The organism is Rhodovulum sulfidophilum DSM 1374, from assembly GCF_001633165.1.
GTDB classification, from domain to species: domain Bacteria; phylum Pseudomonadota; class Alphaproteobacteria; order Rhodobacterales; family Rhodobacteraceae; genus Rhodovulum; species Rhodovulum sulfidophilum.
The window spans coordinates 3689737-3801015 of the sequence record NZ_CP015418.1 but is presented as its reverse complement, the minus strand read 5'-3'; the positions used below and the strand labels follow the sequence as shown (position 1 = coordinate 3801015).

The window sequence follows — 111279 nt, the reverse complement described above, 5'->3', positions numbered from 1 at the left end:
GGCGCCTGCCAGCCCCCGCCCGGCGGTGCTGCTCGTCGATGACGAGCCGCATTCGCTGGCGGCGATGCGGATGGCGCTGGAGGACGAGTTCGAGGTGCTGACCGCGGCCGATGCCGCGGAGGCGCTGGCGATCCTCGAGGATGAATGGGTGCAGGTGATCTTCTGCGACCAGCGCATGCCCGGCCGAAGCGGTGTCGAATTCCTGACCGAGGTGCGCGAACGCTGGCCCGAGACGCTGCGCCTGATCGTGACCGGGTATACCGACAGCGCGGCCATGGTGGCGGCGATCAACGAGGCGGGCATCCACCAGATCCTGACCAAGCCCTGGCATCCCGACCAGCTTCTGATCGCGGCCCGGAACGCGGCGCGGCTGTTTCGGCTGTCGCGCGAGAACGAGCGGATGGCGCTCGAGATGCGGCTTCTGGCCACCACCGCCGAGTCGCGGGTCGAGAAGCGGCGCAAGGCGCTGCGCGAGGGCATGGGCTTCGAGACCGTGCTGCGCGCGGCCAATTCGCCGATGGGCGCGGTGGTGCAGATGGCGGGGCGGTTTGCCGGCTTCGACCTGCCGGTGGTGCTGACGGGCGAGCCCGGCACCGGCAAGGCACAGCTTGCGCGTGCCATGCATTATGCCTCGCTCCGGTCCGACAAGCCGTTCTACGACCTCAACCTGGCCGGTCTGCCCGAGGATCTGGCCGCGATCGAGCTGATGGGCGCCAAGCGCGGTGTGCTGGCGGGCGGCGTCGCCCGGGTCGGGCTGATGCAGAAGGCCGATCGCGGGACGCTTTATCTCGGCGGGATCGAGACCGCGCCGCCGGGGCTGCAGCTGACGCTGTTGCGGGTTCTGACCGAGGGCGCCTTCACCCCGGTCGGCGGGCAGGAAACGGTCGCCACCAATCTCAGGCTCATCTGCGGCGCGGGCACCGATCTGAAGGCCTTGGTGGCCGCGGGCCGGTTCCGGGGCGATCTTTACTATGCGCTGGCGGCGGGCGAGATCGCGGTGCCGCCGCTCCGCGCCCGGCGCGGCGACATCGCGCTTTTGGCCCAGGCCAAGCTGGCCGAGCTGTCGCAGGCCCATGGCAAGCCGGTGCACGGGCTCGACGAGGCGGCGCTGGAATTTCTGGAAAACTACGACTGGCCCGGCAATCTGCGCGAGCTGCGCAACGAGATCGCGCGGATGCTGGTTATGGCCCGCGAAAGTGTGCTGGGGGCCGATCTGATCTCGCGCCACATCCTGCAGGCGCCGCCGGGCGAAGAGGGCGCCGACCGCTCGGCCGATGCGGTTCTGACCGCGGCCGGGACGCTGAAGGACCGGGTCGAGCTGATGGAGATGCGGATCCTGCGCGAGACGCTGACCCGCCACCGTTGGAACAAGAGCCGCGCGGCCGCCGAACTGGGCCTGTCGCGGGTGGGATTGCGGGCCAAGCTCGAGCGCTACGGGATCGTCGGTCCCGCAGGCCGGGTCGCCCAGGACGAGGAGGACTGACATGTGTCTGGGAATTCCCGGCCGCATCGTGGCGGTGACCGATGAGCACCGCATGATGGCGCTGGCCGAGGTGTCGGGGGTGCGCCGCGAGGTCAATGTGGCTTGCATTCTGGACGGCGCCATCGAGGATCTCTTGGGTGAATGGGCGCTGATCCATGTGGGCTTTGCCATGGCCCGGATCGATCCGGACGAGGCCGCCAAGACCTTGCAGGCGCTGCAGGATCTGGGCGAGGCGCAGGAAGCGGCCGAGGCCATGGCCGAGGGCGCGAAGGCGCTGGAGGGGCAGGGATGAAATACGCGACCGAATTCCGCGATCCGAAGGCCGCGAAGGCTGTTCTGGCCCGCATCGCCGAGTTGGCCGACGAGATCGGCGCGACAAGGGCGAAGCCCGTCCACATCATGGAGATCTGCGGCGGCCATACCCATGCGATCTTCCGCTACGGGCTCGACAAGCTGGTGCATGACGGCATCGAATTCATCCACGGCCCCGGCTGCCCGGTCTGCGTGCTGCCGATGTCGCGCGTCGACGAATGCGTCGAGATCGCCCTTCGTCCGGGCGTCATCTTCACCACCTTCGGCGATGCGATGCGGGTGCCGGGCACGAAGATGTCGCTGATGCAGGCCAAGGCCGCGGGGGCCGATATCCGCATGGTCTACTCGCCGCTCGACGCGCTGGAACTGGCGCGCCGCAACCCGGACCGCCAGGTGGTCTTCTTCGGCCTCGGCTTCGAGACGACGACGCCCTCGACCGCGCTGTCGATCCAGCAGGCCGCGCGCGAGGGGCTGGAGAATTTCAGCGTCTTCTGCAACCACATCACCGTGCCCGAACCGATCAGGGCGCTGCTGGACGATCCGCATATGGTGCTGGACGGTTTTGTCGGGCCGGGCCATGTGTCGATGGTGATCGGCACCCATCCTTACGATTTCATCGCGCGGGATTACGGCAAGCCCATCGTCGTCGCGGGGTTCGAGCCTCTGGACCTGTTGCAATCGGTGCTGATGGTGCTGATCCAGATCCGCGACGGTCGGGCCGAGGTGGAAAACCAGTATGCCCGCGTGGTGCCCGAGCACGGGAACCCGGTCAGCCTGGCCGCCATCGCCGATGTCTATGAAAAACGTCCCTCCTTCGAGTGGCGGGGCCTGGGCGAGATCGACCATTCGGGGCTTCGCATCCGCGCGAAATATCGCGCCTATGATGCCGAAGAGACATTCGGCATCGGCTATGCCGCGGGCCCGCGTTTCGTGGCCGAGCCCGAGGGCTGTGCCTGCGGGCAGGTGATGACCGGCCGGATCAAGCCCACCGCCTGTACGCAATTCGGAAGCGGCTGCACGCCCGAGATGCCCTTGGGCGCCCTTATGGTCAGTTCCGAAGGGGCCTGCGCGGCCTATTGGCAATATGGCGGGGCCCGCGCGACGGAGGCGACGGAATGAATATTCCGACCCGGACGCGGCTGCGCGATACCCATGTGACGCTGTCGCATGGCGGTGGCGGGCGCGCGATGCGCGATCTGATCGATGAGGTCTTCGCCTCTGCCTTCCGGCCCGACGCGATGGAGGATCAGGCGCGGCTGTCGGATGCGGCGCTGGCCGAGCCCGGCGCGCGGCTGGCCATGACCACCGACGGTTTCGTGGTGACGCCGCTGGAATTTCCCGGCGGCGATATCGGCAAGCTCGCGATCTGCGGCACGGTCAACGATCTGGCGGTGGGGGGCGCGCGGCCCCTGTGGTTGTCGGCGGCCTTCATCATCGAGGAGGGCACCGAGATCGCTCTTCTGCGCCGGATCGCGGCGACGATGGCGGCCGAGGCCGAGGCCGCGGGGGTGCGGATCGTGACCGGCGATACCAAGGTCGTGGGGCGCGGCGCGGCTGACGGGGTTTTCGTGACGACGACCGGCGTTGGCGTGATCCCGCCGGGGCGCGATCTGGCGGCGACGCATATCCGTCCCGGAGACGTGGCCATCGTCAACGGTGTCCTCGGCGATCATGGCGCCACGATCCTGGCCGCGCGGGGTGATCTGGCACTGTCGACCGATATCCGGTCCGACTGTCAGGCGCTGGGCCATCTGATGGAGGCGGTGATTGCGGCCGCTTCCGGCACGCGGGCCGCGCGGGATGCGACGCGGGGCGGCTTGGCCGCGGCGCTGAACGAGATGGCCGAGACGGCGGGCGTGGGGGTCGAGATCGAGGAGGAGGCGCTGCCCTTGCGCGACGAGGTCAAGGGGCTGTGCGAGATCCTCGGGCTCGACCCGCTTTACCTCGCGAATGAGGGGACGCTTGTCCTGTTCGTGCCCGAAGCCGAGGCCGAGGCGGCCCTTGCCGCGATGCGGGACCGGCCCGAGGGTCGGGGCGCCGTCATTGTTGGCCGGGCGACCGCGGATCATCCCGGCCAGGTCCGGATGCGCACCGTTTTTGGCGGGGCGCGTATCGTCGACATGCTGGTGGGCGAGCAACTGCCGCGCATCTGCTGACCCCGGCGGGGCGCCTTCTCTTCAGAAACGGTGCGGCGGCCGGGCGCCCGGCAGGGAACGGCCGCCCGGGGCGCCGCGCCATCCGCCGCGGAACAGCTCGAAGAGCACCCCTTCGGCGGTTTCGGCAAAGGCGGTATCCCAATCCCTGGCAAAGACCCTGAGCGTCGCGAGACAGGCACCGGTCCTCTCTGCGAGGGCTGTGCGCGCGCGCCCGGCGCGGCGGTCGAACAGGGGTCGCATCGGTCGTCCTCCCTTCTTCGAGACTCAATCCTTACTGTTTTTATCAATTAATATTGCCTGCCGCGCAATCCCCTTTGGTTTTGCCGCGCGCAGTGGCTGCTGCGCATGAAAAAACCCGCCGAACGCGGGGTCCGGCGGGTCTGGAAAGATCGGGTCCTGATACGGCTAGGTTACTCGCGGTTGCCGAGGAACTGCAGCAGGAACATGAACAGGTTGATGAAGTCGAGATAGAGGCTCAGCGCGCCCATGATCGCCGACTTGCCCAGCCACTCGCTATCCATCGACTGCGCATGCTGAAGGTAGTCGGTCTTGATCCGCTGGGTGTCATAGGCGGTCAGGCCGGCGAAGATCAGGACGCCGAGCGCCGACACTGCGAACATGATCGCGGGCGAGGCCAGGAAGATGTTGACGATCGAGGCCACCACGAGGCCGATCACGCCCATGATCAGGAACGAACCCCAGCCCGAGATGTCCTTCTTGGTGGTGTAGCCCCAGAGCGACAGACCGGCGAAGGCGATCGCGGTCACAAGGAAGGTCTGGACGATCGACATGCCGGTGAAGACCAGGAAGATCGAGCTGATCGACAGGCCCATCACCGCGGCAAAGGCGTAGAACACCACCTGCGCGGTCGCGGCCGACATCTTGTTGATGCCCGCCGAGAAACCGAAGACGAACAGCAGCGGCGCGAACATCACCAGCCATTTCAGCGGCGACGCATAAAGCGCCTGGCCGAGCCCGGTCAGGTATTTGTCGGCGCCGATCTGCGCGACGGCGCCGGACGGATCGCTGGTCACCGCCAGCCCCGAGATCGCCCAGGCGGCCAGCGCGGTGATCAGCATGCCCACGGACATGGTGCCGTAGACCTTGTTCATATGGGCGCGAAGGCCCTCGTCGATCTGCGCGGTGCGAACGCCCGCCGCCCCGGCGCGGATCGTGTTGTAGTCAGCCATTGACAGCCTCCTCATTGGTCCAATACCGGCGGTCTAGCGCGAAAGCCCCGCCATTGTCGGGGTATATCGGCAGGGACGGGGCGCATTTCAAGCCTTGGAAGGGCAAAGGCGGGCCATTCGCCGGCGGTTTCGCGCCGTCTTTACCGCAGCCAGCTTTGCGGCACGTCCCAGGCCGAACGGCGGGCTTCGGCGCGCGCCTGTTCGGCGGTCAGGCCGATGTCGCGCAGCTGCCGGTCGTCGAGCTCGACCAGCTGGCGGCGCTGGCGCATGACGCTGAGCCCCAGGAAAATTCTCTTTGCGAGGCCGGCCCGGCCGACGTCGCGGGCCGCGCGGATATTCGTGCTGACTTGCGTCATGGGGAAACCCTTTAGTATTCTTGATGGAAAAACATCTTCCCATCATTCCTCTTGATGTTTATGCCCCGCCATGTTCCATTCTTCAAACGAATGATTGTTATGCTTTGAATCAAGGATCGTGATGAGATGCGCAATCTCGACATGACTGCCCTGCGTTCCTTCGTCGCGGTGTCGGATGCAGGAGGCGTGACGCGGGCCGCCGGGTTTCTGAATCTTACGCAATCGGCGGTGTCGATGCAGATCAAGCGGCTGGAAGAGGCGCTCGACATGCAACTGCTCGACCGCAGCGAGCGCAAGGTCAAGCTGACCGGCGCCGGCGAACAGCTGCTGAGCTATGCCCGGCGCATCCTCAGTCTCAATGACGAGGTCTATGCCCGGATGACCGCCCAGGAATACGAGGGCGAGGTGGTGGTGGGGGTGCCTCATGACATCGTCTATCCGGCGATCCCGGTGGTGCTGAACCGCTTTGCCCGCGACTTTCCGAGGGTGAAGGTCCAGCTCATCTCGTCCTACACGATGCGGCTGCGCGAAATGTTCCGGCGCGGCGATGTCGACATCATCCTGACCACCGAGGACCGCTGCGGCAAGACCGGCGAGACGCTGACCGAACTGCCGCTGGTCTGGGTCGGCGCCATCGGCGGCAGCGCCTGGAAACAGCGCCCGCTGCGGCTGGCCTATGAACATACCTGCATCTTCCGCAAGGGCGTGCAGGCGGCGCTCGACACTGCGGGCATTCCCTGGGTGATGACGGTCGACAGCGATTCGAGCCGGACCGTCGAGGCCAGCGTCAGCGCCGATCTGGCGGTCCATACCTCCGTCGACGGCGCGCTGCCGCCCTATGTCGAATGCATCCAGCATGGCGGCGCATTGCCGGATCTGATGACCACGCAGATCAACCTTTACGTCTCGGATCTTGCCGACGGGCCGGTGATCGGGGCGCTTGCCGAACTGATCCGTCAGGCCTATCGCGCGCCCTGAGGCGTCCGCTCATTCCATCGCGATCACGACCTTGCCGGTTGCCTTGCGCCGGCGCAGCAGGTCCAGCCCCTCGGCCGCGCGCTCGAGCGGAAGCACATGGCTGACATGGGGGTGAAGCCGGCCTTCGGCATGCCAGCGGAACAGCGTTGCCAGGCTGTCGGTCAGGATTTCGGGGCGGAAGCTCAGATAGCCGCCCCAGTAGAGCCCGATCACCGAGAGGTTCTTGACCAGAAGGTGGTTGGCCTTGATCTGCGGCACCTCGCCGGAGGCGAAGCCGATGGTCAGCAGGCGCCCGTCGGGGTTGCAGGCGCGCATCGCCGCGGCGAAAAGCGGGCCCCCGACCGGATCGTAGACGACATCGGCCCCGCCAAGCGCCAGGACCGCGGCGCGCAGGTCGCCCTGGTCGCTGTCGACAAGATGGTCCGCGCCCGCCGCCCGGGCCACCTCCAGGCGGTCGGCGCCGCGAGCACAGGCGATCACGGTCGCGCCCATCGCCTTGCCGATCTCGACCGCGGTCAGCCCAACCCCGCCCGCCGCGCCGGTGACCAGCAGCGTCTCGCCGGGGGCGAGCCGCGCCTTGTGCGACAGCGCCACATGCGATGTGCCATAGGCGATCTGAAAGCCCGCGGCCTCGACGAAACTCATGCCGTCGGGCAGGGGCAGGCATCGCGCGGCGGGAAAGCAGCCGGCCTCGGCCAGTCCGCCCGCCCCGGCAAAGACGGCAACCCGGGTTCCGGCGAGCCCGGGATCGACCCCCTCGCCCAGGGCCTCGACGGTGCCGGCCAGTTCCATGCCCAGCGTGGCGGGCAGGGCCGGGTGTTCCTGGTAGCGGCCTTCGATGGTCAGCAGGTCGGCGAAGTTGAGCCCGCAGGCGGCGATCCGTACCCGCACCTCGCCCGGGGCGGGGGCCGGGCAGGCGGTTTCGGTCAGGCGCGGCGGCTCGCCGATCCGCTCGAGTTGGAAAAGACGCATCGAACCCTCGTGAAATGGAGTAGACTGACAAGGCAGGCAGCTTAGCCGGATGGGGGCGACGAGGCCAGCGACCCGATATTTCGCAAATTGCAAAAGGTACCTGTCCAAAGGTTAGTTGCGAAATGCAAAGGGCCCCTTCCAGATTCGCGACACGCAACCATTGCGCGAGCTCTAACCGGGGGACTTAACCAATTTCGTGCGTCGCCCTATGACTTGGACAAATTTTAATTTCTTTACTTCTTATGCATTTGTTAGGATTGCGCTCGGGCTGTCGGCGGGTCTTGGTGGTTTGGCACGGAACTTGCTATATACACGGCGGTAGAGGAGTTCACCGATGAAACACCCAGTAGATGTCCATGTGGGCAAACGTATCCGCCACCGCCGCTGGATGGTGGGCATGACCCAGCAACAGCTTGCCGAGCGCGTGGGGATCAAGTTCCAGCAGATCCAGAAATACGAAACCGGCATGAACCGGGTCAGCGCTTCCCGTCTTTGGGATATCGCCGATGCGCTCGAAGTGCCGGTGAGCTTCTTCTTCGAAGGGCTCGATGGCCGCAGCGCCGAACAGTCGACGAACGGCATGCCCGACGATCTTCTGTCGGACAAGGAGGCGTTGGAACTCGTGCGCTCCTACTACGCCATTCCCGAGAACCAGCGGCGGCGGCTCTTCGAGCTGGCGCGGGTGTTGAGCGACGTGGCCTGAAGCCGGTGCTTGACGGACGAGCTTAGCGAGGCTAGCGCCCGGGAGGCAGGCGCGGCAGCGCGCCGTCCGCAAGTCTACCGGAGGCCGGATGACCGATTACGACGCTCGATGTCTGATCGAGACCGCCCATGCGCTGGCCGATGCCGCGCGCGAAGCGACCTTGATGTATTTCCGCAGTGCGGCCCTTGGGGTCGAAAACAAGGCCGGGCAGGGGTTTGACCCGGTAACCCGCGCCGACCGGGCCTGTGAAGCCGCGATGCGCGCCATTCTCGCCGAACGCCGCCCCGATGACGGGATACTGGGCGAGGAGCTGGACAATATTCCGTCCCGCAGCGGGTTGACCTGGGTGCTGGATCCGATCGACGGGACCCGTGGTTTCATGTGCGGCACGCCCACCTGGGGGGTCCTGATCGGGCTTGCCGATGCGACCGGTCCGATCCTGGGTGTCATCGACCAGCCCTATATCGGAGAACGCTTCCTCGGTGGTTTCGGCCGGGCCGATTTCACCGGCCCGCATGGCGGTCGTGCGCTTGCGACCGCCGCCCCGCGGCCGCTCTCCGAGGCGTCGGTCTTTTCGACCTTCCCCGAAGTCGGCAGCCCCGAGGAGGGCCGTGCCTTCGCCGCTCTGGCCGGTCAGGCGCGGTTGGTGCGCTACGGGATGGATTGTTATGCCTATGCCTTGGTGGCGATGGGCCATGTCGATCTCGTGGTCGAGGCCGGGCTGCACCCCTATGACATCCAGGCCCCGATTGCGGTGGTCGAGGCCTCTGGCGGCATCGTGACCGACTGGCAGGGCGGTCCGGCGCATGGCGGCGGTCGGGTGATCGCGGCGGCCAATCCCCGCGTTCATGCCGAGGCACTGGCGATCCTGTCGGCGGCGGCCTGACCCATGGGGCATGTGCTGATCCGGGGCGCCGAGCTGATCGTCACCATGGACGATGACCGGCGCGAACTGGCCGGGGCCGATCTGCGGCTTCGCGACGGTTGCGTGGCCGAGATCGGCTGCGGCCTCGCGCCCGAGGGGGCCGAGATCGTTCTGGCCGAGGGCTGTCTGGTGACGCCCGGGCTCGTCAATACCCACCACCACCTGTCGCAATGCCTGACCCGCGCGGTGCCGGGGGCGCAGGATGCGTTGCTGTTCGGCTGGCTGAGAACACTTTATCCGATCTGGTCGCGCTTCGGTCCCGAGGAGTTCCGGGTCTCGGCGCTGGTCGGCCTGTCCGAACTGGCGCTGTCGGGCTGCAGCATGAGTTCCGATCACCAGTATCTCTACCCGAACGGCGCGCGGCTCGACGACACCATCGCCGCGGCGCGCGAGGTGGGGCTGCGCTTTCATGCCACCCGCGGGGCCATGAGCATCGGCGAGTCGAAAGGCGGGCTGCCTCCCGACGGTCTGGTCGAAGCCGAGCCAGCGATCCTCGAGGATTGCATCCGGGTGATCGACGCCTTTCACGATCCCGATCCGGGCGCCATGATCCGGGTCGGCATCGCCCCCTGCTCGCCCTTTACGGTCAGCCCCGAACTGATGCGCGACGCGGCGTTGCTGGCGCGCGACAAGGGCGTGCGTCTGCACACGCACCTGGCGGAAAACGATGAGGATATCGCCTATTCCCTGGAACGGTTCGGCTGCCGCCCGGGGCAATATGCCGAGGATCTGGGTTGGACCGGCGACGATGTCTGGCATGCGCATTGCGTGAAGCTCGACGCGCAGGAAATTTCACTTTTCGCACAATCCGGGACCGGGGTTGCGCATTGTCCCTGTTCCAATTGCCGGCTCGGCTCCGGCATCGCCCCGGTGCGGGCGATGCGCGATGCCGGGGTGCGGGTGGGGCTTGGCGTCGACGGCTCGGCCAGCAATGACGGCGGTAGCCTGATCGGCGAGGCGCGGCAGGCGATGTTGTTGCAGCGGGTGGCGCAGGGTGCCGATGCGATGAGCGCGCGCGAGGCGCTCGAGATCGCCACCCGGGGCGGTGCCGATGTGCTGGGGCGCCCCGATTGCGGCCGTCTGGCCCCGGGCAAGCGCGCCGATCTGGCGATCTGGGACATGACCGGCATCGAGGCGGCCGGGCTCTGGGACCGGGCCGCGATCCTGTTGGCGGGTCCGAGCCGGGTCCGCGATCTTTTCGTCGAGGGGCGGCAGGTGGTGCGCGACGGTCGTATCGTCACCCATGACCTTGGTGCGGCGGTGACGGCGCAGACCCGGATCGCGCGGCGGCTGGCCGGGCTTTGATCTTGCGCGGCCTTTCGGGGCCGTGGCCGCTTCGGGCGGTCTTCGGAAACCTTCGGAAAGGTTTCTGACCGATCCTTGGGCGTGCGGCGGCGACCGGGATCAGCTTCGTGGCGCGCAGCCGGGTGTTTCCGCATCCGAGCTTGTTGCCTGCGACGGGCAATGGTTATGGTACCGACAGGGCGGCGGAAAGGCAGGCATGGAAGACGAGGTCATCGACAGGACGGACCCCGAGGAAGAGGGCTACGGTCTCGACAACCGGACGGTTGCCGCGATCCGCCTTGCCGTAGCAGCGGGCGACCGGGCCCGCCTCGGCGAGTTGCTCGAACCGTTGCACCCGGCCGACATCGCCGACCTTCTGGAACAGGTCGACAGCGGCCACCGGCGCGAGATCCTGCTGCTGGGCTCGGGCTTCTTCGATGGCGAGGTCCTGTCGGAGCTTGACGAAAGCCTGCGCGAGGAGGTCATCGCCTTCCTGCCGCGGGAGGTCCTGTCCGAGGCCGTCCGCGAGCTTGAATCCGACGACGTGGTCGACCTGCTGGAAGATCTCGACAAACCGCAGCAGGCGGTCATCCTGAATGCGCTGGAGGATGCCGACCGGCTGGCCGTCGAGCAGGCGCTGACCTATCCGGAATATTCCGCCGGCCGTCTGATGCAGCGCAAGGTGGTGCGCGCGCCCGAACACTGGACGGTGGGCGAGACCATCGACCATTTGCGCGCCCAGAAGGACGCGCTGCCCGACCAGTTCTACCATGTGATCGTGGTCGATCCGGGCATCCGGCCGGTGGGCTATGTCACGCTCGGCAAGCTTCTGGCCTCGCGCCGGTCGGTCCGGCTGAGCGAGCTTTACGAGGAAAGCTTCCGGCCCATTCCCGCGACCCAGGAGGAATCCGAGGTCGCCTATGCCTTCAACCAGTATCACCTGATCTCGGCGCCGGTGGTCGACGATGCCGGGCGTCTGGTCGGGATCATCACCATCGACGACGCCATGGCCGTTCTCGACGAGGAACATGAGGAAGACATCCTGCGGCTGGCCGGGGTCGGCGACGGCAGTCTCAGCGACCGGGTGATAGAGACCTGCCGCCAGCGTGTGCCCTGGCTGCTGGTCAATCTGGGCACCGCCATCGTCGCCTCGCTGGTGATCGCCCAGTTCGAGGCAGCGATCGCGCAGGTGGTGGCGCTGGCCGTTCTGATGCCCGTGGTTGCCTCGATGGGCGGCAATGCCGGCACCCAGTCGCTGACCGTGGCGGTCCGCGCGCTGGCGACCAAGGACCTCACCGGCTCGAACGTCTGGCGCGTGGTCCGGCGCGAGCTGGCGGTGGGGGCCATCAACGGTCTGCTCTTCGCCCTGCTGATGGGGATCGTGGGGGTCATCTGGTTCGGCTCGGGCACGCTGGCGCTGGTGATCGCGGCGGCGATGATCATCAATCTCGGGGTCGCGGCGCTGGCGGGCATTCTGGTGCCGGTCATGCTCGACCGGTGCGGGGTCGATCCGGCGCTGGCCTCGGGCACTTTCGTGACCACGGTGACCGATGTGGTGGGCTTTTTCGCCTTCCTCGGTCTCGCCTCGATGGTGTTGCTTTGATCGCCGAGGAGAAGGCAGCGCTTCGGACCGAGGCGCAGGCGCGGCGGGCAGAGGCGCATGATCCGGAGCGGGGCGCGGCGGCGCGTTCGCGGCTCGGGACGGTCCTGGCGCCGCAACGGGGCCGTCCCGCCGCGGGCTATCTGCCGATCCGGACCGAGCTGGATCCGCGCCCGGCAATGGCCGGTCTGGCCGCATCCGGGCCGGTCGGTGTGCCGGTGATCGAGGGCAGGGGGCAGCCGCTCGGCTTCCGGCTCTGGGCGCCGGACTGCGCCCTCGAAGCGGGTCCCTTCGGCGTGGCCGTCCCGGCCGGGGCGCGACCGATGGTCCCGGAGGTGCTGATCGTGCCGCTTTTGGCCTTCGACCGGCGCGGCATCCGGCTGGGCTATGGCGGCGGTTTCTACGACCGCACGCTTGCATTGTTGCGAGCCCAAGGGCCGGTTCTGGCGGTCGGGCTGGCCTATGCAGCCCAGGAAATGCCCGATCTTCCGGCCGAGCCGACCGACCTGCCGCTGGATGCCATCGTTACCGAGACGGAAGTCATCCTGCCCTAAGAGGCTTGCGCGCGCCGCCGCTCCGTCCTAGGCGTGACGGTCATGAAATTGCTGTTTCTCGGAGATGTGATGGGCCGGTCGGGCCGGTCGGCGGTGGCCGACCGTCTCGCGGCCTTGCGCGAGGCTTGGGGCCTCGATTTCGTGGTGGTCAACGGAGAGAATGCCTCCTCGGGCGCCGGGCTGACGCCAGCCCATGCCAAGGGGTTGCTCGAGGCCGGGGCCGATTGCGTGACGCTTGGCGATCATGCCTTCGACCAGAAGGACATGCTGAGCTTCATCGAGCAGGAGCCGCGTATCCTGCGGCCGCTGAACTTCGCCCGGGGCGCGCCGGGCAAGGGCGCGCGGCTGTTCAACGCCCGGGGCGGGCGCAAGGTGCTGGTGGCGCAGATCCTCGGCCAGGTCTTCATGAAACGCCCCTTCGACGACCCTTTCTCGGCCATCGAGACCGTGCTGAAGGCGCATCCGCTGGGTGGGCTTGCCCAGGCGGCGGTGGTCGATGTGCATTGCGAGGCGACCTCCGAGAAGATGGCGCTGGGGCATTATTGCGACGGCCGTGCCAGCCTTGTCGTCGGCACCCATACCCATGTGCCGACGGGCGACGCGCAGATCCTGCCCGACGGCACCGCCTATCTGACCGATGCCGGCATGTGCGGCGATTACAACTCGGTCATCGGCATGGACCGGGCCGAGCCGATGCGCCGCTTCGTCACCGGCATGTCCAAGACGCGCTTCACCCCGGCCATGGGCGAGGCGACGCTTTCGGGCGTCTATGTCGAGACCGACGACCGCACCGGCCGCGCCACGCGCGTGCGCATGATCCGCCAGGGCGGACGGCTGGAGCAGGCCGCGCCGTGACGGCAGCCCCCTGCGGGTCGATCGGACGCCCCCGGGGCGGTCTTCCCTGCTGCGGCGGGCGGCGTGGTGGTGAAATCCGCTTGGGCCGCCACGATCCTTTCGGACCCGGCCGGATCGCTTGCCGAGGCCGGGCCGGGCGCACATACTCGTCCTGAAGCCAGTGAAGGGCCGTCGATGATCCCGATTTCGCTCCCCCCCACCGGCATGGCGCTGCTGGCGCTGGCGGTCGTGGCCGCGATGTTCGTGGCCTTCGTGCGCGAGCGTTATCCGACCGAGGTGATCGCGATCTGCGGCGCCTCGGTGATGCTGGTTCTCGGTATCCTGCCCTATGAGGACGCGTTGCGGGTGCTGTCGAATCCCGCGCCCTGGACCATCGCCGCGATGTTCCTGGTGATGGGGGCACTGGTCAGGACCGGCGCGCTCGACTGGGTGATCCATGCCGCCGAGCGCAGCGGCAAGCACAAGCCCCGGCGGGCCATCGCCACGCTGATGGCGTTCGTGGTGATCTCGTCCGCCTTCGTCTCGAATACGCCGGTGGTGGTGGTGATGCTGCCGGTCTTCGTCCAGCTGGCGCGGAGCCTCGGGGTCTCTGCCTCGAAACTTCTGATCCCGCTCAGCTATGCCGCGATCCTCGGCGGCACGCTCACGCTGATCGGGACCTCGACCAACCTGCTGGTCGACGGTGTCGCCCGGACGCAGGGGCTCGAACCCTTCTCGATCTTCGAGATCACGCCGCTGGCGCTGGTGCTGATCCTCTGGGGCATGATCTATCTGCGGGTCTTCGGGCCGCGGCTTCTGCCCGCCCGCGACAGCATGGCCGACCTCCTGTCGGACAAGTCGAAGATGAAGTTCTTTACCGAGGCGGTGATCCCGCCCGAAAGCAACCTGATCGGCCGCGAGGTCACCGGGGTGCAGCTTTTCAAGCGCGAGGGCGTCCGCCTGATCGACGTGGTCCGGGGCGACGTCTCGCTTCGCCGCGATCTCAAGGGGGTGACGCTGCAGGTCGGCGACCGGGTGGTGCTGCGGACCCAGGTGACCGAACTTCTGTCGCTTCAGCGCAACAAGTCGCTGCGCCGGGTCGACCAGCTTTCGGCGGTCGAGACCTCGACGGTCGAAGTGCTGATTTCGCCCGGCTGCAAGATGATCGGCCAGACGCTGAGTGCGCTGCGGCTGCGGCGGAAATACGGGGTCTATGTGCTGGCGGCGCATCGCCGGAACCAGAATATCGGGCGCCAGCTCGACGATCTGGTGGTGCGTGTCGGCGACACGCTGCTTCTGGAGGGCGCGCCCGGCGACATCAAGCGACTGGCCGCCGATATGGGGCTGGTCGATATCACCCATCCCTCGGGCCGCGCCTATCGCCGGACCCAGGCGCCCATCGCCATCGGTGCGCTGGTGGCCATCGTGGCGCTGGCGGCGCTGGGCGTCGCGCCGATCCTGATGCTGGCGGTGGTGGCGGTCGCGCTGGTTCTGGCAACGCGCTGCATCGATGCGGAAGAGGCCTTCACCTTCGTCGAGGGGCGGCTGCTTGCGCTCATCTTCGCGATGCTGGCGGTCGGCGCGGCGCTCGAGGCTTCGGGCGCGGTCCAGCTGATCGTCGACGGGCTTGCGCCCTATCTGGGTCAGCTGCCGCCCTTCTTCGTGGTCTGGGCGATGTATCTTCTGACCTCGGTGCTGACCGAGCTGGTCTCGAACAATGCGGTCGCGGTCGTGGTGACCCCGATCGCGGTGGGGCTTGGCCAAGCGCTTGGCGTCGATCCGCGGCCGCTGGTCGTGGCGGTGATGATCGCCGCGTCGGCGAGCTTTGCCACGCCGATCGGCTATCAGACCAACATGATGGTCTATGGCCCGGGCGGGTATCGCTTTACCGATTTCCTGCGGGTGGGCATTCCGCTGAACCTGACCATGGGGCTGCTGTCCTCGGCGCTGATCCCGCTTTTGTGGCCGCTATAGCCGGGGTTCAGGGTGCGCCGATATGCAGCGCCAGCCAGATCGAGCCGCCAAGCGCCAGCGCCCAGCCATACCCGGCCGTGACCCAGACCAGGATCAGCAACACGAAGAACGCGAAGAAGCCCGACACCAGGAAGGCGCGGATATAGGGCTCGGCAGGGCGTATGGGGCGGTCGGACATGGTCTCAGACTGCCACGAATCGGCCGGCGATGTGTAAACGCGGCTCAGCCCCGCGCCGCCGCCAGCGCCTTCGGCAACTCTTCGGCCAGAACCGTCAGCTGATCCTCCGGCCCCGAGGCGATCCGGATGCAACGATCCAGCGGCGCGACGCCCGGCATGCGTACGAAGACGTCGCGCTCTGCCAGTCCGGCCAGCACCCGCCGCGCGAAATCGCCGTCGGCGCCGCAATCGACGGTCACGAAATTGGTGCCCGAGGGCAGGGCGCTCAGCCCGTTGGCCTCGGCGATCCGGGCGATCATGGCGCGTCCCTCGGCGACCTGGGACTTGACCTCGGCCAGCCAGGCGGTGTCGGCCAGCGAGGCCAGCGCCCCGGCCTGACTGATCCGGCACATGCCGAAATGGTTCCGGACCTTTTCGAAGGCCGTGATCAGCGGTGCCGCGGCGATGGCATAGCCCACCCGCGCCCCGGCCAGCCCATGCGCCTTCGAGAAGGTCCGGAACCGGATCACCCGGGGGTCCTCAGGGTCGATGGCGGGGGCGGTGCCCTCGGGGGCGAATTCGATATAGGCCTCGTCCAGCACCATCAGCGTGCCCTCGGGCACCGCCTCGATCATCGCCTGCACCTGCCCGGCGGGCAGCCATGTGCCCATCGGATTGTCGGGGTTCGACAGATAGACCAGCTTGGCCTTCAGCTCGGCCGCCCTGGCGATCAGCGCCTCGGGGTCTTCGCGGTCGTCGCGATAGGGCACCTTGTGCAGGGCGCCGCCGAAACCGGCGACATGGTAGTTGAAGGTCGGATAGGCGCCCTCCGAGGTCACGACCGGATCGCCCGGTCCGACAACGAGCCGCACCAGATAGCCCAGAAGCCCGTCGATCCCCTCGCCGACCATGATGCAGTCGGGCGTCACCCCATGCGCCTTGGCCAGAGCCAGGCGCAATTCGTGGTTCTGGGCATCGCCGTATTTCCAGACCTCGCGCACCGCCGCCTGCATCGCGGCGATCGCCTTCGGCGAGGGGCCGAACAGGCTTTCATTGGCGCCGAGACGCGCCCGGAACGGGCGACCGCGGTCGCGCTCCAGCGTTTCGGGGCCGATGAAGGGCACGGTCGCGGGCAGGCTGTCGGCAAGCGGGGTGAAACGGGGTCCTGTCATGGCCGGAGCAAACCCCAATTCGGCGCCGCCCGCAAGAGCCCCCGCCGCAGCAGGGCTTGCCTCGGCCGCGGCGCCCGCCTAGCGTCCGGCGGCAATCGACGACATCCGAGAAGGAGACCGGGGCCGATGACCGAACCGCAGATGCTGACCACGCCCGAGGGCCGGCGCCTGGCCTATCACCGGACCGAGGGGGCAGGGCCCGGCATCGTCTTTCTCGGCGGGTTCATGTCCGACATGGAAGGTACCAAGGCTACCCATCTCGAGGCCTGGGCCAAGGCGCAGGGCCGCGCCTTCCTGCGCTTCGACTATTCCGGTCATGGCCAGAGCTCGGGTCGCTTCGACGAGGGCGCCATCGGCGACTGGGCGGCCGATGCCCGGGCCGCGCTCGGGGCGCTGACCGAGGGGCCGCAGGTGCTTGTGGGCTCGTCCATGGGCGGCTGGATCGCGTTGTTGCTGGCCCGGGCGCTGCCCGAACGCGTGGCGGGCCTCGTCGGCATCGCCGCCGCGCCCGATTTCACCGAGGACAGCATGTGGGCGGGGTTCTCGGATGCCCGGCGCGCCGAATTGACCGAAACCGGCCGGGTCGAGCTTCCCTCGGCCTATGCCGACAGCCCCTATGTCATCACCCGCCGTCTGGTCGAGGATGGCCGCCGCAACCTGGTGCTGCGCGATCCGCTTGCCTTCGGCTTCCCGGTGCGGCTTCTGCAGGGCACGGCCGATGAGGATGTCGAGACCCGCGTCGCGCTTCGGCTGCTCGAGCGGATCGAGGCCGAGGATCTGCGGCTGACGCTCGTCAAGGGCGCCGATCACCGCTTCTCGACGCCCGAGACCCTCGCCCTGATCGAAAGCGCCATCCTCGAGATCGGCTGACCGCCCCGACCCAGGACGCCGGCCCGAAGACTCTGCCTCGGGGTCTTCTTCTTGGTGCAAATACCCGCGCGCCGCAGGCGCCCGCGCCCTTTCGGGGCACGGGTCTTCGTCAGACCGTTTTCAGATGGGCCCGCGCGGGTTGCGGATCGCCGGAATTGGCGTCGATGAAGTCCAGCACCAGCGGGCGGATGTTGTTGCGCCAGCTCTTGCCCGCGAAAATGCCGTAATGGCCTGCCCCGGGTTCCAGATGGCTGGCCTTCTTGTGGTCGGGCAGTCCGGTCAGCAGATCGAGCGCGGCGATGCACTGGCCCGGCGCCGAGATATCGTCATTGGCGCCCTCGACGGTCTTGACGGCAACATCGGTGATCGCCGCGATATCGACCTTGCGGCCGTTGACCGAAAAGGCGTTCCGGGCGATCTCGCCCCGCTTGAAGATCCGGTCTACCGTCGTCAGGTAGAACTCGGATGTCATGTCCATCACGGCAAGATATTCGTCATAGAAGCGGTTGTGCTTGTCGTGATCGCCCGCCTCGCCCTTGGCTGCGCGCAGGATCTGCTCCGAGAAGGCGCGGGTATGGCGGTCGCCATTCATCGACATGAACGAGGCCAGCTGCAGCATGCCCGGATAGACCAGCCGCCCGACGCCCGCATATTTGAACCCGACCCGCTGGATCACCAGATGCTCGAGCTGGCCCATGGTCACCCGCCGGCCGAAATCGGTGACGTCGGTGGCGGCAGCATCGGGATCGATCGGCCCGCCGATCAGGGTCAGGCTGCGCGGCTGGGCTGCGGGTTCCTCCTCGGCCAGATAGGCGGTCGCGGCCAGCGCCAGCGGCGCGGGCTGGCAGACCGCGATGACATGGGTGTCGGGGCCGAGATGCTTGAGGAAATCGACCAGATAGAGGGTGTAATCCTCGATGTCGAACTTGCCCTCCGAAACCGGAATGTCGCGGGCATTGTGCCAGTCGGTGATATAGACGTCGCAATCGGGCAAGAGGCTGGCCACGGTCGAGCGCAGCAGCGTGGCATAATGTCCCGACATCGGCGCCACCAGCATCACCCGGCGCCGCATCTGCGGCCTGCCATGTACCTTGAAATGGATCAGATCGCCGAACGGCCGGGTCACGGATTTCTCGACCGAGACGATATGGTCGCGCCCGTCGGCGCCCACCACGGTGTTGATGTTCCAGTCGGGCTTTGCCACCATGCGGGCGAAGGCGCGTTCGGTGACTTCGCCCCAGGCGGCGACCATCCGGAAGAGCGGGGAGGGAACCATGGCGACGGCCGGATAGGACCCCAATGCGCGGGCGGTGGCTCCGAACCACTGGTTCGTGTTTCGCGCGGTCTCCATCAGGTCGTAGGTCGTCATGAATTTCATTCGCCACTCCATCTGCGATGGTATATCGGGGGTCGGCCGAGCGGTCGGCCTGGCGCCCATGCTGCATCTGCGAAGGTTAAGGGGGAAACAACGCCGTGACAATAAAAGATGATGCGCCGGCCACCAATCTGGAGCGGCTGAACGAGAATCTCGTCAAGCTGGAAGAGCTGACGGAACGACTGGTCTCGGCGATGTCGAAGAAGCGGCGCATCGACCCGAACCTGCAGGCGCCGGGGCAGGATCTCTACATGAAGGCGACCGCCGCCTACATGGCCGAGATGATGCAGAACCCCTCCAAGCTGATCGAGCATCAGGTGTCCTACTGGGGCAAGGCGCTCAAGCATTTCGTCGAGGCCCAGGAGGCGCTGGCGCGCGGCAAGCTGCAGGCGCCGCCCGACAGCACGCCGAAGGATCCGCGCTTTTCCAACCCGCTCTGGCAGACCCATCCCTATTTCAACTACATCAAGCAGCAATACCTGATGAGCGCCGAGGCGATCTCGAGCGCGGTCAAGGATATCGACGGGCTCAATCCGCGCGATGCGAGGCGGCTGGAATATTTCACCCAGCAGATCGTCGATCTGATGTCGCCCGCGAATTTCCTCGGCACCAATCCCGAGGCGCTGGAACGCGCGGCCGCGACCGACGGCCAGTCTCTGGTCGACGGGCTCGAGAACCTGGTGCGCGACATCGAGGCCAATGACGGAGAGATCCTCGTCACGCTTGCCGACCGCGAGGCCTTTGCGGTCGGCCGCAACCTGGCGACGGCACCGGGCAAGGTGGTGTTCCGCAACCGCATGATGGAGCTGATCCAGTACAGTCCGGCGACCGAGACTGTTCACGCCACTCCGATCATGATTTTTCCGCCCTGGATCAACAAGTTCTACATTCTCGACCTGACGCCGCAGAAATCCCTGATCCGCTGGCTCGTCGGGCAGGGCTATACGGTCTTCGTCGTGTCCTGGGTCAATCCCGATGCCGGTTATGCCGATGTCGGCCTCGATCAGTATGTCGAGGAAGGCTATCTGACCGCGATTGCCGAGGTGAAGGCGATCACCGGCGAAGAGAAGATCAACGCGGTCGGTTACTGCATCGCGGGCACCACGCTGGCGCTGACCCTGGCGCTGCTTCAGAAGCGCGGCGACAGCTCGATCCGCTCGGCCACCTTCTTCACCACGCTGACCGACTTTTCCGACCAGGGCGAGGTCGGGGTCTTCCTCGACAACGACTTCGTCGACGGGATCGAGCGCGAGGTGACGGGGAAGGGCTATCTCGACAGTTTCTTCATGTCGCGGACCTTCTCCTTCCTGCGCTCGAACGACCTGATCTACCGTCCGGCGATCCGCAATTACATGATGGGCGAAGCCCCGCCCGCCTTCGACCTGCTCTACTGGAACGGCGACTCGACCAACCTTCCGGCGCGGATGGCGGTCGAGTACCTGCGCGGGCTCTGCCAGCAGGACCGGTTCGCAACCGAGGGGTTCGAGATCTGCGGCGAGCGGGTGCATATCTCGGAGGTCCGCCTGCCGCTTTGCGCCGTGGCCTGCGAGACCGACCATATCGCGGCCTGGAGGTCGAGTTACGAAGGGGTGCGCAAGATGGGCTCGACCAGCAAGACCTTCATCCTGTCGCAATCGGGCCATATCGCGGGCATCGTGAACCCGCCCGACCGCAAGAAATACGGCCATTACGTAAATGACGCGCCGATGAAGGATCTTGCCGCCGACCGCTGGCGCGAGGATGCCGCCTTCACCGAGGGCTCGTGGTGGCCGCGCTGGGATTCCTGGCTGAAACGGCGCTCGGGTCGGCAGGTTCCCGCTCGCGAGCCGGGGGCGGATGGGCGTCCGCTGCTCGGAGATGCCCCCGGAACCTATGTCATGGGGAAGAAAGCCACCTGACATCAGGGTCTTGCCTGCAATGCTGCGCTGCAGCAAAATAATCTTGAAATGCTGCGTTGCAGCGTGTATATTCAGTCTCGGATCACAGCAGAGTTCGGGTGTAGGTCACCCGTAAGAGGAGAGAGACCCATGGCTGACGCACAAGACTTTACCAAGATGATGCAGGACATGATGTCGGCGTTCTCGATGGACCCGACCACGATGCAGGACGCCTTCAAGACCCAGGCCGCCCTTGCCGAGAAGATGTCCAAGGTTGCTCTCGAGGCCGCCGAGAAGTCGACCGAGATTTCCTCCAAGTGGACCAAGGACACCCTGTCCAAGGTCGGCGAGGTGGCGACGCTCAAGGATGAGCCCACCGATTACACCAAGGCCATGACCGACTTCGCGTCGTCCTCGGCCGAGATGGCTGCCGAGAACATGGCCGCCTTCGCGGAAGTGGCGAAGAAGGTCCAGATGGAAACCGTCGAGCTGATGCTGGCCGCGGGCAAGGACTTCTCCGAGGATGCGACCTCGGCGATGAAGAAAGCCACCGCGACCGCCACCAAGACTGCCAAGAAGGCCACCACCGTCGCGTCGGAAAAGGCCTGATCGGACGCCATGTCCGGCTGATCCCGGCCGCCAGCGGCCGGACCGGTTCCGGAAGGGCGGGTGCATCTGCACCCGCCCTTTCTTTTTGCGGCCGCTGCGCCTAAGCTTGCTGCGCTGCAACACCGGCGGCGAACCCAGCGGGGAGGAGTACAGTCCGTGAGTGACGTGAAAGAGCCGCTTCTGATCAAGCGCTATGCCAGTCGGCGTCTCTACAATACGGAGACCAGCGATTACGTCACGCTGGAGGATATCGCCAAGGTCATCCGGACTGGCAGGGACGTTAAGATCGTCGATCTCAAGAGCGGCGACGACCTGACGCGCCAGTATCTGCTTCAGATCATCGCCGAGCACGAGAGCAAGGGCGAGAGCGTGTTGCCGATCAACGTGCTTAACGATCTCGTGCGCAGCTATACCAGCTCGGCCCAGAGCGTCGTGCCGCAATTCCTTGCCGCAAGCTTCGAGATGCTGCGCGACAGCCAGTCGAAGATGATGGAGAATTTCGGTCGCATCAACCCGATGGCGATGCCGGGTCTCGGCGCGATCCAGGCTCAGCAGGAAGCCTTCCTGAAAGCGATGACGGGGGGCTGGAGCGGCGCGCCCGGCGCGGAAGGAGAAGCCGGCGAGGGCGAGGAGCGCGAACTGGACGAGATAAAGCGCCAGCTTGCCGAGCTGCAGCAAAAGCTCTCGAAGATGAACGGATAAGACACGGCCGGGGCGCCGCTACGGAAGGCGGCGGACGGTCCCTCAGCAATTCGGAATGTTGACGGCCAGCCCGCCCAACGCGGTTTCCTTGTATTTCTCGTTCATGTCGCGACCGGTCTGACGCATGGTCTCGATGCAGGCGTCGAGCGGCACGAAATGGCGCCCGTCGCCGCGCAGCGCCAGCGAGGCGGCAGAGACCGCCTTGATCGCGCCCAGGCCGTTGCGCTCGATGCAGGGCACCTGAACCAGCCCCTTCACCGGGTCGCAGGTCATGCCCAGATGATGTTCGAGCGCGATCTCGGCCGCATTCTCGACCTGTTCGGGCGAGCCTCCCATCACCGCCGCCAATCCTGCCGCCGCCATCGCCGAGGCCGAGCCCACCTCGGCCTGACAGCCGCATTCCGCCCCCGAGATCGAGGCATTCTTCTTGATCAGCCCGCCGATCGCCGCGGCGGTCAGCAGGAAATCCCCGACCTTCGAGGGCTGTGCCGCGGGTACATGGGTCAGCCAGTAGCGGATGGTGGCGGGCACCACCCCGGCCGCGCCATTGGTCGGCGCCGTCACCACCTGTCCGCCGGCCGCGTTCTCCTCGTTCACGGCCATCGCATAGACGCTCATCCAGTCGTTGATCGTGTGCGGCGCCGTCAGGTTCATCCCGCGTTCGGCCAGCAAGGCGTTGTGGATCGCATGGGCCCGCCGACGGATGCCGAGGCCGCCGGGCAGCTGGCCGTCGGTGGCCAGCCCGCGTTCGATGCAATCCGACATGGCCGACCAGATCCGCGCCAGCCCGGTCTCGAGCGCCTCGGGGCCCATCCGCGCGATTTCATTGGCGCGTTTCATGGCGGCGATCGACCTGCCCGAGGTTCTGGCCAGCTCAAGCAGGTCGGCCGCGCTGGCAAAGGGGTAGGGCAGCGGGCGTGTGCCGCCGCCCCTGTCGGTCTCGCCCGCGGCAAGCTCGGCCTCGGTCCTGACGAAGCCGCCGCCGATCGAGTAATAGGTCTCGCTGGTCAGGATGTCGCCCTCTGCGTCGATGGCCGAGAGGATCATGCCATTGGCATGGCCGGGCAGGGCGCGGTCGTGATCGAAGACGAGATCGGATGCCGGATCGAAGCGCAGCGGCGGCAGGCCTTTGGGGCGGACCTCGGCCTCGGTGCTGATCCGCCTCAGCGCCTCTTCGGCGGCGTCCCGATCATAGGTTTCGGGGGTGAAGCCGTCGAGCCCGAGGATCACCGCCCGGTCGGTGGCATGGCCGACCCCGGTGAAGGCCAGCGAGCCATGCAGCGAGGCGCGCAGGCCGACCGGATGGAAGGGCGAGCCCCGCAGCAGGTGGAGAAACCGCGCCGCCGCCAGCATCGGCCCCATCGTATGCGACGAGGAAGGGCCGATGCCGATCTTGAAGATGTCGAAAACGGACAGGTCCATGCGCGCCTCCCTTTCCTGCCAAGGTGGCCCGTGGCGCCGACAAGTCCATTCCGAAAGCGACGTTCGGCGGACGTTCAGCGCAGGGCAAGGCGGCGGTCGCGCATCGCCAGCCCGTCGCGCAGGTTGGCGCCCAGAAGTGTGAGATTGACCGCCCCCGCTGCCAGTTCGGCCAGTTGCACCAGGACAAAGGCGGTGTCGAAATCCTGTGTGGCCGCCTTTTTTGCCAGAAACAGCGCCGAGGGCACGAGGATCAGCAGGCCGTTCAGCGCGACGATCCGCATCCGCCGTGACTTGCGGGCGACAAGGGGGCCCCGGCGGTCGCGCGCCAGCCGGGTCCCGCCCGCCCCGGCGACGATCAGCGCGGGCACCAGCAGGACGATCCCGTAGGGGATCGCGGTCTTGACCGCCACGATCTGGGCCGTCGTTCCGAAAAGCTCGGCGCCGAGGGTCGACAGCCAGAACGAGGCGATCAGGGCAAGGCCAAGCGCGCCGGCCGCGGCATGCAGGCCGGGATTGCGGTGTTTCTCGGTCGGTATCGTGGTCATGGCGAATCTCCATTTATAGATAGCCTGCTATGTAAAATGCCATTGAATAGCGGGCTATGCAATGACAGGACGGCGCATGAGCTTCGACAAGGACGACTCGGCGGGCTATCTCGCCAACCACATGGCGCGGCTTTTCGCGGCGGCGCTGACCCGGCGGATCGCGCCTCTGGGGCTGATGCCGGGGCAGTTCATGGTGCTGCTCGAGCTCTGGCGCGAAGACGGGCTGACCCAGCGCGATCTGGTCGAGCGGCTGGATGTGGAACAGGCGACCATCGCCAACACCCTGAACCGGATGGAGCGTGACGGGCTGATCCTGCGCGAGCCGGACGCGGCCGACAGGCGGGCCCGCCGGGTGCGGCTGACCGACCGGGCCCGCGCCTTGGAGGCGCGTGCCACCGAGGCCGCGACCGAGGTCAATGGCATCGCGCTGGCGCGGCTTGCGCCCGAGGACCGCGCCCGGTTCGCCGCGCTGTTGCAGGCGGTGATCGCGGGGCTCCGCGAGGGGCGGTAACCGCTCGGCAAGGCTCTTGTGGCAGTTTGGTCTGCGGGGTCCGGTCGGCGCCGGATTGGACGGTCGTGGCCCCGACGAACCCTCGACGAACCCCCTCTCCCTTGCCGGTCTTCTCGTGCCCTCGATGCCCGCTCCGGGCAATTCGGCCTCGCGGCCCTGGCGCTTGGCGTCTATAACGGCCGAGACCGCAAAAGGAGAGGCATCATGGCCGCAGAGCTTTCCCCCATCGAACTGGCCAAATATGTCGCCGGACGCCGTGCCGCCGATCTGGTCGAGGACGGCATGCGTGTGGGCCTGGGCACCGGTTCGACCGCGGCCTGGCTGGTGAAGAGCCTTGGCGCGCGGGTGCGCAACGAGGGGCTCTCGATCACCGCCGTGCCGACCTCGGACCGGACCGCGGCGCTGGCCCGTGAGGTCGGCATCGACGTGGTCAGCCTCGAGGATGCGCGCTGGCTCGACCTGACCGTCGACGGCGCCGATGAATTCGATCCGGCCTTCAACCTGATCAAGGGCGGCGGCGGCGCGCATCTTCAGGAAAAGATCGTCGCGACCGCCTCCGACCGGATGGTGGTGATCGCAGACCCGGCCAAGGCCGTGGCCCAGCTCGGCGCGTTTCCGCTTCCGGTCGAGGTGATCGGCTTCGGCTGGTCGGCCAGCCGCAAGCTGATTGCCGAGGCGCTGGAGGGGCTCGATGTGCTGGGCCGCGAGATCACGCTCCGGATGGCGGGCGAGATGCCGTTCCGCACCGACGAGGGCAATCTGGTGCTCGACCTGCATCTGGGCCGGATCGGCAATCCGCGCCAGCTGGGGCTGGTCCTGAACCAGATCCCGGGCGTGGTCGAGAACGGGCTGTTCATCGATATCTGCGACGCGGTGGTGATCGGCCATCCCGACGGCCGGGCCGAGCTGCGCGATGCCGAGGGCAGCGAGGAGGCCCGGGTGGACCTGCCCGAAAGCGACAATCTCTTCGCCGATCTCTGAGGGAGGGGACATGAGCTTCGATTACGATCTTTTCGTCATTGGCGGCGGCTCCGGCGGGGTGCGCGCGGCGCGGCTCGCGGCGTCCGAGGCGGGCGCACGCGTCGGGCTTGCCGAGGAATACCGCATGGGCGGCACCTGCGTGATCCGGGGCTGCGTGCCGAAAAAGCTGATGGTCTATGCCTCGGGCTTTGCGCATGCCGTCGAGGATGCGCGGGCCTATGGCTGGCAGGTGCATGGCGGCGAGTTCGACTGGTCGCTGTTCAAGGCGCGGCTCGATGACGAACTGACCCGGCTCGAGGGCGTCTACCGCGGCAATCTCGAGCGTGCGGGCGTCGAGATCTTCGACAGCCGCGCGGTGCTGGCCGATCCGCATACGGTGCGGCTGGCCGACGGTACCGAGAAGACCGCGCGGCATATCCTGATCGCGACCGGCGGGCGGCCCTTCGTGCCCGAATTCCCGGGCTCGGAGCTGGCGATCACCTCGAATGACGTGTTCCTGTTCGAGAGCCTTCCGAAGCGGATCCTGATCGTCGGCGGCGGTTATATCGCCTGCGAATTTGCCTGCATCCTCAACGGGCTCGGGGTCGAGGTCACGCAGTTCTACCGCGGCGCGCAGATCCTGCGCGGGTTCGACGACGAGGCGCGGGGCCATATCGCGGGGGCGATGTGCGCGCAGGGTGTCGACCTGCGCGTCGGCTGCAACGTGCAGCGCATCGACCGGGTCGAGGACGGGCTCTGGGTCAAGGCCACCGATGGCGGGGATGCGGTCTTCGACGCGGTGCTGTTTGCCACCGGGCGGCGGCCCAATACCGACGGTATGGGGCTCGAGGAGGCCGGCATCGCGCTTGGCGCCAATGGCGCGGTGGCGGTCGACGAGTGGTCGCAGAGCTCGGTGCCGTCGGTCTATGCGGTGGGCGACGTCACCGACCGGATCGCGCTGACGCCGGTCGCGATCCGCGAGGGCGCGGCCTTCGTCGAGACCGTGTTCAAGGGCAACCCGACCCGCGCCGATCATGATCTGGTGCCGGGCGCGGTCTTCACCCGGCCCGAATACGGCTCGGTCGGTCTGACCGAGGAAGAGGCGCGCGGCCGCGGTCCGATCGAGGTCTATTCGACCGCCTTCCGGCCGATGCAGTCGGGCTTTGCCGGGCGGCCCGACCGGGTGATGATGAAACTCATCGTCGCGGCCGAAAGCCGCAAGGTGCTGGGCTGCCATATCGTGGCCGATCAGGCGGGCGAAATGATCCAGCTGGCGGCGGTGGCGATCAAGATGGGCGCGACCAAGGAGGATTTCGACCGGACCGTGGCGGTGCATCCGACCATGGCCGAAGAGCTGGTGACGATGAAGGTCCCGGTGCGCACGGGTTGAATTCGGGCGCGCGGTGACCAGTTACACAGCAGTCATCGCGAAAACGAGAACGAGATTGGGCAAGACAAGAGGTAAGACCCCATATGGCTGGAAATAGTGGCGGTCCCTGGGGGAGCGGAGGCTCTGGACAGGGTGGCGGAGGCAACCGGGGTGGCGGCGGAGGACGCGGCCCGGGGGACGAGCCGCCCCAGATCCCCGAAATCGACGAACTGATGCGCCGAGGGCAGGAGCAGCTGCGCGTGCTGATGGGCGGGCGCGGCGGCCGTGGCGGCGGCCCGAAATTCACCCGGACCGGCGTGGCGCTGGCCGTGCTGGCGGCGGGCGTGGCCTGGGCCTGGGCCTCGTTCTACACGGTCAAGCCCGAGGAGCAGTCGGTCGAGCTTTTCCTCGGCCGCTATCTCGATACCGGCAATCCGGGCCTGAACTTCGCGCCCTGGCCGCTGGTCAGCGCCGAGGTGATCCCGGTCACCCGCGAGCAGACCGAGAACATGGGCGTGGGCCGGGCCGGTGTCGATGCCGGGCTGATGCTGACCGGCGACGAGAATATCGTGGATGTCGACTTCCAGGTGGTCTGGAACATCAACGATCCCGCCAAGTTTCTGTTCAACCTGCGCGACCCGCGCCAGACCATCCGCGCGGTGTCTGAATCGGCCATGCGCGAGATCATCGCCCAGTCGGAACTGGCGCCGATCCTGAACCGGGACCGCGGACTGATCGCCTCGCGCCTGACGGATCTGATCCAGCAGACGCTGAACAGCTACGATTCCGGCATGAACGTCGTGCGTGTGAACTTCGACAAGGCCGACCCGCCCAAGGAGGTCATCGACAGCTTCCGCGAGGTGCAGGCCGCCGAACAGGAACGCGACCGGCTCGAGAAACAGGCCGATGCCTATGCCAACCGCGTCGTCGCCGGTGCGCGCGGCGAGGCGGCGCAGATCCTCGAAGAGGCCGAGGGCTACCGTGCCCGCGTCGTCAACGAGGCCGAGGGTGAGGCCAGCCGCTTCAGCGCGGTTCTGGACGAATACACCAAGGCCCCGGAGGTCACGCGCAAGCGGCTTTATCTGGAAACCATGGAAGAGGTGCTGGGCAAGGTCGACATGATCATGCTCGACAAGGACCTGACCGGGACGGGCGGCGTGGTGCCCTACCTGCCGCTGAACGATTTGCGGCGCAGCGAAGCCGGGGGGAGGAACTGATCCATGAAAAAGAGCGCACTCCTCATCCCTCTCGCCATTCTCGTCGGGGCCACCGCCCTGTCGTCGATGTTCATCGTCGACGAACGGGAACGGGCTCTCGTGATGCAGTTCGGCCAGGTCAAGGGGGTCAAGTCCGAGCCCGGGCTGGCCTTCAAGATCCCGCTGATCCAGGAAGTCGTGAGATATGACGACCGCATTCTCAGCCGTGACATCGATCCGCTGGAAGTGACGCCCTCCGACGACCGCCGTCTGGTGGTCGATGCCTTCGCGCGCTACCGTATCGCCGATGTGGTCCAGTTCCGGCAGGCGGTCGGTGTGGGCGGCATCCGGGCCGCCGAGGACCGGCTCGACAGCGTGCTGCGCGCCAATACCCGCGAGGTGCTGGGCTCGGTCTCGTCCAACGACATTCTCAGTTCCGACCGGGCCGCGCTGATGATGCGGATCCGCAACGCCGCCGCCGAAGAGGCGCAGGGGCTGGGGCTCGAGATCGTCGATGTGCGGCTCAAGCGCACCGACCTGCCGGAGCAGAACCTCGAGGCCACCTTCGCGCGGATGCGGGCCGAACGCGAGCGCGAGGCTGCCGACGAGATCGCCCGCGGCGACGAGGCGGCGCAGCGTATCCGGGCGCAATCCGACCGGACCGTGGTCGAGCTTGTGTCGGACGCGCGGCGCGAATCCGAGATCATTCGCGGTCAGGCCGATGCCCAGCGTAACAGGGTCTTTGCCGAAGCCTTCGGCGCCGACAAGGAATTCTTCGAGTTCTACCGGTCGCTCAATGCCTACAAGGCGGCGTTCGGCAAGGGGAATGCCTCGATGGTGCTCTCGCCCGACAGCGAGTTCTTCGAATATCTCGAACGGGCCGACCGTCCCGTGGTGCCCGCGCCCTCGGCGCCGGCTGCGGCGGCAGGCCCGGCTGCGGATTGACGCGATGGAAAAGATCGTCCTGGGCCTTGGCATGGTCCTGGTCATCGAGGGGCTGGTGTTCGCACTGGCCCCTTCGCGTCTGGAGGAGGCGCTGGAGCTCCTCCGCCGCATTCCGGCCGAGACAAGGCGGCTGATCGGGCTGGCCGCGATCACCCTCGGCACGGGTCTCGTTTGGCTTGCTCAATCGCTTTGGGGCTGAAACACTTGCCGCAAGAGCCACTCACGTCCTGTTGAGGCGACCGGGTCCGTCCCCGTGTTGCTTGCAGGGGTGCGCTGGCGCCATAACTCACGGGAAACGGTCCCTTGCGCGAGGGATGCCGGCACAGCTTTCAGGAGGATATATCGGTGACATCTCAGGCCATCTCTCTTTCGGTCCGGAGCGCGTCGTGGTCGTCGTCGGAACGGTTGCGTCCGCTCTGGGCGCTGATGCTGGGCCTGGTGCTTCTCATGGCACAGACGAGCCTCGCCCTGGCCCGTGCCGCGCCCGAAAGCTTTGCCGATCTTGCCGAGAAGGTCAGCCCGGCCGTGGTCAACATCACCACATCGACCACGGTCGAGGGCCGGACCGGTCCCAATCCGCTGCTGCCCGAAGGCTCGCCCTTCGAGGATTTCTTCCGCGATTTCATGAACCCCGACGGCAATCCGAACATGCCGCCGCGGCGCAGCCAGGCGCTGGGCTCGGGCTTCGTGATCTCGGAAGACGGCTATATCGTCACCAACAATCACGTCATCGAAAAGGCGGACGAGATCCAGGTCGAGCTGTTCCAGGGCGGCACGCTCGAGGCCGAGGTGGTCGGCACCGATCCCAATACCGACATCGCGCTTCTGAAGGTGAAAAGCGACAAGCCGCTGCCCTTCGTGCCCTTCGGCAAGAGCGAGGCGATGCGGGTCGGCGACTGGGTGATGGCGATGGGCAATCCGCTGGGGCAGGGCTTTTCCGTCTCGGCCGGGATCATCTCGGCCCGCGGCCGGGCGCTCAGCGGCACCTATGACGACTTTCTTCAGACCGATGCCGCGATCAACAAGGGCAATTCGGGCGGGCCGCTCTTCAACATGAATGGCGAGGTCGTCGGCGTGAACACCGCGATCCTGTCGCCCACCGGCGGCTCGATCGGCATCGGTTTCGCGATGTCCTCCGAGGTGGTGGCCAATGTCGTCTCGCAGCTCAAGGAATTCGGCGAGACCCGGCGCGGTTGGCTCGGCGTGCGGATCCAGGACGTGACCCCGGACATGGCCGAGGCGCTGGGGCTCGACCAGGCGCGCGGCGCGCTGGTGACCGATGTGCCCGAGGGCCCGGCGGCCGAGGCGGGCATGCAGTCTGGCGACGTGATCCTCTCTTTCGACGGCATCGAGGTCGAGGATACCCACGGTCTGGTGCGTCAGGTCGGCAATGCGCCGGTCGGCAAGGCGGTGCGGGTGGTCGTGTTCCGTGAGGGCAAGACGCAGACATTGCTGGTGACGCTGGGCCGTCGCGAGACGGCGGAAGGCGCCGGTGCGGGCGGCTCCTCCGACGGCTCCTCTGCGCCCGAACCCGAGGCGGCCGAGATCCTCGGCATGACGCTGGTGCCGCTGACCGACGAGCTGCGCGATCAGCTCGGGGTCGGGAACCTGGCCGACGGGCTGGCGGTCAGCGATATCGACGAGACCGGCGAGGCCTATTCCAAGGGCCTGCGGGCGGGCGATGTCATCACCGAAGCCGGGCAGCGTCAGGTCGCCACCGCCGCCGATCTGCAGGATCGGATCGAGGAAGCCCGCGATGCCGGGCGCAAGTCGCTTCTGCTTCTGGTCCGCCGGCAGGGCGAGCCCCGCTTCGTGGCGCTGTCGGTCGAGGAGTAGGGGCGGGCGGCCCGACCCCCGGGCCCTCGCGCCCGCCCTGGCTGGTCGTCGTGGCCACCAAGGGCTGAAAACCGGCGAGAGCGGCCGTGACAAGCCGCCGCTCCGCCCGGATGTCTCTCAAATTTCGTTTGTTTGTTCGCCGCGGACGCTCCCAAGGGAATGGTCCTCTTTGCGGCGGTCCTGACGTTTGGGATGTGGCTTTCAGCTTCTCTGCGAAGCTGGCTGGTGAACGCATGCCGCCGCGTCCCCAGACCAGAAAAGCTGGCGCTCAGCGCTCGTCCTGGCGGCGCCGGAAATGGGTCAGGACATGCACCCGAAGCGCCGAGGCAAGCCCGACATCCATGCCGCGGCTTTCGTCGATCTCGGCGGCCAGCGCGTTGACCGCGATCCCGCGCTCGGCCGCGATTTCGCGGAGCGCGCGCCAGAATTCGTCTTCCAGAGAGACCGAGGTCCGGTGGCCCCGGAGCGTCAGCGAGCGCTTGACCGGCCGCCCGCTCATGCCTCGTCGTCCGGGGTCCGCCTGTGGCCGTCGAGGGCGTCGCGGGCGCGGGTGGCATCAAGCTCCTCCCGCGCCTTCTGACCCTTGGTCCGGCCGAAGCGGGCGGCGTTCTCGTCGCCCTGCGCCTTCTTCGCGGCCCGCTCGCGGGCCTTGCGCGCCTGACGCAGGTTGACGACGCCGCCCGTCATCAGTCCTTGGGACCGATCATGTCTTCGGGCCGCACCACGCGGTCGAAGGTCTCGGCATCGACGAAGCCAAGCGCGATGGCCTCTTCGCGCAGCGTCGTGCCGTTCTTGTGCGCGGTCTTGGCGACCTTGGTGGCGTTGTCATAGCCGATGGTCGGCGCCAGTGCCGTCACCAGCATCAGGCTTTCCTTCATCAGCTTGTCGATGCGGGCGGTGTTGGCCTTGGTGCCCGCTACCATGTTGTCGGTGAAGCTCGACGCCGCGTCGCCCAGAAGCTGCATCGATTGCAGCACGTTGTAGGACATCATCGGGTTGTAGACGTTCAGCTCGAAATGGCCCTGGCTGCCGGCAAAGCCCACCGCCGCGTCATTGCCCATCACATGGGCGCAGACCATGGTCATGGCTTCGGCCTGGGTCGGGTTGACCTTGCCGGGCATGATCGACGAGCCGGGCTCGTTCTCGGGCAGGATCAACTCGCCTAGACCCGAGCGGGGGCCGGAGCCCAGAAACCGCATGTCGTTGGCGATCTTGAACAGCGAGGCAGCCACCGTCTTCAGCGCGCCCGAGAACATCACCATCGCGTCATGCGCGGCCAGTGCCTCGAACTTGTTCCCGGCGGTGACGAAGGGCAGGCCGGTGATTTCGGCGATCCGGTCCGCGACGCGGCCGTCCCAGCCCTTTTTGGTGTTCAGCCCGGTGCCGACGGCGGTGCCGCCCTGGGCGAGTTCATAGATGTCGGGCAGGGCGGCCTTGATGCGGGTGATGCCCTTCTCGACCTGCTTGGCATAGCCCGAGAATTCCTGGCCCAGCGTCAGCGGCGTCGCGTCCTGGGTATGGGTCCGTCCGATCTTGATGATGTCGGCGAATTCGTCCGATTTGGCGCTCAGTGCCTCGTGCAGCTTTTCCAGCCCCGGCAGCAGGACGTCGCGGGCGACCATGCCGATGGCGACATGCATCGCGGTCGGGAAGGTGTCGTTCGAGGACTGGCCCATGTTGCAATGGTCGTTCGGGTGCACCGGGTCCTTCGAGCCCTTGACCCCGCCCAGCATCTCGATGGCGCGGTTCGAGATCACCTCATTGGCGTTCATGTTCGACTGCGTGCCCGAGCCGGTCTGCCAGACCACCAGCGGGAAGTTGTCGTCGAACCGGCCCTCGATCACTTCCTGCGCCGCCGCGGCAATGGCCTCGCCCAGCTTCGGGTCGAGCCCGCCCTGGTCGATATTGACCAGCGCGCAGGCCTTCTTGATGACGCCGAGCGCGCGGATGATGGCCACCGGCTGGCGTTCCCAGCCGATCGGGAAATTCTGGATCGAGCGCTGGGTCTGGGCGCCCCAGTACTTGTCGGCGGGCACGTCCAACGGGCCGAAGCTGTCGGTTTCGGTGCGGGTCTCGGTCATCGCAATCCTCCGGTCGGGTTCGGCCCAGCTAATAGGCCGCGCCGTGCTTCGGAGCAATGCCCGTGCGGCCGGTCCGGACGGGCTACTTGCGGAACTTGTCGAGGCTCACGATCTGGGCGTCGCCGTTTCCGGTGTCATTGTCATGCGGCTCGGCCTCGGGCAGGTCGGAGGCGTCCTCCTCCTCGTCTTCGTCCTCGTCGCTGTCCTGGGTTTCGAAGCGGAGCCCGAATTCGACGGAAGGGTCGACGAAGGTGCGAATCGCATCGAAGGGAATGAACAGCGGCTCGGGGCTTTCGCCGAAATTGAGCGTGACCGAAAAGCCGTCATCGCCGACCGACAGGTGATCGTACCAGTGCTGCAGCACCACGGTCATTTCCGAAGGATAGCGCTGCCGCAGCCAGTCCGCCAGCTGCGCCTCTGGATGGGTCGTGTCGAAGGTTATGAAGAAGTGATGCTCGCCCGGCAATCCGTCGGCGGCGACATCCGACAGAACCGTGCGGATCAGACTCCGCATCGCGGCATGCATCAGATTGCCATACTCGATCCGGTCGGACATTGCGCTGATACCTCTAGGTTGTGTTGGCCCCAGCATAGGGGATTCGACGGTCAGTGAAAGGGGGGCGATGCAATTGCCTCGCCGGCCGCCCGGCTCCATCTCGGCCCGGGCCTGCCGAGTTCGCCGTGCGCCGGAGACCGGGTGACGGCGCGGGGCAGACGATCCACAGGTCTAACCGTCGGCCGCTCAGTCCCGGTGCGATTTCGTTTTCGCGGAGTGGTCTGATCTGATGGAAACAAAAAGAGAATTCTTCACGGTCGCAGGCGCCCGCCACCTTCTCTCTCCGACGACGCGTATCGTTGCCTGGGCCGACGGCCGAATCGGCTGCCTGTCTCCAAGCCTCAATTGGCCCTGACGATCCGGAAGGCAGGGGCGTCGAGCGGAGGCCATCGTCCGAGCGAAAACGCGGACCTCTTCGGCCGTACAGGTGACCCGATCCATGTCGCGGCCCTCGGGTGGCGTGGCCCCGCGCCGGACGCAGGGCGTCCTGTGGCAGGCGAGGTTGCTATGGCAGGGGCAGCCCGTTCCCGAAAAATGCGCGAATGTACTGTCTTGCGCAGATCGACTCCGGGCCACGCGCCGGGGCGGGGGGCGTCAGATCGCCGGTTTGCAGAACAGACGCAGTGTTCGGCGGCGGATCCGCGAAGGCTGCGTTCAAGCTGAGGGGGCCTTGTGATAGTATTTCAAAACATATGCTTGGGAGGGATCGTCTGTGGCGTTGGTCGGCGAGTGGCGAACCGATATCGAAGCCCGACGGCCTCGTGCTCAACCACAAGAGCGGAAATGACAAGCTGCAACCTCCTGCTATGAGATAAATATTTGAAATTGTGTTGCTTTTATTCATTTCTTCCGTGGATGGTCAAGTTGACAAGGTAAGAGATTTGGCTAATACAGCCGAAGGAAGTACGGGCCGTTAGCTCAGCTGGATTAGAGCAGGGAACTTCTAATTCTCAGGTCGGGGGTTCGAGTCCTCCACGGCCCGCCACCATTGAAAATTTGCCAATGCACCATAAGCTTGCACGATTTGGCGGTTTTCATGCACACCCCCTGTCAAGAGACTTGGGGGGCCGTGTCGAAGGTTTCTTCTAGCACACTGGGGTAGAACGGTATTTCAGCATACCCCGTGGCTAGCGGTCACTTACCTCCCTGAGATTTCAGGAGTGCCACAACCGGCTCAACAGCGTTGCGAAGATAGACCGGTCCCACATCCAAGCCGTTCGGGCGGAACGGCTGGATACCTTCGTTCTGCAGAACGGCCCGAATCGTGTTCAAATGCGCAGCGGTTTCGGCCGACAGCATCGATGGCGTCGTATAGATGGCCTCGAACGCAGCGATATCGTCGCGGCTCATGCGCCATTCCCGACGCCTGGTCGTAGGATTCAAAACCAACATCGCAGGCGTGTAACCACCTTCGATCAGAGCCAGGAATTGACCTTTCCCCCGAATACCCGCCGATCGGGCGAAGGCCGCTGCGGTCACCTCTCCCTGGTCGGTCGATGGCTTGCGCTTCGGCGCGGCCTTCGCCTTGAACGCAGCAACCTCAGTGATTTCCACCACAAGCCCGTGGTAGCCGAACACATCAGGACGCTGACCCAGGCGCAGAGAACCCGTCCGGATGGCCGCAATGATCTCGCCAACAGGAAGGTCCAGCCGCTTGTGAACGAGTTGGATCCTCTCCCACCCTGGCTCCTCTGCGGCAACCGGCTGCGCATAGGCCTCCAGCTCCTCAAGAAGAGCTTGGCCGTCCGCAATCCGCCAAGGCGATTTGATCGTTGCGACATTGGTCCTCGGGACGAGGACACCGTCTGCCTTCAACCCGTTCAGTTCGGCCAGGGTTGCGCCGATTGCCTTTCGCAGCGCAATGGGACCAACCAGTGTCGGGATTTCATCAAGAATGTGCTGCCAGGCCTTCGCATCAAAGGTCTTGCGGGCATCGGCACGCTTGTCACCGGGCGCAAACGCGCCCGCTTCTGTCAGGAAATCATCCAGCACAGCCGGGCCGATGCCGGTTTCCTTGGATGCTGACGTGAGGGAGTGGAGGCGCCGCTCTGTCACGGCCTGCCCGAGAAGGTCATCCCCTGGCGCCAACGGCCATATTTCCAGAAAATAGTCACGAAGGATGCTGCGAAAGCCCGCAAAGGTATCGTCATCAAGATAGCTGCCCCTAAGGTGTCGGAGGAGCGGACCCAACTCTCCCTGCGTTACGATGTGGCCTCCGTCCTCCGATCGCATAAGAATGTCCAGAGCCGCTCGGACCCCATCAGGGCCTTGCGAGACATAGGCAAAGCCCGTGGCCTTGGCGCGCCGATCGTCCGGGGCCTTGCCCTGTTTGCGCAGCAAGGCGGCACCGATGAACTCACAGAGTGTGATTGCCGGAAACACCGACTGTGACGCCAGCCATGTGTCGTCCGCAGCGATACCCTGCGATAGACGCTTATCAAGCCAAAGGTCATAGTCGGTAGGATCAATGCGCGCGCAGTCGAATGATCCTGCTCGCAGGTCCGGCAGGATTTCCGCCAATCGCGCGCCGATATCATCCCGTTCGATGGGGCGCGAGCTAGACCACAAGGGAACCAGCGGATGGTGGTGACGGTGGCAAATATCAACACCTCTGCAGAGCCAGTCCCCCCGCAAGGCAATGTACCGCAATGGATGGGGTTGATCGGCTGCATGCTCACGCATGCAGTGTGGACAGCCCCGAATGATCGGATTTCGTAGGGCCCGCGAGACGAAAACTTCCTTCCGAAACCGCATCCGGACGTCTCCGATGCGTTCACCTGTCCAGGAGAGCAGCTCGGCGAGTTGCATGGCCGACAGCCCTGCGCGTTCTGCAAAAATCGCGACGGCCTCTTCGTCCTGCTCCAGGATACGCCGAAAGGTGGTACCGAGATCGAGGGCGAAGTTGGCAGCGTCGGTTCCATTCAGGATTGCCATGCGCGAAAACAGCGACGGGAGCGTCTCGCGGTCAACGGGCTCCACTGTAAGGGCGAGTTTCCGCAGCAAGTACACCTCCTGTGTGCTCAAACGCCCCACGTGTTGCGATACGCGGCTCCATAGCCGTTTCGGGATCGGAAGCGAAGTCGCCATTCGCTGCAAGCGCAGATCGAGAAGAGCCTGTCCGGCCCCTGCGCAATGACAGCCTGTCATCCACGTGTGGCATACCACGGCATTTCGGAAAGAATGGACGCAGGTGCTCCATCTGCGCAGCTTTGTTGCATAATCGAAGGATCTTGCGTCGCCGAGTGGCTTTCGAGGCCGGACATTGCGCTGCTTGGCGAGCAAGAAACCCTTCGTACAAGCCGCTGCAGCCGCTGATTTCTTCGATTGTGCAACAAAGCCCATCTGCGCCTGCGTCAGCCAGAACAAATCGCTCATGATGCAGGTCTTCAAAGCCGCCCCGCATCCAGCTTGTCCTTCACTCTTTATCTTCGGAAGCCGTGATCTGGGTTCCAGAACGCCTTCCGCAACATCGAAATCGTCTGAATTCAGTCCAGCGCCTCTCTTAGTGCGCCCTGCAAGCGTGCCGTCAGTTCATTGCCCTGATTGTGAATTCGCTCATCATAATATACACGATGGATGTTGAATGAGGCGGCACTCGCCACCAATGGCGAAATAGCCGCAATGTCCAGGTAGTCACCTCCAACTTTTACATTAATCTGCTGGGCATCGCCCTTTTCAAATTTTGGTTTGTAGATGGGTCGAGTATAGGTGTCGTGATAGCATCCCTTCAAGACCGCATCGTGAGACTCAAGGACCTTTTTGCAGGCTACTTCGCAAGCATGTTCAATTTTCGCAACGCGGTCATGAGCAAGTACGCCCGTAAACGAAGGAGAGCTTGCAGCTATCTCATCCGCGAGTTTCCAAGCATCGACCATTGGAGGGATCTTGCGCTGAAAGAAATCATTCGCAATGTTCCGGACTGTCTTATCAGGCGCATCCCGGAAGAGATGTAAAGAGCCCCAGAATAGAGTATCATCAAGCAGTAGTGCATTCTCGAGATCGCTCGGTGACTGTATGAAACGCGCAAGTGGGTGAGATTTGCTGATGCCTGCGTTGGCCGCTTGGCCGCCTTCGACAATTTCAAAAATGCGACAGAGAAGTTTGGAAAATAGGAATTCAAGACCTCGGGTCTTCTTGTGGAGATATATTGTTGGGTATAGGTGAAAAAGCGTTACTGTGAATTGCTCCATAGAAATATAGGACTTGCTGTCAACAAAAAGGAATTTTCCATTCGGCCCGTCGCCTACTTGAAGGTTTCTCATCAACCAATTCAAATCCGTCCTTCCGGAGGACACGCCTGCAAAATATGGATCTCGCGCCGCGCAATCTAATCTGTCGGCATCCAACTGACTTGAAACGATCGAAGTGTAGATGCAGGTCTTGTCCTTCTTGTCGATCATGTCAGAAACAGCCTGGGGAAATTCAGTCCCGCCAATTTCTACCAGTTTTTCTTGGATCGACGAAGATGTCAAAATTCGGCTGGTAACCTTTTCATGGTTAGCGGCATCCTTGAGGCCCTCGGAAGATCCCTCATCCCTACTGGCATGATACGACTTTGCGGCGTTTTCGAATGCGTGGCTGAACATTCCATGGCCAACATCATGCAATAGGGCGGCCGCCAAACAAGCTCGACCGTCATTTGACCAGTCTCCATTCCGCACCTCCGGCTCGACGACCCTCAGCATACGCTTCGCTACCGCGTAAACCCCGAGAGAATGGGCAAACCGAGAATGGGTGGCGGATGGGAAAACGAAATCCGAAAATCCGAGCTGCTTGACTCGACGCAACCGCTGGAAAAATTTATCTGAAAGCATCCCTTTCAGGGAGTTCTCAAAGTCGCCTTCAAATTCAATGGCCCCATGAATTGGATCTTTGATCATTTTGGTTACAGTCACGTTCTATCCTCTTCAATTTCCGCGGAGATAAAATTCAATCAGCTTATAGCCCTTCAACTTGAATTCCATTTTCTGCAAGCCAGGTCTTTCTCCAGCGCCAATCAGGAAGATGTTGCTCGACCTTGACCCAGAAACTGGCTGAATGGTCTGGGTGATGAGCATGCGCCAATTCATGGATCACAACGTACTGGGCAATACGAGGAGGTAGGAGGATGGCCTTCCAGTGAAATGAAACGCGACCATCGGAGCCGAAAGACCCCCACCTGAATCCAAGATCCTGAACTTTTACCTCCTGCACATTCGCACCCATACGGTTGGAGAACTCGGCGACCTGCTTTTCGAACCATCGCTGAGCTCTCTGCGTATACCACGAGACAAATATGTCTCGCCCCCGGTGGATAGAGCTGCGTCGCAGGCAGAACCGACCGTTCTTTAGACTGAGGTCAACCAACTGGTTATCAACAAGGCGCAGTCGGTGGCTCCGGCCTAGGTACAGAAAGCCTTCACCCTCGACGAATTCCTTCATCGGAGCACGTTGCTGAAGCCTGGCTTTCTCTTCGACCTTGGTGTGGACCCAGACCAATTTGTCTTCGACGAAGCTGACCAGTTGATCGGCGGGAACTGTCGAAGGCGCAACTATCGACAGGTCCCCGGAACGTTCCACCGTGATCTGCATGGTTTTACGGCGATCACTGCGGTGAACGTCAAAAGCAAGACCATCAATCTCCAGTCGGTGTTCGCTCACGCGAGCGGGCTTTCCGCCAGTGCGAATAGGCGTCATGGGGAGCTTGGACATCAGGCTGCTCGCAGCTTATCATCGTTGGCTTTCGCCTGCTGCATCAACTGATCTGCAAGGGCTTCCGCCTCGTCGACGCCGAACCCCTGGATCTGCGCGTCGAAGATGATCTCAAAAATCTCTGATCTGAGGTTTTCTTGATCGGCCATCTTGTAACTGTTCCACAAAGAACGGTTCGCGCCGATTTCTTCGATAATACGGTCCACCACAATCCGTGTCACTTCGTGCAATGCGCGAAGTTGGTCGGCTGAGGTAGTTTGGTCTGCAGAGCTCGCCGCCAGGACCGTGCGGAGGAAAGGCAGATAGACCTTGGGGATGTCCAGGGTGGTTTCGTCACGGTCGCTGGCTTCGCCGCGAAGCTCGTCGATGATGGCCTGCAACTGCTCGATGATCTGGTCCCACTGCTCGCCTAAGCCTTTCAAAATATCGTTCAGCCGCTCTGACATCTTCCTGAAACGGACCGGATCTGTTTCGAGGTTCTTGCGTATGTGAGAGCGGATCGCGTGTTCCATCTCGGATGCCTTGGCTCGGCCGCCCGCGGCTTGCCCGATTTGATTGTCAAACTCTGCATCCGTCAGTTGCACAGGTGGAATCTTCGGGTCGATGCCAAGGGAGATGACGTGATCATCGATCAGCTTCCGTACCTTGGTACCGACATCTGCCCCGATGACCGGCATATCGCGGTACCGATTGCGGGCGCGTGCCTGCAGATATGCAAATCTCTTGGCGTCCTGCACGAAGGGTAATCCCTCAGGCCGAGGAAAGGTGATTTCCAGAGACTTCAGGAAATCCTTGAGCTTAACGGTGAACTCCGCTCGGGCTTTTTCTGTCGAAAGCACTTGCAGGCAATCTTCGTCATTCGAAAGGTCATCAAGTCCAGCACGTCTGAAAATTTCGATGACCCGGATATGCCGATCCTGAAGCACAGGGATCTGATCATTCAAGCTGACAAGCGCCCCGTCGATATCCTCGTCGGAATAGGCAGCCAAGGCAGCTTTCAGGTGATGCGCGACGCCGAAGTAATCGACAACGATACCGCAGGTTTTTCCGAAACCGGTACGGTTCACACGGGCGATCGCCTGCAGCAGCTCGGCCTCCCGAATAGAACGATCGAGATACATCACACCTTCGATCGGGGCGTCGAACCCTGTCAGCAGCATGGACTTGACGATCAGGAAAGCCAGCGGATCCGACTTGGTGGCATCCTTGTGGAACAAGGGTTTCTTGAACCGTTTGATCCGCATCTCCTGTGCAGACCCGTCAGTCCATTGCCTCCAAGATGCATCATCATTGTTGCCGCCTGACATGATCGCCGCGAACTCGATCTTCTCCAACGTCTCGCGATACCGCCAGGCCTGTACCAATGCCTGAACCGCCGCCGATCTGGTGCAAAGCACCTCATCGTCCATCGCCTTGTCATAGTCGGAAAGCGCTTCGGCCTCTGCCATCAACTCATCACGCGCAACGAGAAACGCAGCCTGATATCGGACCACCGCCGTCCGACTATAGGCCACCACCTGCGCCTTATATCCGTTCGGCAAGAGATTGGTCACGTAATGCCGCAGCATGTCGCGCGCCTTCTCCGCGATCAGGCCGTGGGACTTGAACAGCTCTGCCTTCGCTTCGACCTCCGATTTCGGGATGCCGCCGACAAGGTGGGCGCGCACGTCATGCGGTTCGGGCGACGGCGCGTTGTCGGCGTAGCGCCGGATGTTGAGGTTCCAGTCATTCGCTTCCAGCGTGTCGATGTCGACGATGGTCGAGAAACCGGGGATCTCGCGGTATTCTTCGAAGGTGGTGACGATCTTCTCGATATGCTCGGGCATCAGGTGGTTCTGAGCGCGGCCTTCGAAATACTCGCGGTCGGCGTTGATGAAGAGAACCTTGCCTTGCCGGTCGGCGGGCTTGCCGGAAACGAGGTTCGCGCCGTCATGCTTCTGCTGACGCAGGACGATGACGCAGGCGGGGATGCTGCTGTCGACCTCGGCCTTCCTGCCCCACTCATTCAGTGTCTGGGGCGCACCGCCGATCTTCGCGGAAATCGACATGACTGCCTGCCAGCGCGATCCATGCTGATCCTCATTGTTGAGGACCAGGCGCACCGCACGCTCGTGCGGTTCGGGCGAAAACTTGTTCGTCCTCTTGCTCATGATGCTCCATCTTGCTCAGGAGTTGGAGCCTCCGGCAAACCCGGTGCGGTTCACAGGTCGGCCGGCCGCTTTACCGCTTCGGCGAGGAGGTGGGTGCGTAGCGAAACCGACAGAAACGCGGGCGCGCCGAGGCAGCGGATTGTTTCGGGCCGACGATGACGAAAGTAGAAGATCCCGTTTCTGCGAACGAGATGAAGCCCCCACTTTCTCGACGGTTCGCGCGTTCTACACCGCGCATGATGTGAACCAGTTTGTGAACCACCACGACGTGGTGACGGCAGGCCGGCCGCTTGATCAATGGCTACCCCATTGGGAGTATATAAATTTATAGTGTGATTGGCTGGGGCGGTAGGATTCGAACCTACGGTGCGCGGTACCAAAAACCGGTGCCTTACCACTTGGCTACGCCCCAACGTGGACGCGTAGATACGAGATGCCCGGACCGGCTTCAAGCCCATTTTGACGAAAAAATGAGTCCGGGCACCGTTTGTTCAGATCGACAGCGGATGCGCCTTGGCGAGCCGGTCAAACGCCATCAAGGTCGCGATCAGATCGGGCATCTGGTCGAGCGGGATCATGTTCGGCCCGTCCGAGGGCGCGCTGTCTGGGGCCTCGTGAGTCTCGATGAAGACAGCCGCCAGGCCAAGGGACACGGCCGCGCGGGCCAGCACCGGGGCGAATTCGCGCTGTCCGCCGCTCGAGCCGCCCTGGCCACCCGGCTGCTGCACCGCATGGGTCGCATCCATCACCACCGGATAGCCGAGCCCGGCCATGATCGGCAGGCTGCGCATATCGGTGACGAGGGTGTTGTAGCCGAAGGACACGCCGCGCTCGGTCAGAAGGATCCGCCGGTTGCCGGTCGATTCGATCTTGGTCACCGCATTGCCCATGTCCCAGGGCGCGAGGAACTGGCCCTTCTTCACATTGATCGCGGCACCGGTCTCGCCCGCGGCCAGCAGAAGGTCGGTCTGGCGGCAGAGAAAGGCCGGGATCTGCAGCACGTCGACGGCCTCGGCCGCGGGGGCGCATTGCTCGGGGCTGTGGACATCGGTTAGGACCGGCACGTCGAGCTGGCGGCGCAGCTCGGCCAGCACCTCGAGCCCCTTGTCGATGCCGAGGCCGCGCCGTCCCGACAGCGAGGTGCGGTTCGCCTTGTCGAAGCTGGCCTTGAAGATGTAGCCCGCCCCGGCGGCGGCGCAGGCCTCCTTCATGGCGCGGCCGATCATCAGGGCGTGGTCCAGGCTTTCCAGCTGGCAGGGGCCCGCGATCACCGTCAGGGGGCGGGTATTTCCGACGGGCAGGCCGCCGATCTCGATATGTTTCATGTCAGGCCGATACTCGTTCGCGAAGGGTGGAAACGGTTTGCGGGATCATGGGGGAAATGCCGCCGAAGATCAAAAGGGCAAGCGCGGTATTTTCGAGGCCGCGCGGATCGGCCGCCTGGCCGGGAGGTGCATTCGGCGGTTGTCATGCCAGGCCTCTCGATCTTCAGGTAGCCGACCTGCGGGGCAGGGGAGTCTGTCCGGCCTATCATCGCAACAGCTGTGGCCTCTTGGACTGTAGCCACGAGGTGGTGTGCGTGCAGGATGCCAAGCATGGGGGCGGCTGCGCTTCGCGCAAGAAATCCTTGCGTCTTGCCTGGCAGCGGCTTTCCTGGGCGCATGGTTAAGCTGGTCCTCCTTCATAAAGCCGACTCGATCTACGAGGACGAGCCCGACGTCGTCTATGATTTCCCGCGGTCCTACCTGAAGGCCGTGGAGCAAGCGGTCGGCGACTGGATCGTCTATTACGAGCCGGTCAAAGCCGGGCCGCGCGGCTACTTCGCGGTGGCGAAGATCAATCGGGTGATCCCCAAGCCTTGCGCCGAGGGCCGGTTCTTCGCGATGATCGGGCCCGGGAGCTTTCTTCCTTTCGACCGGGAGGTGCCGCGGCTGCTGGACGGTCGTCCACTGGAAGCCGCACTGACCGAGCCGGATGGCACCCCGAAGAAAGGTGGCGCGGTGCAGCTGGCCGTCAGGCGCTTGCCCGAGCCGGACTTCGCCCGCATCGTCAATTTCGGCCTGCCGCAGGACCTCGAGCGGATCGAGGCGACGCGCTACGATCCGCCGTCGGCAGAACTGGCCGAGGGGGCCGAACTCTTCGAGCGCCCGGTGCTCGAGCGCCTCACCCGAAGACCCTACCGGGATGTAGTGTTCCGCCGGAAGGTCCGCGCGGCCTATGGATACCGCTGCGCCATGTCCGGCCTGATGCTGCGCAACGGCGGGGGGCGGCCCGAGGTGCAAGCGGCCCATATCCGCCCCGTCGAGAGCCAGGGGAACGACACGGTCCGCAACGGACTGGCGCTGTCGGGGACACTGCATTGGATGTTCGACCGGGGCCTGATCTCGGTGGCAGAGGACTGCGAGACGATCCTCGTGTCGCACAACAAGGTGCCGGGCGACGTCATCGGGCGGCTTCTCGCGCCGGATGGCAAGCTCGTCAGGCCCGAGGATGTGCGCGATGCACCGCACCCCGAGAACCTGCGCTGGCACCGGGAAAACGTCTTCGGCCGCAGCCTTCCCGAGGGACCGGCTCCATCCCTCCCAGCGTGAGCGACGATGACTTCGAGGCGGATGCCCAACGGGTCACGGGAATTCACGGCTGAGTTGAACCGCAGATCAAACTGGCTCAGCGCGGCGCCTTCAGAAACTGTGGCGCCGCGTCGTGTTTCAAAGGTGCAATTAACGACCGGGCAGGCGGCGGCGTTCCGCCGTTGTCTTGCCTTCTCCGCCTATGGTTCACCGGGCTTGACGATCATGCGCATCGCTCGGCCGTCCTTCCCGCTATCGCAGCCCCTTTCGGGACGTGACCGGGCAAAGCACATGCAGACCCGCCCCCCTGCCGGGCGGGATCCGGGCTTCTACAGGGGCGCCGCCGGTGCGGTCTTGTAAGGCTGCATCTGCCCCGGGTTCGATCCCGCTATGCCTGTCCTGCAAGGCAATAGGGCCGCAATACAGGCCAGGCTTTGGGGATTTGTCCCGCGGCCTGATGTTGCGGCCGCGGGCAATCTCAGCTCTGCTTGCGAACCCGCATCAGCTTGCCCGCGCCGAAGGCGATCAGCGCCGCGACAAAGCTGAACAGCGCGCCCATCTTGGCGGCTTCCTGCACGTCGATTCCATCGAGGGTGACGCCCGAATTGAACGCGACCGAGGCGATGAAGAGCGACACCGTGAAGCCGATGGCCGCGACGCAGCCCACGACCAGCAGATCGGCGGTGCGCATGCCCTGCGGCAGGCCAAGCCGGAGCGGCCGCGCCGCCAGCCAGCCGAACAGCAGCACGCCCACCGGCTTGCCGATCAGCAGCCCGGCCAGCACCAGCCAGGTCGGCACGCCGATCGACGAGAACTCGACCCCGGCATTGCAGAGCCCGAAAAAGAACAGGACGATCTCGACCGGAACCTTCAGATTATGCTCGATATGGTTCAGCAGGTCCGTCAGATACTGCTCGGCCTCCGAGAAGATGCCGAAGGCGCGGTCGGCATGCGGGATCGCGGGCACCACCGGCAACAGCCCCAGCGCCGGGTGCAGCCCCGCCTCCTGAAAGCCGAACCAGCTGGCAGCCCCGGCGAGGGCATAGGGCCAGAAGCCCAGATAGCGGCGCACCCAGCTTGAACAGGGGCGCATCTGACGGCCGCGATCCATCCGACGCGGCAGCCAGTTGAACAGCAGGAAGGTCGCCAGCGCCGCCCCGACCGACAGCAGCAGCCACAGGGGCTGAAGATCGCCCGAAGGGTAGAATATCGCCAGGATGATCAGCCCGGCCGCATCGTCGGCAATGGCCAGCAACAGCAGGAACCGTACCGCCGGATGCCCGGCGCCGAAGACGATCCGCCCGACCAGATAGGAAAAGGCGATGTCGGTTGCGGTCGGGATCGCCCAGCCGCGATGGACAGCGTCGAAAGTGGACGAACCCAAGATCGCCGCAAGCCCGAGATAGACCGCGATCGGGCCGAGCATGCCGCCCAGCGTGGCGAAAAGCGGCGTTGCCGCCTTGCGGCCCCTGAGCGAGCCGTTGCGCAGGATGATCGCTTCCCAGACTTCCTTGGCGGCGATGGCGAAGAAGAAGGCCATCAGGAGGTCATTGACCAGGTAATGCACGGTCAGGGTCCGGCTGACATGGCCTCCGACCTCATGCGCATGACCGATGAAGAAATCGTCGATCAGGACGTATTCCACAAAATCATGGTAGGAATTCGGATGAAAGTTGACCCAGATCAGCGCCGTGACGGCGCCCCCGATCAGCAACAGCGAATAGGCAGTCACGAAATTCCAGACTCGGTACATTCCTCCGCCGTTCCCCTCTCTCGCTCTGTTGGAAGTGGCATAATCGAAGCGGAAGACAGGGGCAACCGGCCCCGCGGCCATTCGGCGGTCCCGAAACGCGCCGATCCGGTCCGTCCTGTCGCGCAGGCGGCGGGATGCCCGATCCGCGGGCAGTCGCCGGACGCCACGAATTGCCGGGCCGCCGGTTTTGCCCTAGGTCGGGGCCATGACCGTCGCCCCCGACCTTCTGCGCAGCCGTATCGCGGCCTGTCGGCTTTGTGCGCCGCGCTTCGCCGCAACGGCAACGGGCCATGCGCCGCGCCCGGTGCCTTGGTTCGGCCCGGCGCCGCGCATCCTTGTCTGCGGTCAGGCACCGGGACTGCGCGTGCACAAGGCCGGGCGGCCGTTCTTCGATCCGTCGGGCGACCGGCTCCGAAGCTGGATGGGCATCGACAACGAGACCTTCTACGACCTTTCCCGGGTTTCGGTGCTGCCGATGGCCTTCTGTTTCCCCGGCTATGACGATGCGGGTGCCGACCTGCCGCCGCCCGCGCTCTGTGCCGAGACCTGGCACCGGGCCGTTCTCGCCGCGCTCGGCCCTGTGCCGCTGACCCTGCTGATCGGCGGCTACGCCCAGCGCTGGCATCTCGGAGCCGCGGCACGGCGGGGCGTGACCGCCACGGTTCAGGGCTGGCGCGCCCATGCGCCGCAAGTCTTCCCCTTGCCACATCCCTCCTGGCGCAATACCGCCTGGCTCAAACGCAATCCCTGGTTCGAGGCCGACCTCCTGCCCGTCCTCCGCCAGCGCGTCGCAGAGGTTCTCGCATGACCGCCGAAACGCCCCCCGCGGCCCCGCAGCCCGTGTCCCCGCTCGACCGCGCCCATGCCGCGATGACCGCCGCGCCCGAAGATCCGTCGCTGCGGCTGGTCTATTACGGCCGTCTGGCTGCCACCGAGCTGGTGCTGCTGCTCGACCGCGAGGCCGAGGACGACGACCGGATCGCGCCCAGCGTCTTCGAGCTCGAGGAGGGCCGCGTCGTTCTGGCCTTCGCCGATGAGGGGCGGCTGACCGATTTCACCGGTGCGCCTTCGCCCTATGCGGCGATGCCGGGCCGGAGGCTGGCGGAGATGCTGACCGCGGAGGGGCTGGGCCTCGGCATCGATCTCGGCGGCGCGACGGCCGAACTCCTTCCGCCCGAGGCCGTTGCCTGGTGGGCCGAGATGCTGGCCGCGACGCCCGAGACGCTCGATCTCGTCCCCGAGGCGCTGACCCCGCCGGGCGATCTGCCCGCGCCGCTGCTCGCCGCGCTCGATACCTGCCTCGCGGGGATGGGCGGGCTTGCCGCCCGCGCCTGGCTTGCGGGGCTCCGCCATCCGGACGGGGCCACGAGCCTGCTGCTTGCCTTCCTCGACCCGGCCGAGGGGGCCGAGCCCGCGCTTGCGCGCGCGGTCTCCGAGGCGGTCCGCTTCAGCGGGCTCGAAACCGCCGCGCTCGATCTGGCCTTCTTCCCCGCCAGCGGGCCGATGGCCACGCATCTCGCCCGGCTCGGTCTCCGCATCGACCTGCCCGCGCCCGAGCCCATGACCGAAACCCCGCTGATCGATCCCGACGAGCCGCCGCGACTGCGCTGAGCCCCTTCCGCACCGCCGCCTGGGCTTCTTCTTGGCGAAAATACCCCCCCCCGCCGGAGGCACCGCGCGCATGGTCGCGCGCGGCCCGGCCCAAGGCCGGACAAGCGAGGCAAAAGCCCCGCGCGGGCCGGGGGCGGCAGCGTCCGGGTTCAGTACCCCCGCGCCCGGTCGACCCGGAACAGCAGCGCCTCGCCCGCTTCCGCGCGGCGCACATTCTCGGCGATCACCCGCGCCGCCGAGGCGGGCCGGGTCTCTGAGGCGACATGCGGCGTCACCGTCACCCGCGGATGGTGCCAGAACGGATGGTCGGGCGGCAGCGGCTCGGTCCGGAAAACGTCAAGCGTGGCGTGGCCGAGCCGACCGGCATCCAGCGCGGCCAGCACCGCCGCCTCGTCGATCAGCGCCCCCCGGCCCGGATTGAGCAGCACCGCGCCCTCGGGCAGCCAGGACAGCCGCTCGGCATCGATCAGCCCTTCGGTCTCGGGCGTCCGGGGCAGCAGCAGCACGACGATCCCGGCCTGCTCCAGCACCGGGCGCAGCCCCTCCGCGCCGTGATGGCAATCGATCCCCGGCACCGCGCGGGGCGTCCGGCTCCAGCCCAGCACCCGGAACCGAAGCGCGGCCAGCGCCTCGGCACAGGCCCGGCCCAGCGCGCCCAGACCCAGCACCGCGACCGTCCGGTCGCGCGCGAGCGGCGGCACGCGCTGATCCCAATGCGGCTCGGTCGCGCAAATGTAGCGGTCAAATCCCAGATGATGGCGCAGCACATGGCCCGTCACCCATTCGACCATGCCCTCCTCGAGACCGGCATCGACCATCCGGCAGAGCGGCTGGGTCAGGGTCGGGTTGCCGACCACCGTCTCGACCCCGGCCCAGAGGCTCAGCACCGCCTTCGCGCCGGTGAAGGGCGTGAAATCCGACAGCCCGCCCCCGGGCGCGAAGACCACATAGTCGATGGCCGCCGGATCGCCGGTTCCGGTAACGACCTCGGCCTCGATACCCGCCTCGTCGAGGGCACGGGCCAGGGGCGCGCGATACTCGGCCCAGAGCCCGGGCGGCGCCGAGAACAGGATCCTGACCATCAGCGCCCCCGCGGCCGGTGGATATGCGCGCTCTGCACCAGCCCGAAGGCCGCCAGCAGCACCAGCATCGCCGAGCCGCCATAGGAGACCAGCGGCAGCGGCACCCCCACCACCGGGGCGAGCCCCATCACCATCGACATGTTGACCGCGAAGAACAGGAAGAAGGTGGCCGCGATCCCCAGCGTCAGCAGCGACGAGAAGCGGTCCCGGTTCTGCATCGCCGACGAGATGCAGAAGACGATGATCAGCACGTAAAGCGCCAGCAGGGACATCCCGCCGATAAAGCCGAATTCCTCGGCCAGGGTGGTGAAGATGAAGTCGGTATGCTTTTCGGGCAGGAAATTCAGCCGCGACTGGGTGCCCTGCATGAAGCCCCGCCCCGCCCAGCCGCCCGATCCCAGCGCGATCTTCGACTGGGTGATGTGATAGCCCGCGCCCAGCGGATCGGTGGAGGGATCGAGGAAGGTGTCGATGCGGCGGAACTGGTAGTCCTTCAGCAATTGCCAGGGCGTGCCGCGACTGGCGAAGACCGCCGTGACGAGCCCGGTGCCCGCGGCGATCACCACCGCGAAATAGGCCCAGTGCACGCCCGCGAGAAACATGATGATGCCGCCCCCCGCGATCAGCAGCAGCGCGGTGCCCAGATCGGGCTGCTTGAGCACCAGCGCCGTCGGCAGCAGGATCAGCAGAACCGGAAGCGCCACGAATTGCGGCTTTGACACATGGCGTATGTCGAGCCAGTCGTAATAGGCCGCCAGCATCATCACCAGGGTGATCTTCGACAGCTCCGAGGGCTGCAGCCGGACCACGCCGAGATCGATCCAGCGTTGCGCGCCCATCCCCACCGAGCCGAAGAAATCGACCGCGATCAGCAGCAGAACCGAGATCCCGTAGGCCAGCGCCGCCATGTTGCGCCAGAACCAGATCGGCACGAAGGCGACGGTGAACATCACCGCCATTCCCAGCGCAAAGCGCTTCATCTGCGGATCGGCCCAGGGCTCGAGCCGGCCGCCCGCCACCGAATAGAGCATCATGAAGCCGATCCCGGCCACGGCGGTCAGAAGCAGCACCAGCGCCCAGTTGACGTAAAGCACCTTCGACAGGCCCGTCGGCACGCGCTTGACGTTGTATTCGAGATAGCTCATGCGCGGCCCCTTCCGCCCGAAGACCGCGATCCGGGGTCGCGCAGAGGCAGGTCGCGCAGCCGCCGCTCGGCCTCCCAGCGGTCGCTTTCGGGATAGGCATCGCCCGGCGGCACCCTGCCATAAAGCGCGCGCAGCGTGAGGTCGCGGGCGATGGGCGCGGCCACGGCCGAACCGCCGCCGCCATGCTCGACCACGACCGCGATCGCGACCCTGGGCGCCTCGACCGGCGCAAAGGCCACGAACAGCGCATGATCGCGCCGCTCCCAGGGCAGGTCCTCGTTGCGGAAGACCCCCGCGGCGCGTTCGGCAGCGGTGATGTTGCGCACCTGGCTGGTGCCGGTCTTGCCCGCCATCGCCATGCCGTCGGCCACCACCCGCGACCGCCGGCCGGTGCCGCGCCGCGAATTGACCACCGCGTCCATGCCCTTGCGGATGCGCTCGAGGTTGACCGGCTTGATGTCGAGCGGCGCGCCCGCGCCCGAGGGCTGTTCGACCCCGTCGATCGAGCGCAGGAGCCGCGGTGTGACCGCGCGTCCGGTGGCGATCCGCGCGGACATCACCGCCAGCTGCAGCGGCGTCGCCAGGACATAGCCCTGACCGATCGACGCGTTCAGCGTGTCGCCGACCTGCCAGTCCTGCCCGTATCGTGCGCGTTTCCAGGCGCGATCCGGCGCCAGGCCTTCGCCCACGGCCGACAGCGGCAGATCGTGATGCACGCCCAGCCCCAGCTTGCGGGCCATCGCCGCGATATTGTCGATCCCGACGCGCTGGCCGATGTCGTAGTAATAGACGTCGCAGGATTGCTGCAGGCTTTCGGTCAGATTGACATGACCATGCCCGCCCCGGCGCCAGCAATGGAAGCGTCTGTCGCCGAGTTTCAGGAAGCCCGGGCACCAGACGGTTTCGTCAGGGGTGATGACCCCGGCTTCCAGCGCCGCCAGCGCGGTCACCAGCTTGAAGGTCGAGCCGGGCGGGTAGGCGCCCTGGACCGCCTTGTTCGAGAGCGGTCGGAAGGGCGTCTCGGTCAGCGCCCGGTAATCGGCGACCGAAATGCCCTGGACGAACTTGTTGGGATCGAAGCTTGGCGAAGAGGCGATGCCCAGCACGTCGCCATGCTGCAGGTCGAGGACCACGGCCGCCGCACTTTCCTCGCCAAGGCGGGCCTGCATGAAGTTCTGCAGCCCGGCATCGATGGTCAGTTGCAGGTCCGATCCGGGCTGGCCGTCGATCCGGTCGAGCTCGCGGATCACCCGGCCCGCGGCATTGACCTCGATCCGGCGGGTCCCGGCCTTGCCGCGCAACAGCTCTTCTTCCTTGGCCTCGACCCCGGTCTTGCCGATCTGGAAGCGCGGGATCTGTAGCAGCGGGTCGGGATCCTCGAGCTTCGACAGGTCGTAATCGGAAACCGGGCCCACATAGCCCACGATATGGGCGAAATCCGGCCCCATCGGGTAATGCCGCGACTGCCCGACCTCGGGGGCGATGCCGGGCAGGACCGGCGCGTTCACCGCGACGCTTGCCACCTCTTCCCAGCGCATCCGGTCGGCGATGGTCACCGGCACGAAGGGGCTGTGGCGGCGGATCTCCTTCAGCGCGCGTTCGACCGTTTCGTCGTCGAGCTGCACCAGACGGGTCAGCCGCGCCAGCGCCTGTTCCGGGTCGCCCGCATCCTCGCGCACGATGACGATCCGGTAATTCTGGTCGTTTTCGGCGATCACATGGCCCTGGCGGTCGTAGAGGATGCCGCGGGCGGGCGGGATCAGGCGGATGTTGATCCGGTTCTCTTCGGCCAGCAGACGGAATTCGGCCGCCTGGGTCACCTGCAGCTGCCGCATCCGGAGCGCCAGAACCCCGGCAAAGAGCGCCTGCGCTCCGCCCATGATCAGCGTGCGGCGGCCGATCCGGCGGTTGCTTTCCTCGGCTTCCCGTTGCGACCGCTTCATCGGCCAATCCCCCTTGGGTCGAGATCGCCCGGCGTCACCCGGCGCACCCCAAGCGCATAGCGCGACACCGCGGCGACCAGCGGATAGGCCAGCGCCGTTGCCAGCGCCAGGAACATCAGCCGTCCGAAATCGGCCTCCGGCACCGAGAACAGCGCCAGCACCACCCCCTCGGTCAGAAAGATCGCGAATATCGTGGCCGCGGTCACCAGCCACTCCGATCCGAAGGCGGTTTCGACCGAGACATGCTGGCGCGCGCGCAAAAACTCCGAGCCGACCAGCACCAGGGCGGTCATCAGCCCGGGCGGCCGCATCAGCAGCATGTCGAGCATCAGGAAGACGCCGGCGATCAGCCAGGGCGGCAGGTAGTCGGGCCGGCGTTGCAGCCAGGCCAGGGTCAGGCACAGCATCCAGTCTGGGGCGGGCAGGCGGCCGGGCCGGGTTTCGAGCGGCAGGATCATCACGAACACCGTCATGACCGCAATTCCGAGAAAGACCAGCCGGTAGACCCAGCGGTCGAGGGTGGTCGGGTCAACCATTGCCGGGATCTCCGCCGGTACCGGCCGCCGGGGCGGGGATCGGCGGCGGCCCGACCGGCCCCGGGATCACCAGCGCGCCGGGATCGCTGATCCTCTCATTGGCATGGCTTCTGAGCACCCGCAGGAATTCGAGCCGGTCATATTCGGCGGCAAGCCGCACCCGAAGCCTCTGGTCGCGGCCAAGCGCGAGATGGCCGACCAGCAGACCGGCGGGGAACACGCCGCCGTCGCCCGAGGAAACGACCCGGTCGCCGGGGCGCACCAAGGCGGGGTCCTCGACGAAATCGAGGACGGGGGCGGAGGAATTGTCGCCCGACAGCACCGCGCGCTGACCCGAGGGCTGGATCGTTACCGGCAGCCGGCTGTTGGAATCGGTCAGCAGGATCACCCGCGCCGTGGTCTTGCCCACGCCCGAGACCCGGCCCACCAGACCAAGCCCGTCGGTGGTGGCCCAGCCGTCGAGGATGCCGTCGCGGGCGCCCACGTTCAGCAGGACCGATTGCCGGAAGGGCGAGCCGCTATCGGCCATCACCACACCGGTGACATAGGTCAGGCTGGGGTCGAGCCGCACATTGTTCAGATCCAGAAGCTTGGCGTTTTCCTGCTCGAGCTGCAGCGCCGCCTCCTTCCAGGCCTTCATCTGCCGCAGCTCGCGGCGCAGTTCCTGGTTCTGCTCGGCGAGGCGGGCATAGGACTGGAAGCCCTCGATCAGCTCGGCGCCCTTGGTGATCGGCGCCATCGCCCAGTCAAAGCCGGGCACGACCCGGTCGATCAGCGCGGCGCGCATCCGTTCGACCCTGGGGCTGTCGATGCGCCAGAGCACGAACAGCGCGACCAGCACGAAGACGGTCCCGCCGATCAGGATACGGCGGATCGGGCGGGCATAGTCGATCTGGGCGTTGCGATCTGCGGCCAAGTCTGCCTCGTTTGCGGCACGCGCGGCCAGCCCGGGTCAGGCCGGGCTCAGCTTTCGTAATCTATCACATGCCGAAGCTGTTTTTCGTATTCCAGTGCCTTGCCGGTGCCGAGCGCCACACAATTGAGTGACTCGTCGGCGACCGAAATGCCCAGCCCCGTCTGTTCGCGCAGGGCGAGGTCGAGCTCGCCAAGAAGTGCGCCGCCGCCCGTGAGCATCACGCCGCGGTCGACGATATCCGCGGCCAGATCGGGCGGCGTGGCCTCGAGCGCGGTCATCACCGCCTCGCAGATCTGCTGTACGGGTTCGGCCAGGGCCTCGGCGATCTGGGCCTGGTTGATCTCGATTTCCTTGGGCACGCCGTTCAGAAGGTCGCGGCCGCGGATATGCATGACCGCGCCGCGCCCGTCATCGGGCATCCGGGCCGAGCCGATCGAGGTCTTGATGCGTTCCGCCGTGGCCTCGCCGATCAGGATGTTCTGCTGGCGACGCAGGTAGTTGATGATGCCGTCATCCATCCGGTCGCCGCCGACGCGGACCGAGCGCGCATAGACGATGTCGCCCAGGCTGAGCACCGCGACCTCGGTCGTGCCGCCGCCGATATCGACGACCATGGACCCGGTCGGATCGGTGATCGGCATGCCCGCGCCGATGGCCGCGGCGATCGGTTCCGCGATCAGGCCCGCGCGGCGGGCGCCCGCCGACAGAACCGACTGGCGGATCGCGCGTTTCTCGACCGGGGTGGCGCCATGGGGCACGCAGACGATGATCTTGGGCTTGGTGAAGGTGGTGCGCTTGTGGACCTTGCGGATGAAATACTTGATCATCTCTTCGGCCACGTCGAAATCGGCGATCACGCCTTCGCGCATCGGCCGGATCGCCTCGATCGAGCCGGGCGTGCGGCCCAGCATCAGCTTGGCGTCCTCGCCGACGGCCAGCACCTGCTTGCGCCCGTCCTTGACGTGGAAGGCCACCACCGAGGGCTCGTTGAGGATGATGCCGCGTCCCTTGACATAGACGAGCGTGTTCGCCGTGCCGAGGTCGATCGCCATGTCCGACGAGAACAATCCGCCAAATCCTACCATGTCGTGGGGTCCTGCAATTGAAAGTCCGGGGCCGCGAGTCAAGCATCGAGTCAAGCATCGGGACCGGCCCACGTTATAGGCGGTCGGCGGCGGCGCGGTAAAGGGCGCATTCTTCCGGCCGGAAGCGCATTTCCGCCGCTTTCACAAATCGAACATTTGCCACCGGCGCATCGCGGTTCTGCTCGATTCCGAATTTCATTTTTCCGATATTTTCCTGTCGGGGCAGCGGCGATAGGCCAACCGCCCCGACAGCGGGGCCGCAGATCAGATCGCGGCCAGGTTCCCTTCGGGCTTGGTCTTCTCGCGCCGGACCATCAGCCGATTCAGGGCGTTCACATAGGCCTTGGCGCTGGCCACGACGGTGTCGGTGTCCGAGGCCTGGCCGGTCGCGATCTTGCCGTCCTCGGACAGCCGGACGCTGACCGTGGCCTGGGCGTCGGTCCCGCCGGTGACGGCATGCACCTGGTAAAGCTCCAGATGCGCGTCATGTTCGATCAGCTGCTTGACCGCGGCAAAGGTGGCGTCGACCGGCCCGTCGCCCTGCGCCGTCACCCGGTGCTCGACCCCGTCGACCGAGAGGATCAGGTCGGCCGATTGCGGCGCCTCGGTGCCGCAGATCACCCGCAGGAACTTGACCTGGATGCGGTCATGCTCGGCGTCCAGATCGCTGTCGCGCATCAGCGCCAGCAGGTCGTCGTCATAGACCTCCTTCTTGCGGTCGGCGAGCGCCTTGAACCGCACGAAGACGTCCTTCAACTGATTGTCGCCCAGATCGAAGCCCAGCTCCTTCATCTTCGAGCGCAGCGCGGCGCGGCCCGAATGCTTGCCCATCACCAGGTTGGTGGCGTTCAGCCCGATATCGGCGGGGCGCATGATCTCGAAGGTCTCGGCATTCTTCAGCACGCCATCCTGGTGGATGCCGGATTCATGCGCGAAGGCGTTCTTGCCGACGATGGCCTTGTTGAACTGCACCGGAAAGCCCGAGACGGTGGCGACCTTGCGGCTCAGCCCCATGATCTTGGTCGTGTCGATCCCGGTCCGGAAGGGCATGATGTCGTTGCGCACCTTCAGCGCCATCACCACCTCTTCCAGCGCGGTGTTGCCCGCGCGTTCGCCGAGCCCGTTGATGGTGCATTCGATCTGCCGGGCGCCCGCCTCGACCGCCGCCAGCGCGTTCGCCGTCGCCATGCCCAGGTCGTTGTGGCAGTGCGTGGCAAAGACGATCTCGTCGGCGCCGGGCACGCGTTCCAGCAGCATCTCGATCAGCTTCGCGCTTTCGCGGGGCGCGGTATAGCCCACCGTGTCGGGGATGTTGATGGTGGTGGCGCCCGCCCTGATCGCGGTCTCGACCACGCGGCAGAGGTAATCGCGCTCGGTCCGGGTCGCGTCCATCGGCGACCATTGCACGTCGTCGCAGAGGTTGCGGGCATGGGCCACGGTCGCCTCGATCCGCTCGACCATCTCGTCCTGCGTCAGCGCGGTGATGTCGCGATGCAGCGGCGATGTGCCGATGAAGGTGTGGATGCGCGGCCGGGCCGCATGCTGGACGGCCTCCCAGGCGCGGTCGATATCGGGCAGCTGGGCGCGGGCCAGCCCGCAGATCACCGCGTTCTTCGACAGTTTCGCGATGTCGCGTACCGCCTCGAAATCGCCTTCCGAGGCGATCGGAAAGCCCGCCTCGATGATGTCGACGCCCATCTCGTCGAGCATCGCCGCGATTTCCAGCTTTTCGTCATGGGTCATGGTGGCGCCGGGGCTTTGTTCGCCGTCGCGCAGGGTGGTATCGAAAATCAGGACGCGGTCCTGGTGCGAACTCTCGCTCATGACAGATTCTCTCTTTTCTTTAGCCTTGGGGGAATGCGGCGCGAAAAATACCCTCTGAGCGGTCGCGCCTTCTCGGCACGCTCAGAGGCGGCTAAGGAGAAGAAGAAGGCCGAGGGACCGCATCCGCGCGGGCCGCGCGGCGAAAGGCGTGATATGTCCGTGGCGTTCCATGGCCGGGATTATAGGCGGCACAGTCGGGCAGGGAAAGAGGGTTTTGCGTTTCGCTCTGCGCGGCGTGGCAGCGGCCCGGGGCAGGGCGGGTCGCGCATGGGACGTTTGCACCATGCGCGATCTGACGGGTCGGCCTGTCGCGATGACGCCATAGGCCGCCCGCGAAATCTTCGGGCCTTCCTCAGCGGCCCAGCGCGATGCCCTCGCGGCGTGGGTCGGCGCCGCCTTGCAGCGTCTCCCCGACCGAGATCGCGTGCAGCCCCGAATTCAGCTCGCGCGTCCCGACCTCGAAGCCGAGCGCGGCCAGCGGTTCGGCCAGGTCCTCGGCCGATGTGCCCGCTTCCAGATCGTAGGTGCCGAAGCGGTTGAGAAGATGCGGCATCGCCACGGCCTGCTGCACGTCCATTCCCCAGTCCAGATGCGCCACGATGGCCTGAGCGACATAGCCGATGATCCGGCTGCCGCCCGGGCTGCCGATCACCAGCGAGGGCTTGCCGTCGGTCAGAACGATGGTCGGCGCCATCGACGAGCGCGGCCGCTTGCCGGGCTCGACCCGGTTGGCGATGGGCCGGCCGTCCTCATGGGTCCGGAACGAGAAATCGGTCAGTTCATTGTTCAGAAGAAAGCCGCGCACGAAAAGCCGCGAGCCGAAGCCGTTCTCGATGGTCGTGGTCATCGACAGCGCATTGCCCTGGGCGTCGACGATCGAGATATGCGAGGTCGAGGGAAACTCGATCGAGCGGTCATCGGCCCAAAGCCTCGCATGATCCCAGCCGGGCTTGCCGGGGGCGGTCTCGGGCAGCGCGTCGTCGCCTTCCAGAAGCCTGGCGCGCCCGGCCAGATAGGCGGGGTCTAGAAGCCCTTTTGCGGGCACCGGCACGAAATCGGAATCGGCCATGTAGCGGCCGCGATCGGCGAAGGCCAGCCGTGAGGCATCGCCGATCAGCCGCCAGCTGTCGGCCGCCTCGGGGCCGAGCCCCGCCAGATCGTAGGGCGCCAGCAGGCCGAGGATCTGGCCCACGGTCAGCCCGCCCGAGGAAGGCGGCCCCATCCCGCAGATCTCGTGCCCGCGATAGGGGGCACAGACCGGCGCGCGTTCCTTCACCCGGTAAAGCGCCAGATCGACGGTCGAAAGAAGCCCCGGATTGTCCTCGGCCCCGCGCACGGCGGCGACGATGTCCTCGGCGATGGCGCCGGTATAGAAGGCGCGGCTGCCGTCGCGCGCGATCTGGCGCAGCGTGTCGGCATAGGCCGGGTTGACGAGCTCCGTGCCCGCCGAGACGGGGGCGCCGCCGGGGAAGAAATAGGCCTCGGTCGCGGGGTGGCGGCGCAGGCGGTCCTCATCGCCGGCCACCAGCTCTGCCAGCCGGGGCGAGACCTGAAAGCCCCCCTCGGCCAGGCCGATGCCCGCGTCGAACAGGTCGGGCCAGGCGATCCGGCCCCAGCGCCGATGCGCCTCTTCCATCAGCATCGGCGTGCCGGGCGTCCCGACCGAGCGCCCGCCCACGACCGCATCGTAAAAGGCCAGGGGCTCGCCCTCGGGCGTCTGGAACAGCTGCGGTGTCGCCGCCAGAGGCGCGGTCTCGCGCCCGTCAAGCGTGGTCGACTCGCCGGTTTCGGCGTCGTACCACAGCAGGAAGGCGCCGCCGCCAAGCCCCGAGGATTGCGGCTCGACCAGACCCAGCACGGTCTGCACCGCGACCATGGCATCGGCCGCGCTGCCGCCCTGGGCGAGGATCTCCGCGCCCGCTTCGACCGCCAAGGGGTTGGCAGCGGCGAGCATCCAGTCCCGGGCCTCGGTCGGGCGGCCCGCCTCACGGTTGTCCCAGGCGGCGCGGGCCTCGGGCGAAAGACCGGCAAAGGCCTCGGCCGCGGATGTCGCCGATTCGGGGGCGACGGCATCGGCCGCCTCCTGTGCGGCGGCTGTGCTGGCAAAAGCGGTCAGCAGCAGGGCAATCGGCCAGTTCGGCATCTCGGTATCCTCCCTCATCGGTGCATGTTTGACCCAACCTACACGTCAGGGGCGAGATGCCGAAGCGCCGGGCTGCGTGACCTAGCGGAAGCCCGCGGCCCTTCGCCGGTTGGCCGGAGCTCGAGCCGGGGCGCGCGGCAGGAACGGGCGTTTCGAGGTGGGGCATCGGAAGGGACCACAGCGATTCGGGTCCGGTTGGGCGCGGGGTCGCTCCTCTTGCGGCTGACGCCCCGGCCCGACCGCATCGCGGATCTCTGCCAGAGCCTGACGGTTGCGCCGCCGGTCTTGCCCCGGGACGAGACCGATGCGCATGGCAACCGCGTCACCGGGCTGGACGACGGGAGCGGGTGACATGTGAAAGCCGTTTCACGCTGAAGAGGCGGCCCGGGCCGAATGGACCTGCGGGCGGGGCTCCCGGATCGTCCGGAAATGCCATTGCTCGAGGTCGCGGCTTTCGCGGCGGCGCTCGATCCCTCCGGCGGGCGTTTGCGCAGTTTCCGGCGTCACTGATCCGGGCGGTGCAGGTGCGACTCTCTCGCAGGTTTCGACCGACCGCCGCCGCCTGGCTCGCGGAGGTGACGACGGCGTGCGGGCATTGGGCCTGTCGAGACCTGGCGGATCGCGGCGCGTTTCGTCAGCGGCGATCAGCTCGAAAGCGAGCCTCCGGGCGGGCCGCGCCACATGCATGCCCGGCCCGAAGCATCTGTGCCGGGGCCTGGCAGCTGCTGCGACGATGGTCATGCGGTCGGCGCGGGCCCCGTCGTTCTGGCCGTCGCGCCCGGCTGTAATAGCTGCGGCATGACCGTCTTTCTCTGTGGGGCTTCGCAGAGCCGGCCTGGCACATCGATGCCGCTGCGAGGCGGTTACGGCATCGGGGGCCCCCGGATTGGAAGAGCTGTCATTCGGGGTGTCCGACTGAGTCGGGGCAGGCCGCAGCAACGCTGGCGCCGCTGGTATCGGCCCTGCCGGAATGACGCGCCTCGCGGCCCGTTTTCCCGCCGAATTTGCTCTTGACGCCCCCGGCCACCTCCCTTACTCAGCGCGCACTCTTGGCGGAGTAGCTCAGTTGGTTAGAGCAGAGGAATCATAATCCTTGTGTCGGGGGTTCAAGTCCCTCCTCCGCTACCAATCCAAAATCATGGTTTCCAAACCGCAGGGTCCCTGCGGTTTATCGCCCTGCAGGGGCATCGTCAGAACGCCGGCCAGGTCTCCTGACGGATCAATCCTCAGGTCCGCTCTTTGGTCCTGCGATGCGCCTCCCCGGTGACCGGATCGCCTGCGACAACAACTGCTCCCATCAGGCGCTTGTCATGCGCATGGCTGTCGAAGCATCCAGATGAGCAACCCGGGCGGTTTCCGCTCGTTCATTCCAGGCGCGCAGCGGCAGGCGCGCGCTAACCACCTGCGGTGCCGAAGCGCCGCATGGCCGCCTTTGCGGAAACGTGCCGGCCACTTGGCTCGCGTGCGGACGGACAGGCCGAAGGCCTTCTTCGCCTCCGTGGTGCTTTGACCGGTGGCAATGCGGGCATTCCGATGCGGGGCGGTCATCCACGTGGGGCTCAGGCGCGCGTTTGCCGAATGCAGCCTGAACGCCCTTCGGGGATTTCGACGGCTAGAGAGCCTCTTCGAGCCTGTCCCATTCGGCTTCTGATCCCGGCAGCCCAAGGCGCAGCCAGCCCGCGGAATAGGGAAAGATCCGCGACCAGATCCAGGACCGGGCCAGCCGGGCCTGCGCCTCGGCCGCATCCTCCGTCTCATAGAGCCGGAACAGCGCCGTTCCGCCCAGCGGTCGCCAGCCCGCCGCTTCGGCCAGCGCGTCGGCACGGGCCGTCTCGGCACTCAGACGCGCCCGGCTGTCTGCCCGCCAGCCCGCATCGGCCAGCGCCAGCGCGCCCGCCTCGAGCGCCGGTCCCGAGACCGCCCAAGGCCCGGCCCGCCCCGCCAACGGCCCGAGCAGCGCCTCCGGCCCCAGCACAAAGCCGAGCCGGAGCCCCGCAAGACCGTAGAACTTGCCGAAGGAACGCAGTACCAGCACGTTTTCCAGGCAGCCGCCCGGCAGCAGAGACAGCTCCGGATGCGGGTCGGCAAAGCTCTCGTCGACGACCAGCACGCCCACCGTGGCGGCAATGGCACGCAGTGCCTCCGGCGCGAGGCGCCGCCCGTCGGGATTGTTCGGATTGACGATCACCGCCAGCCCCGCCCCCGCCAGCGCCTCGGCCGCGACAACGGTCTCGACCTTGCGGTCCACCGCCTCGAAAGCGCCTGCATATTCGTTATAGGTCGGCCCCAGCACCCGCACCGCGCCCTCGGGTGCCACGACCGGCAGAAGCTGGATCGCCGCCTGCGCCCCTGCCAGCGGCAGCAAGGGCCAGTCCGTCCCATAGGCGCCTTGCGCCGCGGCGCTCAGCCGGTCGATCGCGGCCCGGCCCGGCAGGTCGCAAAGCGCCGCAGCCGAGGCGGGCGGCGCGGGATAGGGCACCCGGTTGATGCCGGTCGAGAGATCGATCCAGTCGTCGGCTGTGCCGCCGAAGCTGGCCATCGCTCCGGAAAGATCGCCCCCATGATCGCGCCCGCGATCTTGTCCGTCCGCCATGCGTTATCCTCCGAAGATCCAGACCAGCGCCGCCAGTCCCAGTGCCAGCCCCGCCATCGCCCTGACATACAACCAGAGCCCCCGCCACAGATCGCCCGGCGCCGGGTCGGGCGCGCCCGCGTTCAGCCAGGGTTCGTCGCTGACCCGATCGCCATAGATCCGCGGCCCCGAGAGCCGCAGGCCGAGCCCGCCCGCCATCGCCGCCTCGGGCCAGCCGGCATTGGGCGAACGGTGCGCCCCGGCATCCCGCATCATTGTCCGCGCCGCCCGGGCCGGATGCCCGGCCACGAGGCAGAACAGAGCACCGGTCAGCCGCGCGGGCAGCAGATTGACCAGATCGTCCAGCCGCGCCGCGACCCGGCCGAAATCCTCGTAGCGATCGTTGCGATGCCCGATCATGCTGTCGAGCGTGTTCACCGCCTTGTAGCCCGCGATCCCCGGCAGCCCCAGCAGGACGCCCCAGAAGACCGGCGCCACGATCCCGTCCGAGGCGTTCTCGGCCAGGCTCTCAAGCGCCGCTCGGGCCAGCCCGGCCTGGTCAAGCCGCGCCGGATCGCGGCCGACGATCATCGAAACCGCCTCGCGCGCGCCCGCAAGATCGCCCGCCGCCAGCGGCTTCGCGACCCGGGCCACATGGTCGAAAAGGCTGCGCGAGGCCACCAGCGGCGCGGCCAGGATCCCGGTCAGCACCGTGCCCACCCAGCCGCCGGGCAGGATCGACACCAGCGCCCAGGCCGGCAGGACCGCCGCCGCCAGCGTCACCGCGACCGCAAGGGCGCCCAGCCGCCTGCGGGTCGCGGGCGCGTCGCCGGGGCGGTTCAGCCGCGCCTCGAGTGCCGCGATCAGCGCCCCGATCCAGGTCACGGGATGGCCAATCCGGGCATGAAGCCGGTCGGGCCAGCCGGCCCCCCCCTCGATGGCCAGCGCCACCAGCATCGCCGCCGCGCTCATCGCCCGCCTCCGCCGGTGCGGAACCGCAGCACCTGCCCGAGACCTGCCGCACGCAGCGCCGCCTCGGTCCCGGCCGGGGCCGTTCCCGGTGCGAAAAGCAGCCCCTGCGCGGCACCGGTATGGGCGGCCACTAGCCCCAGCGCGCCGAGGTTACGGCCCAGTTCAAGCAGCGGAGCGGGGTCGGGACCGCCGCGCAGGGCGTGGCAGCGGCGGGCGCTTTCGGTGGCAAGCCGCGCCCGCCCGGCCGGATCGGGCGGGCTCCGCCAGGCCTCGACCAGATCCGAGATGTCGGCGAAAGCGGTATCGGCCGGATCGGTCCGCTGCCCCTTGCCGCAGAACCCGCCCACCACCTCGAAAGCGGGCTCCGGCGGCAGTCTGTCCAACACCCGTGCCGCGCGCGGCGCCCAAAGCAGGCGGCCGGGCGCGGGATGCATCAGCGGATCGGTCGCGCCTTCCAGCGCGAGGCAGAGCGCGGCTTCCTCCTCGGCCGAAAGCGCATGCCGGGCGAGACAGCGGATCGCCGCCAGCAGCGCCGCGGTCGAGGCTCCGGCCCCGCCGCCGGGCGGCATGCCCGCGTGAAGGCGCATCCGCCCCGGCCGGGTCCCGAGACGGGCGGCAAGCGTCATGAATTGCGCGCGGCTCAGGACCGGGCGCTTGCCCTGCCAGAGCCCCGGCATGCGCCCGGGATACCGGACCGCGCGCAGTTCCAGCGCCGGGCAGGGCACGGTCACCAGGGCAAGCGGCCCGTCGACCCCGAGCCGCCCCTGCAGGAATTCGCCGAAATGCCCGGCCACGCGCGCGCCAGGGCGGAGGGTGGTGGCGGGACGCCGGACAGACGCAGAGGGCAGGCAAACGGGCATCGAAACATCCGCGAGGCAGGACCGGCCTTCGCAATGGCATTCCCTGCGGGGGGATGCAACGGCTGGGCGTCACCGCCGACCGCTGTCGTGCCGAACCTGACAGGCCGCTGAAAAACGTCTTGCGGCGATCCTTGTCGTCAAATTCACCGGCCCCCAGCGCGATGAGCACTGTGCAACGCAACGAGAGAAACCGGGAATGGAGTGTTCTGATACCAACGCCTTCGTCTCATCACTTTTCAGCGGCCTGCCAAAGGATACGAATGGCGCATCCGTGCCCGGAGCCGCTGCCCGCCGCCATGTCGGATCTATCGCCAACCGGACCCACCCGAAATGCCGGGCCGCGCAGGATGCCCCGGGGCGGGCGGCCGGTCCCGCCCGATCCAGAAGGCGGGACGGTTTGCCTGAACAGGTTGCGGGTCTTCCTCATGTGGTTTTGCGCCTCGGTCAGGCCGTTGTCCTCTTCGGCGGCTGATGGGGGAAGCAGGCTTGATCGGGCGTTCTGCCATCAAACGAGGAATGGCGTCGGCTGCTGTCGAAGCCGATCTGACACGGCCAATCCCGGTACAGGCTTCGGAGATGCCGACACGGGCACGTAGGTGAACCTCGTTATATTTGATGCTCCACCAGAGGCGTTCGAAGAAGGCATTGTCGCTGTGGGCCCGTTTGGTGAGCCGGTGCGGCCGGAAGTCCTTCCCGTCCAGGAAGAGGGGCCGTGACCCGCCCCCATTGCGCGTTTGGGAAGGGAGCGTCTGCACAAAGTCGCCGCCTTTTGCGCTCCTGAAAGGAAGCTGGGGCGATGTGGGGATCCTTTGAAGGAAGACGGGAGCTTGCACCCGAGAGGATAGGCGCGGCCTGCGGGACCGATCGGCCCGCAGGCCGCGCCGCGCCTTCCTGCCGGTCAGGGAAAGGTCGGCACGGGAGGCGCGTTCCGGCTTACATCATCCGGCTCAGGATGTTGCTTCTCCACCGGAACTTGTGCAGGGCGACCGCCGCGACATGGATCGCGATCAGCGCAATCAGCAGGTTGGCCGCGGCCTCGTGCATCTCGGCGGCGTTGCCCGACTGCAGGAACCAGGCCACCGCGCCGACCACCGGCATTGCCAGCAGCAACAGGTAGAAGGCGGCATGCGTCAGGCGCGCCAGCGTCGCAGCCCAGCCGGGTTCGGCGGCCGGAAGGGCGGGGACCCCCTCGTCGCGGCGCAGCTTGAGCCGCCAGACCATCAGGGCGAGGATCGCGAGGCCGAACAGGATGTGGCCGGTGGCGGTGGGCGAATAGACCCAGTCGCCGGTTTTCATGCCGCGGCCGAAATCGCGGCCGATGGCGTCGAAGACGAGAAACTGGGCGGCGACCAGGACGACCACGCCCCAATGGGCGAGTTTCTGTCGGAAGGAATAGGTCTCGGGGGCTGCGCGGGCGCCGCCTTCGGTTGCGGGAGGGCTGGCTTTGGTATCGGACATCTCCGTCTCCTTGCTGGCTCGAGCGCCTGCGCTCCGCCCGGGGCGGGCGGGCATGTTCAGGGCGCCGGTACGGTGCGCAGACTGCGTCTGCCTCGGGGCCGGATCAAGAAAATTTATTGTGTATGATCAGAGTTTTGGCCCTTCAGTTCCCGGTCAGCTTGAGGGCCTAGCATGCCCGGTTGCGGCGCCTGCCGGAGGCCGCTCCGGCGACCTCAGGCCGGCGCGCGGCAGAGCGCCCGGCGCGGATCAGGGGGCGCCTCCTGAGCGGGCTTGCCGAAGACAGGCTGCCGCGGGCGAGGCCGGCAAAGTGCCGGGCCGCGACGATCCGCTTGCCGCCAAGACCGCGCCAGTGCCGGTCACGATCTGCGCCTCCGCCCCCGGCAACCCTGCCGCGAGGGGCGCGTCACATCCCGTCATACCAGATCCGGTAGAGCGCGCCCGCCATGTCATCCGAGACCAGGAGCGAGCCGTCGCGAAGCTGGGCCACATCGACCGGACGGCCCAGATATTCGCCATTGGCGTCGATCCAGCCTTCGGCGAAGGGCTCGGTGCTGGCGCTGCCATCCTCGGCGATGCGCGTGACCATCACCCGCGCGCCGATCGGTTCGGTTCGGTTCCAGGACCCGTGCTGGGCCGAGAAGATCGCGCCGCGATACTCTTCGGGAAACATGCCGCCGGTATAGAAGGTCATGCCCAGATCGGCGGCATGGGCGACGGTCTCGACCGCGGGCATCACCACCTCGAGGGGGATCTCCTCGTCCGCATAGTCATCGGTGCGCACATCGCCGCCGCCATACCAGGGATAGCCGAAATGCTGGCCCATCTCGGTCTGGTGGTTGATCTCGCCCGGCGGGATGTCGTCGCCCATGCCGTCGACCTGGTTGTCGGTGAACCACAGATCGCCCGTCGCCGGGTCGAAATCATGCCCGACCGAGTTGCGGATGCCGGTGGTATAGACCTCGCGCCCGGTGCCGTCGGTCTTCATCCGGATGATGCCGCCGATGCCGATCTCGCGGTACAGCTCCAGCTTGTCCCTTGGCGTCACGTTGAAGGGCTGGCCGAGCGAGATGTAGATCCTGCCATCCGGGCCGATCCGGCAGACCCGCGCGGTGTGGTTGTAGCTTTCCTCCCCGGGCGGGATCAGCTCGCCCTGCGGCACGAGGCTGAAGGCCGCCACATCGGGGCTTTCATAGAAGAACTCGGCGGCCGGAAACAGCAGCACGCGGTTCTGCTCGGCGATATAAAGGAAGCCGTCCTTCGAGAAGCAGGGCCCGTTCGGGATCGCGAATGTCAGCGAGGGCGCGAAATCCTTCACCTCGTCGGCGATGCGGTCCTTGTTGCGGTCGGTCACGGCCCAGACCTTGTCCTTGCGGGTGCCGACGAAGGTGGCGATGCCCTGCGGGCCGACCGCCATGTGCCGCGCATCGGGCACCACCGCGTAAAGCCCGATCCTGAAGCCCGGCGGCAGCGTGATGCGTTCCAGCGTCTTGCGGATGCCCTCGGCATAGGGGCCGTCCTGCTCGACATAGGTGAAGTCGGTGGTGCCGGTGGTCCGGAAATTCCCGAGCTTTTCCAGATTGTCGGGCACATCCGTCGATTGCGCGACGGCGGGCAGGGCAAGCGCGACCCAGATGGCCGCGCCGATCAAGGTGGTCTTCATCTTTCCTCCCTCCGGGGGCTCCCCGTTTCCGGCCCGCGATCCTCCCTGGCGGGCTGGCCCGAATGCTAACACGCGGCCCGGGGGCGGCCTATCCGGAATTTGTCGGTTTCGTCAGGAAGAAAGCCGTTACCCGCCAGTGCCTTGGCAGGTCAGTCGCGGCGGTTCCGGGCAGCCAGGACCAGATCGGTCGCGACCAGCGCGAGGGTGATGCCGATCACCGCCCAAAGGTCGGGATGGGGGACCTCGAGGGCGAGGATGCCGACGAAGCCCGCGAAGGCGATGAAGGCGACGGCGGCAAGCATGCGGTCCATCGGCGGTCCTTTCCCTGTGGGCCGGGCGGGGCTCAGGCCCCCGCAGCCCAGTCGTAAAGCCATTGCGCGCTGCGCAGCAGTCGGGCGTCGCCGCCGCGCGGGCCGACCAGCTGCACCCCCATCGGCAGGCCGTTCCCGGCGGTCAGGATCGGCACCGTCACCGCGGGCGTGCCGCAAAGCGTCCAGAGCCCGTTGAAGATCGGATCGCCGGTCGTGCCGAGGCCCTCGGGGGCCGGTCCCGGCGCCGCGGGGCAGAGGATCGCGTCGCACCGGGTGAAGATCTCGTCCAGCGCGGCGTTCAGCACCCTGGGCCAGTCCAGCGCGGCCAGATAGTCGCGGGCGGGCATGTTTGCGCCCTCGTCGATGGCATCGCGGGTCTCGGCGCCAAGCAGATCGCGCCCGTCGCGGTCATAGCGGTAATAATGGCGCGCCATCTCGGCCATGTTGATCCGGGCACGCTGGGGGGCGGCCTCCTCGAAGGCCGGGGGCAGATCGAGGGCGAAGACCTGATCGCCAAGGGCGGCGGTCAGCTCGGCGAAGGCGGCATGGGTGTCGGGATCGGCCCGATCCCAGCCCGGGGGCCTGACGAAGGCGAAGACCGGCGGCAGCGGCGGCGTGCCGCGGGCGGTGTCGAGCAGCCGCGGCGGCGGGGCGAGGCGGCTGGCGGGGTCGGTCTCGTCGAAGCCGAACAGGGTCTCGGCCACCAGTGCCGCGCCCAGCGGATCGGCGGCGAAGACCCCCACAGTATCGAGACTGTGCGACTGCATCAGTACGCCGCGCCGCGGGATCGCACCGAAGCTGGGCTTGAAACCGGTCACGCCGCAGAAGGCCGCGGGACGGATGACCGAGCCGCCGGTCTGGGTGCCAAGCGCCAGCGGCACCATCGCATCGGCCACCGCCGAGGCCGAGCCGCTGGACGAGCCGCCCGGTGTATGCGCGGGGTTATGCGGGTTCCGGGTCTTGCCGGGATGCAGGAAGGCCAGCTCGGTCGTCACCGTCTTGCCGAGGATGAGCGCCCCCGCCGCCCGCAGCCTCTCGACCACGAAGGCGTCGCGCGCGGGCACCCGGCCGGCATCCAGCGCGCAGCCGTTCCCGGTCGGGATGCGGGCGGTGTCGATCATGTCCTTCAGCCCCACCGGCAGGCCGTGAAGCGGCCCCAGCGTCCGGCCCGAGGCGCGATGGGCATCGAGCCGCCGGGCCTGCTCGCGGGCGTAATCGGGGTCGATCCAGGCCCAGGCGCCGATCTCGGGCTCGCGCGCGGCGATCCGGGCCAGGCAGGCCTCGACCAGATCGAGCGCCGAAAGCGCGCCGCCTGCCAGCCGGTCGCGCAGCTCGACCGCCCCCAGATCCAGTGCCGTTTCGAGATCCTTCATGCCCGCGCCCTCATCCGTAAACCAGTTCGGGCAGAAAATAGACGATCTGCGGGAAGACGTACATCAAGACCATCGAGATCAGCACGCAGACGAGAAACGGCATCACGCCCCGGAAGATCTGGGTCAGCCTGACCTCGGGCGGCGCGATGCCCTTGAGGTAATAGGCCGACATCGCCATTGGCGGGGTCAGGAAGCTGGTCTGAAGGTTCAGCGCGACGAGGATGCCGAAGAACAGCGGGTCGATCTGGAAATATGCCAGCAGCGGCAGGAAGATCGGCACGAAGATGATGATGATCTCGGACCATTCGAGCGGCCAGCCCAGAAGGAAGATGATGATCTGCGCGAGGATCAGGAACTGCATCGGCGTCAGGTTCAGGCCTTCGACGAACTGGCCGATCAGCTGCTCGCCGCCCAGATAGGAGAACACCGCCGAGAAGGTGTAGGAGCCGACGAAAAGCCAGCACACCATCGCCGTGGTCCGGACCGTCAGATAGACGCTTTCGCGCAGCCGCTGCCAGTTGAGCGCGCGGTAGATGACGGCCAGCGCCAGCCCGCCCAGCGCGCCGACCGAGGCGGCCTCGGTCGGTGTCGCCAGCCCGAACAGGATCGAGCCCAGCACCGACGCGATCAGCACCGCGAGCGGCAGGAAGGAGGTCGCGATCTGCCACAGAAGACGCCCGAAGGGCATGTCGGGGATCTCGTCCGCCCTCGGGCGCGGTGCGGCCGAGGGCTGCAGGATGGACCGGCCCACCACATAGACGAGATACAGCCCGACCAGCGTCAGCCCGGGCAGAAGCGCGCCTGCGTAAAGCCGCACGATCGAGACATTGGTGGCCGCGGCATAGACGATCAGCATGATCGAGGGCGGGATCAGGATGCCCAGCGTGCCGCCCGCGCAGATGATGCCGCTGGCAAAGGCCGGATCGTAGCGCGCGCGCAGCATCGCGGGCAGCGCCAACAGCCCCATCAGCGTGACCACCGCGCCGACGATGCCGGTCGCGGTGGCAAACAGCGCGCAGGTGATCAGCGCCGCCACCCCCATCGAGCCCGGGATCTTCTTCGAGGCGATGTTGAGGGTGGAAAACAGCCGGTCGACGATATTGGCGCGCTCGACCACATAGCCCATGAACAGGAACAGCGGCACCGCCGTCAGCACCTCGTTCGACATCACCGTATAGGTCTGGTTCACGAAGAGATCGAAGATGCGGTTGTTGAAGAGGCCCTCGACCCAGCTCGTGATCCGGGTCCACATCCCGGCGGTCTCGTCCAGCCGGTCGAAGGCGCGCCACATCCGGCCGGCGTCGAAATAGGCGAAATAGCCGAAGCCCAGCCCCATCGCCATCAGGGTGAAGGCGATGGGAAACCCCAGGAACACGAAGACGATGAACAGCCCGAGCTGGATCAGGGCGACCTCCGGGTCGGTCATATATGCGGTCCCCTCTCGGCCTTGTCGGCCTCGCGCATCAGGATGTCCTCGGTCTCGAAGATGTCCTCCTCGGCCTCGAGCCATTCATTGCTGCGGATCGCGAGGAGGCAGCGCATCACCTGGGCGATGCCCTGGATGAACAGCAGCACGCCCGCGACCACGATCACGGTCTTGAACTGGTAGATCGGGATGCCCGCCGGGCTGTTGACCGAGACCTCGCCATAGCGCCATGACCGCGCGGCGTATTTCCAGCCCGCGAAGATCAGCGCCAGCACGCCGGGAAAGAAGGCGATGATGTAGAGCACCAGATCGACCATGGCCTGGGTCCGGGGCTGCCACAGCCGGTACAGGAAATCGCCCCGCACATGGCCGCCCCGCGACAGGGTATAGGCGCCGCCCATCATGAATAGCGTCCCGTACATGATGAAGGACACGTCCAGCGCCCAGGCGGTGGGGCTGTTCAGGACGTAGCGCACGAAGACCTCGTAGCCGGTCCCCAGTGCCATCAGCACGACCAGCCAGGCGAAGGCCTTGCCGAACCAGGCCGACAGCGCGTCGGCGAAACGGATGAACCCGACCATGAAACCTCCCCGCGCCCCATGAAGGCCCCCCGGCGCGTCGGCGGCCGGGGGCACCCGCCCCGGGACCGGCTCAGAGCCTGAGCCGGCCGGGGAAGTAGTGGTCGTAGGCCAGCGTGTAATCGGGCGCGTTCATCACCTCGTAGAAGGTCACGCGCTCGACCCAGGCGCGCTGGCTGTCGAGGCATTTCTTCATGAAGGCGTCCTCTTCGAGCTCGGGGATCAGCTCGTCCCAGGCGGCAAGCTGGGCATCGAGGATCTCCTTCGAGGTCCGGTGCACGGTCACCCCCGCCTCGTCCTGCAGCCATTGCAGGTCGGCCGAATAGCGGTCCATGGCCTTGGCGGTATTTGCGGTCGAGGCCGCCTCGACGCCGTAGCGCAGGATCGCCTGCAGATCGGGCTCGAGATCCTCGAAGAACGGCCGGTTGAACAGGAATTCGAAGCTTTCCGAGGCCTGGTGATAGGAGGCCAGGTAATAGTGCCTGGCCACGTCCTGGGCGCCGAAATCCTTGTCCGACGAGGGGTTGTTGAACTCGAAGGCATCGATCACCCCGCGTTCCATCGCGGGCACCAGCTCGCCGCCCGGAAGCTGGGCGACCGACATCCCCATCCGGGCCATCAGATCGGCGGCCAGCCCCACCGTGCGGTACTTGAAACCCTGCAGGTCGGCGACGGTGTCGACCTCGTCCTTGAACCAGCCGAAGGGCTGGGCGAACATCGGAAAGCCCAGAAAGCCCACGACATCCAGCCCCATCACATCCTGGGTCAGTTCGCGGAACAGCTCGTCGCCGCCGCCGGCGTAGAACCAGCCCAGCATGGTCGTGGCCGAGCCGCCGAAGACCGGTCCGGTGCCGAAAAGCGACGCCGCCTTGTTCTTGCCGTACCAATAGGCGCAGACCGAATGCGAGGCGTCGAGCACGCCGTCATTGACCGCATCCATCACCTGGAAGGCCGAGACCACGGCGCCCGCGGGCAGCACGTCGATCCTGAGCCGCCCGCCCGACATCTCATCGACGCGGCGGGCATAGTCGCGGGCGAATTCGTCCCAGATGTTCGATGCGCCCCAGGAGGTCTGCATTTTCAGGACGATCGGCGCCTGGGCCAGAACGGCAGGCGCGGCCAGCGCGCCGGTTCCGGCGACGCCGCCCGCCAGCGCGCTGCGCCTCAGGAACGAACGACGGTTCATGTTGGACATGTCTGTCATGGGCCTCCTCCCCGTTACGCCCCGATATGCCGGGGGTATTGCGGGCTCCGGCCTGCGCTTTTGCGTCCTTTTCGGGTCCCGCAGCGTAAAGCATACCCGGCGGACCCCTTGTTGCAAACTGTCAAAGAAGGGGGGCGCCGTTTCCGCACTCGCGTCCGGGCGCCCGGAGCGGGGCCGGTCCACGCCCTCCGAGCCGGGGCCGGAGCGGCGGCCCGGGCGCATCGCCCGGCTTGCGCGGATTGCCGGGGAAGACTGCTGGGGGCGGCACGGCCTCCGCCTCGGGTCCGCTCTGCCGCGGCTATGGCGGGGGCGGCGCTTGTCACAGGGGGCCGCGCCGCGTGTCAGGGGCGGTTCGGAGGACCGTCCGTTCCGGCGCCACCGCTGTGCTGCCCCTGCGGCCTGTCGCCGGGCAGGCCGTCGAATGGCGCGGTGTCGCCGGGGCCGAGCGGTTTCTGCATCTGGACGGAATCGAGCCAGCGGCCATGCTTCCAGCCGACCGAGCGCAGCACGCCCGCATCCCTGAAGCCCAGCGCGCGATGGAGCGCGATCGAGCCCGTATTCTGCGAATCCCCGATCACCGCCACCATCTGCCGGAACCCGGCCGCCTCACAGCGCGCCAGCAAGGCGCCAAGCAGCGCCCGCCCGACGCCCTGTCCGCGAAAGGCCGCGTCGACATAGACCGAATTCTCGACCGTGCCGCGATAGGCCGGGCGCGGGCGGTAGGTATTGGCATAGGCATAGCCCGCGACCCGGTTTCCGGCCCGTGCCACCAGCCAGGGAAAGCCCGCCTCCGTCACCTTTTCCCAGCGCGCCCGCATCTCGGGCAGATCCGGCGGGGCAAGCTCGAAGCTGGCCGTGCCGGTCCGGACCGCCTCGGCATAGATCGCCTGCACGCCGGGCAGGTCGGCTTGGGTGCAATCGCAGAGGGTCAGGGGGGCAGGGGGGGCGGGCTGGTTCGTCATCGGCGTCTCCGGAACTGGACGGGGCGACAATGCCATCGCGGGACGGGGAAGAAAATGGCTTCGGGACAGGCCGGGCAACAGCGGAGCCGCCCGGGTCCGCTTTCGCTGGAAAAAGCGGCAAAGCTCGATTATTCCCACCGCGACCGATAGCCGAATGCGAGGGGCAGTCATGGCGAAGATCACCTATATCGAACATAATGGCACCGAGCATGTCATCGATGTGGCCAACGGGCTGACCGTGATGGAAGGCGCCCGCGACAATGGCGTTCCGGGCATCGACGCCGATTGCGGAGGCGCCTGCGCCTGTTCGACCTGCCATGCCTATGTCCATCCCGACTGGGTCGACCGTCTGCCGCCGGTCGAGGACATGGAGGCCGACATGCTCGATTTCGCCTATGCCACCGATCCCAAGCGCTCGCGCCTGACCTGTCAGATCAAGGTCACCGAGGCGCTTGACGGGCTGATCGTGCAGATGCCCGAAAAGCAGATCTGAGCAAGGCGGCTCCGACGGCCCCGGGGAAGGGACCGGGGACGGCACCGGCACCGGCTGCGCGCAACAGGCTGCGCCTCGCCGAGCGGAGGCGGGCGCGGCGAGGATGTCCATGGATCTCTGGGTGATCATGACGATCGGGGCGGCGGCGGTTCAGACCGTCCGCTTCATGCTGCAGAAACGGCTGCGGGGGCTGGGCCTCTCGACCGCCGGGGCGACATTCTCGCGCTTCGTCTTCGCGGCGCCGCTTGCTGCGCTGTGCCTGGCGGGCCTGATGGCGGTCCGGGGCGAGGCGCTGCCCGGCATCGCGCCTGCCTTCTGGGCCCATGCCGCGACCGGCGGGCTGGCGCAGATCATCGCCACCTTCGCGACCGTCGCGCTGTTCTCGGAACGCTCCTTCGCGGTCGGCGTGGCCTTCACCAAGACCGAGGTGATCCAGGTCGCGGCCTTCTCGGCGCTGCTGCTGGGCGAGCCGGTTTCGGCGCCGGGGATGGCGGCCATCGCCATCGGGGTGCTGGGCGTCATCGCGCTGTCGCGTCCGCCGGGGGGCTGGGGCGGCATGTCCTGGCGCGCGCTGGGGCTCGGGCTGCTGGCGGGCGGGTTCTTCGGGCTGTCGGCCATCGGCTATCGCGGCGCGACGCTGCAGGTCGCCTCGGAGGATGCGCTGATGCGGGCGCTGCTGGCGCTGAGCTGTGTCACCATGATGCAGACGCTGGCCATGGCGGCCTGGATGGCCTGGCGCGAACCGGGCGAGCTGGCCCGGGTGGCGCGGAAATGGCGGGCGGTGCTGCCGGTGGGCGCGACGGGAATGCTGGGCAGCGCGGGCTGGTTCACCGCCTTCGCGCTGCAGAACGCGGCCTATGTCCGGAGCCTCGGCCAGATCGAGCTGATCTTCTCGATCCTGGCCTCGGTGCTGGTCTTCCACGAGAAACTGCGCGCGGCCGAGATCTTCGGCATGGCGCTGCTGCTGGCGTCGATCCTGATGCTGGTGCTGCTGATCTGAGGCCGGGGCGCGGCGGGGCTAGAGCGCCCGCCAGCCGATGTCGCGCCGGTAGAAGCCCTCAGGCCAGTCGATCCTGTCGATCATCGCATAGGCCTTTTCCCGTGCCTCGGCGAGGCTCGCGCCGCGGGCGGTCACGTTCAGCACCCGGCCGCCTGCCGCCGTCACCTTGCCGTCCTCGGCGCGGGTGCCGGCATGAAACACCATCCGGAAGCTGTCCGCGGGCAGGGCGTCGAGCCCGCCGATGACCGAGCCCTTCTCATAGGCGCCGGGATAGCCCTTCGCCGCCATCACCACGGTCATGGCATGGTCGTCGGCCCAGTTGACCTTCGCCTCGGCAAGCCGACCCTCGGCGCAGGCCAGCATCAGGTCGAGCGCCTGCCCGCCAAGCCGCATCATCAGCACCTGGGCCTCGGGATCGCCGAAGCGGACATTGTATTCGACCAGCCGAGGCTGGCCGTTCCTGACCATCAGCCCGGCATAGAGGACGCCCTTGTAGGGGGTGCCGCGCCGCGCCATCTCGGCCACGGTCGGCTTGACGATCTCTTCCATCGCCTTCGCGCAGACCGCGTCGGTCATCACCGGGGCCGGGGAATAGGCGCCCATGCCGCCGGTATTGGGGCCGGTATCGCCCTCGCCCACGCGCTTGTGGTCCTGCGCGGTGCCGATGGCCAGAACATCGGTGCCGTCGCAAAGGACGAAGAACGAGGCTTCCTCGCCCTCCATGAATTCCTCGATCACCACCTCGGCGCCCGCGCCCCCGAAGGCGCCACCGAACATGTCGTCGATGGCGGCTTCGGCCTCGGCCAGGCTCATCGCCACGATCACGCCCTTGCCGGCGGCCAGACCGTCGGCCTTGACCACGATCGGCGCGCCCGCCTTGCGGACATGGGCCTTCGCGGCCCCGGCATCGGTGAAATGGCCATAGCCTGCGGTGGGCGCGTTGCTGGCATCGCAGATCGCCTTGGTGAAGCTTTTCGAGCTTTCCAGCGCCGAGGCCGCGCGGCTCGGCCCGAAGCAGAGGATGCCTGCCGCTTCCAGCCGGTCGGCCACACCCGCGGCCAGCGGTGCCTCGGGGCCGATCACCACGAAATCGACCGCGTTCTCCTCGGCGAAGGCCGCGACCGCGCCGCCATCCTCGATGTCGAGCGTCGCGCATTCGGCGATGGCCGCGATCCCTGCATTGCCCGGCGCCACGATCAGCCGGTCGCATTTCGGGTTCTGCAGGATCGCCCAGGCCAGCGCATGTTCCCGTCCGCCGCCGCCGAGAATGAGGATGTTCATCTGCCGCCTTTCGCCAAGCTCTTTTCCGGCGCCTTGTAGGCTGCCCGGCCGGTTCGGGCAAGCGACCGGGAAAGGGGCCCGGAAAGAGGCTCTGAAAGAGACCGCGAAATCGCCTTGCTTTGTCCGCAGCGATGCCGCGCCGGGCAGCCATACAGACAGGGTAAACAGGCCATTAACCGGTTCTGCCGGGGGCCGCCCCCCGACCGGACCGATCCGCAACCGCTGCCCCGCAGGTGCCCCGATGAACCGCCCAGCCATCGCCTTCGCCCCGACCGCCATTCCCGGCACGCTGCTGGCTGCGTCCTACCGCGCCGATCTGCTCGAGACCGGCTTTCAGCGGCTCGGCCCCGACCAGCGGCGGGCGGTGCAGGGCGAACTGCGCGAGCTCGGGCTTTACGCGGCGCGGATCGACGGCGCTTTCGGCCCGGAGACCGAGGCCGCGCTGGTGCGGGGCGCCGATTATCTGGTCTGGAGCAGCCGGGGCGCGATGCGGGTCGATCTGGGAACGCCCCGGGGTGTTGCGGTCTATCTGCGCGGGCTGGCCCTGGGGCAGGTCGCGGCCTGAGCCCCGCCCCGAAACGACAAGGCCCGAGTGGACAAGCCCCGAGCGACAAGCCGACGGGAACAAGGGCAGGGTGCCGCGCGGCCTCGGAGGCAGTTGAACCCGTCTCGATTTCCGGGCACCAAGGGCCCATGTCCGACCTCATTGACGATGACGGCCCCGGCGGCCCCAATTCCCCCGAATTCACCGTCTCGGAAATTTCCGGCGCGGTGAAGCGCACCGTCGAGGGGGCCTTCTCGCATGTCCGCGTGCGCGGCGAGGTCGGGCGGGTCAGCCTGCCGCGCTCGGGACATATCTATCTCGACCTCAAGGACGACCGGAACGTGCTGGCCTCGGTGATCTGGAAGGGCACCGCGCAGCGGCTGGCGACCCGGCCCGAGGAAGGCATGGAGGTGATCGCCACCGGGCGGCTGACCACCTTCGGCGGGCAATCGCGCTACCAGATGGTGATCGAGGATATCGCGCCCGCAGGCGTCGGCGCGCTGATGGCGATGCTGGAAAAGCGCAAGGCGGCGCTGGCGGCCGAGGGGCTGTTCGCGGCCGAGCGCAAGCGCGCGCTGCCCTATCTGCCGCGGGTGATCGGGGTCGTGACCTCGCCCTCGGGGGCGGTGATCCGCGACATCCTGCACCGGCTTGGCGACCGCTTTCCGCGCCATGTGCTGATCTGGCCCGTCGCGGTGCAGGGCGCGGCCTGCGCCCCCGAGGTGGCCCGCGCCATCCAGGGCTTCAACGCGCTGCCCGAGGGCGGCGCGATTCCGCGGCCCGATCTGCTGATCGTGGCGCGCGGCGGCGGCAGCCTCGAGGATCTCTGGGGGTTCAACGAGGAAATCGTGGTGCGCGCCGCGGCCGCGTCGCAAATTCCGCTGATCTCGGCGGTGGGTCACGAGACCGACACCACGTTGATCGACCATGCCGCCGACCGCCGCGCGCCGACGCCGACGGCGGCCGCCGAGATGGCGGTGCCGGTGCGGATCGAGCTGATAGCGGCGCTGGACGGGCTCGAGGCCCGCCGCTCGGCCGCGCTCGGGCGGTTGCTGTCACAACGGCGCCAGCGGCTGGCCGATCTGGCGCGTGCGCTGCCCCGGCCCGAGACCCTCTTGAATTTCGCGGCCCAGCGGCTTGACCGCGCTGCCGACCGGCTGCCCGCGGCACTGTCCGCTCGGGTCGCGCGCGAACGGCTGCGGCTGTCCGAGGCGGGTGCGGCGCTGCGCCCGGCCAGTCTGAGGCGCCGGCTGGCCGAGGAACGCCGCCGTGCCGACGAGCGCGTGGCCCGGGTCGCGCCCGCCCTCGCGCGGCTGCGGCGGCTGCGGGCGTCAGAGCTGGAAAAGGCCGCGCGCCGGGTCCGTCCCGAGCTTTTGCAGCGCCGCGTCGAGACCGGGCGCGAGGCGCTGGCCCGGCTCGATGCGCGGCTTCGCGCGGCGCTGGGCGCCGGGTTCGAGCGGCGCCGGGCGCGGCTCGAGGCGCTCGAGCGGATGCGGGCGGGGCTCAGCTACCGGGAAACGCTTCGCCGCGGCTTTGCGGTGGTGCGCGCGGGCGGGCAGGTGGTCACGAGCCGGGCCGCGGCCGAACAGGCGGGCGCGCTCGAGATCGAGTTCCGGGACGGGCGGCTTTCGACCGCAGGGCGGCCGCCGCGCCGCAGCCGCAAGACCGACGAGCCGCCCGAACAGGGCACCCTGCTGTAAACGGCAGGCCGGCTCCGGTGCGCGGTCCTGGCCCGGTCTCAGGCGCCGACGCGCGGGCCGGAGCAGATCAGCGGTTCGCGGCTCTGGTTGACCTCGATCAGTTCGGTCTGGTCCGGGTCGTTCTCGAACCGGGCCATCAGGCCCTGGCCGGACTTGAAGAAGCTCCAGCATTGCGGGTCTTCGGGATCGTGGTCGTAGCGAAAGCAGATCTGCCCGTCCGCCTCGAACCAGACGCCTTCCGAGCAGTCGCCATCGAGGAAGGTCCAGATGACCCGGCGGCCGCTGAGATATTGCTCGGCGCCGTAGGCGCGGCCCCCGGACGCATAGAACAGCGTCTTTCCCGTGGCATAGCGGTCGAAGGCGGCCGCGGACATCGGCTCGGCGGCCTCGGCTGCGGTCAATCCGGCGGCCAGGGCGGGCAGGGCGGCGGCGAGAAGAAAGGCGATCGGCGCGCGGCGCATCGGTGTCCTCCGGTCTGTCATTTCCGTCACTTTGCCAGAGCCTGCGCCGGTTCGCCAGCGCCGCCGCCCGGGAGAAGGTGTATCGGCGGGTGCGTCGGCGGGTGCCATGGCATCGGCGCGCGGCTGCGGCGAAGATGGCGCCGGGCGCGCCCCCTTCCATATCGGGGCGTTTCCGCATAGGTCAGGACAGGGTCTCACAGGGGAGGCGCAGGAGGCGATATGGCGTTTTTCAGCAAGCTCAGACAGCGGCTCGGCAAGTCGTCCTCGAAGATCGAGCAGGGTCTGGAAGAGATCGTGCGCGATGGCGGGCGCGAGGAAGAGGTCGCGTCCTCGGCCGCGGCCCGTGCCGACGAGACTGCGACCGCCCCGGTCCTGCCCGCCGATCCCGGGCCTGCCGAATCCGCGCCCGAGCGTCCCCCCGAACCCACGCCCGCACCGGAGCCAGCGGCGCCGCGCGAGCAAGACCGTCCGACCCCGCTGGTTCTGGGCGCTGCCGAGGCGGTGACCCATGCCCCCGAGCCGGAACCCTCTCCTGCGCCCGCCCCGGAGCCGGAACCCGATCCCGAGCCGACCCCTGCGCCAGAGGAACCGGTGCCGACGCCTGAACCCGAGCCTGCGCCCGAGCCCGTGCCGATGCCCGATCCGGAACCGGTTCCGGCGCCCGTTCCTTATCCCGAGCCGCTGAACATCCCGCCGGGACCCTCCGAGCGTCCGCCCGAGCCGCCGCAGGAAGCCCCCGACTGGCCCGGCGAGGTTCCGCCGTCAGTGCCTGACGAGATCCCCGCTGACATTCCCACCGAGCTGCGCTCGGACCCGGCGCCCGCCTCTTCGGACGCGTTTCGGGAGGAGCTGACCGGAGCCGGAGACGCAACCGGCGAAGAGATGGGCCAAGAGACCGGCCAAGAGACGGGGGCGGGTGCGCCGCGGCGGGGCTTTTTCGGGCGCGTCTTCGGGCGTTCCGAGCAGAAGGCGTCCGAGCCGAAGAAGACGGTGATCCGGCGCGAGCTTGACGATGCGATGCTGGAAAGCCTCGAAGAGTTGCTGATTTCGGCCGATATGGGGGTCGATACCGCGATGCGGGTCACCGCGAACATGGCCGAGGGCCGGTTCGGCAAGCGGCTTTCGGTCGACGAGATCAAGGAGCTGCTGGCCCAGGAAATTGCCCGGATCATGGAGCCGGTCGCGCGGCCGATGCCGCTTTATCCGAAGAAGCCGCAGGTGGTTCTGGTGGTCGGCGTGAACGGCTCGGGCAAGACCACCACCATCGGCAAGCTCGCCAGCCAGTTCCGCGATGCGGGCAAGTCGGTGATCGTGGCCGCGGGCGACACCTTCCGCGCCGCGGCGGTCGAACAGCTTCAGGTCTGGGGCGAACGCGCGGGGGTGCCGGTGATGACCGCGCCGCAGGGCGCCGACCCGGCCAGCCTCGCCTTCGACGCCATGGCCCGGGCCGAGGCCGAGGGCACCGACCTTCTGATGATCGACACCGCCGGGCGGCTGCAGAACCGGCAGGATCTGATGCAGGAGCTGGCCAAGATCGTGCGGGTGATCCGCAAGCGCGACGAGACCGCGCCGCATAACACGCTGCTGGTGCTGGATGCGACCACCGGCCAGAACGCGCTGAGCCAGGTCGAGATCTTCCGGAACCTTGCCGATGTCTCGGGGCTGGTGATGACCAAGCTCGACGGCACCGCCAAGGGCGGCGTGCTGGTGGCCTTGGCCGACAAGTTCGGGCTGCCGATCCATGCCATCGGCCTGGGCGAGCAGATCGACGATCTCGCGCCCTTCGAGCCGGAGGATTTCGCCAACGCGCTGGCCGGGCTCGATGAGTGAGGCCTCGCGGGGGCGCAGGCGCTATTCGAGCAGCCGGACGACTTCCAGAACGATCAGGGCGACCAGCGTCGCAAGCCCGGCCAGCGGCAGGGCGCCGGTGCCGCAGGCCAGCCCGATGGCGCCCGCCAGCCACATTCCGGCGCCGGTGGTCAGGCCCCTGACGCCGCCGCGATTGGTGATGATCGCCCCGGCGGCCAGGAAGGCGACCCCCGCCGTCACCGCCTCGATCAGCCGCAACGGGTCGATCCGGAGCGTGACATCGCCCATGCTGGCCGCGTCGATCATCCGCAGCGCGATCAGCGTGAACAGGCAGGCAGCCAGCGCGATCAGCATATGGGTGCGCAGCCCGGCGGGCTTGCCGCGGCGCTCGCGCTCGAAGCCGATCAGCCCGCCAAGCGTCATCGCGGCGACCAGTCGAAGGATCGCGACCTCCGTCGGCAACCCGCCGAACGGATTGGAAAACTCCTCCGCAAGATTGTCCAGCATCTGCGCTCCTCCTGATCCTTCCCTCAACTCAGATAGCCCGCGCGGGGGCCCCGGGCGAGGGATCGGGCGGCGATGACCGACTGGATCGCCTCGGTCGAGGGAACATCCGCCGGGCACGATCTGGCGCTGATACTGGCGCTGTCGGCGGCGGTGCTGCATGCGGTCTTCGGCGCGCTGCAGAAGGGGCGGCACGACCCCTGGCTGTCGCGCGGCGCGATCGATTTCTCCTACGGGTTCATGGCGGCACCGGTGGCTTTGTTCGTGGTGCCCTGGCCCGAGCCGCATATGTGGCCGATCTTCGCGGGCGCCTTCGCGATCCATCTGGCCTACAAGCTTGCCCAGGGCTACACCTATACCAAGGGCGCCTATACGGTGGTCTATCCGGTGGTGCGGGGTACCGGGCCGCTGTTCACGGTGATCGGGGCCTGGGCGCTGTTCGGGGAGGTCTTCCAGCCGCTGCAATGGCTCGGTGTCGCCGTGCTTCTGGCCGGGATCTACGGGCTTGCGGTCTACAACCTGCGGCACTGGACGACGGATCGCGAGACGCTGAAACCCGCGCTTGCCTTCGCGGTTCTGACCGGCGGGTTCGTGGCCGCCTATACCACCTTCGATGCCTATGGCATCCGGGCGACGGCCGATCCCTTCACCTTCCTGGCCTGGTTCTTCTTCATCGACGGGCTGAGCACGATGCCCTGGCTGGCGCTGATGCGCTGGCGGCAGATGGCCGAGCGCCCGGCACCGGGGCCGCTGATGCTGCGGGGCGTCGCGGGCGGGCTCGTGGCCTTCATGAGCTTCGGCGCGGTGATGATGGCGACCCGGCTCGACAAGGTCGGCGAGGCGGCGGTGCTGCGCGAGACCTCGACCGTATTTGCGGCCTTGATCGGATGGCTGGTCCTGGGCGAGAAGGTGGGGCCGCGGCGGCTGGCGCTGATGGCGCTGATCGCGGCCGGGGCGGTGATTGTCGAGATGGGAGGCTGAGGCCGATGGCCGAAAAGCGCAAGATCAATCCGGGGCTGAAACTGGCGCTGGAACTGGGGCCGATCGTGGCCTTCTTCGTCGCCTATCTGCGTCTGCGCGACCGGACCTTCACCATCGCGGGCACCGACTATCAGGGCTTCGTGCTGGCGACGGCGGGGTTCATTCCGCTTTTGCTGGTCACGACGGCGATCCTCTGGGTGCTGACGCGGCATGTCTCGAAGATGCAGATCGCGACGGCGGTGCTGGTCGTGGTGTTCGGCGGGCTGACGGTCTGGCTGAACGACGAGAGGTTCTTCAAGATGAAGCCGACCGCGATCTATGCGCTGTTTGCCGCGGTCCTCGGCTTCGGGCTCCTGCGCGGGAAATCCTACCTGCAATATGTGCTGGACGAGGCGGTGCCGCTGGAGCGCGCGGGCTGGATGATCCTGACCCGGCGTCTGATGCTGTTCTTCGTCGGGCTCGCGGTCCTGAACGAGGCGATCTGGCGCACGATGTCGACCGATGCCTGGGTCAATTTCAAGACCTTCGGACTGACCATCGCGATCTTCGGGTTCTTCATGGCGCAGGGGCGGCTCTTCAAGCGCTATGGCCTCGAGGAGACCGGGCGCGAGGGCTGAGCGGGGCGAAAAATCTTCGTCGAAGATTTTTCGCCCAGCCCCGGCCTGCCGCCGGTTTGCCCGCCGTCCGGTCTAGCCGCGGCGGAACAGCATGGCCTGCGCCTTGCGGTTGGTGCTGAGATCGGCCTTCCTCTCGGCCGCCAGCGCCCGGCCCCGCTGCACCCCGGGACGGGCGGCCACGTTTTCCAGCCAGCGCGCCATATGCGGGTTGTCGTCGAGGCTCTGCTCCTGTCCTTCCCAGTTCGAGGCCCAGGGCCAGATCGCCATGTCGGCGATCGAGAAGAAATCGCCCGCCACGAATTCGGCCTGCGCCAGTTGCCGGTCGAGCACCCCGTAAAGCCGGGCGACCTCGGAGCGGTAGCGGTCCTTGGCATAGGGCAGGTCCTGCGGCGGCTCGAGGCTCGGCGCGTATTTCAGGAAGTGATGGGCCTGGCCCGCCATCGGACCCAGCCCGCCCATCTGCCACATCAGCCACTGGTCGACCGAGATGCGCTCGCGCTCGGTCCGGCCGCAGAAGCGCCCGGTCTTGCGGGCCAGATATTGCAGGATCGCGCCCGATTCGAAAATCGAGACCGGTGCGCCATCGGGCCCGTCGGGGTCGATGATGGCGGGCATCCGGTTGTTCGGGGCGATCTTGAGGAAGTCGGGCTTGAACTGGTCGCCCGCGCCGATATCGACCAGCGTCAGCCGGTAGGGCAGCTCCATCTCTTCCAGCGCGATGGAAATCTTCCAGCCATTGGGCGTGGGCCAGTAGTAAAGGTCGATCTCGGATGTCATATTTGTCTCCCTTGCCGTGTCGCGGCTCAGGATGGGGCGTTTCCGGCGAAGGGCAAGGGCAGCTCGACGCGGGGCAGCCCAAGAAGGCGTGACCAGCGCGCGGCTTGCGCCTCGGGCAGGCGGGCGCGGAGCAGATCGTAGGGCAGCTCGCCCCGGATCAGTGCCGCGTAAAGCCCGAGCATGCCCGGCCGTGCATAGGGGCTCCAGTGGCAGATCCGCCGCTCGGGCGGCGCGACCGGATGGCCGAGCCGGGCCAGCGCCGCCAGCGTGTCCGCGTCGTCGATCCTGAGATCGGTCCAGTTCGCCTCGGTGCGGCCGAGCCCTCGGCCGAGCGTCGGCCCGCCGCCCCGCCGCGCCACGAAGCGTTCAAGCAGCCAGTCGTAAAGGTCGTTCTCGCCGCTGGTGACATTCAGGACCCGCGCCTGCCGCCCCGCGGCCGAACAAAGCGCGGGGCGCGCTGCCGAGGCGAATTCGGCCGGCGCCATCAGCACCGCATGGCCGACAGCGGCCTCGCCAAGGGCGCCCATCGCCGACAGCGCGACCCGCGCGCCGAGCGAATGCGCCAGAAGATCGACCTGCCGTCCGGGCGCGCGGGCACGCACAGCCTCGATCAGCCGCGCCAGCGCCAGACCCGCCCGCGGCGCCTCGTCATAGGCCCGCCAGACATTGCGGCCCGCTTCCCAGCCGAAGGCGATGCAGAGCCCCTCGGCCCGGCCCTGCCCGGTAAACCCCAGCGCCCTCGGCCAGGATACGGCCTTCCAGCAGCGATCCTCGGGCTCGAGCGCAAGGATGTGCCGGTGCGGGCTTTGCGCCGGATCGCTGAGACTGAACTTGAGGCCGTGGATGAGAACCGCGATGGGTGCGCGGGGGGCAAGCCCCTCCAGCGCGCGGTCGAGCAGGGGGCCTAATCGTACCTCCCCGCCTTGCGGTTCGGGCCGTTCTCCGGCGGCGTTGACCTGGATCAGGGGCATCCCGACCGCTCCGAAAGTTCCGTGCGGCCAACCGATACGAAAGCTCTGAAACAGCCCCGTGAAGCCGCGGTTACAGCTGCATGACGACGCTTGACGACCCGCCGGGGAGGGCATACCCAATATTCTCGTGGCGATTTGTTCACCGGATTGCGGGCCACGTTAAACAAGCCGCTAAAGAGGTCGGAGCTTGCCCCCGGCGTCTGTGACGGTGGGGTTTTTTTTGTTTTGCGCAGGAGGCGCGCCATGGAACGGGACTGGACGAAACGCACGCGGGCGGTTCATGAAGGGGCACGCCGCAGCCAGTATGCAGAGCTGTCCGAGGCGCTCTTCCTGACCCAGGGTTTCGACTATCCCAGCGCCGAAGCCGCCGAGGCGCGATTCGAGAAGGCCGAGCGCGACGAGTTCATCTATGCCCGCTACGGCAACCCGACGGTCGCGATCTTCGAGGACCGGCTGGCGATGATCGAGGGGGCGGAGGATGCCTTCGCCTGCGCCTCGGGCATGGCGGCGGTCAATGGCGCGCTGATGGCGCTTTTGAAGGCGGGCGACCGGGTGGTCGCGGCGCGGGCGCTGTTCGGGTCCTGCATCTACATCCTCGAGGAGGTCCTCGGCCGTTTCGGCGTCGAGGTGGTGCTGGTCGACGGCACCGATCTCGAGGCTTGGCGTCGCGCGGTCATGCCCGGGACCGCCGCGGTCTTCTTCGAGATGGTCTCGAACCCGGTGCTCGAGGTGATCGACCTGCCCGCCGTGGCCGAGATCGCGCATGCCGCCGGCGCCAAGGTGATCGTCGACAACGTCTTCGCGACGCCGGTCTTCTCGCGCGCCTTCGAGCAGGGCGCCGATCTGGTGGTCTATTCCGCGACCAAGCATATCGACGGGCAGGGGCGCTGTCTCGGCGGTGCGATCCTCGGGCCGCGCGAGGTGATCCGCGGGCCGGTGCAGACCTACATGAAGCATTCCGGCGGCGCGATCAGTCCGTTCAATGCCTGGATCATGCTCAAGGGGCTGGAAACGCTCGATCTGAGGGTCCGCGCCCAGGCCGCCGGGGCGCGGCTGATCGCCGAAGCGCTGGAAAACGACCCGCGCTTTGCCCGGGTGATCTATCCGGGGCTTGCCAGCCATCCGGGGCATGCGCTTTTCCCCGAGGGCGGCACGCTTCTTGCGCTCGATCTCGCGGGCGGCAAGGAGGCCGCCTTCCGGCTTCTGAACGGGCTCGACATCTGGCGTCTCTCGAACAATCTCGGCGATGCGAAAAGCATCGTCACCCATCCGGCGACCACGACGCATCAAAGCCTGAGCGACGAGACCAGGGCGGCACTCGGTATCGGGCCCGGCCTGTTGCGACTGAGCGTCGGGCTGGAAGATCCGGCCGATCTGCTGGCGGATCTGCGCGCGGCGCTGGATCGGATCTGAGCGCGACGAGCCCGGCCGGACGCGCCATCCACAGGACCGATCCGCAGAAACGGTCGTGAAATCTGGATCATCGTCATGGACTTTCCACGCTTTGCGCCCATTTTGGAGGCATGGCGAGGTCGAGTAAGGGGACAACCCGATGAATGTTTTCAACCGCGACATCGACCGCGAACCGACCCGCGCCGAGGCCGAGCGTGCCCTGGCGCTGTTGCGGGACTGGGCAGGAGCTGCCTCCGACGGCGAGATCGAGACCCTCGATCCGGCCCTGTCGGCGCTTTGCCCGGGGCGCGCGGTGTCCGATTATCCGACCCTCAGCCGGACCTATCCGGACGGGTTCGAGGCGGATGACGCCTACAAGGCGAGCCTGCCCGACCTGCAGAACGGCCCGGCCAGCCTGATCCGCGGCGCGCGCCGTCAGATCCAGCATGTCGGGATTTCCAACTTCCGTCTGCCGATCCGGTTCCATACCCGCGAAAATGGCGACCTGACGCTGGAAACCTCGGTGACCGGCACCGTCAGCCTGGAGGCCGAGAAGAAGGGCATCAACATGTCGCGCATCATGCGCAGCTTCTATGCCCATGCCGAACGGACCTTCAGCTTTCAGGTGATCGAGGCCGCGCTGGCCAGCTACAAGGCCGATCTCGACAGCTTCGACGCCCGGATCATGATGTGCTTCTCCTTCCCGATGAAGATGCGGTCGCTGCGGTCCGGACTTGACGGATTCCAATATTACGACTTCGCGCTGGAATTGGTGGAAACCGCCGGTGTGCCCCTCAAGATCATGCATCTCGACTATGTCTACAGCTCGACCTGCCCCTGTTCGCTTGAACTTTCCGAACATGCGCGGCGCGAGCGCGGTCAATTGGCCACGCCGCATTCGCAGCGCTCGGTGGCACGGATCTCGGTCGCGCTCGAACCGGGCGGCGACTGTCTCTGGTTCGAGGACCTGATCGATCTTTGCCGCAAGGCGGTGCCGACCGAGACCCAGGTGATGGTCAAGCGCGAGGATGAACAGGCCTTCGCCGAGCTCAACGCGGCCAATCCGATCTTTGTCGAGGACGCCGCCCGGCTCTTTGCCGAGGCGCTGCTGACCGATCCGCGGATCGGCGATTTCCGGGTGATCGCCAGCCATCAGGAGAGCCTGCACAGCCATGATGCCGTCAGCGTCCTGACCGAAGGCGCGACCTTCGCGGCCGACAGTCTCGACCCCAAGCTGTTCTCGACGCTGGTCCACGGCCGCTGAGGCTGCTTGACAGGTCGAGGCCCTGCGGCCAAGCCTGCGCCCATGCTCGACCTGCGTCCAGTTGGATATGTGATCGGCCTGCTTGTGGCCGTGCTCGGCGCCACCATGCTGTTTCCGATGGCGCTCGACCTTTGGGACGGCAACCCGAACTGGAGCGCGTTTCTTGAATCGGCGCTTCTGACCGGTCTGACCGGGGGGCTGGTGGCGTTGTCCTGTGCCAGCGGGTCGGATGGCGGGCTGTCGATCCGGCAGACCTTCCTGCTGACCTCGGCGGTATGGCTCGCGCTGCCGCTTTTCGCGGGCATCCCCTTCGTGCTGGGCCTGCCCGAGGCACGCCCGGTCGACGCCTTCTTCGAGGCGATGTCGGGGCTGACCACGACCGGCGCCACCGTCTTTACCGGGCTCGACACGCTGCCGCGCGGCACGCTGCTATGGCGCTCGATGCTGCAATGGTTCGGCGGCATCGGCATCATTGTGGTTGCGATGGTGTTCCTGCCCGAACTCAAGGTCGGCGGCATGCAGATCTTCCGCTCGGAGGCGTTCGAGACCAGTGGCAAGGTGCTGCCCCGCGCGGTCGAGATCGCGGCGCAGATCTCGGGGATCTACCTGTTTCTGACGGTGGCCTGCATGCTGTGCTTCGTCGTTGTCGGGATGCCGCTCTTCGACGCGCTGAACCACGCCCTGACCACGATGTCGACCGGCGGCTTCTCGACCCATGACGCCTCGTTTTCGCTGTATCAGGGCGTGCCCGAATATGTGGCCTCGGTGTTCATGGTCCTCGCGAGCCTGCCTTTCGTGCGCTATGTGCAGCTGCTGGCGGGACAGGCGCGGCCGATCCTGCGCGACAGTCAGATCTGGACCTATCTCGGCGTGATCGCCGCCTTCGTGCTGATCATCGCGGCGTTCCGGGTGATCGCCAATGGCGACCATTACGAACATGCCTTCCGCGAGGGGGTGTTCAATGTCACCTCGATCATCTCGGGCACGGGCTTTTCCAGTACCGATTATCAGCTCTGGGGCGCGCTGCCGGTGATCCTGTTCTTCTTCATCGGGCTGATCGGAGGCTGTGCGGGGTCGACCGCCTGTTCGATCAAGATCTTCCGCTATCAGCTTCTGTTTTCGGCGATCAGGGTCCAGATCAAGTCGATCCATGCGCCGCACGGGATGTTCCAGCCGCGCTATGACGGGCGGCGGGTCGATGAGGATGTCCTGTCCTCGGTGATGTCTTTCTTCGTCTATTTCGTGGTGGCGCTTGGGGTCGTCTCGGTGCTGCTGGGGGCGACCGGGCTCGATGCGACGACGGCGCTGTCGGGGGCGGCCACGACGCTTGGCAATATCGGGCCGGGGCTTGGCGACAAGATCGGGCCTTCGGGCAATTTCGCGGGGCTGAACGACATCGCCAAATGGATCCTGTCGATGGCGATGTTTGTCGGCCGGCTGGAATTGCTGGTGGTGTTCGCGATCTTCACCGTGCAGTTCTGGCGGGCCTGAGGGGCGGGGCGGACCGAAATCCGCCGCCGCCCGCAAGCGTCAGTTCCAGCAGGAGACCGGAACGGTCATGTCGGCCGCACGGCGCGACAGCTCGGCAGGCGGCAGGGCGCCGGTTGCCGAGGATGTCCGGGGCTCGATCCCGTTGGCCGTGAGGAACGCGCCGACCGCCGAGGCATCGGCCGCATAGCGCACCTGCTCGGGCAATTGCCGGGCGCCGCCGGAGGCGGCAAGCAGCATGCCGAGGACCGCGCCCGAGGCGTCGAGCACCGGGCCGCCGGTATCGCCGGGCAGCGCGTCGAGTTCGAGGCGCTCGACATTTTCTTCGCCCGACAGCCCCTTGAGATCGGCCAGCACGCCATAGGTCAGCACCGGAAGATCCAGCACCTCGCCATAGGAAAAGCCCGCGACGGCGATATCGCTGCGAAGCCGCGGTACGCCCGGCGCGAATTCGGCGAAGCCGATCGGCGCCAGGGTCCGGCCGGGCCGGAGCAGCGCCAGCCCCTGAGCGGCATCGGTTGCGGCCAGCGTCACCTCGAGTTCGGGGCCGATGGTGATGCGGCGGCAGGAGTCGAGGCCGTTGGTCGTTGTCAGAACCGCACCTTCGGGATCAACGAAGAAGCCCGAATGGGTTGCATCGGGCTTGCGCACCTCCAGCCCCGACAGCATGTCGGCGCGTTGTTCGGCGGTGGCCTCGCCCAGCGTCTCGTCAAGCGACACATTGGGAACCGAGTCGAGGCTGTCCTTCATCATCGCCACCGCGCGCTGCATCAGCTTGGGGTCCGCGGACGGGGTCCAGATCAGCGAGAAACCCTTGACCATGCCGCCGGTCAGCTGGGCATAGGTGTGGGATTGCAGCCGGTCGTTCTTCCCGATCAGCGTGAAGCTTCGGGACGAACGCTCGCGCGGGCCTTCCAGCGGCACGATTTCCAGCGTCTGCATGATGTCGTAAAGGCCGAAAAGCGTCGACTGGTCGCCGCGCTCGCTGATCAGCAGCGCCGTGACCCCGCTATCGCCGCGGCTGGCGTAATGCACGAAGGGCGGTTCGTAACGATCGAACCTGACGAGGCCCATCGGCATCTCGATGCGGATGCCGGCCTCGGGCTCGTCGACAGGGGTCATGCCCAGTCGCGCGATCTGCGCCCTGTAGCCGTCGACCAGCTCGGCCCGCTGCCGCGAGGTCAGCACGCCGGTCGGCTCGTAGCCCTGCGCCGATTGCCAGTCGGCCATGGCACGGCGGGTGCCCGGGCCGAAGGCGGCGTCGATGGTCGAGCTGTAGACACCTTCCCATTTCAGCGCGGTCTGGATCTCCATCCGGGCCTGCCTGTCGAGCCGGGACTCGGACCGGCGGGCCTCGAGCGGGGTCTCGTCGGGCAGGGCGACGGGCGCGGCGGCGGCCGGAGCTGCCGTTGCCGGGTCGGGCTGGGTCGGGGGCGCGGTCACCGTTTCGGAGGCCGGGTCCTGCATCCGGGCGCCGGCCGGCCAGACGCGACGTTCATAACTCGCGCCATCGGCGATGAAGGTGTCTGCGGGCACAAGCCCGGCGGCCTTGTAGCGGGCAAGCTCGGCTTCGGCCACGGGGGGGGAATAGGGGCCGACGGCAATGGAATACCAGCCGGAATTCAGTCGGTAGGCGCCCACGTCCTTGAGGGTGGCCGCATAGGCGCGGGCACGCTCTTCGGTCTCGCGCAGCGTCGGATGGGCCTCGACCTGCACCCAGGCGCGGTCCTGCGCGGCGGCAGGCATCGCCGCCAGCAGCACGAAGGCGATCGTTGCTAGAAATCTCATCAGTCTTGTAAACCTTGTCGTCCAGTCGGTTTTCGCCGGTGCGGCGAATCTGTCGCGACCCTAGCAGGAACGTCGTTTATTGCACGTCAACAAGTCCGTTTCGTGTCGGGTTGATTGACCCTGTTGCATCGCTTGCATATTGAGACCCGGTCATCCACCGGGACAGGGGATTCAAGGCGTCATGAGCGACGGCAAACCGCGCAGTTTCCAGGAGATCATTCTCAGGCTTCAGACCTACTGGGCGTCCAAGGGCTGTGCGATCCTGCAGCCTTACGACATGGAAGTGGGCGCTGGCACCTTCCATCCGGCGACCACGCTGCGCTCGCTCGGAACCCGGCCCTGGGCCGCGGCCTATGTCCAGCCGTCGCGGCGGCCGACCGACGGGCGCTATGGCGAGAACCCCAACCGGATGCAGCATTATTACCAGTATCAGGTGCTGATCAAACCCAGCCCGCCCGATCTGCAGGAGCTTTATCTGGGCTCGCTGGCCGCCATCGGCATCGACTTCGACTATCACGATATCCGCTTTGTCGAGGATGACTGGGAAAGCCCGACGCTGGGCGCCTGGGGGCTGGGCTGGGAGGTCTGGTGCGACGGCATGGAAGTCAGCCAGTTCACCTATTTCCAGCAGGTCGGCGGCCATGACTGCCACCCGGTCTCGGGGGAGCTGACCTATGGGCTGGAACGGCTGGCGATGTATGTGCTGGGCATCGACCATGTGATGGACATGCCCTTCAACGACCCCGATGCGCCGATCGCGCTGAAATATGGCGACGTGTTCCGGCAGACAGAGGAAGAATACAGCCGCTGGAACTTCGACGTGGCCGACACCGACAAGCTTCTGCATTTCTTCGAGGCCGCCGAGGCCGAATGCGCCCGTATCCTCGATCAGCCGGCCGAGGATCCGCGCAGCGGCAAGCGCATCATCATGGTGCACCCGGCCTATGACCAATGCATCAAGGCCAGCCATTTCTTCAACCTGCTGGACGCGCGTGGCGTGATCTCCGTCACCGAGCGGCAGGCCTATATCGGGCGGGTGCGGGCGCTGGCCAAGCGCTGCGCCGATGCCTTCGTCGAAACGAAAGCCGGCGGCTGGACGGGCGATGCGCCCGAGGCCGCGAATTAGGGACGCCCCATGCCCGACCTTCTGATCGAACTCTTTTCCGAGGAAATTCCGGCGCGGATGCAGGCCGGGGCGCGCGAGGCGCTGCGCCAGCGAGTGACCGACGGGCTGGTCGAGGCCGGGCTGACCTATGGTCATGCCCGGGCCTATTCCACGCCGCGCCGTCTGGTTCTGGCCGTCGAGGGGCTTTCGCCCCGCAGCCCCGACCTGAAGGAAGAGCGCAAGGGCCCCCGTGTCGATGCGCCCGAAAAGGCGCTGGAGGGGTTCCTGCGCTCGACCGGGCTGACCAAGGACCGGCTTGAGGCGCGCGACGACAAGAAGGGCCGGGTCTGGGTCGCGGTGATCGACAAGCCCGGCCGCGAGGCCGCCGCCATCGTGGCCGAGGTGCTTGAGGCGACGATCCGCAATTTCCCCTGGCCCAAGTCGATGCGCTGGGGCGCGGGCAGCCTGCGCTGGGTGCGGCCGCTGCATTCGATCCTGTGCCTGCTGACGACCGAGGCCGGGGCAGAGGTCGTCCCGCTCGACATCGACGGCATCCGCGCGGGCGACACCACCCGCGGCCACCGCTTCATGGCGCCCGAGCCGTTCCGGGTGACGGGCTTCGAGGATTACGCGGTCAGGCTCAAGCGCGCCAGGGTGATGCTCGATCAGGACGAACGCGCCGATCAGATCTGGCATGACGCCACCAATGCGGCCTTCGCCCAGGGCCTTGAGGTGGTCGAGGACAAGGGCCTTCTGACCGAGGTCGCGGGGCTGGTGGAATGGCCCGTGGTGCTGATGGGCGCCATCGGCGAGGCCTTTCTGGACCTGCCGCCCGAGGTGCTTCAGACCTCGATGAAGGAGCATCAGAAGTTCTTCTCGGTCAGAGATCCGAAGACGGGGCGGATTGTTCGATTTGTGACAGTTGCTAACCGGGAAACCGCCGATAACGGCGAAACCATCCTCAAGGGCAACGGAAAAGTGCTATCCGCGCGCCTGTCGGACGCGGCCTTCTTCTGGGGCAACGATCTTGCCGTGGCGAAGACCGGCATGGAGGACTGGCGCGAGGCCCTGACCCATGTGACCTTCCAGAGCGCGCTTGGGAGCCAGGCCGACAAGATCGGGCGAGTGGCGGCTCTGGCCCGCGAGATCGCGCCGAAGGTCGGTGCCGATCCCGATCTGACGGAACAGGCGGCCAAGGTAGCCAAGCTCGATCTCGCCTCGCAGATGGTCTATGAATTCCCAGAGCTTCAGGGCCTGATGGGCCGCTATTACGCGGCGGCCGCGGGCCTGCCCGCCGAGGTCGCCGAGGCCTGCGCGCTGCATTACAAGCCGCTTGGCCCTTCCGACGAGGTCCCGACCGCGCCGGTGTCGGTCGCCGTGGCGCTGGCCGACAAGATCGACACGCTGACCGGCTTCTGGGCCATCGACGAGAAACCCACCGGGTCCAAGGACCCCTTTGCGCTTCGCCGTGCGGCGCTGGGGGTGATCCGGCTGGTGCTGGTGAATCGAATTCGCGGCAATCTATCCGAAATGATGTTTCGAGCACTTGGGCCAAACGTGGGTCATGTACTCGCATCACGGCAATATGAGGGGCTGCACGAAGCATTCGCGGTTCTTGGGGGAAAAGTACAAGATGAGAAGCTTCTGATTGAATTTGCCGACCAAGTTGACAAGGCGATCTGGAGCCAAGCCAGGCTGGATAGCCCACCGTCTGAAGATCGTCCTGATGTTAGGCTGGGTTTTGAACTGACCGAAGACCTCCTCTCCTTCTTCCACGACCGCCTCAAGGTCCACCTGCGCGCCGAGGGCATCCGGCATGACGTGATCGACGCCTGTCTGGCCATGCCCGGCAATGACGACCTGACGCTGCTGGTCCGGCGGGCCGAGGCACTGCAGGCGGTGATCGGCACCGAGGATGGCGAAAACCTGGTGCAGGGCTTCAAGCGGGCCAACAACATCCTCAGCCAGGCCGAGGAAAAGGACGGGGTCGAATACTCCTTCGGGGCCGACCGGAAATTCTCCGACGACCCGGCCGAGCAGGCGCTTTTCGATGCGCTCGACGCGGCCGAGGCGGCCATCGGCCCGGCGATGGAGGCCGAGGATTTCGCGAAAGCCATGGCCGCCATGGCCGCGCTTCGGGCGCCGATCGACGCCTTCTTCGAGGCGGTGCAGGTCAATTCCGACAATGAGATCATCCGTCGCAACCGGCTCAATCTGCTGCATCGCATCCGCGCGACCTGCGGCAGCGTGGCCGATCTGACCCGGATCGACGGCTGAGCGCCGCATCGTGACGCTTTGCTTGTCAGTTCCCGCCATCGGCGTATGCTGCAGCAGGGGGGAAGGATGCTGCGGTGCGGAAACTCACGGATATCGTTGACTTTACCGAGATAACGCCGGACGCGGCCATTGCCGCGGACCGCCATGGCGGGCGGGCCAAGTGCCTGCAGCGCCTGGTGCGCATCGACCTGCCGGTGCCGCGCACCGTCGCGCTGTCCTTCGAGGCCGTGCACCGGATCGCCCTGGGCCAGATGCCCGATGCCGAGGCGCTGCTGGCGGTGTTCGGCGCCGCGCCGCTGGTCTCGGTCCGGCCGAGCTCGGCGGATCCGGACTGGGGCGGTCCGGCCTCGATCCTCAATATCGGCATGAATGACGCGCGTCATGCCGCCTTGTGCAAGACCCATGGCGCGGCCGCGGCCAACGCGCTGTATCTGCGCTTCATCCAGGCCTATGCGATCCATGTCGCGCGGCTCGACCCCGACCTGTTCGAGTCCGAGGACTATTCGGCCGAGGCGGTGGCGGCGGCGCTTGCCGCCTATGCCGAAGAGACCGAAGAGCCCTTCCCGCAGGACCCGGTGCGGCAGTTGCTGGAGGTTCTGCGCTCGATGGCGCGGGCCTGGGAAGGCACCACGGCGCGGCTTCTGCGTCAGGCCAAGGGGGCGCCGGCCGAGGCCGGGCTGGGGCTTGTGGTGCAGCAGATGGCGCTGGGCCTCGGCCCCGAGGAAAGCGGCTCGGGCGTGATCCAGTTCGTCGACGGGGTCACCGGACAGCGGCGCATCACCGGGCGGTATCTGGGCCAGAGCCAGGGCCGCGACGCGGTCAGCCGCCAGAAACAGGCGCTTTTCCTGACCCGCGATCCGCGCGGCCCGGCGCTCGAGGATCGCTGTCCCGAGCTTTTTGCCCGGCTCAAGCGGTATGGCGACACCTGCCGGATCAACCTTTGCGAAGAGATGCAGATCGAGTTCACCATCGAGGCCGGGCGGCTCTGGGTGCTGGATGCGGTGCGGGTTCAGCGCAGCGCCCGCAGTGCGGTGCGGATCGCGGTGATGCTGGCAGATGAGGGGATCATCGCCCGCGAGGACGCGCTGGCCCGGATCGAGCCGCGCGCGGTCAGTGAGCTTCTGCACAGCCAGGTCGATCCGACCGGGCGGCGGCAGGTGATCGCGCAGGGCATTGCCGCGAGCCCGGGCGCCGCCGTGGGGCGGCTCGTCTTCGGCTCGGCCGCAGCGCAGGCCAGTGCCGCGCGCGGCGAGCCCTGCATTCTGGTGCGTCGCGAAACCACGCCCGAGGATATTCGCGGCATGCATGTGGCGGCGGGCGTGATGACCGAACGCGGCGGCATGACCAGCCATGCCGCCGTGATCGCGCGCGGGCTGGGTGTGCCTTGCGTCGTCGGCGTCTCGGACATGCGGCTGAACCGCCGCGACGGCGTTCTGATCACCGCCGACGGCCGCAAGCTGCATGAGGGCGATATCGTCACGCTTGACGGCACCAACGGGCAGGCGCTGCTGGGCGAGGCCAAGATGCTGCCGCCCGCGCTCGACGATGCGTTCCATGCGCTGATGGGCTGGGCCGAGGCGGCCTGCGATATCGGCATCCGGGCCAATGCCGACACCCCCGCCGATGCCGAGACCGCGCGCCGGTTCGGCGCTGACGGGATCGGGCTCTGCCGCACCGAACATATGTTTTTCGAACATGACCGGCTGACGGTCATGCATGAGATGATCTTTGCCGCCGGCCCCGAGGACCGCGGTACGGTGCTGGAACGCCTGCTGCCGATGCAGCGCGGCGATTTCATCCGGCTTTTCGAGATCATGCAGGGGCTTCCGGTCTGCATCAGGCTGTTCGACCCGCCGCTGCACGAGTTTCTGCCGCAGTCGCGCGAGGGCATCCGCGAACTGGCCGAGGCGCTTGGCCTGCCGGTGTCCGACGTGACCCGCCGGATTCAGGCCTTGTCCGAATTCAACCCGATGCTGGGGATGCGCGGGGTCCGGCTCGGGATCGCCGTGCCCGAGATCTACGACATGCAGGCCCGGGCCATCTTCGAGGCCACGATCGAGGCCAGCCGCAAGGGCTGGCCGATCGTGCCCGAGATCATGATCCCGCTGGTCTCGGCGATGCGCGAGGTCGAGCTGGTGAAGACCCGGATCGACTCGCTTGCCGCCGCGGTCCGGACCGAGCGCGGGGCGGATTTCGCCTATCGGCTGGGGGTGATGGTCGAGACGCCCAGGGCCGCGCTTCGCGCCGGCGATATCGCCCAGCATGCCGCATTCCTCAGCTTCGGCACCAATGACCTCACGCAGATGACCTATGGGCTTTCGCGCGACGATGCCGGGCGGTTCATGGGGTCCTATGTCAAGCAGGGGGTCTTTGCCGAAGACCCGTTCCATGTGCTCGATACCGAGGGCGTGGGCGAGCTTCTGAGCATCGGCGCCGATCGCGGCCGGCTGGCCCGGCCCGAGATCGTGCTGTCGATCTGCGGCGAACATGGCGGCAATGCAGATTCGATTGCCTTCTGCCGCGAGGCCGGATTCGACTATGTTTCCTGCTCTCCCTTCCGGGTGCCCGTTGCGCGACTTGCCGCCGCACAGCTGGCGCTGGGTGCCGCGCTGCGCCCAAAACATGGGCGGTATTGAATCAATGGTTTGACCGCCATTTTTCACCTCATGCGCGAATAAAACTTCGCAAGCGCAAGCAATGAAAAGCTCTGCTCATGGTTGCAAAACCGGCCCCCGGATGGACATTTGAGCCCTTTGCGGGTAGAGGGCCGCCCCAGGGTCATGTGAGGGCTCTGGCCAGCTATGAGGGGCAAAATGGGTCGGGTAAGTATTCGGGTCGCAGGTATTGCGGCGGCTACGGCCCTGCTTTTGGTCGCTCCGGCGGGCCAGTCGGAGATGACGGGATCGCAGTCGAACGATCCGACGGCGGTTCTGGGCGACAATCTCGCCCGCCTTCTCGGCGCCGAGCGGGCCGGTCTGCAGCGGCTCGGCCAGCGCCGGATCAACCGCCTCAGCACCTCCCCTGCGGTCCGGGATGCCAGGCGCTACGACCCGAAATGGCTCGATGCACAGCCCGTCGCCAAGGGCGGCGAGGCCTGGACCTGCCTGTCCGAGGCGCTTTATTTCGAAGCCCGGGGCGAGACGGTGAAGGGCCAGTTCGCGGTGGCCGAAGTGATCCTGAACCGCGTCGCCTCGCCGCTTTATCCCGACAGCGTCTGCGGTGTCGTGCATCAGGGCACCGGCAAGCTGAACCGCTGTCAGTTCTCCTATACCTGCGACGGCCGCGCCGAGCATATCTCGGATCAGCGGACCTATCGGCGGATGGGCAAGATCGCGCGGATGATGCTGGACGGCGCTCCGCGGGCGCTGACCGGCGGTGCGACCCATTACCACAACCGCAGTGTCGACCCGGGATGGGCCCGGCGGTTCCCGCGTACGGCCTCGATCGGCCAGCATCTGTTCTACCGTCGGCCCGCGGCGGTCGCGGCCAACTGAGGCGCCCGCCCGTCACATCCGGCCGCCGGGCTGTCCGTTGCGCCCGTTTCCGCCCATGAGGAAATCCAGCTTGCCGGAGACCAAGATGACAGACGACATCCGCCTTGCCTTCGCCCATCCGTCGGAACGGGCCGAAGCCATGGACCCGGCCCGGCCGCTGCGCGACCGGATCTCGCTGCGCGACCTTGTCGCCGAGGTCGAGATCGGCGCCTTCCAGGCCGAGCGCGGCTCGACCCAGCGGGTGCGGTTCAATGTCGTGGTCGAGGTCCGGCCGCATCCCGCGCCGCTGGACGACGATGTCGACCGGGTGCTGTCCTATGACATGATTGCCGAGGCGATTGCGGCCGAACTGTCCTCGGAGCGGCTGAACCTGCTCGAGACCCTGGCTGAACGGGTCGCCGAGCGCATCCTGGCCGCACCGCAGGCGATGCGGGCCTATATCCGGATCGAGAAGCTCGACCGCGGGCCCGGCGCGCTGGGGGTCGAGATCGTGCGCGACCGTGCCCCCGATCTGCCGCGCCCAGTGCCCGTCGCGGCCGAGCCCGAGCCCCTTGTGGCGCCGCTCGTCGTGTTCCTGACCAATGCCGCGCTGGCCGCGCCCGAGCTGCCCGGCTGGCTCGACCGCTGGCAGGCCGGGGCGCGGCCGCTGGTGCTGTGCGTCGGCGCCTCCGAGACGCCCGCGCCGCAGGCGACGGCTCCGCTGGTCCAGCGCCGGATCGATCTGCTGGCCATCGAGCAGAATGCCTGGGTGCTGGCCGGACGCGATCCGCGCTGCGTGGTGCGCGGCAGCCGGACCGAGATCGACTGGGCGATGAAGCACGATCAGATCAGCGTCTGGGCGCCCTCGAAGATCGTGCTCGACGCGGTCGAGAGCCCGTCTGCCGATCCGCATGACGCGCTGGAACTCGCGCTCTGGTTTGCCGCCGAGCTTCATGCCGAGACGGTGCTGGTGATCGGCGAGGATGTCCCCGAGCATCCCGCGCGCGGGCTCGATCTGCGCTATGTTTCGCCCGATGCGGCCGGGACGGCGATCTGACGGGTTGCCAAGCGCCCCGGCTTGGCAGATCAACGGTCCATGACCAGCTATTATCGTCCCATCGTTCAGACCGACCCCGCCCGTCCTTCCGAGGCCCTGACACTGGCCGGAGGATGGGGCTGGTTCGCAATGGCCGAGATGCTGGAGCGGGACGAGCCGCCGCGGCTGGTTCCGGCGCGCGCGATCCCCGAGGACTGGCGCATCGCGCTGACCGCGCCGCGCCCGGCCATCGCCGGGCTGACCATGGATCGTCCGCGGCTGATGGGCATCCTCAATGTCACGCCGGACAGTTTTTCCGATGGCGGACAGCATGACCGGCCCGAGACGGCGCTGGCCCATGGCCAGGCGCTGGCCGTGGATGCGGACATTCTGGATATCGGCGGCGAATCGACCCGGCCCGGCTCGGCCGATGTGTCGGTCCCCGAGGAGATCGCCCGCACCGCGCCCGTCATTGCGGCGCTGCGTTCCGCCGGGGTCTCGCGGCCGATCTCGATCGACACCCGCAAGGCGGCGGTGGCCGAGGCCGCGCTCGCGGCCGGTGCCGACATGGTCAATGACGTGGCGGCGCTGGGCTTCGACCCGGATCTGGCGGGGGCGACGGCGCGGGCGGGGGCGGCGGTCTGCCTGATGCATGCGCAGGGCGACCCGGCCACGATGCAGGACGACCCGCATTACGATCATGTGCTGCTCGACGTCTACGACTTTCTCGTCGAGCGGGTGCGGGCGGCGCTGGCGTCCGGTATTCCGGCCTCGCGCATCGTCGTCGATCCGGGCATCGGCTTCGGCAAGACGCTGGCGCATAATCTGGCGCTGCTGCGCGGGATCAGCCTCTTTCACGGGCTCGGCTGTCCGGTGCTGCTCGGGGCGTCGCGCAAGCGCTTCATCGGCGCCATAGGCGGTGCCGAGACGGCGGCGGCGCGGGGGCCGGGCTCGGTCGCGGTGGCGCTGGCCGCGATCGCCCAGGGCGTTCAGTTCGTCCGGGTGCATGACGCCGCCGAGACCCGGCAGGCGATGCGGCTCGATGCAGCGGTAAAGGGGTTGGAGTTGGGTCATGAGTAGACAGATTTTCGGAACCGACGGCGTGCGCGGCCGCGCCAACAGCCATCCGATGACGCCTGACATGGCGTTGCGGCTGGGCCAGGCGGCGGGGCGCTATTTCCGCACCGACGGGCTGAACCGGCACCGGGTGGTGATCGGCAAGGACACGCGGCGGTCGGGCTACATGCTGGAAAACGCGCTGACCGCGGGCCTGACCTCGACCGGCATGAACGTGCTTCTGCTTGGGCCGGTGCCGACGCCTGCCGTGGGCTTTCTGACCCAGTCGATGCGGGCCGATCTCGGCATCATGATCTCGGCCAGCCACAACCCGCATGAAGACAATGGTATCAAGTTCTTCGGCCCTTCGGGCTTCAAGCTTTCGGACGAGGCCGAGGCCGAGATCGAGGCGATCCTCGAGGCCGAGATCGCGCTGTGCCAGCCGGCCAATATCGGCAGCGCCAAGCGCATCGATGACGGGCTCTGGCGCTATGGCGAATTCCTCAAGACCACCTTCCCGCGCGGGCTCCGGCTCGACGGGCTGAAGGTGGTGGTCGATTGCGCCAATGGCGCGGCCTATCGGGTGGCGCCGAGCGTGCTGTGGGAACTGGGCGCCGAGGTCGTGTCCATGGGCGCCGAGCCCAACGGCTTGAATATCAACCGGAACTGCGGCTCGACCCATACCGATATCGCGGCCGCTGCGGTGGTGGCCCATGGCGCCGATCTGGGGATCTGTCTCGACGGCGATGCCGACCGGGTGATGATCATCGACGAGACCGGGGCGGTGGCCGATGGCGATCAGGTCATGGCGCTGTTAGCCGAACGCTGGGCGGCTCAGGGGCGGCTGCGCCATGGCACGCTGGTCGCGACGGTGATGTCCAATCTCGGGCTCGAGCGGCATCTGGCCGGGCAGGGGCTGAAGCTTGAACGCACTGCCGTCGGCGACCGTTATGTGGTCGAGGCGATGCGGAAGGGCGGCTGGAACCTCGGCGGCGAACAGTCGGGCCATATCGTGATGACCGATTATTGCACCACCGGCGACGGGCTGCTGGCCGGGCTGCAGTTCCTGGCGGCGATGGTTGAGACCGGGCGTCCCGCCTCGGATCTTGCGCGCCGTTTCGAGCGGGTGCCGCAACTTCTGAAGAATGTCCGCTATGCCGCCGGGGCCGACCCGCTGGGCACGGCTTCGGTTCAGGACGCCATTGCCGCGGCCGAAAAGCGTCTGGACGGACATGGACGGCTTCTGATCCGCAAGTCCGGGACCGAGCCGTTGATCCGCGTCATGGCCGAATGTGAGGATGACGCGCAGTTGATTGAGGTCGTGGGCAGGGTCGTCGAGGCGGTCGAGCAGGTGGCCTGAGCCGCCTCGACCGGATCTTTTCGGGGCGCTCGGTTGCGCAGGGACCTGTGTCCCGGTGCCTTCGTCGGATTATCCGCTGTCATGCCCCGGCTGTGATCGTGACGGAACAGCGGCCCGGCCCTTTTCGTTGTCTTCCCGGAAGCGGGCGCATTCTTCGCGCCTGCAATCGAAAGGAGGACAACCATGGCAGCTTCGTCATTGATCGTTACCCTTGCTCTTGGAACCTTGTGCGCGGTCGTGGTCTTCTCGTGGATCAGCAAGCAGCGCACCGAACAGCGTCAGGCTGATCCGGAGGCGCCAAAAAGCACGCTTGCGGCGGATACGCCCGACACCCGGTCCGATGGCCGCGGCGCGCCCTGAGCGCGGCGCCCGGCGGCGGAGCTGGCCGCCGGGCAGGGGGGTCCTCTCGGATCAGGGCTTCGCTCGGGACAGGCGCAGCCTCTGACTTCTGTCCCGATAGCGCGCATGCAGATAGGCGGGCAGCAGAAGACATACCGGTGAGGCCAGCACCACGATTTCGCGCAGCAAACGGGGCGCCTCCGAGATGTCGGCGAACATCGCGGCATAGACCAGAAAGACGTGAAACGAGAAAACCTGCAGCGAATGCTGACCGAGAAAGACCAGCGGCCGGAACGACGCCAGCCAACGAAGGCCTCGGGCGGCCGCTTGCACGGCCGGGTTTCGATCCCCGGTCCCTGCTGCGAGCAGCCAGGTAATGATATAGAGGTCGACGATGAAGTTGATCAGCCGCAGCGCGGAGAAATGACTGCGGTTGTAGGAGAGTTCTCCGAAGAAGCTGGTTCGGGGCACCGCGTCAAACAGGCGCAGCCGGATTGCCGATATGGCGAAGGCGATTGCCGTTGTAACGCAGACCAGGAAAATCGCGCGGTATTCGGGGCTGTGCAGGATATTTAGCGACAGCTTTTCCTGGGCGATCAGCATTCCGAGGACGAGGCCGCCGACATAGAGTATCTGCCAGGCGAAGCGGTCGAAATAAAGCCCGACCGCTATATCTTGCTGCTTCAGACCGCTGGCCACGTCGATGGCCTGCAACAGGTGGGTGGGAAGGCCGGTTTGTGCGACTGTCCAAAGAGCCAAGGAGCTTACAAGAACCAGAGCATAGCGCTGTTTCTGAAGTTGTATCAGAATGATGGGCGTGGCCAGTACGAAAGTGGCATACATCGGCAGGATGCCAAGATAGCGTGGTGAATCTAGCAGCAGAAAGGCGAAGAGGCTGACCAGAAGCGGGTTTTCGCCCCAATGCGTGTCGAACGTCGAAGGCGGGCGGTAAAACGTCACAACGATCAGAGTGATCGCCGCCAGCAGAATTGCGTGATAGCCGTATATTGTCATGAGGCGACGCATCAGGCTCGATGTCATCGCAGAGCGCGATTGGCGGATCAGGCGCCTGCCGTAGACAATGCCGACGACAAGACCCGAAAGAAAAACGAACCCGTGTGCACTGTCTACCCAGCCGAAATCTTCAATCCGAAGCGCTCCGATTTTGGTGTGACACTCGGACGACATGTGGACCATGGTCATCACGATGAGGAAATAGCCCCGCAGGCCATCGAATACCGAAATTCTCATGCGCAAATTCCCGCTTTGAAAAATGGCCCGTCGAAGAGAATCGTAAAATGCGCGACGATTGTATTCCTGTTCTTGAAAAAGAAAAGGCGCCCGCTGGGGCGCCTTTTCCTGTCCGAGTGACGGCGGGTTTGCCGGTCGGTCAGTTCTTCGACTTGTCGACCATCTTGCCCGCGGTGATCCAGGGCATCATGTCGCGCAGCTTCTCGCCGACCTGTTCGATCCGGTGGGCGTCGTTGTTGCGGCGGGTTGCCTTGAAAGAGGGCTGGCCGACGGCGCATTCCTGCATCCAGTTGCGCACGAAGACGCCGGACTGGATGTCGTTCAGCACCGCCTTCATCCGCGCCTTGGTCTCGTCATAGGGCAGAACCCGCGGACCCGACACGTATTCGCCGTATTCGGCGGTGTTCGAGATCGAGTAGTTCATGTTGGCGATGCCGCCTTCATAGATCAGGTCGACGATCAGCTTCACCTCGTGCAGGCATTCGAAATAGGCCATCTCGGGGGCGTAGCCCGCCTCGACCAGGGTCTCGAAGCCCATCCGGATCAGCTCGACCAGACCGCCGCAGAGGACCGCCTGTTCGCCGAAGAGATCGGTTTCGCATTCTTCCTTGAAGCTGGTCTCGATGATGCCCGAGCGGCCGCCGCCGATGGCCGAGCAGTAGCTGAGCCCCAGTTCCAGCGCCTTGCCGGTGGCGTCATTGGCGACCGCCACGAGGCAGGGCACGCCGCCGCCCTTGACATATTCGCCGCGCACGGTGTGGCCCGGGCCTTTCGGGGCCATCATGATCACGTCGACGCCGGGTTTGGGCTCGATCAGGCCGAAATGCACGTTCAGGCCGTGCGCGAAGGCGATGGCGGCGCCTTCCTTCAGGTTGTCATGGACGTATTTCTTGTAGGTCTCGGCCTGCAGCTCGTCGGGCATGGTGAACATGATCAGGTCGCACCAGGCGGCGGCTTCGGCGATGCCCATGACCTGAAGCCCTTCGGCTTCGGCTTTCTTGGCCGAGGCCGAGCCTTCGCGCAGCGCGACGACGATGTTCTTGGCGCCCGAATCGCGCAGGTTCAGCGCATGGGCATGGCCCTGGCTGCCATAGCCCAGGATCGCCACCTTCTTGTCCTTGATCAGGTTGATGTCGCAGTCACGGTCGTAATACACGCGCATCGCGGTGCTCCTTCTTGAGGGTCGGTTGATGCGAATTTAGGCGGTTTTCGAAGGGCAGGGGTTTCATTCGTTCAATGAAACGGCCATAAATAAGAAAAATCATTCGCTACTGGTGCTCTATGTGAAATGACCATTCCTATCGACGATGCCGACCGCCGCCTGCTGCGCTATCTTCAGGCCGAGCCGTCTCTTTCGACCGCCGATCTGGCCGAGCGGGCCGGGCTGACGGCCGCGACCTGCTGGCGGCGGCTGGAAAAGCTGCGCGCGAAGGGCGTGCTGAGGGGCATCCGGGCGGTGATCGACTGGCGGGCGCTGGGCTATTCGGTCGAGGTGAGCCTGCGCTTTTCGCTCGACAAGACCGACCCGCGTGCCTTCGACGAATTCATCGCCGCGGCGCGGTTGGTGCCCGAGGTGCGCGAGATCCAGAGTTTTCTCGGACGGGTCGATGTGCGGCTGAACATCCTCGCGCGCGACATGGCGCATTATCAGGAGCTTTACCGCACCCGGATCCTGACCCTGCCGCATATCGCCGATATCGAGGCGCTGATGCATGTGGCCGATATCAAGCGCGCCGAGGCGCTGCCGCTGTGATCGAGCTGGACGAGACCGACCGTCGGATCCTGCGCGCGCTGTCCGAGGACGCGACGCAAAGCGCGGGCGCGCTGGGGCGGCGCTTCGGGCTGAGCCAGCCGGCCTGCTGGCGGCGGATCAGGCGGCTGGAGGAGGCGGGCGCCATCGCCGGGCGCCGGGTCGATCTCGATGCCGAGGCGCTGGGCTTTTCGGTCAGCGTGTTTCTGGGCGTGAAGCTTGCCACCAAGGGGCGGGTCGGGCTCGAGCAGTTCGAATGCGCGGTGACCGCGATCCCCGAGGTGCAGACGGTGCAGCATGTGCTGGGGCTGTTCGACTACCGGCTGAAGGTGGTCGCCCGCGATTTGCCCGATTTCGAGCGGGTGCTGCGGCGCCGGATCATGACCCTGCCAGGGGTCGGCAATGTCGAAGCCAATGTGATTCTCAGCGAGGAACGTTTGCCCGGGCCGCTGGGCTAGACCCGCGGACGACCCGCCCCGACGGGGCGGATCGCACCTGTCATGGCCTCAGGCGCCGGTGCCCATTCCCAGCCGCATCAGCGTCTTGCGGATCGGTTTCAGGGCGTAAAGGCTGGCGACGCCCGCCGCGCGCAGATCGCGAAGCGGTTGCGCCGATTGCATTGAGGCGCGGTTCAACAGGTCGATGCCGGTGACGCGGGCCAGAACCTCGGGGTGGCGGCGGCGGTGATAGAGATCGAGCATGGCCTCCTCGCCGATCCGGTTCGGCGCGGCGCGGCAAAGATCGAGCAGGACGCGCAGATCCGCGAGGCTCATGTTCAGACCCTGCGCGCCGATGGGGGGCATCACATGGGCGGCCTCGGCGATCAGCGCGGTCCGCTCGCCCGACATGCGATGGGCGACCTGGCTGATGATCGGCCAGACCGTGCGGCGGGTTTCCAGCCTGAGGGGGCCGTAGATCGCGCCGGACCGCGCGGTCATCTCGGCGTTGAACTCGGCCTCGGGCAGGGCGGCAAGGCGCAGCGCCTCGGGGCCGCGCTCCATCCAGACGATGGCCGAACAGGGGCGGCCGTCGCGATCGGGCAGAGGCACCAGCGTGAACGGCCCGCCCGAGCGGTGGATCTCGGTCGAGACATTGCCATGGGGCTCGGGATGGGTGACGGCGAAGGCCAGCGCCTTCTGACCATAGCGCATGGTGCGCACGCCGATCCCCAGCGCCTCGCGGACAGGCGAATTGCGGCCATCGGCGCCGATCAGCAGCCGGGCCGAGACCCTGGTGCCGTCGCTGAGATCGGCCAGCGCCGCGCTGTCCCGGGTGAGCACCGAGGCGGTGCCGGTGCCGGGGCGGAAATCGACATTCGGCAGGTCCTCGAGCCGCCGCACCATCTCGCGTCGCAACAGCCAGTTGGGCAGGTTCCAGCCGAAGGGCAGGTCCGAGACATCCCTGGCGTTGAAGTTGCGGGTGACGCGGGGCGAGGGGATCTTGCCGCCGGCATCGACGATCCGCATCACCTGCAGGTCGGTGGCAAAGGGCGCGAGCCGGTCCCAGAGCCCGGCCGTCTTCAGCACCTGAAGCGAGGGCTGCAGGAAGGCGGTGGTGCGCAGGTCGGCGCCCTCGGCGGATTCTTCGGTGACCGGGGCCGCGGGGTCGACGCAGAGGACGGAATAGCCCTCGGAGCCGAACAATGCCGCAGCGGTCAGTCCGGCGACGCCGCCGCCGGAAATCAGGATATCGGTGGAAATGCGGGTCATGTCGGTGCCTCCTGACCCTCAGATAGCCCGACGGCTGCCGGGGGCCAAGGGGCGGGGGTCAGCCGCGGCTGATCCAGATCAGCATGCCGAGGCAGACCCAGGTGGCGGCAACCGCGGGCAGGTAAAGCCCAAGCACGCCCCATTGCAGGATCGCGACGATCCAGAGGCAGCCGAACCCGCCCAGAAGATACCAGATATTGTCGGCATCGCCTTCGTTCACGTCCTTCAGGACCCAGCCGATCACCGGCAAGGTATAGACGATGCGCAGCCAGCGCGGCGTTTCGGCGACGGGCGCCTCAGACGTTTCCGAACTCATGCTCTTCTCCCTTAGCTGATCCCGATATGGGGGGTGGAGCGTCGCACCCCACGCGGCATCCCGTCGCATACAAAGATGTCTAGGGCAAGGCCGACGAAAGGCCTTGTAGCCGTCCGAGAAAGACCGTGAGGTCGGTCGTGTGGTGGTGGATATGCGGCGCGGCCTCGGGCGCGGGGGCGACATGGACGGTGCGCATGCCCATTTCATGCGGCGCGGCGAGGTTGCGCGCGTCATCCTCGAAGATCGCGGCCTCGCCGGGGATGATGCCGCCAAGGGCTGCGATGGTCTCGAAGGACTCGCGCCGGGGTTTGGGGACATAGCCCGCATCCTCGACCCCGAAGACCGCGTCGAAGATGCCGTCGAGCCCGCGCGCGGCCAGGACCCGTTCGGCATAGGGGGCCGAGCCGTTGGTATGGACGATCTTGCGTCCGGGCAGGGCCGCGATCCGGGCGCGCAGCTCGGGATCGGGCGAGAGCCGGTCGAGCGCGATGTCATGGACATGGGTCATGTAGGGGCCGGGCTCGACCCCGTGCAGCTCCATCAGCCCGGTCAGGGTGGTGCCGAACCGGGCCCAGTAGCTTTTCCGCAACCGGTTGGCCTCGTCCTCGCCCACGCCGAGCGTCGACATCACATAGCCGGTCATGCGCTGCTCGATCAGCTCGAAAAGCCGGGCCTCGGGCGGGTAAAGCGTGTTGTCGAGGTCGAAAACCCAGCCGCCGAGGTTCGATAAATCTTTAACCATCATGCGCCTTTGGATAGGCCGCTGCGGCAATCGGCACAACCGCCGGGGCTTGATTTGCTCCGCTTCGGAGTCCTATGGTCTACCATCGTATGCAGGAGCCAGCGACATGAAGGATATCAGACCCGCACAGAAGGATGCCTACGAGTTGATTCTCGAGGCCATTGATGTGGGGGTCTATCGTCCCGGGGACCGGCTTGTCGAGAGCGAGCTTGCCGAACGTTTCGGCGTGTCACGCACCCCGATCCGCGAGGCGCTGCAGCGCCTCGAGACGCAATCGCTGCTGTCGCGCGATGGCCGCAGCCTGATCGTGTCCTCGCTGACCCATGACCAGATGGCCGAACTTTACGTGGTGCGCGCCGAACTCGAGGGGCTCGCGGCGCGGCTTGCCTCGCGGCACGCCACCGCCGAGGAGATCCGGGTGCTGCGCAGCATGGTCGAGGACGATTTCAAGCTTCTGAACGATCCGGCGGCGCTGGCGCGGGCCAACCGCCGGTTCCACAAGCAGATCCACCTGGCCTCGCATAACCGCTATCTGGTGCAGCAGCTCGATCTTGTGCACCGCACCATGGCGCTGATGGCCACCACCTCGCTGGCGGTCGACGGGCGCGGCCGCGATGCGTTGTCGGAACATGACGCGCTTGTCTGCGCGATCGAGGCCGGTGACGGCGATGCCGCCTATGACGCGCTGAAGCGCCATATCTCGATTGCCTTCGAGACCCGGTTGCGTCACGACGCCGACGCGATGCTGGCCGAGGGCTGAGCATCCGGCCCGGCATTGCGGGCCTCGGCGGCGCCTTTGCCTGCCGGGCTTCCCGATGGCGGTTTTCCGGCGGTCCGGTTTTCGGTTGTCCGGGGCGGCGCGTCCCGCTCGCCCAGCCCGTGCCGGGTCTTGTCCCAGTAGAACGGCCGCGTAGCCATTTCCCAGAGCGCCTTGTAGGAGCCGAGCGAGGCCAGCGGGAAGTAGACATGCAGGCTTGGCAGCAGCGCAATCAGGCCCGGCTTTCCGGCGCGCCAGAGCCCGACCGCGCCCACGGCCAGATTGATCGCCTCGCAGGCCAGAAACAGCTTGAACACCAGCCACAGACCGGCGGGGCCGAGGCTCGCGGCCAGCGGATGCGGCAGGCCCAGCGGCAGCAGCCAGAACGACCACAGGAGCGGGGCGAAGACGAACTGGGTGAGGCTGCCGAGAAACAGCACCTGCATGCCAAGGGTGGCCCAGGGTCCGAGCTGGCGCAGGAGCAGGCCCGGGCGGCGGCTGTGGGTGGTCCAGGTCATGGCATAGCCCTTGAGCCAGCGCGACCGCTGCCGCACCCAGGGCCAGGCGCTGCAATTGGCCTCTTCCTCGGTGACGCTGTCGAGGAATTCGGTGCGGTAGCCGTGGCGCGCGAGGCGGATGCCGAGATCGGCATCCTCGGTCACGTTATGCGCGTCCCAGCCCCCGAGCGCCTCGAGCGCGGGGCGCCGGAAGAACAGCGTCGTACCGCCCAGTGGCACCGGCAGCCCGATCCGCGCGAGCCCGGGCAGGACCACGCGGAACCAGGCCGCATATTCGGCGGCAAAGCAGCGGGCAAGCCAGTTGGCGCGGGCATTGTAGAAGTCGAGCACGCCCTGCAGGCAGGCGACCTCGGGGGCGCAGCTGTGGAAATGCGCGACCATGCGGCGGAGCTGGTCGGGGGCGGGGGCATCCTCGGCATCGTAGATCCCGATGATCGATCCGCGGCAGAATTCCAGCGCATAGTTCAGGGCCCGGGGCTTGGTCTTGATCTGGCCCGCGGGCACGGTGAGGGCGCGCATCCAGGGCGGCAGCCGGACCGCCTCGAGCATGGCGCGGGTATCCAGATCGTCTGCCTCGGTCACGAGGCAGATATCGAGCAGCGCGCGCGGATAGTCGAGCCGGGCGAGCCGGGCGATCAGCCGCGGTGCCAGTTCGGTCTCGCGGTGCAGCGGCACCAGGATCGAGACCGCGGGCAGGCGGGCGATGGTGGGCGGCGGGTCGGGCGGTTTGCGCCGGGCGCGGTGCAGCGCCCGGATCTGTGCCACGGCGGCCGCGAGCTTGAGGCCCGATCCCAGCGCCATCCAGAGCATGGTCCAGAGCGTCAGCAGCATGAGGACCGCCAGCGGCGCCGCCAGGGTGGCCAGGCCTAGGGCCGAGAGCCCCAGCACCACCGCGGCGCGCGGGCCGGCATGATACCAGAACCGGCAGCTGTCCCAGTCATTGACCCGGGTTTCGGCGGCGCGCGCCAATGCCGGGGCGCGGCAGGCGGCCAGCGCCTCCTGCAATTCGGTCTCGCGGCAGATCACCATTACCGCGGGCTGCAGCCCGGCCGGGAGGTCGGCCCGCAGCTCCTCGAATCGTTCGGGCCGCGACGAAGCGATCAGCGTGGCGCCCCCGACCCGGCGCCAGGGCAGCAGGCCGTCGCGCAGGCAGCGGGCCGGACCGAGCAGGTCGATCAGCCGGGGATCGGGAGAATACGAGTCGAAATCGGCGCGGCCGGTATCGTGCAGCCGGCAAAGCGTGGCGTCGATCTCATCGGGGGGAACCAGCCCTTCGGCGATCAGCAGATCGGCCAGGCGGATTTCCATTCTCGCCCGTTCGGCCAGCGCTCGGCTCAGGGTCTCGGGCGAGAGCGCCCCCGAGGCCAGCAGCAATTCTCCCAGCCGCAGATCGCTCGGGCGGCGGGGCGCGGCAGATTCGGAGACACTGGCGCGACGGCTGCGTGCCGATGCGAGGGAAATGACCTGCGGCATGGGGGTCCCGTTCGACGAGAAGCCCAGCCTTAATGCCCTGTTAAGGTTAACCTAAGGTAAATCAGCGCTGTCGCGGCATCATTTCTGCGCGTCTGGAAACAATTCGTGACCCTCCCCGGCTCGACCAAGACAGGTCCGGCATGGGGCGGGTCGATTGGCCTTCTGTTGGAGGCTTCAGCGCCGGTGCTCAGACGTCCTCGATCCGGATCGAGACCGGCTCGCCCACCACCACGCCGGTCGCCGCGAAGCCTTTCAGCGCCTGATCCAGCGCATCGCTGGTGGTCTTGTGGGTCACGAACAGCACCGGCGCGGTGGTCTCGCTGTGCCGGGTCTGGCGCATGCGGTCGATCGAGACCCCGGCCTCGCCCAGCACCGCCGCCACCTTGGCCATGGCGCCGGGCTTGTCCTGCAGCTCGATCCTCAGATAGTAGGGCGCCGCGACCGTGGCCCGGGCCGGGCGCGCGGTTTCGAGCCCCGCTGCGGGCTGGCCGAAGGTCGGCACCCGGAAGCCGCGTGCGATGTCGAGGATGTCGGACATCACCGCGCTGGCGGTCGGGCCCTCGCCCGCGCCCGCGCCGCGCAGCACGATCTGGCCCACCGCGTCGCCTTCGAGCACCACCATGTTGGTCGCGCCTTCAAGCTGGCCCAGCGGCGAGTTGGCGGGCACCAGGCAGGGCGACATTCGCTGCTCGAGCCCGCGCCCGGTGGTCTGCGCCACCCCCAGAAGCTTGATCCGGAAGCCCATATCGGCGGCATAGCGGATGTCGACGATCGAGATCCGCTCGATCCCCTCCAGCTCGACAGCGTCGAAATCGACCCGGGCGCCGAAGCCGATGGCGGTCAGCAGCGCCAGCTTGTGCCCGGCGTCGATGCCGCCGACATCGAGCGTCGGATCGGCCTCGAGATAGCCCAGGGCCTGGGCCTCCTCGAACACCGTTTCATAGGGCAGGCCCTCGCGCTCCATCCGGGTCAGGATGTAGTTGCAGGTGCCGTTCATCACGCCCATGATCCGGTCGATCCGGTTGCCCGCAAGCCCCTCGGTCAGGGCCTTCACGACCGGGATGCCGCCCGCGACCGCGGCCTCGAAGCGGATCACCCGGCCTGCCGCCTCGGCGGTTTCGGCCAGCGCCTGGCCATGGATCGCCAGCATCGCCTTGTTTGCCGTCACCACGTCCTTGCCCGTGGCCAGCGCGGCCTCGGTCGCGGCCTTGGCGGGGCCGTCCGAGCCGCCCATCAGTTCGACCAGGACATCGACATCGTCGCGCCGGGCCAGCGCCACCGGATCGTCTTCCCAGGCATAGTCCGACAGGTCGACGCCGCGATCCTTGCCGCGGCTGCGCGCGGAGACGGCCGAGATCACCAGGGGCCGCCCGCCGCGCCGGGCCAGAAGACCGGCATGCGACTGGACGATCTTGACGACGCCGGCGCCGACGGTGCCGAGCCCGGCAATGCCGAGGCGCAAGGGGGTGGTCATGTGGCAGCTCCCGGGTCACTGGATCTTGGTTCGCGGGTTGTTAGCGCGAAGGCGCGGGGCTTGCAACGCGGCTGCCTCGCCGCGCCACGGGGTTTCACGCCGCGACGGCGGCCGTGGGCAGCGATTTGAACGGGGTAGGGGTCAGATATCGCGGGCGCGCAACCGCGCCGCGCGGGCGCGGAGCCGGGCGGCCCGGCTTTCCAGGCTGTCGGGCGACGCGGAGCTGTCGCGCAGGCTGTGGGCGCGGGCCAGAAGCGGGTCGATCGGCGCGATTTCGGGCGCAAGCGTCGGCCCCGCCGCCGCCCGCTCGGCGGCGTCGATTTCGGGAAATTCGGCGCAGGCGGCCAGCATCGGAAGAACCGCTGCGGCAAGGCAAAGGGGCAGGCGTGCCATCGGTTCCTCCGTTGACCCCGCGCAGCATAAACGCCGCGGCCGGGCAACGGCAAGACGGCGCGGCAGGACAAAAGGGGCGGTATCTGGCGCGGGGATTGAACTGAACGCATGTTCAGATATTCTGGCGCGATGGCACGTACCTCCGGTTCGCATTCCGAGATTACCGGCCCGCGGCTTCGGGCGGCGGCGCAGGCGCTGTTCGCGCGGCACGGCTATGCCGCGGTCTCGATGCGCCGGATCGCGGCCGAGGTGGGGGTGCAGGCAGGCGCGCTTTACAACTACATTCCCGACAAGCAGGGGCTCCTGTTCGAGCTGATGAAAAGCCATCTCGACGAGTTGCTTGCCACCTGGGAGGCTCTGCCCAAGGGGCGTGGCCCCCGCGACGCGCTGGAGGCCTTCACCCGCTTTCACATCCGCTTCCATCTCGACCGGCCCGATGCGGTCTTCATCGCCTATATGGAGCTGCGCAATCTCGAGCCCGGGAATTTCCGTACCATCGAGGCGCTGAGGCGGCGCTATGAGACCGTGCTGGAGGATATCCTGCGCGAGGGCGGTGCGCAGGGCGCCTTCGATGTGGCCGACAGCAAGCATGCCGCCTTTGCGGTGATCGCCATGCTGACCGGCGTCACGACCTGGTATCGCGACGAGGGGCGGCTGAGCCGCGCCGAGGTCGAGGATCTTTACTGGAACATGGTGAAAAAGGCGGTCTCGGCCTGAGGGCATGACCGACGCACAGGCCCGGAACGCACGAAACCCGCCGGGGGTCTCCTCCCGGCGGGTTCCGCGCCAAAAACGGCCTGTGACGGTCCGCTTACTTCTGTGGTTCGCCGGTCACGATGCCGCGGATGAACTTGCTGACCGGGCTGTCGCCGGTGGATTTGCTGTTGCCGCCCTTGGCCGAGGGAAGCTCGGTGTCGAACATGGTCGACTTGCTGCTGAGCAGCGGCCATTTCATCATGTCGGAGATCGGGGTCGAGCCGGTGGTCAGTTCGACCTGCGACTTGCGGCCCGACAGCAGCGGCCACCGGAGCTGGCTGGAAAGCGGCGTCGGGTCGTCGGTCTTCAGCTCTGTTTTCGAGTTGGACGAACTCAGGAGCGGCCAGTTCATCCGATTCGAGAACGGAGTCGGGTCGTCCAGGAGTTGCGCGGGCTTTTCCGAAGATTTGTCAGTCATGATCCACCTGTGTTGATCCTGTCCACCAAAATGAATTGGCTTCTCTACAAAGATGGCGACTTCGTCGCTTCGGACAAGGTGCTTTTTCGCCGCGTCTGGCCCGGCAAGCCTTGACGGCGCGTCCGCTGCCCAACATGTCGGCATCCTGCGCGGCCTTCCGCCGGACCCCGAGGCAGTTCCGGGCGGCGGTTCGGAAGCGCAGGCGGCCCGCGCATCGGCACAGCGACTGCGACAGCGACCGGGACAGCGATGCGACGGGACAGCGATGCGACGGGACAGCGATGCGACGGGACAGGGACGGGGACAGGAAATGGACGCAGGCATGCCGGACGAACTCGCCACGCTCAAGGTTTCGCAGATCCGCCGGGTCATCGGGCTGGCCGTGCTGGTTATGCTGGCGGGCCTTCTGATCCAGATCGGGGTGATGCGCCCGCCCGAGGGGATCGGCTACCGGGTCTTGCTGCTGGCGCTGGGGGCGGGCGCGCTGACGCTGGCCGAGCTGATGCGGCGCGCGACCGCGCGGCGCCTGATCCTGACCCCGGCCGGGCTGTTCGACGATGCCGGGCGTGAAATCGCCCGGATCGACCGCATTTCCGGGCTCGATCGCGGCATGCTGGCCTTCAAGCCCTCGAACGGGTTCTCGCTGAGCCTGACCGAGCCGCTGCCCCGGGCCTGGG

Annotated in this window: 104 protein-coding genes, 3 tRNA genes, 1 pseudogene and 1 riboswitch (2 of these 109 cut by a window edge); of the genes and pseudogenes, 52 read left to right on the top strand and 56 right to left on the bottom strand. The window is 66.9% G+C overall.

All coding sequences use genetic code 11. The features are described 5' to 3' along the window. The 4 genes in view from A6W98_RS17715 to hypE are tightly spaced (at most 1 nt apart) and all read left to right on the top strand, a layout consistent with a single transcriptional unit that may run on beyond the window. Positions 1-1483, top strand: the 3' portion of a protein-coding gene (locus tag A6W98_RS17715) for a sigma-54-dependent transcriptional regulator (RefSeq protein WP_042463880.1). 2 nt of this gene lie to the left of the window's left edge; only the last 1483 of its 1485 coding nucleotides appear in the window; the start codon is cut by the window's left edge — 1 of its three bases falls inside, at position 1; its stop codon occupies positions 1481-1483. A gap of 1 nt (position 1484) precedes the next feature. Beyond that, the gene (hypC, locus tag A6W98_RS17710) at positions 1485-1775 is read left to right on the top strand and encodes a HypC/HybG/HupF family hydrogenase formation chaperone (RefSeq protein ID WP_042463878.1); all 291 of its coding nucleotides are present in this window, start codon (positions 1485-1487) and stop codon (positions 1773-1775) included. Further along, the gene (hypD, locus tag A6W98_RS17705; protein ID WP_042463876.1) at positions 1772-2914 is read left to right on the top strand and encodes a hydrogenase formation protein HypD; all 1143 of its coding nucleotides are present in this window, start codon (positions 1772-1774) and stop codon (positions 2912-2914) included. The genes hypC and hypD overlap by 4 nt, the downstream gene beginning before the upstream one ends. Beyond that, positions 2911-3951 carry a hydrogenase expression/formation protein HypE gene (hypE, locus tag A6W98_RS17700; protein WP_042463874.1) on the top strand — a complete coding sequence of 347 codons (1041 nt, stop codon included), beginning with the start codon at positions 2911-2913 and terminating at the stop codon, positions 3949-3951. Before hypD ends, hypE begins: the two co-directional genes overlap by 4 nt. Before the next feature lie 21 nt (positions 3952-3972). On the opposite strand, the gene A6W98_RS17695 is transcribed toward hypE, so the two are convergent. The 3 genes from A6W98_RS17695 to A6W98_RS17685 form a co-directional block, all read right to left on the bottom strand. After that, entirely contained in the window at positions 3973-4191 is a 219-nt protein-coding gene (locus A6W98_RS17695; RefSeq protein ID WP_042463872.1) for a hypothetical protein, read from the bottom strand. 170 nt (positions 4192-4361) lie between these two features. Then, positions 4362-5141, bottom strand: a complete 780-nt coding sequence (locus tag A6W98_RS17690; protein ID WP_042463870.1) for a Bax inhibitor-1/YccA family protein — start codon at positions 5139-5141, stop codon at positions 4362-4364. 140 nt (positions 5142-5281) lie between these two features. After that, positions 5282-5497: a DUF1127 domain-containing protein gene (locus A6W98_RS17685; RefSeq protein WP_052678106.1), complete on the bottom strand. Its 216-nt coding sequence runs from the start codon at positions 5495-5497 to the stop codon at positions 5282-5284. Positions 5498-5623: 126 nt separating this feature from the next. Here A6W98_RS17685 and A6W98_RS17680 point away from each other — a divergent pair, with 126 nt between their 5' ends. Further along, entirely contained in the window at positions 5624-6475 is an 852-nt protein-coding gene (locus tag A6W98_RS17680) for a LysR family transcriptional regulator (protein ID WP_042463868.1), read from the top strand. 9 nt (positions 6476-6484) lie between these two features. Here the strand turns inward: A6W98_RS17680 and A6W98_RS17675 are convergent, their stop codons facing one another. Further along, the gene (locus A6W98_RS17675; RefSeq protein ID WP_042463866.1) at positions 6485-7447 is read right to left on the bottom strand and encodes an NADPH:quinone oxidoreductase family protein; all 963 of its coding nucleotides are present in this window, start codon (positions 7445-7447) and stop codon (positions 6485-6487) included. Positions 7448-7781: 334 nt separating this feature from the next. Here A6W98_RS17675 and A6W98_RS17670 point away from each other — a divergent pair, with 334 nt between their 5' ends. From A6W98_RS17670 to A6W98_RS17640, 7 genes are all read left to right on the top strand, one after another. Continuing rightward, on the top strand, positions 7782-8150 hold the full coding sequence (locus A6W98_RS17670) for a helix-turn-helix domain-containing protein (RefSeq protein ID WP_042463864.1): 369 nt from the start codon (positions 7782-7784) through the stop codon (positions 8148-8150). A gap of 88 nt (positions 8151-8238) precedes the next feature. Next, a complete protein-coding gene (gene hisN, locus A6W98_RS17665) occupies positions 8239-9036 on the top strand; it encodes a histidinol-phosphatase (protein ID WP_042463861.1) in 798 nt (265 codons plus the stop codon). Between the two features lie 3 nt (positions 9037-9039). Continuing rightward, complete coding sequence (locus tag A6W98_RS17660; protein WP_042463859.1) at positions 9040-10380, top strand: 8-oxoguanine deaminase; 1341 nt, start codon at positions 9040-9042, stop codon at positions 10378-10380. Positions 10381-10576: 196 nt separating this feature from the next. Next, positions 10577-11962 carry a magnesium transporter gene (gene mgtE, locus A6W98_RS17655; RefSeq protein WP_042463857.1) on the top strand — a complete coding sequence of 462 codons (1386 nt, stop codon included), beginning with the start codon at positions 10577-10579 and terminating at the stop codon, positions 11960-11962. After that, positions 11959-12513 (top strand): 5-formyltetrahydrofolate cyclo-ligase, encoded by a 555-nt coding sequence (locus A6W98_RS17650; RefSeq protein WP_042463855.1) that lies wholly within the window; start codon positions 11959-11961, stop codon positions 12511-12513. Before mgtE ends, A6W98_RS17650 begins: the two co-directional genes overlap by 4 nt. Positions 12514-12555: 42 nt before the next feature. Further along, on the top strand, positions 12556-13368 hold the full coding sequence (locus A6W98_RS17645; RefSeq protein ID WP_042465352.1) for a TIGR00282 family metallophosphoesterase: 813 nt from the start codon (positions 12556-12558) through the stop codon (positions 13366-13368). A 174-nt stretch (positions 13369-13542) separates the two neighbouring features. Further along, positions 13543-15321 (top strand): SLC13 family permease, encoded by a 1779-nt coding sequence (locus A6W98_RS17640; protein ID WP_042463853.1) that lies wholly within the window; start codon positions 13543-13545, stop codon positions 15319-15321. A gap of 7 nt (positions 15322-15328) precedes the next feature. Here A6W98_RS17640 and A6W98_RS21280 read toward each other — a convergent pair whose 3' ends face one another. Together A6W98_RS21280 and A6W98_RS17635 are read right to left on the bottom strand one after the other, a co-directional pair. Then, positions 15329-15499 carry a hypothetical protein gene (locus tag A6W98_RS21280; RefSeq protein WP_155734838.1) on the bottom strand — a complete coding sequence of 57 codons (171 nt, stop codon included), beginning with the start codon at positions 15497-15499 and terminating at the stop codon, positions 15329-15331. Positions 15500-15543: 44 nt separating this feature from the next. Next, positions 15544-16650 carry a pyridoxal phosphate-dependent aminotransferase gene (locus A6W98_RS17635; protein WP_042463852.1) on the bottom strand — a complete coding sequence of 369 codons (1107 nt, stop codon included), beginning with the start codon at positions 16648-16650 and terminating at the stop codon, positions 15544-15546. A gap of 126 nt (positions 16651-16776) precedes the next feature. Here A6W98_RS17635 and A6W98_RS17630 point away from each other — a divergent pair, with 126 nt between their 5' ends. Further along, complete coding sequence (locus A6W98_RS17630; protein ID WP_042463850.1) at positions 16777-17520, top strand: alpha/beta fold hydrolase; 744 nt, start codon at positions 16777-16779, stop codon at positions 17518-17520. A 109-nt stretch (positions 17521-17629) separates the two neighbouring features. Here A6W98_RS17630 and phaZ read toward each other — a convergent pair whose 3' ends face one another. Continuing rightward, complete coding sequence (gene phaZ / locus A6W98_RS17625; RefSeq protein ID WP_042463848.1) at positions 17630-18898, bottom strand: polyhydroxyalkanoate depolymerase; 1269 nt, start codon at positions 18896-18898, stop codon at positions 17630-17632. A gap of 95 nt (positions 18899-18993) precedes the next feature. Between phaZ and A6W98_RS17620 the strand changes: the two genes are divergently transcribed. The 3 genes from A6W98_RS17620 to phaR all read left to right on the top strand — a co-directional run bounded on the left by A6W98_RS17620 (position 18994) and on the right by phaR (position 22083). Continuing rightward, positions 18994-20793, top strand: coding sequence for a PHA/PHB synthase family protein (locus tag A6W98_RS17620; protein WP_042463846.1), 1800 nt, complete (start codon positions 18994-18996; stop codon positions 20791-20793). Positions 20794-20922: 129 nt separating this feature from the next. Further along, positions 20923-21381: a phasin family protein gene (locus tag A6W98_RS17615; RefSeq protein ID WP_042463843.1), complete on the top strand. Its 459-nt coding sequence runs from the start codon at positions 20923-20925 to the stop codon at positions 21379-21381. A 156-nt stretch (positions 21382-21537) separates the two neighbouring features. After that, a complete protein-coding gene (phaR, locus tag A6W98_RS17610) occupies positions 21538-22083 on the top strand; it encodes a polyhydroxyalkanoate synthesis repressor PhaR (protein ID WP_042463841.1) in 546 nt (181 codons plus the stop codon). 42 nt (positions 22084-22125) lie between these two features. On the opposite strand, the gene A6W98_RS17605 is transcribed toward phaR, so the two are convergent. After that, positions 22126-23505 (bottom strand): L-serine ammonia-lyase, encoded by a 1380-nt coding sequence (locus A6W98_RS17605; protein ID WP_042463839.1) that lies wholly within the window; start codon positions 23503-23505, stop codon positions 22126-22128. 74 nt (positions 23506-23579) lie between these two features. Next, entirely contained in the window at positions 23580-24050 is a 471-nt protein-coding gene (locus A6W98_RS17600; RefSeq protein ID WP_042463837.1) for a hypothetical protein, read from the bottom strand. Positions 24051-24126: 76 nt separating this feature from the next. Here A6W98_RS17600 and A6W98_RS17595 point away from each other — a divergent pair, with 76 nt between their 5' ends. The 7 genes from A6W98_RS17595 (at position 24127) to A6W98_RS17565 (ending at position 30867) form a co-directional block, all read left to right on the top strand. Then, positions 24127-24561, top strand: a complete 435-nt coding sequence (locus tag A6W98_RS17595) for a MarR family winged helix-turn-helix transcriptional regulator (RefSeq protein ID WP_042463835.1) — start codon at positions 24127-24129, stop codon at positions 24559-24561. 204 nt (positions 24562-24765) lie between these two features. After that, on the top strand, positions 24766-25542 hold the full coding sequence (gene rpiA, locus A6W98_RS17590) for a ribose-5-phosphate isomerase RpiA (RefSeq protein ID WP_042463833.1): 777 nt from the start codon (positions 24766-24768) through the stop codon (positions 25540-25542). A 10-nt stretch (positions 25543-25552) separates the two neighbouring features. Beyond that, positions 25553-26911: a glutathione-disulfide reductase gene (gene gor / locus A6W98_RS17585; RefSeq protein ID WP_042463831.1), complete on the top strand. Its 1359-nt coding sequence runs from the start codon at positions 25553-25555 to the stop codon at positions 26909-26911. Between the two features lie 83 nt (positions 26912-26994). Next, on the top strand, positions 26995-28107 hold the full coding sequence (gene hflK / locus A6W98_RS17580) for an FtsH protease activity modulator HflK (RefSeq protein ID WP_042463828.1): 1113 nt from the start codon (positions 26995-26997) through the stop codon (positions 28105-28107). Between the two features lie 3 nt (positions 28108-28110). After that, entirely contained in the window at positions 28111-29031 is a 921-nt protein-coding gene (hflC, locus tag A6W98_RS17575) for a protease modulator HflC (RefSeq protein ID WP_042463826.1), read from the top strand. A 4-nt stretch (positions 29032-29035) separates the two neighbouring features. Continuing rightward, entirely contained in the window at positions 29036-29230 is a 195-nt protein-coding gene (locus tag A6W98_RS17570) for a DUF2065 domain-containing protein (RefSeq protein WP_042463824.1), read from the top strand. A 146-nt stretch (positions 29231-29376) separates the two neighbouring features. Next, the gene (locus A6W98_RS17565) at positions 29377-30867 is read left to right on the top strand and encodes a DegQ family serine endoprotease (protein WP_042463822.1); all 1491 of its coding nucleotides are present in this window, start codon (positions 29377-29379) and stop codon (positions 30865-30867) included. A gap of 268 nt (positions 30868-31135) precedes the next feature. On the opposite strand, the gene A6W98_RS17560 is transcribed toward A6W98_RS17565, so the two are convergent. The 4 genes from A6W98_RS17560 to A6W98_RS17545 all read right to left on the bottom strand — a co-directional run bounded on the left by A6W98_RS17560 (position 31136) and on the right by A6W98_RS17545 (position 33504). After that, the gene (locus A6W98_RS17560) at positions 31136-31366 is read right to left on the bottom strand and encodes a ribbon-helix-helix domain-containing protein (protein ID WP_042463820.1); all 231 of its coding nucleotides are present in this window, start codon (positions 31364-31366) and stop codon (positions 31136-31138) included. Further along, positions 31363-31554 (bottom strand): DUF4169 family protein, encoded by a 192-nt coding sequence (locus tag A6W98_RS17555; RefSeq protein WP_042463818.1) that lies wholly within the window; start codon positions 31552-31554, stop codon positions 31363-31365. Before A6W98_RS17555 ends, A6W98_RS17560 begins: the two co-directional genes overlap by 4 nt. After that, complete coding sequence (gene fumC / locus A6W98_RS17550) at positions 31554-32948, bottom strand: class II fumarate hydratase (protein WP_042463816.1); 1395 nt, start codon at positions 32946-32948, stop codon at positions 31554-31556. Before fumC ends, A6W98_RS17555 begins: the two co-directional genes overlap by 1 nt. An 82-nt stretch (positions 32949-33030) precedes the next feature. Next, positions 33031-33504 carry an SspB family protein gene (locus A6W98_RS17545; protein WP_042463814.1) on the bottom strand — a complete coding sequence of 158 codons (474 nt, stop codon included), beginning with the start codon at positions 33502-33504 and terminating at the stop codon, positions 33031-33033. 907 nt (positions 33505-34411) lie between these two features. On the opposite strand from A6W98_RS17545, the gene A6W98_RS17540 reads away from it, so the two are divergent. Then, positions 34412-34489: transfer RNA gene (locus A6W98_RS17540), tRNA-Arg, on the top strand. Between the two features lie 149 nt (positions 34490-34638). On the opposite strand, the gene A6W98_RS17535 is transcribed toward A6W98_RS17540, so the two are convergent. The 7 genes and pseudogenes from A6W98_RS17535 to kdsA form a co-directional block, all read right to left on the bottom strand. Beyond that, on the bottom strand, positions 34639-36879 hold the full coding sequence (locus A6W98_RS17535; RefSeq protein WP_155734837.1) for a TniQ family protein: 2241 nt from the start codon (positions 36877-36879) through the stop codon (positions 34639-34641). A gap of 110 nt (positions 36880-36989) precedes the next feature. Beyond that, a complete protein-coding gene (locus tag A6W98_RS20540) occupies positions 36990-38399 on the bottom strand; it encodes an HD domain-containing protein (RefSeq protein ID WP_247904412.1) in 1410 nt (469 codons plus the stop codon). A 43-nt stretch (positions 38400-38442) separates the two neighbouring features. Next, positions 38443-39195, bottom strand: coding sequence for a M48 family metallopeptidase (locus A6W98_RS20535; RefSeq protein ID WP_081251986.1), 753 nt, complete (start codon positions 39193-39195; stop codon positions 38443-38445). After that, the gene (locus A6W98_RS22040) at positions 39195-41165 is read right to left on the bottom strand and encodes an N-6 DNA methylase (RefSeq protein ID WP_264580080.1); all 1971 of its coding nucleotides are present in this window, start codon (positions 41163-41165) and stop codon (positions 39195-39197) included. The genes A6W98_RS20535 and A6W98_RS22040 overlap by 1 nt, the downstream gene beginning before the upstream one ends. 3 nt (positions 41166-41168) lie before the next feature. Beyond that, positions 41169-41345: pseudogene (locus tag A6W98_RS22035) on the bottom strand (IS3 family transposase); the annotation flags it as partial. A 337-nt stretch (positions 41346-41682) separates the two neighbouring features. After that, positions 41683-41757 (bottom strand) — tRNA-Gln (locus A6W98_RS17525). Between the two features lie 79 nt (positions 41758-41836). Next, positions 41837-42670, bottom strand: coding sequence for a 3-deoxy-8-phosphooctulonate synthase (kdsA, locus tag A6W98_RS17520; RefSeq protein WP_042463810.1), 834 nt, complete (start codon positions 42668-42670; stop codon positions 41837-41839). A 336-nt stretch (positions 42671-43006) separates the two neighbouring features. Between kdsA and A6W98_RS17515 the strand changes: the two genes are divergently transcribed. Then, positions 43007-43936: an HNH endonuclease gene (locus A6W98_RS17515; protein WP_042463808.1), complete on the top strand. Its 930-nt coding sequence runs from the start codon at positions 43007-43009 to the stop codon at positions 43934-43936. A 457-nt stretch (positions 43937-44393) separates the two neighbouring features. Here A6W98_RS17515 and A6W98_RS17510 read toward each other — a convergent pair whose 3' ends face one another. Beyond that, on the bottom strand, positions 44394-45668 hold the full coding sequence (locus A6W98_RS17510) for a Na+/H+ antiporter NhaA (protein ID WP_042463806.1): 1275 nt from the start codon (positions 45666-45668) through the stop codon (positions 44394-44396). Positions 45669-45873: 205 nt separating this feature from the next. Between A6W98_RS17510 and A6W98_RS17505 the strand changes: the two genes are divergently transcribed. Together A6W98_RS17505 and A6W98_RS17500 are read left to right on the top strand one after the other, a co-directional pair. Continuing rightward, positions 45874-46476, top strand: a complete 603-nt coding sequence (locus A6W98_RS17505) for a uracil-DNA glycosylase family protein (RefSeq protein ID WP_042463805.1) — start codon at positions 45874-45876, stop codon at positions 46474-46476. After that, entirely contained in the window at positions 46473-47279 is an 807-nt protein-coding gene (locus A6W98_RS17500; RefSeq protein WP_052678105.1) for an SseB family protein, read from the top strand. Before A6W98_RS17505 ends, A6W98_RS17500 begins: the two co-directional genes overlap by 4 nt. 149 nt (positions 47280-47428) lie before the next feature. On the opposite strand, the gene A6W98_RS17495 is transcribed toward A6W98_RS17500, so the two are convergent. The 9 genes from A6W98_RS17495 to ggt all read right to left on the bottom strand — a co-directional run bounded on the left by A6W98_RS17495 (position 47429) and on the right by ggt (position 57971). Next, the gene (locus tag A6W98_RS17495) at positions 47429-48361 is read right to left on the bottom strand and encodes a 2-hydroxyacid dehydrogenase (RefSeq protein ID WP_042463804.1); all 933 of its coding nucleotides are present in this window, start codon (positions 48359-48361) and stop codon (positions 47429-47431) included. Next, the gene (gene rodA, locus A6W98_RS17490) at positions 48361-49506 is read right to left on the bottom strand and encodes a rod shape-determining protein RodA (protein ID WP_042463803.1); all 1146 of its coding nucleotides are present in this window, start codon (positions 49504-49506) and stop codon (positions 48361-48363) included. Before rodA ends, A6W98_RS17495 begins: the two co-directional genes overlap by 1 nt. Further along, positions 49503-51449, bottom strand: coding sequence for a penicillin-binding protein 2 (gene mrdA / locus A6W98_RS17485; protein WP_042463801.1), 1947 nt, complete (start codon positions 51447-51449; stop codon positions 49503-49505). Before mrdA ends, rodA begins: the two co-directional genes overlap by 4 nt. Further along, complete coding sequence (locus tag A6W98_RS17480) at positions 51446-51985, bottom strand: hypothetical protein (protein WP_042463799.1); 540 nt, start codon at positions 51983-51985, stop codon at positions 51446-51448. The genes mrdA and A6W98_RS17480 overlap by 4 nt, the downstream gene beginning before the upstream one ends. Then, the gene (mreC, locus tag A6W98_RS17475; protein ID WP_042463797.1) at positions 51978-52901 is read right to left on the bottom strand and encodes a rod shape-determining protein MreC; all 924 of its coding nucleotides are present in this window, start codon (positions 52899-52901) and stop codon (positions 51978-51980) included. Before mreC ends, A6W98_RS17480 begins: the two co-directional genes overlap by 8 nt. Before the next feature lie 47 nt (positions 52902-52948). Beyond that, positions 52949-53986: a rod shape-determining protein gene (locus A6W98_RS17470; RefSeq protein ID WP_042463794.1), complete on the bottom strand. Its 1038-nt coding sequence runs from the start codon at positions 53984-53986 to the stop codon at positions 52949-52951. A 73-nt stretch (positions 53987-54059) separates the two neighbouring features. Then, positions 54060-54185, bottom strand: coding sequence for a hypothetical protein (locus A6W98_RS22170; protein WP_264580079.1), 126 nt, complete (start codon positions 54183-54185; stop codon positions 54060-54062). Between the two features lie 65 nt (positions 54186-54250). Next, positions 54251-55810, bottom strand: a complete 1560-nt coding sequence (locus tag A6W98_RS17465; protein ID WP_042463791.1) for a 2-isopropylmalate synthase — start codon at positions 55808-55810, stop codon at positions 54251-54253. Between the two features lie 352 nt (positions 55811-56162). Further along, a complete protein-coding gene (ggt, locus tag A6W98_RS17460) occupies positions 56163-57971 on the bottom strand; it encodes a gamma-glutamyltransferase (protein WP_406678829.1) in 1809 nt (602 codons plus the stop codon). Positions 57972-58169: 198 nt separating this feature from the next. On the opposite strand from ggt, the gene A6W98_RS22165 reads away from it, so the two are divergent. Together A6W98_RS22165 and A6W98_RS17455 are read left to right on the top strand one after the other, a co-directional pair. Continuing rightward, positions 58170-58304 carry a hypothetical protein gene (locus A6W98_RS22165; protein ID WP_264580078.1) on the top strand — a complete coding sequence of 45 codons (135 nt, stop codon included), beginning with the start codon at positions 58170-58172 and terminating at the stop codon, positions 58302-58304. A 700-nt stretch (positions 58305-59004) separates the two neighbouring features. Beyond that, positions 59005-59081, top strand: a tRNA-Met gene (locus tag A6W98_RS17455). 484 nt (positions 59082-59565) lie between these two features. Here A6W98_RS17455 and cobD read toward each other — a convergent pair. The 11 genes from cobD to A6W98_RS17405 all read right to left on the bottom strand — a co-directional run bounded on the left by cobD (position 59566) and on the right by A6W98_RS17405 (position 71329). After that, the gene (gene cobD / locus A6W98_RS17450; RefSeq protein ID WP_042463785.1) at positions 59566-60546 is read right to left on the bottom strand and encodes a threonine-phosphate decarboxylase CobD; all 981 of its coding nucleotides are present in this window, start codon (positions 60544-60546) and stop codon (positions 59566-59568) included. Between the two features lie 3 nt (positions 60547-60549). Next, on the bottom strand, positions 60550-61497 hold the full coding sequence (gene cbiB / locus A6W98_RS17445) for an adenosylcobinamide-phosphate synthase CbiB (protein WP_042463782.1): 948 nt from the start codon (positions 61495-61497) through the stop codon (positions 60550-60552). Continuing rightward, positions 61494-62291 carry a GHMP family kinase ATP-binding protein gene (locus A6W98_RS17440; protein ID WP_231098304.1) on the bottom strand — a complete coding sequence of 266 codons (798 nt, stop codon included), beginning with the start codon at positions 62289-62291 and terminating at the stop codon, positions 61494-61496. Before A6W98_RS17440 ends, cbiB begins: the two co-directional genes overlap by 4 nt. A gap of 999 nt (positions 62292-63290) precedes the next feature. After that, positions 63291-63815, bottom strand: coding sequence for a cytochrome b (locus A6W98_RS17435; RefSeq protein ID WP_042463776.1), 525 nt, complete (start codon positions 63813-63815; stop codon positions 63291-63293). A gap of 403 nt (positions 63816-64218) precedes the next feature. Continuing rightward, the gene (locus tag A6W98_RS17430; protein ID WP_042463773.1) at positions 64219-65475 is read right to left on the bottom strand and encodes a PQQ-dependent sugar dehydrogenase; all 1257 of its coding nucleotides are present in this window, start codon (positions 65473-65475) and stop codon (positions 64219-64221) included. A 149-nt stretch (positions 65476-65624) separates the two neighbouring features. Next, positions 65625-65786 carry a hypothetical protein gene (locus A6W98_RS21545; RefSeq protein WP_168161838.1) on the bottom strand — a complete coding sequence of 54 codons (162 nt, stop codon included), beginning with the start codon at positions 65784-65786 and terminating at the stop codon, positions 65625-65627. Positions 65787-65818: 32 nt separating this feature from the next. After that, positions 65819-67159: an amidase gene (locus A6W98_RS17425; protein WP_042463770.1), complete on the bottom strand. Its 1341-nt coding sequence runs from the start codon at positions 67157-67159 to the stop codon at positions 65819-65821. 10 nt (positions 67160-67169) lie between these two features. Beyond that, positions 67170-68585: a TRAP transporter large permease gene (locus tag A6W98_RS17420; protein ID WP_042463768.1), complete on the bottom strand. Its 1416-nt coding sequence runs from the start codon at positions 68583-68585 to the stop codon at positions 67170-67172. Beyond that, the gene (locus A6W98_RS17415; protein ID WP_042463766.1) at positions 68582-69166 is read right to left on the bottom strand and encodes a TRAP transporter small permease subunit; all 585 of its coding nucleotides are present in this window, start codon (positions 69164-69166) and stop codon (positions 68582-68584) included. The genes A6W98_RS17420 and A6W98_RS17415 overlap by 4 nt, the downstream gene beginning before the upstream one ends. A gap of 70 nt (positions 69167-69236) precedes the next feature. Then, positions 69237-70367, bottom strand: a complete 1131-nt coding sequence (locus tag A6W98_RS17410) for a TRAP transporter substrate-binding protein (RefSeq protein WP_042463764.1) — start codon at positions 70365-70367, stop codon at positions 69237-69239. A 341-nt stretch (positions 70368-70708) separates the two neighbouring features. Next, positions 70709-71329 carry a GNAT family N-acetyltransferase gene (locus tag A6W98_RS17405; protein WP_042463761.1) on the bottom strand — a complete coding sequence of 207 codons (621 nt, stop codon included), beginning with the start codon at positions 71327-71329 and terminating at the stop codon, positions 70709-70711. Positions 71330-71498: 169 nt separating this feature from the next. Here A6W98_RS17405 and A6W98_RS17400 point away from each other — a divergent pair, with 169 nt between their 5' ends. Both A6W98_RS17400 and A6W98_RS17395 read left to right on the top strand, forming a co-directional pair. Next, complete coding sequence (locus A6W98_RS17400) at positions 71499-71822, top strand: 2Fe-2S iron-sulfur cluster-binding protein (protein ID WP_042463758.1); 324 nt, start codon at positions 71499-71501, stop codon at positions 71820-71822. A 109-nt stretch (positions 71823-71931) separates the two neighbouring features. After that, on the top strand, positions 71932-72822 hold the full coding sequence (locus A6W98_RS17395; protein WP_042463756.1) for a DMT family transporter: 891 nt from the start codon (positions 71932-71934) through the stop codon (positions 72820-72822). Positions 72823-72840: 18 nt separating this feature from the next. On the opposite strand, the gene purD is transcribed toward A6W98_RS17395, so the two are convergent. Beyond that, entirely contained in the window at positions 72841-74103 is a 1263-nt protein-coding gene (gene purD, locus A6W98_RS17390; RefSeq protein ID WP_042463753.1) for a phosphoribosylamine--glycine ligase, read from the bottom strand. 241 nt (positions 74104-74344) lie between these two features. Here purD and A6W98_RS17385 point away from each other — a divergent pair, with 241 nt between their 5' ends. Beyond that, on the top strand, positions 74345-74668 hold the full coding sequence (locus tag A6W98_RS17385) for a peptidoglycan-binding domain-containing protein (RefSeq protein WP_042463752.1): 324 nt from the start codon (positions 74345-74347) through the stop codon (positions 74666-74668). Between the two features lie 128 nt (positions 74669-74796). Beyond that, complete coding sequence (xseA, locus tag A6W98_RS17380; RefSeq protein WP_042463751.1) at positions 74797-76347, top strand: exodeoxyribonuclease VII large subunit; 1551 nt, start codon at positions 74797-74799, stop codon at positions 76345-76347. Positions 76348-76385: 38 nt separating this feature from the next. On the opposite strand, the gene A6W98_RS17375 is transcribed toward xseA, so the two are convergent. Continuing rightward, complete coding sequence (locus tag A6W98_RS17375) at positions 76386-76808, bottom strand: hypothetical protein (protein WP_042463749.1); 423 nt, start codon at positions 76806-76808, stop codon at positions 76386-76388. Positions 76809-77027: 219 nt separating this feature from the next. Between A6W98_RS17375 and ftsY the strand changes: the two genes are divergently transcribed. Beyond that, positions 77028-78638 carry a signal recognition particle-docking protein FtsY gene (ftsY, locus tag A6W98_RS17370; RefSeq protein ID WP_042463746.1) on the top strand — a complete coding sequence of 537 codons (1611 nt, stop codon included), beginning with the start codon at positions 77028-77030 and terminating at the stop codon, positions 78636-78638. 21 nt (positions 78639-78659) lie between these two features. On the opposite strand, the gene A6W98_RS17365 is transcribed toward ftsY, so the two are convergent. After that, on the bottom strand, positions 78660-79124 hold the full coding sequence (locus A6W98_RS17365) for an MgtC/SapB family protein (RefSeq protein WP_042463743.1): 465 nt from the start codon (positions 79122-79124) through the stop codon (positions 78660-78662). Positions 79125-79196: 72 nt separating this feature from the next. Here A6W98_RS17365 and A6W98_RS17360 point away from each other — a divergent pair, with 72 nt between their 5' ends. Then, entirely contained in the window at positions 79197-80102 is a 906-nt protein-coding gene (locus tag A6W98_RS17360) for an EamA family transporter (protein WP_042463740.1), read from the top strand. A 5-nt stretch (positions 80103-80107) separates the two neighbouring features. Further along, entirely contained in the window at positions 80108-80719 is a 612-nt protein-coding gene (locus tag A6W98_RS17355) for an inner membrane-spanning protein YciB (protein ID WP_042463738.1), read from the top strand. A 72-nt stretch (positions 80720-80791) separates the two neighbouring features. On the opposite strand, the gene A6W98_RS17350 is transcribed toward A6W98_RS17355, so the two are convergent. Both A6W98_RS17350 and A6W98_RS17345 read right to left on the bottom strand, forming a co-directional pair. Beyond that, positions 80792-81496 (bottom strand): glutathione S-transferase N-terminal domain-containing protein, encoded by a 705-nt coding sequence (locus tag A6W98_RS17350; RefSeq protein ID WP_042463735.1) that lies wholly within the window; start codon positions 81494-81496, stop codon positions 80792-80794. A gap of 26 nt (positions 81497-81522) precedes the next feature. Next, positions 81523-82467 carry an alpha/beta hydrolase gene (locus tag A6W98_RS17345; protein ID WP_042463732.1) on the bottom strand — a complete coding sequence of 315 codons (945 nt, stop codon included), beginning with the start codon at positions 82465-82467 and terminating at the stop codon, positions 81523-81525. Between the two features lie 117 nt (positions 82468-82584). Further along, positions 82585-82663: riboswitch (SAM riboswitch) on the top strand. A 47-nt stretch (positions 82664-82710) separates the two neighbouring features. On the opposite strand from A6W98_RS17345, the gene metZ reads away from it, so the two are divergent. From metZ to A6W98_RS17330, 3 genes are all read left to right on the top strand, one after another. Then, positions 82711-83880 (top strand): O-succinylhomoserine sulfhydrylase, encoded by a 1170-nt coding sequence (gene metZ, locus A6W98_RS17340; RefSeq protein ID WP_042463729.1) that lies wholly within the window; start codon positions 82711-82713, stop codon positions 83878-83880. A gap of 139 nt (positions 83881-84019) precedes the next feature. Further along, entirely contained in the window at positions 84020-85123 is a 1104-nt protein-coding gene (folE2, locus tag A6W98_RS17335) for a GTP cyclohydrolase FolE2 (RefSeq protein ID WP_042463725.1), read from the top strand. 42 nt (positions 85124-85165) lie between these two features. Continuing rightward, a complete protein-coding gene (locus A6W98_RS17330) occupies positions 85166-86614 on the top strand; it encodes a TrkH family potassium uptake protein (RefSeq protein ID WP_042463722.1) in 1449 nt (482 codons plus the stop codon). 39 nt (positions 86615-86653) lie between these two features. Here A6W98_RS17330 and A6W98_RS17325 read toward each other — a convergent pair whose 3' ends face one another. Continuing rightward, a complete protein-coding gene (locus tag A6W98_RS17325) occupies positions 86654-88399 on the bottom strand; it encodes a serine protease (protein ID WP_155734836.1) in 1746 nt (581 codons plus the stop codon). Between the two features lie 181 nt (positions 88400-88580). Here A6W98_RS17325 and A6W98_RS17320 point away from each other — a divergent pair, with 181 nt between their 5' ends. The 8 genes from A6W98_RS17320 to A6W98_RS21540 all read left to right on the top strand — a co-directional run bounded on the left by A6W98_RS17320 (position 88581) and on the right by A6W98_RS21540 (position 99066). Beyond that, positions 88581-89525 (top strand): glycine--tRNA ligase subunit alpha, encoded by a 945-nt coding sequence (locus tag A6W98_RS17320; RefSeq protein ID WP_042463716.1) that lies wholly within the window; start codon positions 88581-88583, stop codon positions 89523-89525. A 9-nt stretch (positions 89526-89534) separates the two neighbouring features. After that, entirely contained in the window at positions 89535-91781 is a 2247-nt protein-coding gene (gene glyS / locus A6W98_RS17315) for a glycine--tRNA ligase subunit beta (protein ID WP_042463714.1), read from the top strand. Positions 91782-91855: 74 nt separating this feature from the next. Continuing rightward, positions 91856-94417 (top strand): putative PEP-binding protein, encoded by a 2562-nt coding sequence (locus A6W98_RS17310; RefSeq protein ID WP_042463712.1) that lies wholly within the window; start codon positions 91856-91858, stop codon positions 94415-94417. A 258-nt stretch (positions 94418-94675) separates the two neighbouring features. Further along, entirely contained in the window at positions 94676-95275 is a 600-nt protein-coding gene (locus A6W98_RS17305; RefSeq protein ID WP_042465345.1) for a cell wall hydrolase, read from the top strand. A gap of 85 nt (positions 95276-95360) precedes the next feature. Then, complete coding sequence (locus A6W98_RS17300) at positions 95361-96311, top strand: dihydroneopterin aldolase (RefSeq protein WP_042465342.1); 951 nt, start codon at positions 95361-95363, stop codon at positions 96309-96311. A gap of 39 nt (positions 96312-96350) precedes the next feature. Further along, positions 96351-97370 carry a dihydropteroate synthase gene (gene folP / locus A6W98_RS17295; RefSeq protein WP_042463709.1) on the top strand — a complete coding sequence of 340 codons (1020 nt, stop codon included), beginning with the start codon at positions 96351-96353 and terminating at the stop codon, positions 97368-97370. After that, positions 97363-98706 (top strand): phosphoglucosamine mutase, encoded by a 1344-nt coding sequence (gene glmM, locus A6W98_RS17290; RefSeq protein WP_042463706.1) that lies wholly within the window; start codon positions 97363-97365, stop codon positions 98704-98706. Before folP ends, glmM begins: the two co-directional genes overlap by 8 nt. Positions 98707-98889: 183 nt before the next feature. Continuing rightward, the gene (locus A6W98_RS21540) at positions 98890-99066 is read left to right on the top strand and encodes a hypothetical protein (protein ID WP_168161837.1); all 177 of its coding nucleotides are present in this window, start codon (positions 98890-98892) and stop codon (positions 99064-99066) included. A 51-nt stretch (positions 99067-99117) separates the two neighbouring features. On the opposite strand, the gene A6W98_RS17285 is transcribed toward A6W98_RS21540, so the two are convergent. Then, a complete protein-coding gene (locus A6W98_RS17285) occupies positions 99118-100296 on the bottom strand; it encodes an OpgC family protein (protein WP_042463703.1) in 1179 nt (392 codons plus the stop codon). 139 nt (positions 100297-100435) lie between these two features. Beyond that, a complete protein-coding gene (ilvC, locus tag A6W98_RS17280) occupies positions 100436-101458 on the bottom strand; it encodes a ketol-acid reductoisomerase (RefSeq protein ID WP_042463700.1) in 1023 nt (340 codons plus the stop codon). A 126-nt stretch (positions 101459-101584) separates the two neighbouring features. Between ilvC and A6W98_RS17275 the strand changes: the two genes are divergently transcribed. Together A6W98_RS17275 and A6W98_RS17270 are read left to right on the top strand one after the other, a co-directional pair. Further along, complete coding sequence (locus A6W98_RS17275) at positions 101585-102049, top strand: Lrp/AsnC family transcriptional regulator (RefSeq protein WP_042463698.1); 465 nt, start codon at positions 101585-101587, stop codon at positions 102047-102049. Continuing rightward, positions 102046-102504: an Lrp/AsnC family transcriptional regulator gene (locus A6W98_RS17270; protein ID WP_042463695.1), complete on the top strand. Its 459-nt coding sequence runs from the start codon at positions 102046-102048 to the stop codon at positions 102502-102504. Before A6W98_RS17275 ends, A6W98_RS17270 begins: the two co-directional genes overlap by 4 nt. Before the next feature lie 48 nt (positions 102505-102552). On the opposite strand, the gene A6W98_RS17265 is transcribed toward A6W98_RS17270, so the two are convergent. The 3 genes from A6W98_RS17265 to A6W98_RS17255 form a co-directional block, all read right to left on the bottom strand. Then, a complete protein-coding gene (locus tag A6W98_RS17265; RefSeq protein ID WP_042463692.1) occupies positions 102553-103755 on the bottom strand; it encodes a UbiH/UbiF family hydroxylase in 1203 nt (400 codons plus the stop codon). Positions 103756-103813: 58 nt separating this feature from the next. After that, positions 103814-104071 (bottom strand): hypothetical protein, encoded by a 258-nt coding sequence (locus A6W98_RS17260; protein WP_042463688.1) that lies wholly within the window; start codon positions 104069-104071, stop codon positions 103814-103816. Positions 104072-104150: 79 nt separating this feature from the next. Continuing rightward, entirely contained in the window at positions 104151-104816 is a 666-nt protein-coding gene (locus A6W98_RS17255) for a pyrimidine 5'-nucleotidase (RefSeq protein WP_042463685.1), read from the bottom strand. A 103-nt stretch (positions 104817-104919) separates the two neighbouring features. Here A6W98_RS17255 and A6W98_RS17250 point away from each other — a divergent pair, with 103 nt between their 5' ends. Then, complete coding sequence (locus A6W98_RS17250) at positions 104920-105573, top strand: GntR family transcriptional regulator (RefSeq protein ID WP_042463682.1); 654 nt, start codon at positions 104920-104922, stop codon at positions 105571-105573. Here the strand turns inward: A6W98_RS17250 and A6W98_RS17245 are convergent. The 3 genes from A6W98_RS17245 to A6W98_RS17235 all read right to left on the bottom strand — a co-directional run bounded on the left by A6W98_RS17245 (position 105540) and on the right by A6W98_RS17235 (position 109428). Further along, positions 105540-107561 (bottom strand): glycosyltransferase family 2 protein, encoded by a 2022-nt coding sequence (locus tag A6W98_RS17245; RefSeq protein ID WP_063490953.1) that lies wholly within the window; start codon positions 107559-107561, stop codon positions 105540-105542. The two genes, A6W98_RS17250 and A6W98_RS17245, sit on opposite strands and share 34 nt — an antisense overlap. Before the next feature lie 187 nt (positions 107562-107748). Beyond that, complete coding sequence (locus A6W98_RS17240; RefSeq protein WP_042463679.1) at positions 107749-109035, bottom strand: homoserine dehydrogenase; 1287 nt, start codon at positions 109033-109035, stop codon at positions 107749-107751. Between the two features lie 141 nt (positions 109036-109176). Next, positions 109177-109428, bottom strand: a complete 252-nt coding sequence (locus A6W98_RS17235; RefSeq protein WP_042463676.1) for a hypothetical protein — start codon at positions 109426-109428, stop codon at positions 109177-109179. Between the two features lie 129 nt (positions 109429-109557). Between A6W98_RS17235 and A6W98_RS17230 the strand changes: the two genes are divergently transcribed. Then, positions 109558-110145, top strand: a complete 588-nt coding sequence (locus A6W98_RS17230; protein ID WP_042465338.1) for a TetR/AcrR family transcriptional regulator — start codon at positions 109558-109560, stop codon at positions 110143-110145. A 94-nt stretch (positions 110146-110239) separates the two neighbouring features. On the opposite strand, the gene A6W98_RS17225 is transcribed toward A6W98_RS17230, so the two are convergent. Next, positions 110240-110602, bottom strand: a complete 363-nt coding sequence (locus tag A6W98_RS17225; RefSeq protein WP_042463673.1) for a hypothetical protein — start codon at positions 110600-110602, stop codon at positions 110240-110242. A gap of 322 nt (positions 110603-110924) precedes the next feature. Here A6W98_RS17225 and A6W98_RS17220 point away from each other — a divergent pair, with 322 nt between their 5' ends. Beyond that, a protein-coding gene (locus tag A6W98_RS17220; RefSeq protein WP_231098303.1) for a hypothetical protein crosses the window boundary here: on the top strand, positions 110925-111279 show its 5' portion. 125 nt of this gene lie beyond the right edge of the window; only the first 355 of its 480 coding nucleotides appear in the window; it begins with the start codon at positions 110925-110927; its stop codon lies beyond the right edge, outside the window.

What these genes read in the sequence shown, in the direction of transcription:
- hypC (WP_042463878.1), top strand. Translation starts at nt 1,485, where the DNA reads ATGTGTCTGGGAATTCCCGGCCGCATCGTGGCGGTGACCGATGAGCAC.
- hypD (WP_042463876.1), top strand. Translation starts at nt 1,772, where the DNA reads ATGAAATACGCGACCGAATTCCGCGATCCGAAGGCCGCGAAGGCTGTT.
- hypE (WP_042463874.1), top strand. Translation starts at nt 2,911, where the DNA reads ATGAATATTCCGACCCGGACGCGGCTGCGCGATACCCATGTGACGCTG.
- A6W98_RS17695 (WP_042463872.1), bottom strand. Translation starts at nt 4,191, where the DNA reads ATGCGACCCCTGTTCGACCGCCGCGCCGGGCGCGCGCGCACAGCCCTC.
- A6W98_RS17690 (WP_042463870.1), bottom strand. Translation starts at nt 5,141, where the DNA reads ATGGCTGACTACAACACGATCCGCGCCGGGGCGGCGGGCGTTCGCACC.
- A6W98_RS17685 (WP_052678106.1), bottom strand. Translation starts at nt 5,497, where the DNA reads ATGACGCAAGTCAGCACGAATATCCGCGCGGCCCGCGACGTCGGCCGG.
- A6W98_RS17680 (WP_042463868.1), top strand. Translation starts at nt 5,624, where the DNA reads ATGCGCAATCTCGACATGACTGCCCTGCGTTCCTTCGTCGCGGTGTCG.
- A6W98_RS17675 (WP_042463866.1), bottom strand. Translation starts at nt 7,447, where the DNA reads ATGCGTCTTTTCCAACTCGAGCGGATCGGCGAGCCGCCGCGCCTGACC.
- A6W98_RS17670 (WP_042463864.1), top strand. Translation starts at nt 7,782, where the DNA reads ATGAAACACCCAGTAGATGTCCATGTGGGCAAACGTATCCGCCACCGC.
- hisN (WP_042463861.1), top strand. Translation starts at nt 8,239, where the DNA reads ATGACCGATTACGACGCTCGATGTCTGATCGAGACCGCCCATGCGCTG.
- A6W98_RS17660 (WP_042463859.1), top strand. Translation starts at nt 9,040, where the DNA reads ATGGGGCATGTGCTGATCCGGGGCGCCGAGCTGATCGTCACCATGGAC.
- mgtE (WP_042463857.1), top strand. Translation starts at nt 10,577, where the DNA reads ATGGAAGACGAGGTCATCGACAGGACGGACCCCGAGGAAGAGGGCTAC.
- A6W98_RS17645 (WP_042465352.1), top strand. Translation starts at nt 12,556, where the DNA reads ATGAAATTGCTGTTTCTCGGAGATGTGATGGGCCGGTCGGGCCGGTCG.
- A6W98_RS17640 (WP_042463853.1), top strand. Translation starts at nt 13,543, where the DNA reads ATGATCCCGATTTCGCTCCCCCCCACCGGCATGGCGCTGCTGGCGCTG.
- A6W98_RS21280 (WP_155734838.1), bottom strand. Translation starts at nt 15,499, where the DNA reads ATGTCCGACCGCCCCATACGCCCTGCCGAGCCCTATATCCGCGCCTTC.
- A6W98_RS17635 (WP_042463852.1), bottom strand. Translation starts at nt 16,650, where the DNA reads ATGACAGGACCCCGTTTCACCCCGCTTGCCGACAGCCTGCCCGCGACC.
- A6W98_RS17630 (WP_042463850.1), top strand. Translation starts at nt 16,777, where the DNA reads ATGACCGAACCGCAGATGCTGACCACGCCCGAGGGCCGGCGCCTGGCC.
- phaZ (WP_042463848.1), bottom strand. Translation starts at nt 18,898, where the DNA reads ATGAAATTCATGACGACCTACGACCTGATGGAGACCGCGCGAAACACG.
- A6W98_RS17615 (WP_042463843.1), top strand. Translation starts at nt 20,923, where the DNA reads ATGGCTGACGCACAAGACTTTACCAAGATGATGCAGGACATGATGTCG.
- A6W98_RS17605 (WP_042463839.1), bottom strand. Translation starts at nt 23,505, where the DNA reads ATGGACCTGTCCGTTTTCGACATCTTCAAGATCGGCATCGGCCCTTCC.
- A6W98_RS17600 (WP_042463837.1), bottom strand. Translation starts at nt 24,050, where the DNA reads ATGACCACGATACCGACCGAGAAACACCGCAATCCCGGCCTGCATGCC.
- A6W98_RS17595 (WP_042463835.1), top strand. Translation starts at nt 24,127, where the DNA reads ATGAGCTTCGACAAGGACGACTCGGCGGGCTATCTCGCCAACCACATG.
- rpiA (WP_042463833.1), top strand. Translation starts at nt 24,766, where the DNA reads ATGGCCGCAGAGCTTTCCCCCATCGAACTGGCCAAATATGTCGCCGGA.
- gor (WP_042463831.1), top strand. Translation starts at nt 25,553, where the DNA reads ATGAGCTTCGATTACGATCTTTTCGTCATTGGCGGCGGCTCCGGCGGG.
- hflK (WP_042463828.1), top strand. Translation starts at nt 26,995, where the DNA reads ATGGCTGGAAATAGTGGCGGTCCCTGGGGGAGCGGAGGCTCTGGACAG.
- hflC (WP_042463826.1), top strand. Translation starts at nt 28,111, where the DNA reads ATGAAAAAGAGCGCACTCCTCATCCCTCTCGCCATTCTCGTCGGGGCC.
- A6W98_RS17570 (WP_042463824.1), top strand. Translation starts at nt 29,036, where the DNA reads ATGGAAAAGATCGTCCTGGGCCTTGGCATGGTCCTGGTCATCGAGGGG.
- A6W98_RS17560 (WP_042463820.1), bottom strand. Translation starts at nt 31,366, where the DNA reads ATGAGCGGGCGGCCGGTCAAGCGCTCGCTGACGCTCCGGGGCCACCGG.
- A6W98_RS17555 (WP_042463818.1), bottom strand. Translation starts at nt 31,554, where the DNA reads ATGACGGGCGGCGTCGTCAACCTGCGTCAGGCGCGCAAGGCCCGCGAG.
- fumC (WP_042463816.1), bottom strand. Translation starts at nt 32,948, where the DNA reads ATGACCGAGACCCGCACCGAAACCGACAGCTTCGGCCCGTTGGACGTG.
- A6W98_RS17545 (WP_042463814.1), bottom strand. Translation starts at nt 33,504, where the DNA reads ATGTCCGACCGGATCGAGTATGGCAATCTGATGCATGCCGCGATGCGG.
- A6W98_RS17535 (WP_155734837.1), bottom strand. Translation starts at nt 36,879, where the DNA reads ATGAGCGATTTGTTCTGGCTGACGCAGGCGCAGATGGGCTTTGTTGCA.
- A6W98_RS20535 (WP_081251986.1), bottom strand. Translation starts at nt 39,195, where the DNA reads ATGTCCAAGCTCCCCATGACGCCTATTCGCACTGGCGGAAAGCCCGCT.
- kdsA (WP_042463810.1), bottom strand. Translation starts at nt 42,670, where the DNA reads ATGAAACATATCGAGATCGGCGGCCTGCCCGTCGGAAATACCCGCCCC.
- A6W98_RS17515 (WP_042463808.1), top strand. Translation starts at nt 43,007, where the DNA reads ATGGTTAAGCTGGTCCTCCTTCATAAAGCCGACTCGATCTACGAGGAC.
- A6W98_RS17510 (WP_042463806.1), bottom strand. Translation starts at nt 45,668, where the DNA reads ATGTACCGAGTCTGGAATTTCGTGACTGCCTATTCGCTGTTGCTGATC.
- A6W98_RS17505 (WP_042463805.1), top strand. Translation starts at nt 45,874, where the DNA reads ATGACCGTCGCCCCCGACCTTCTGCGCAGCCGTATCGCGGCCTGTCGG.
- A6W98_RS17500 (WP_052678105.1), top strand. Translation starts at nt 46,473, where the DNA reads ATGACCGCCGAAACGCCCCCCGCGGCCCCGCAGCCCGTGTCCCCGCTC.
- A6W98_RS17495 (WP_042463804.1), bottom strand. Translation starts at nt 48,361, where the DNA reads ATGGTCAGGATCCTGTTCTCGGCGCCGCCCGGGCTCTGGGCCGAGTAT.
- rodA (WP_042463803.1), bottom strand. Translation starts at nt 49,506, where the DNA reads ATGAGCTATCTCGAATACAACGTCAAGCGCGTGCCGACGGGCCTGTCG.
- mrdA (WP_042463801.1), bottom strand. Translation starts at nt 51,449, where the DNA reads ATGAAGCGGTCGCAACGGGAAGCCGAGGAAAGCAACCGCCGGATCGGC.
- A6W98_RS17480 (WP_042463799.1), bottom strand. Translation starts at nt 51,985, where the DNA reads ATGGTTGACCCGACCACCCTCGACCGCTGGGTCTACCGGCTGGTCTTT.
- A6W98_RS17470 (WP_042463794.1), bottom strand. Translation starts at nt 53,986, where the DNA reads ATGGTAGGATTTGGCGGATTGTTCTCGTCGGACATGGCGATCGACCTC.
- A6W98_RS22170 (WP_264580079.1), bottom strand. Translation starts at nt 54,185, where the DNA reads ATGAAATTCGGAATCGAGCAGAACCGCGATGCGCCGGTGGCAAATGTT.
- A6W98_RS17465 (WP_042463791.1), bottom strand. Translation starts at nt 55,810, where the DNA reads ATGAGCGAGAGTTCGCACCAGGACCGCGTCCTGATTTTCGATACCACC.
- ggt (WP_406678829.1), bottom strand. Translation starts at nt 57,971, where the DNA reads ATGAGGGAGGATACCGAGATGCCGAACTGGCCGATTGCCCTGCTGCTG.
- cobD (WP_042463785.1), bottom strand. Translation starts at nt 60,546, where the DNA reads ATGGCGGACGGACAAGATCGCGGGCGCGATCATGGGGGCGATCTTTCC.
- cbiB (WP_042463782.1), bottom strand. Translation starts at nt 61,497, where the DNA reads ATGAGCGCGGCGGCGATGCTGGTGGCGCTGGCCATCGAGGGGGGGGCC.
- A6W98_RS17435 (WP_042463776.1), bottom strand. Translation starts at nt 63,815, where the DNA reads ATGTCCGATACCAAAGCCAGCCCTCCCGCAACCGAAGGCGGCGCCCGC.
- A6W98_RS17430 (WP_042463773.1), bottom strand. Translation starts at nt 65,475, where the DNA reads ATGAAGACCACCTTGATCGGCGCGGCCATCTGGGTCGCGCTTGCCCTG.
- A6W98_RS21545 (WP_168161838.1), bottom strand. Translation starts at nt 65,786, where the DNA reads ATGGACCGCATGCTTGCCGCCGTCGCCTTCATCGCCTTCGCGGGCTTC.
- A6W98_RS17425 (WP_042463770.1), bottom strand. Translation starts at nt 67,159, where the DNA reads ATGAAGGATCTCGAAACGGCACTGGATCTGGGGGCGGTCGAGCTGCGC.
- A6W98_RS17420 (WP_042463768.1), bottom strand. Translation starts at nt 68,585, where the DNA reads ATGACCGACCCGGAGGTCGCCCTGATCCAGCTCGGGCTGTTCATCGTC.
- A6W98_RS17415 (WP_042463766.1), bottom strand. Translation starts at nt 69,166, where the DNA reads ATGGTCGGGTTCATCCGTTTCGCCGACGCGCTGTCGGCCTGGTTCGGC.
- A6W98_RS17410 (WP_042463764.1), bottom strand. Translation starts at nt 70,367, where the DNA reads ATGACAGACATGTCCAACATGAACCGTCGTTCGTTCCTGAGGCGCAGC.
- A6W98_RS17405 (WP_042463761.1), bottom strand. Translation starts at nt 71,329, where the DNA reads ATGACGAACCAGCCCGCCCCCCCTGCCCCCCTGACCCTCTGCGATTGC.
- A6W98_RS17400 (WP_042463758.1), top strand. Translation starts at nt 71,499, where the DNA reads ATGGCGAAGATCACCTATATCGAACATAATGGCACCGAGCATGTCATC.
- A6W98_RS17395 (WP_042463756.1), top strand. Translation starts at nt 71,932, where the DNA reads ATGGATCTCTGGGTGATCATGACGATCGGGGCGGCGGCGGTTCAGACC.
- purD (WP_042463753.1), bottom strand. Translation starts at nt 74,103, where the DNA reads ATGAACATCCTCATTCTCGGCGGCGGCGGACGGGAACATGCGCTGGCC.
- A6W98_RS17385 (WP_042463752.1), top strand. Translation starts at nt 74,345, where the DNA reads ATGAACCGCCCAGCCATCGCCTTCGCCCCGACCGCCATTCCCGGCACG.
- xseA (WP_042463751.1), top strand. Translation starts at nt 74,797, where the DNA reads ATGTCCGACCTCATTGACGATGACGGCCCCGGCGGCCCCAATTCCCCC.
- A6W98_RS17375 (WP_042463749.1), bottom strand. Translation starts at nt 76,808, where the DNA reads ATGCGCCGCGCGCCGATCGCCTTTCTTCTCGCCGCCGCCCTGCCCGCC.
- ftsY (WP_042463746.1), top strand. Translation starts at nt 77,028, where the DNA reads ATGGCGTTTTTCAGCAAGCTCAGACAGCGGCTCGGCAAGTCGTCCTCG.
- A6W98_RS17365 (WP_042463743.1), bottom strand. Translation starts at nt 79,124, where the DNA reads ATGCTGGACAATCTTGCGGAGGAGTTTTCCAATCCGTTCGGCGGGTTG.
- A6W98_RS17360 (WP_042463740.1), top strand. Translation starts at nt 79,197, where the DNA reads ATGACCGACTGGATCGCCTCGGTCGAGGGAACATCCGCCGGGCACGAT.
- A6W98_RS17355 (WP_042463738.1), top strand. Translation starts at nt 80,108, where the DNA reads ATGGCCGAAAAGCGCAAGATCAATCCGGGGCTGAAACTGGCGCTGGAA.
- A6W98_RS17350 (WP_042463735.1), bottom strand. Translation starts at nt 81,496, where the DNA reads ATGACATCCGAGATCGACCTTTACTACTGGCCCACGCCCAATGGCTGG.
- A6W98_RS17345 (WP_042463732.1), bottom strand. Translation starts at nt 82,467, where the DNA reads ATGCCCCTGATCCAGGTCAACGCCGCCGGAGAACGGCCCGAACCGCAA.
- metZ (WP_042463729.1), top strand. Translation starts at nt 82,711, where the DNA reads ATGGAACGGGACTGGACGAAACGCACGCGGGCGGTTCATGAAGGGGCA.
- folE2 (WP_042463725.1), top strand. Translation starts at nt 84,020, where the DNA reads ATGAATGTTTTCAACCGCGACATCGACCGCGAACCGACCCGCGCCGAG.
- A6W98_RS17330 (WP_042463722.1), top strand. Translation starts at nt 85,166, where the DNA reads ATGCTCGACCTGCGTCCAGTTGGATATGTGATCGGCCTGCTTGTGGCC.
- A6W98_RS17325 (WP_155734836.1), bottom strand. Translation starts at nt 88,399, where the DNA reads ATGAGATTTCTAGCAACGATCGCCTTCGTGCTGCTGGCGGCGATGCCT.
- A6W98_RS17320 (WP_042463716.1), top strand. Translation starts at nt 88,581, where the DNA reads ATGAGCGACGGCAAACCGCGCAGTTTCCAGGAGATCATTCTCAGGCTT.
- glyS (WP_042463714.1), top strand. Translation starts at nt 89,535, where the DNA reads ATGCCCGACCTTCTGATCGAACTCTTTTCCGAGGAAATTCCGGCGCGG.
- A6W98_RS17305 (WP_042465345.1), top strand. Translation starts at nt 94,676, where the DNA reads ATGACGGGATCGCAGTCGAACGATCCGACGGCGGTTCTGGGCGACAAT.
- A6W98_RS17300 (WP_042465342.1), top strand. Translation starts at nt 95,361, where the DNA reads ATGACAGACGACATCCGCCTTGCCTTCGCCCATCCGTCGGAACGGGCC.
- folP (WP_042463709.1), top strand. Translation starts at nt 96,351, where the DNA reads ATGACCAGCTATTATCGTCCCATCGTTCAGACCGACCCCGCCCGTCCT.
- glmM (WP_042463706.1), top strand. Translation starts at nt 97,363, where the DNA reads ATGAGTAGACAGATTTTCGGAACCGACGGCGTGCGCGGCCGCGCCAAC.
- A6W98_RS21540 (WP_168161837.1), top strand. Translation starts at nt 98,890, where the DNA reads ATGGCAGCTTCGTCATTGATCGTTACCCTTGCTCTTGGAACCTTGTGC.
- A6W98_RS17285 (WP_042463703.1), bottom strand. Translation starts at nt 100,296, where the DNA reads ATGAGAATTTCGGTATTCGATGGCCTGCGGGGCTATTTCCTCATCGTG.
- ilvC (WP_042463700.1), bottom strand. Translation starts at nt 101,458, where the DNA reads ATGCGCGTGTATTACGACCGTGACTGCGACATCAACCTGATCAAGGAC.
- A6W98_RS17275 (WP_042463698.1), top strand. Translation starts at nt 101,585, where the DNA reads ATGACCATTCCTATCGACGATGCCGACCGCCGCCTGCTGCGCTATCTT.
- A6W98_RS17265 (WP_042463692.1), bottom strand. Translation starts at nt 103,755, where the DNA reads ATGACCCGCATTTCCACCGATATCCTGATTTCCGGCGGCGGCGTCGCC.
- A6W98_RS17260 (WP_042463688.1), bottom strand. Translation starts at nt 104,071, where the DNA reads ATGAGTTCGGAAACGTCTGAGGCGCCCGTCGCCGAAACGCCGCGCTGG.
- A6W98_RS17255 (WP_042463685.1), bottom strand. Translation starts at nt 104,816, where the DNA reads ATGATGGTTAAAGATTTATCGAACCTCGGCGGCTGGGTTTTCGACCTC.
- A6W98_RS17250 (WP_042463682.1), top strand. Translation starts at nt 104,920, where the DNA reads ATGAAGGATATCAGACCCGCACAGAAGGATGCCTACGAGTTGATTCTC.
- A6W98_RS17245 (WP_063490953.1), bottom strand. Translation starts at nt 107,561, where the DNA reads ATGCCGCAGGTCATTTCCCTCGCATCGGCACGCAGCCGTCGCGCCAGT.
- A6W98_RS17240 (WP_042463679.1), bottom strand. Translation starts at nt 109,035, where the DNA reads ATGACCACCCCCTTGCGCCTCGGCATTGCCGGGCTCGGCACCGTCGGC.
- A6W98_RS17235 (WP_042463676.1), bottom strand. Translation starts at nt 109,428, where the DNA reads ATGGCACGCCTGCCCCTTTGCCTTGCCGCAGCGGTTCTTCCGATGCTG.
- A6W98_RS17230 (WP_042465338.1), top strand. Translation starts at nt 109,558, where the DNA reads ATGGCACGTACCTCCGGTTCGCATTCCGAGATTACCGGCCCGCGGCTT.
- A6W98_RS17225 (WP_042463673.1), bottom strand. Translation starts at nt 110,602, where the DNA reads ATGACTGACAAATCTTCGGAAAAGCCCGCGCAACTCCTGGACGACCCG.